Below are 114049 nucleotides of genomic sequence, written 5' to 3' on the forward strand. Positions count from 1 at the left end.
CATGGCAATCGCTCTTGGAAGTTCCTTGATGGCGGACACCTCCTGGTGTGCCAGTTCATCAAATCGACGAATGACGGTAGTAGCGGATGTTCCATATTGTAGGGCTACTTCCTTAAACGTCTTTGCCTGAACACAACGGATGGCCAGGGATTGGTTCCCCTCAATGGAAGAGCGTTTATAACGCTCGACAATCGTATTCTTCTCCGCAAAACGTTTTCCACACTGACCACAGACATAACGGCGTTTTTTATAAATGAAGCAGGTAAGTCGATCGAACAGTTTCAAGTGGCTAATCTTCTGTAACCGATAGTCGTGCATTTTCCTTGTTTTTCCCCCACATGAAGGGCATGTATGAAATCGGCGTTCCATCTCAACATGAATCGCGACACGGTCTTCAATCTGTTCCATTTTCGTTACCGTTACATCTTCTAATCCTGGAATATTCATGATAAAATTCACTTGCACGCATCTCCAATCCTCGTTACTTGTTTCTCGACAATTCAAGTATAAGAGATTTGGAGAACCGCGTGCATTTTTTATTCAAATTGTTTGAATACCCCAACATTTATAATAGAGCCTTTTAATTCAATTTATAGATTGATTGTAGCCGGGGTAGAACGGACCTGCCCGTGGGACTCGATCCCGACAACTAAACAGTTCGCCCTCTACTTGTTAACACATGATTAGGCTGGTTGGGACATGATGATCTCGTATAACAAGCGAAGATATGATTGGCAAGATAGATAGAGGTTACCGGTCAATCCACTATGAATACGGAGGAGATAACACATGAATCCAGTAGTTGGTCTGGATGTCGCAAATTGTTCATTAATAGAGTTTTCATCAGATAGTCCCAAAGAAAATCGATTGAATTTATAACATTTGTTGGTATATTGTGAAAAAAAGGTTTTATTACATTTAGTGGAGAAAATACATTAACAGGAGGGAGGGAAGATGTGTTTGTGATTGTTATACCATTTAGCAACAACCAAAATGTGAGGGGGACTTTGAATGAAAAAGAATATTTTTACTGCTATGCTATTACTAGTTATGTTGTTAGTTAGTAGTTTTCCAGTAAGTGCTGCTACAACTGAACAAATTCCAGAATCTACAGACCCGATTTTATTTGATATTCCGTTGCCTGATCAAGACTTCCCAACCTGTACTAGAACTTTTGAAAGTTCTTATCACGATGATGCATATGTTACTATGCAGGCAGCACGTGTTGATGATACTTATAGGAGTTTAGCTTTTTCATTATTTATGACTGATCATGGTAAATCTCGTTATGGTCCAAAGGTGCGAGTCGAATTAGTTAGCCTAATGGTTAATGATCAGAGGGTAAATACTGTATATCAAGCACGAGAAGATTATACTGATTATCCTTTTCATGGAAGATTAATGAATTACCAATACCAAGGAAAATCTGGTGGTGGTACATTGAAAAATTATGATGTTGTTACAATGCATTGGGACGTACGATCTACTACAAATAACGCTAACGATGTAGTAATGATTAAATGCAGAGTATAGATGTATAAACGGGGTGAATAGGCGTGGATATTAAATGGTTACAGGAAGAATTTATATTCGAAACAATGCAGGAAGCTGATATGTGGGCATATTCGTTAGAAAATGAGATGTACGGAAGAATCTTTAATGGCTATATAACCCCGGACTATAAAATTGCAAGTGCTTTGGCTTTTCGGTTGGCTAAAAATAAAGACTTGAAAGTCTATACGGCTGATGAAGAAATTAATGTCTACAAAGTGTGGGCTTATTTTCCTGAACCAAAAGAACATTTAGAACATTTTCATGCTAATTGAAAGTCTCTACCTCAGAGAATAAAAAGGAGGCTGTCCCAAAAGTATAAACTTTTAGGCAGCTTCTTTTTTTATGCACAAAAAATAAGAAAATAATTCCTTAAATATGATGGCTGTTCCACTTCTATAAATTGTAGGCGGCACAAATAAGCCCCAGATTCACCATGTTTTTGGAGAGGCCTACCCTCCTGCTTTATTTTCAATAATCTCAGAACTACAATTAAGTAATTACATCATTTTTCACGTCACGAGTAGTTGTGTGTGAATTTTAATATCAAGTGATAGCTACGTCATGGGTGAGTTGTCTTTATAGAGCTTCATTTTATATAATAATCAGTGTTTTGAGGTGCCTTACGTCACGACCGAGTTGTATCTACACAAATATGTGGAAATACAACTCGGTCGTGACGTATACAACTCAGTCGTGACGAACAAATAAAAAAACTGGTTAAAACTTCTAACCAGTTTTTTTATGAAATATCATTATCCATTACCTTCTTGAACTAACGCCAAGTTAAAGAAGCAATAACACTTAATTTACTTAGTGAATTTATGTCTTCTTTTATCGAATGTTTTTTCATCCTCAGTCCCAAACCCATATCCATCAAACACAATTGTATTTACAGGTATATGCGGAGTTAAAACTATTCTCCAATTGTTATCTTCTAATACAAGAACAACAAAAAATAGTTAATACCATTTATGTGATACTGGTCTTCGTGGTAAACATTATAATCAACTGCAACATAGAAAGCTTTTTTAATTTTATTATCGTATTGTTCCATATAACGATTAGGTAAAAATTGTTCAGCATAATCATAAGGTAGTTCTTTCAACTTTACTAATCGAGATGATTTAATATTAAGTAAACCTAATTTCTTTTTTTGATTCTCTTCATTATCCAGAAAACTCTTTATTTCCTTTGCCCTTTCATTAACATACCATTTATCTACACTTGACCATCGATTTTCATTTATATCTTTAAAATAGCCCTCAATCACTTTGATTGCCAACATTTCCTCTGTTTGAGAAGTGAAAATGAATAAAGATAAGATCAGGATTACCTTGAGCATTAAACATTCTTCCTTTTTTTATTTTGCTTCTAAGATACCCATCTTTCAGTTTTTTATAGGTCCTTCTTCAACTAAAGCTGCCTGCCTTAGTTAAAGTCATCAACAAATAGGACATTAATCCTTTAATGGATCAATGTCCCGTTTCTACTTTCCCTACTAATGAGGAAGTGTCAGAAAACCAATGTGCCCTTCCTAAATTATATTTAAAATTCATACTTCTCCAAAAACGATGTCTTTCAGTGGTTTAGGTAATATAACCGTATAATAAGAAGTACGGCTCAGTTCTTTAATAAGTTCTTTAATTAGTTTTGTTCCAATTCCTTTTTTTACAAGGATTCAATTTGAAAAGGACTTAATTGTCCATTCATAGCGTTATAACTCTCGTTAGGTAGTACATTACCAGTAGCATTGTTACCGTTTGTGTTTGCAAGTGTTGTTGACTCTCCAAACATCAGTCCAATCATCAGTAAAGCACTTAGTAAATACTTGAACAAATCTCTCCCAATCATCTTTTTTCCTCCCTAATAAGCTGTTAAATGCGCCGGGACAAATATGTTAATTCTTAGGAGAAATGCATTCACATATTTAGTATATTCCAAATTTATAGATAATTAAATATATTTTAGAGTATTTATGGAACTGCATAAACTAATTTTATCCAAGCCCCCTTCTTCTTTCCGTATAAGTGCTTTTGATTGTCAACATACTAACCTTTTTACCGGTGTATCAAATCTCCGTTCTTTAAAAACCTCCTTCTTTATAATTTTAATAACGAAATACAAGTGGTAAGATAGAATAATTCCTAAAAAAATCTTGACCAAATACGTATATAAATTCCTTTTCAAAAATGTACAATTATTTTTCTGTCAATTATTTTTACTCGAGGGAAATTTTTACGTCACGAGTAGTTGTATTATAAAATGCAAATCAAGCAAAAGTTACGTCACGAGTGAGTTGTCCCTATAGAACATGGTATTAATGTAATAATCAGTGTTTTAAGGTTTCGTACGTCACGACCGAGTTGTATCAACACAAAACTGGTCAGAAATCTGACCAGTTTTTTTGCGATAATTATAATAAACCCTTCATTACAAATTAGACATGCTTTCTCTGAATGTCGTTTGATGAAGTTGCTCTATTTCTCTCTTCTGGGACCGTCTAATATAGATATTATTGGATACGAGTGAAATGATGATAAGAATTGTACCTAAAATATCAAACGCCGTGAGTTGGGCACCTTGGAAAGCTGAAACGACAAGTGTTGTAATCGGAACAAAGTTAATGAACATTAGACCGTTTAATGGAGTTAAAATACTTACACCGATATTCCAGCCGAGCAACGCGATGACTCCGGGGAATAAAATCATAAATATTAAATGGGGAGTTACAGCTTTAACATCTTCAAGCGATGGAACAGTGAGATATCCAAAAAGTGTACCGCTGCCAACAAAAACACCGGCTGTAATCGTACCGAGCAAACAGCTTATTGTTGAATACCGAAGAGCGCTCCAATCGCTAAACTCGCTGCCTCCCATTGTGTAAATGACCCATCCAATTACTGCTAACAATATGAGTAGGGTGGGTGCAATATTATTTGTAGCACCAAGAAAACCAGTCAGGTCTCCTTTAGTAATGACTAACATGGCCCCAATAAATGAAACAAGTACACATAGTAGGGTGAAAAAATGAGGGCGATTTCTAAACAACAGCCAAACAATTACGATTGAAATCATTGGCATGAGTGACTCCATAATGGATGCTACCATCACTCCAGGATCTCCTAATAGATTTTGTCCCCAAAATATAAATATATTATAGACTGTAAATGCCATTGTGCCGTAAAACCATAATTTAAGGCCTTTCCCTTCAAAACGAAAAGCTTGCTTTCCTTCTTTCCATAATAGGATCGCTACTAAAATAAGCGTTACAGATCCATAACGAATGAGTGCAAAATAAAAGGGATCAATATAATTGAATGCCGAATTTGCGATCGGGAACATAGCCCCCCATGAAACAGCGGCGATAAAACATAAAAAAGCTCCTAACCATATGCTATTTTTCATTCTCTTTCTCTGCCTTTCTTTTCTAAAGATGCAATCTATATCTTCTCCCATTTTAGATATCATGTAAAATGAATAAAATTTATCATTCGCATCATTTTTTTTGATATCATTGAATTGATATGGAAAAGAGTAAAGTGAGGAGAAATTGTGGAATTTAAAGATTTAGAAATCTTTCAAGCTGTGGCTGAAAAAGGAACGATTACAGAAGCTGCAAAAGAGTTTAATTACGTACAGTCAAACATTACTGCGAGAATACACAAGCTTGAAAATGAGTTGAAAACGCCTTTGTTTAATCGTCATCATCGTGGCATGAGTTTAACACCGGAAGGAAAAAAACTATTAACCTTTAGTGAAAAAATATTAATGATGAAAGACGAAATGAAAAAGGCAATTCAAAATAATGAAGAGCCGAGTGGGAAACTTGAGATAGGTACTGTCGAAACCGTAATCCAATTACCGAAACTATTGTCTACCTATATAAAGAAATACAAAAATGTGGATTTATCGCTATTTACGGGTGTAACTGAAACGTTGGAAGAGGCAGTACTAAATCATAAGCTGGACGGAGCATTCGTTACAGAGTCGGATTTCCACCCCGACCTAATCTCACATGATGTATTTCAAGAGGAGCTTGTATTAATTTCGGATATGAGTGTTCCTACGTTGGAAGGTTTAAAAGAAGCGCCGTTTTTATGTTTTAGTAAGGGCTGTGTCTACAGAGCGAGACTTGAGTCATGGTATAGGGATCAAAACATCACACCACAAAAGGTGATGGAATTCGGTACATTAGAAACAATCTTACGAAGTGTTGAAGAGGGACTTGGTGTATCATTTGTTCCAAAATCTGCAATTGCCCATTTGGAAGACAGTGGATTAATCCAATGCCATACACTTCCGGAACAATACAGTAAGATTAAAACTGTTTTTATTAGGAGAGCAGATGCGTTTTTAACCTCTACAATGGAAAGGTTTATTGAAACAATTGAAGCGAAAAAACATGTAGTAGTATGACCACAAACTTTTTTTCTAAGTCTAATAAGAAAGACATTCATCGCTCATATTAAGACGATTGAATGTCTTTTTTTATTTTCAAATTTCCGATATACCGTTTCAAAAAACATAGTTGTACGAAATTAGGACAACTTATGAACTATAGTCAAGGAGGATTTTATGGAAACATATAAGGGTACAAATAAACTGATAATCGGAATTGTATTTGGTGTCATCACCTTTTGGCTCTTTGCCCAAGCAATGGTTAATATTGTACCGACTGTACAAAAGGATCTGGGTATTTCACTTGGAACACTAAATATCGCTATTAGTTTAACGGCTTTGTTCTCCGGTCTATTTATCGTTGCTGCCGGTGGGCTTGCTGATAAACTTGGCCGAAAGAAAATAGCGGTGATCGGATATATATTAAGTATCATCGGGTCACTTTGTATTGTTGTAACACAAGGCGCGATATTGCTGATTATTGGTCGAATCATTCAAGGTCTATCAGCTGCATGCATCATGCCTTCAACAATTGCGTTGGTGAAAGCCTATTTTGAAGGCGCTGAACGTCAAAGGGCTCTCAGTTATTGGTCAATCGGTTCTTGGGGAGGTTCAGGGATTGCGTCCTTCGCAGGAGGAGCAATCGCGACATCGTTAGGATGGAGATGGATTTTTATTTTCTCCATTATTTTTGCTGTAGTCGGATTGTTTTTAATAAAAGACACCCCTGAAAGTAAACAAAAATCAACGGGGGCTTTTAAATTCGATTACACAGGCCTACTTATTTTCATTATCACTATGGTTGCATTAAATGTATTTATTTCCTTCGGGTCGGATTTAGGATGGACCAGCCCGATTTCAATTGGCCTTTTAGTTGTTACGATTATCGGTTTAGTTGTTTTCATTAAAGTAGAACAGGGAAAAGAAATTGTTCTGATTGATTTTGCAGTTTTTAAAAATAGACCTTACACAGGTGCCACGATTTCCAATTTCTTGCTCAATGCAATTGCGGGTACCCTCGTTGTAGCAAATACGTATGTACAAATGGGACGAGGTTTCAACTCATTCCAGTCAGGGATGTTATCTCTGGGCTATTTAGTTGTTGTACTGTCAATGATTCGTGTAGGGGAGAAAATTCTACAGAGAGTCGGGGCGAAGTCACCAATGATTTGGGGGGGAATCATCACAACCATTGGTGTAGCGCTGATGGGTTTAACATTCCTACCAGATCTCGCTTACACCATCATCGTCTTTGTAGGATTTGCATTGTTTGGATTGGGGCTTGGAATTTATGCCACGCCATCAACCGATACTTCTGTGACGAATGCTCCTCCGGATAAAGTGGGGGAAGCGGCTGGCGTATACAAAATGGCAAGTTCACTCGGAAGTGCATTTGGTGTAGCTATCTCGGCGGCGGTTTACGCTGCAATTTCAGCGAATGGGAGCCTGGAAAGTGCAGCCACCAGCGGAATTATCGTGAATGTTATTTTTGGTATACTTTCCGTACTATCAGTGATCTTTTTAGTGCCAAAAGACGCTGGAAAAAATACGGATAATCCAGTTCAGCCACTTTATAAATAGGATTGGCACGGAACAGGATTCTCCAATTTCCATTATCTCAAGGTTACTTAATGCAAGATCAATCAAATATATATTGTGAAGGGTGAGGGTCATCATGAGGGAAAAATTAATGCAGATGTTGGAGTCTCGTAAAGATGAAATGATTGAAATTCGGAGACATCTACACCAATACCCTGAACTTTCTTTTGAAGAAGAGAAAACGGCTCAATATATCATCGATTTTTATAAAGGGAAAGATGTAGATGTCCAAACGAATGTAGGAAATGGCTACGGAATTGTCGTGACCATCGAAGGTGGAAAACCAGGTAAGAAAATTGGATTGCGTGCAGATTTTGATGCTCTTCCTATTGTGGAAGAAGCAGATGTTCCATATAAATCCAAAATTGAAGGCGTTATGCATGCATGTGGGCACGATGGTCATACAGCTTATATGCTCGTATTAGCAGACTGCTTAATTCAATTAAAAGAAGAAATTCCAGGTACAATCAAAATCATTCATCAGCATGCGGAAGAAGTACCGCCTGGCGGGGCAAAAAGTGTAGTTGAGTCAGGAGTTCTTGACGACCTTGACAATGTCTTTGGTATCCATTTGCTGCCACTGGGACCGGCGGGAGTCGTCGGTTATCATGCTGGATTTACATTTAACGGCAGGGCTTATATGAAGTTGAAAATTCAAGGGACAGGCGGGCATGGTTCCTCCCCCCATCTTGCGAACGATGCCATTGTAGCTGGCGCTCATTTTGTAACAGCGGTTCAAACCATTATTAGTCGGCGTTTAAATCCTTTTGAAATTGGAGTCATTACGATCGGTTCGTTTGATGGAAAAGGAACGTTTAATGTCATAAAAGACAGCGTCGAGCTTGAAGGTGACATCCGCTATATGAGTATAGAGACAAGAGAAACCATAGAAAAAGAAATGAAGCGTCTTGTTAAAGGGTTGGAAGAAGAATTTGGTGTGACTTGTGAGTTAACATATGAAAATGATTATCCACCTTTATATAATGACCCTGAGCTAACAGATCAAGTGGCAAACTATTTAAAAGCTATAAACGATCAGGACATTACAGAAGTAAAGGAATTCCCGGCCTTGTCGCCGTCCGAAGACTTTGCTTATTACGCTGAAAAGTTTCCTTCCTGTTACTTCTTTATCGCTTGTAATCCAAAAGGAGTGGAAAAGCCGTATTTTAATCACAATCCTAAATTCGATATCGATGAAGATGCACTTCTTGTAGCAGCGAAAGCAGTGGGATATGTTGTTTGTGGTTACTATGATATTTTAGATTAAAATGACTAAGCCTTGGTTCTATAAAACCGAGGCTTAGTCATTTCATTTGCGAAGAGTTTTACTTCCTCGGGGCGACTATTACACATTCTCTTGACTTTAGCTTAGTATGCTTTTCCAAAGCTTGCTTTGTGTTGTTCAATCACTTCAATTATTTTGATGAAATATTTGAGGTGATTAGTACGTGGGTAACGAAATCGATATATCTACTTTTTTTAGATTTAGGTAAAATGAACGAATAGGAGGTGCCATCATGAATCAAGAAGTAGATCATAATAAGTTGTTGCTTTTAGAACAATACAAAGAAATAAAAGCGTCACGCAGACATTACAGCAGTTTACGCTTTGCATTATTCCCGGTGTATTTTGTAGTTCAATTTGGACTCATGCAACTGGCAGGAAAGGACTTGAATATAAACGAATACTTTATCAAACTCTTGCTGCCGATCGGGGGGATTCTCATTACTTATGTATTCTGGACAATTGAAGAGAGGATTAATGTTTACTATAAGGATTTGGAAGTGATTGGAGATCAAATTGAAGATTTACTTGGCTTCGATGAACATAAAGTTATGCACAAGTTAGGGAAAAGAAAATTCTCTAATAATACGAAGTTATCCATTCGGGTTGTATATATATGTTTTATGGTGTTCATGATTGCTTGGCTGGTGTACGGAATATGGGACTTGTTTTTTTAACTTGAGGGCAACGATGTAGATTACATAGAGGAATGATTGAAGAGGAGGAACTATATTGCCTCATACTGAACTGAACATTGATTGTGGCGAAATTTTGTTAAGACCGTTTCAAATAGAGGACGCGTATGCCATTTCCCGGATCTCCAGTGAGCCGGAAATTTCTGCATTCCTGCCGGATTGGAAAGCGCCGGAAGAGAAGAGGCGCTATTGGTTGACTGAATATGAAGTCCCCATGAATCAAGCATTTCTGGAAGCTGTCCCAACTATTGATGAGCATATGTTGAAATTAGCCATCCTTCATAAGGAGACTAACCGAGTCATCGGCTGGTGTTGTTCCGGAATTAAAGACGAACTTCCTGAACCAAACCGTGAGATTGTTTATGCTGTGTCTTCTGAATTTCAAAATAGGGGATTTGCCACGAAGGCAGTCCAAGGATTGATAGACTATTTGTTTTCATCTACTGACACAAAAGTGCTAAATGCCATTGCTCTTACGAATAACGAACCCTCTACGAGAGTAATTCAAAAGTGTGGTTTTCGATACAATGCTACAATTGAAATTGACCATCAACTATATAAGCATTTCATTTTACAAAAATGAGGCATTCCAATAAGGAATGCCTTCAACTTAATCTTGAAATACTTCGTCGATCTCTTCTACTTCCTGCTTCGTCAACTGGACATCTACTGTTTTCAGGTTATTTAACACCTGGACTCCGTTCTTGGCACCAGGGATTACTACATCGATTGCCTGTTGTGCTAAATACCAGGACAACACGACGTGTCCAACCTCTACATTTCTTGCATCCGCTATTCTCCTTAATACATCAAGCTTCTCAAAGTTCTTTGAAAGTGCTTCCCCTTGGAACTGTGGCCGTTTCGTCAACCGTGGTCCTAAGTCGGATTCCGTCTGATATTTCCCTGTTAAAAATCCGGAAGCCAAAGGGAAGTACGGAATGAATGAAATTCGATTCTCAACTGTGTAAGGGAAATAGGAATTTTCCGCTTTACGATTCAGCAGGTTGTACTCACCTTGAAAAACATCAACATAGCCATTTTTATTTGCCTCTTTCAACTGTTCGAGTGAAAAGTTGGAGACACCGATTGCACGTATTTTTCCTTCATCCTTTAATTCTTTTAATGCTCCGACTGCTTCGTCCTTCGGTGTCGTCTCATCTGGAAAGTGAATATAAAGCAAATCGATATAATCGGTTTGTAATCTCTTTAGACTTTTTTCGACTTCTTCACGTAAGAAAGAAGGTGAATTGTCATGTACAAAACTGCCATCAACCAATTTGGGGCTTACTTTTGTAGCGATTATCACGTCAGAACGTTTACCACTCTCTTTCACAACTTCTCCGATCAACTCTTCGGAGCGTCCTGGACCATACATAAAGGCCGTGTCAATCATGTTAATGCCATGCTCGATGGCAATCCGGACTAATTGCTTTCCAGCCACTTCATCCGTATTCGGATAGATATTATGTCCTCCGACCGCATTTGTCCCTAAACCGATCGGGTGTACTTTTAAATCGGTACTCCCTAATTGAACATATTCAACCATGATTGTCATCCCTTCCTGTCGTTCATAAATCAAGAGTAACGAAATATAGAAATCGTTTCAAAAATCTTGCTTTTGAAAGAGATTGAATATGATAGCATCAATGTAAGAACTATTAATAAAGGAGATTAAGATGGATATCAATCAAATCCTTGAGCAATGCCAAATCGAGTATTCTTCTTTTAAGAAAGTCCAGGGCGGTAATGACAGTTCTGTCTATCAAGTAACCGGACTGGATGGCAGTAATTTTGCATTAAGAATCCTCCCACTTAATCGGCTCTCACAATTTCAATGGGAAGCAGAACTGATCTCTATGGTACGTGAACAAAACATTCCAGCGCCAGAAGTGATATCCGTCCATGCCGCTGGAGGTTATGCGGTAATGCTGATGGAGTGGGTGACGGGCCAAACAATGTTGCAAGCATTAATGGATCACCCTGTAAAAGCACGGCAATTAGGTAGTGAATTTGGAAGGGTCCAAGCGTTAATTCATCAGATTGAACTACCGAAACCCATCGTCTCTTCTTGGCTCACGCCGGCAACAGACATAGAGCGGGAACTGTTCAACCAAATCAATCCAACAGGCCAATGGCTTCTCCATATGGACTATCATCCTCTCAACGTGTTAACAGATGGAGAAAAAGTCACAGGAGTCATTGACTGGATCAATGCATCTGTAGGAGATAGACGTTTTGACATGATGAGAACATTATCAATCATGCAAATCGATGGTCCAACAATCACTGAAATACAAGAAATACTTTCAGATTTTTTGGAGGGATACCGAGCAGGTTATGAAAAGATAGATGATCCGCTACAGCATAATCATCTGTTCCGTTTTTGGGCCGGAAACCGAATGAAAAGAGATTTGGGACAACGGTTGGATGAAAATGCAATCAAGAGAATTGATAATTGGATGGGGCAAAACAATGAATAATCATTGGAATCGAGTGATTTATAAATGGTGGTCACCAATTTATGACCGCTTCTTTAATACCGGAGCTTTTTTAAGGGCGAGGAAGGATGTCTTTCAAAACATTCCATTCGAAAAGGGGCAGTGTGTACTATTCGTTGGTATCGGGACTGGTGCGGATTTAGCACTGGTCAATTATAAGGATTTAACGATAACGGCGATTGATTATTCGCCAGATATGCTAAGACAGGCAAAGTCCAAGTTTGAACATACTGAAATCACCTTTATTGAAATGGATGCCCAGCACTTATTATTTGATGACGGAACATTTGATGTTGTCGTTGCCAGCCTTATTTTGTCGGTTGTGCCGAATGCTGAACAGTGTTTCTCAGAAATGAAGAGAGTTTTAAAACCAAATGGGCATTTGTTGATCTTTGATAAGTTTTCGGACGAAAAGGTTTCTCTAGGAAAAAGACTGTTAAGACCTGCCATAAGGTTATTAGGGACGGATATCGGACTAAGCTTTAGGGAGATATTCGATCGCCATCGCCAAGACTTTCGAATAGTAGAAGATCGCCCTGTTATGATGAATGGAATGTACCGTAAAATTATGCTTTTAAAAGAAGTTTCCAAGTTCGTACATATGTAGGGAGGCAAACAGCATGAAATCATACAAAACTTTATTTTTCGATGTCGATGATACATTACTCGACTTCGGTGCAACAGAACGTAAAGCACTCCGTTCGTTGTTCAATGAGATCCAATTCGATCTTTCACCCGAGGCGGAAGACCGATATCGGACAATCAATCGGGCGTTGTGGAGTTCCTATGAAGAGGGGGAGATTGGCCGGGATGAGGTGCTGAATACACGCTTCTCCCTCTTTTTGAAGGAATTTGGAAGAGAAGAGAACGGTGCGGCGTTAGAAACAAAATACCGAGCTTACATTGCAAACGGTCATGATTTAATCCCCGGGGCATTTGAAATTATAACCGAACTCTATCACCATTATGATTTATATATCGTGACGAACGGTGTTTCCGATACACAGTACAAGCGATTAAAGGACTCTAATCTGCTACCGTTTTTTAAGGAAGTTTTTGTTTCAGAAGATACTGGCTACCAGAAGCCTATGAAAGAATTCTTTTCATATGTTTTTGACCGAATCCCTCGTTTTGTCCCCGCAGATGGCCTGATAATAGGTGATTCCCTTACTGCAGACATTAAAGGAGGTTACCTCTCCAATCTGGATACGTGCTGGTACAATCCCAGACATATTATAAATGAACTGGGGATTAATCCGACTTATGAAATCCATAGTATTTCAGAACTTAGAGGAATCTTATTAAGATAATGTATTACATGTCCCTCCGGATGAATAAGGTAAAAGAGACATTTATTTAGTTCGGGGGACGTTTGGATGAATTCAATGTTCACGTATTTGTTATTAGGTATTTCCATGGCAGCGCCGATTGGGCCGGTGAAAACCGTGTTACTTAATAAGGGGATTCGAAGTGGCTTTTTCCATGCATGGTTTTTTAGCCTTGGAGCAATCGGTACGGACTTGTTGTACATGCTCGCCGTGTATTTCGGAGTAGCCCAATTTATCGGTACACCATTTGTACGAACACTTCTTTGGTCTTTCGGTTGCTTTGTATTGTTATATACAGGGATTGAAAACTTATTGAAAATAGGGAAGATCGATTTAAATATTAAACTTAAAAAGTACACACGACTGAGGCATTCCATGGGAGCGGGATTCATGCTCGCCTTATTGAATCCTTTGACCATTCTTTTTTGGCTCGGAATCTACGGTTCAATTTTAGCTAATACAAAAGGTGGAAATGAAGTCATCCTATTCAGCGTAGCTATCATGCTGGGAATCATGCTCATTGATCTATTTATGTCCATAGTTTCAAGTGGTGCCCGAAAGTTAATGTCGGGTCCGTTGTTGAATGTGATTTCAATTATATCTTCAATTTCAATGATCGGATTTGGACTTTACTTTGGCTATCAAGCGTATATAGAGCTTTTCATTAACCACTAAATGTAAAATCATAATTGTACATAAATAAGTGCTACAGGCACACGCTATAGTTTACATGGAACTTTAAGCGAGGTGCCGAAATGGATAAAAGCAATCAGGATGTAAGTGTTTGGTGTATTGTCAGTTTGGCATCAATTCCCCTGGTTATGACTTTGGGGAATTCTATGCTCATTCCGGTATTGCCGATTTTGGAAAGGAAAGTCGATATTACTTCTTTCCAGTCGAGTATGATCATCACCAGCTATTCAGTGGCAGCCATTTTCCTTATTCCTGTCGCAGGTTACTTATCTGATCGTTTTGGACGAAAGTTAGTAATCCTTCCGAGTTTGATTCTGGCACTTATTGGCGGACTGATCGCAGGGTTTGCCTCTTGGAAAATGGCTGATCCTTATACCTGGATTATTATCGGTCGTATATTACAGGGAATTGGAGCAGCGGGTGCGATGCCGATCGTCCTCCCGCTCGTAGGAGACCTTTACAAAGATGATGACGAGAAGACAAGCTCATGCTTAGGCATTATCGAAACATCCAATACGTTCGGGAAAGTGCTAAGTCCGATTATTGGATCTGCCATTGCAGCGTTCATCTGGTTCCTCCCGTTTTTCGCAATTTCTGTTTTTAGTCTTGTTTCAATAGCCCTGATTTTCTTTTTTGTTAAAGTTTCGAAAGAAAAGGACGATCCGGTTAAACTTAAAGAATTTGTTGAAAATACGTTAAAAACCTTTAAGGAACACTGGAAATGGCTTTTTACAGTATTTATTTTAGGCGCATTCGTCATGCTATTGCTGTTTTCAGTCCTTTTTTATTTATCCGAAATCTTAGAGAAGAAACATGATATTGAGGGCATCAAAAAAGGATTCGTTTTAGCCATACCATTATTGTTGCTCTGTATTGCTTCGTTTATTACAGGAAGGAAAATCAAAGGCGATCTTCCTGGTATGAAGAAAATCATGATATTCTCACTAATTGGTATGTCTGCAAGTGTCGTCTTCACTGGCTTTGTAAGCAAGCGTTTAATCCTCCTTCTTATTGTCACGAGCATCATGGGAATTGCCATTGGAGCAATCCTGCCTGTCCTCGACGCCGTCATTACGGAGAATATTGAAAAACAGGAGCGGGGGACCATCTCCTCCTTCTATAGTTCAGCGAGATTCATCGGTGTAGCGGCGGGACCGCCTATCATGTCTCTTGTCATGAAGGATTACTTGAATATAAGTTATATCGGAGCCGGAATTTTAGGACTGATTATGCTGTTTATTGTCTTCCGGTTTTTTAAAGCGGAAGAAATTCAAGCAAAACATTAAAAAGAACCGTCTTTCAGGACGGTTCTTTTTGGTGTAATCATTTTATCCGGAGACTGACTAAGATGAGGAAGATACCTCCGAATAAGCAAATGAGACGAGTCCAGGAAATTCGGTCAGCTAAGCCGGTCAAGCCTATTCCGGTTGTCGTAATGAGAACAACAGGACCAACAAGTGCGAGCATGCTATTTATGTATAGCGCTTTTTCTAAATCATTGAACTTGTACATAAGTGAGGCAGCAGTCAGTTCAACGCTGCCTGATATGAGCCGTATTAATATGATCGCGAGAAGAGCCTTTTCCAACAACATGACCACCTTAGGCATAATTCTTACTTCAGCATATGCGGACAGGTATTTTGATATTAATAAGAGGCTGCCTAAGATGAAAGCCTCAAATTGTAAAGAATAGTCGTACATGCCTACCTATTTGAATAAACTGCAATAGACTTTAAAAATGGGGGCAAGCTGTTGAACTCGATTATTGGTTATTTTATTTTAGGAATATCATTGGCTGCACCAGTAGGACCAGTGAATGCTGCACAATTGAATACCGGAATACGGAACGGTTTTTTTCATGCTTTAATTTTCGGTTTCGGTGCTTTAACTGCGGATATCCTGTATATGATTGCAGTCTATTTAGGCGTGGGACAATTATTGACCTCTTCGTTCATGAAAACGCTTCTTTGGTCTTTTGGCGCATTCGTCCTGATTTATACAGGAATTGAAGCGCTTATTTCTATGAAAAAGTTGACCATTAAAATGACGAAAGGTAAAAGAACGAGGCTTCGTCAATCCGCCATTTCCGGATTTTTGATGTCTTTGATGAATCCATTAACGATTCTATTTTGGCTCGGCATATACGGTTCTGTTTTAGCGGGAACAGCCGACAATGTATCCAATACAAAACTACTCGTTTTCAGCTTATCAATGATTATGGGTATCTTGACATGGGATTTTACCATGTCAATCCTTTCAAGCGGGGCAAAAAAATACCTATCGGCCAACCTTTTAAAAGGAATCACATTAGTGACATCCCTATCTATGATTCTGTTTGGCCTTTACTTTGGGCTAAAGGCGCTTGAACTGATGTTTTAGGTGATAAACCTTCTTCTTTCTTCCACCGCTTCTGTAGAAAATAGACGACAACAGCGATTATCGATAGAAATCCTAAACTAATGAAAAATCCAGGTCTGCTTGTTGAGCTTGCTAATGTACCTGATAATGCCACCATCAATAGGATAAAGGCAATCATCCGTTTTACTTTATCCGCTTTTGTCGGCTCAAATATGCGGTGAGACATGGCCAGGATGAACAGCCAGTTATAGAGGATCATCAGCCCCGCGGCAGTCGTGACATATTCGTATACATTTGAAGGTAGTAAACGGGATGCCACGATAGACATAATAAGTACTACCGCTGTCAGTCCCACTGCTGGCAATGGGACTGCCAACTTCCATTTCATCTGTTTACTAAAGAGGGAAGGTGCATCTCCTTCTTCAGAAAGTGTCAGCAAAATTGTGGTAACAGAAAATAAGGATGCAGACATGGTAGAAAAACCGGCAATGATGATCGCCCCGATGAAGACGTGGGGGAAAAAGTCTAAATTATAGCTATCCAGTGCGGTAACAAACGGGCTTTTATCATCCTTGACTGAATTCCATGGAAGCAAATACAATACCAGCGAGATAGCGGCTATGTAAATTGCTACTAAAAGGGAAATCATAACCTTGCCCGCTTTAGGTGCATCTTCTTTGTTTTTCAAATGAACTGCCATGATGCTCATCACTTCAATGCCGCCGAATGCGTAAAACGCAAACAGTAGGGAGCTCCAGAATCCAAGAGCCCCATTTGGGAATACTTCGGCTAAGGAACCTGGGAAACCGCTATTTTTGTCACCTTCAATAATTCCAGTAAGAGCAACAATTGCAACCACGATGAACATGAAAATTGCTGCGACTTTCGTTACAGCGAAAATACTTTCCAGCTTTCCAAAACCTTTAGTTCCAATGAATAATACTAATAATCCACAAATGGCAAAACCGGAAGCAAAAATCCATAAAGGAACATCCGGGAACCAGAACTTGGCCAGCAAAGAGATCGCAGTCAACTGGCTACCGATAATAAGCATTTCGGAACACCAATACGCCCATCCGCTGCTGAATCCCGCCCATCGGCCAAAAGCTTGTTTCGCATAGGTCCTGAATGAACCTTTTTGTGGGTCTTTTGCTGACATCTTGGCAAGTGCTTCGTAAACAATATACGTCCCACACGCTGCCAATAAAAAAGACAGGACAACAGAAGGACCTGTCATTTTAATAGCAATCCCTGAACCAAGAAAAAATCCCGTGCCGATAATACAGCCGACACCGATTAGTGAAAGCTGCCACCATTCATAAGAGGCTTCTTTTCCGCTGTCTTGATTTTGCGACATTTTCGCACCTCCTACCAATAGTGTGAACAGGAGTATCATTATTATGTAAAAGGAAAGCGGTGGATTCCGTTGTGCGAGGACTATTGAAAAGTAAAAAAACTGTCCCGAATGGATCAGGACAGCTGACGTTAGTTTATTATTGAGCTGTATAACCGCCGTCAATGACTATTGCTTGACCAGTTACACCTTTTGCATTTTCACTTGAAAGGAATAGAGCATATTCAGCAATCTCGCTGACGTCAAGTAAACGTTTTTGAGGAATGAGAGGGTAAAGTACTTCACCTAATACATCCTCAACCGGGACGTTACGGGTTTTAGCCAAGTCTTCCATTTGACCGCGAACCAATGGGGTATCCACATATCCCGGACAAAGTGCGTTTACAGTGATGCCGTGTTCAGCACCTTCCAACGCAGCAACTTTCGTAAGTCCGATGACCCCATGTTTAGCGCTATTATAAGCAGCCTTACCAGCGAATCCAATGAGACCGTTGATGGAAGCGACATTAATGATACGTCCGAATCCTTGCTCTTTCATAATTGGGAATACGTTTTTGATTAAGATGAAAGGTGCGATCAACATGATCTTTTGCATCAATTCAAATTTCTCGGTTGGGAAATCCTCGATTGGTGACACGTGCTGTAAACCAGCATTGTTAATGACGATATGTACAGCTCCGAAACTTTCCTTCGCTGTTTTCACTAAGTTTTGAAGATCTTCCTCTTTAGTTACATCAGCTTTAACCCCAATTGCTTCAAAGCCTTCTTCTTTCAGAGATTCTGCAGATTGTTTCACCATTTCTTCATTGATGTCTGAAAGAACAACTTTAGCGCCGTTTTGGGCAAAGTGTTTCCCGATTTCAAATCCAATTCCCCGTGCTGAACCTGTAATCACCACTACTTTATTATCTACCACACTCAAAACCTCCCACAGATATAAAAGATATAATCTTATCTTATCATTTTATCTTGCCGGTAAACAAAAATACAAAACTGTCTTGCAACCATTCACTAAAAATTGTAAGATGAATTATTGTGAAAAAATGAGTAGGAGAAAATATGAAGAAACATTCAACTAAACAACACGGGGAATTGAAATTATTCCATTTAACCTGGCCGATATTTCTTGAAGTGTTCTTGTTTATGCTTATGGGACTCGCGGATGTATTTATGCTGAGTGCGCTGTCAGATGATGCGGTAGCAGGAGTAGGGTCAGCTAATCAGTATATTCATATAGCTATATTAATTCTTGAAGTTGTCGGTAACGGAGCGGCAATTGTAGTAGCTCAATATTTAGGTTCAAAAAGGGCAATGGAAGCTTCTAAGATCATTGCACTTGCTGTAACCATGAACCTTATTTTAGGTATTTTGATGAGTGGAATTTTCCTGGTTTTTTCTGATTATATGATGTCAACCATGAACCTTCAGGGAGAGGTCCTAACTTATGCTTCAAGCTACTTGGCCATCGTGGGCGGAGGGATTTTTTTACAGGCGATTATTAATGCTCTTGCTGCCACCATACGTGTCCACGGATGGACGAAGCAGACCATGTTGGTTTCCCTCGGTATGAATATTATTCACGTGGCAGGGAACTATGCGCTGATTTTCGGGCATTTCGGATTTCCTGAACTCGGTGTTCAAGGAGCGGCCATTTCATCAGTGGCGAGCCGCTTCACCGCTCTTTTAGTATTCTTTTGGCTGTTATATCAAGCAGTGGAGTATAAGATCGAGATTAGTTACTATCTTTCTCTATCAAAGGAATACATGGGTAAAATCGTTAAAATCGGTGTGCCTTCTGCCGCAGAACAAGTACTATATCAAGCATGCCAAATTGTATTTTTGTACTACACGACTTATATCGGTGCAGAAGCGCTGGCCGCGAGACAATATGCCTCAAATATATCGATGTTTACGTATTTGTTTGCTATCGCCATTGGAATGGGGACATCTATTATTGTCGGGCGTTTTGTCGGGGCAAGCAGGAAAGAGGAAGCCTACGTTCAGGTTTGGTCCAGTGTCCGCTCGGCAATGGTCTTTACAGTTATTATGGCCGGCCTTGTGACAGCGTTCCGGGAACAGTTAGTCAGCTTATTTACAGATGACCCTATCATTATTGCCATCGCTGCCTCGGTGCTTGTTTTGAGTGTATTATTGGAAACCGGCAGAACGATGAATATCGTTATCATTAACTCTTTAAGGGCAGCTGGTGATGCGAAATTCCCGGTTTACATTGGTCTCTTTTCAATGGTGCTGATGAGCCTCCCATTAGGTTACTTCTTAGTTTTCCATTTGGATATGGGGTTGGCAGGACTCTATGTGGCGTTTATAGCCGATGAATGGATCCGTGCCATCCTTGTTTACTTCAGGTGGAAAAGCAAAGTTTGGACGAAACACGCACTTATACCAGAACCCGCAACTGAAAGTCCAGCTGTATAATGCTCATAAGAATGCTCGCTTTTTATAAGCGGGTATTTTTTTATACTTATAACGCCAAAGAGAATCCGATTAGTAAAGAAATTACCGGGTATACTTTTAGAGTGGAAACAAAAGTGTTGACTAAAAGTAAGTACCTATACTATAATTACTTTGGATTCGAGATAGTTAGTTTCGAATAAATAAAGGAAAATTAGGAGGAAGAATACATGCTGAAAATCGGTATCGTTATCGGTAGTGTACGTCAAGGACGTAACGCTGAAGCAGTTTCTAAATATGTCCATGACTACGCAGTAAAACGCGGAGATGCAGAATATGAATTGGTGGACTTGGCAGACTACAACTTGCCACTATTAGGTTCAAAATATGCTGCTGCTGATGCAGAAGCACAAATCAAAGCTTGGTCCGACAAAATGGCTTCTTTCGATGGCTACATTTTCGTAACGCCAGAATACAACCACGCTGTAGGTGGAGCACTTAAAAATGCTCTTGACTACTTGAACCCAGAATTGAACAACAAAGCTGCTGGTTTCGTAGGATACGGAAGCCTTGGTGGTACTCGTGCACACGAAAACATGCGTTTGATCTTAGGTGAACTTCAAGTTGCTGACGTACGCACAGCAGTAACATTCTCACTCATGACTGACTTTGAAAACATGAGCGTATTTAAACCAGCTGAATATCACAATGCGAACATTGACACTATGCTTGATCAATTATTAGCATGGAGCGGCGCTCTAAAAACTGTCCGTTCATAATTTTTAAATCATAGAAGGGATGGAGCATCCATCCCTTCTTTTTTAAAATCACATTAGAAAAGTAGGTGAACTAAATGGGTCTTTTTGATAAACTTTTCGGCCGTAAAAAGGAACAGTCTGTACAACAGCAACCAGTTCAAAAAACGACAACAGCTCCTGTAACTCCTGCAGCTCCGAAAGAGGATTTACTTAAAATCGGAATCGTGGTCGGCAGTGTGCGTGAAGAGCGTAATGCAGCAGCCGTTTCGAAATGGATGTACGATTTTGCAAACAAACGTAATGATACAACAGTACAGTACGAACTTGTCGACCTCGAAGATTATAATCTTCCTCTACTTGGTTCTGAATTTGCAGAGCCTGATGCAGAAGGGCAAATCAAAGCTTGGTCACAAAAGATGGCGAGCTATGATGGCTACATCTTTGTAACACCAGAATATAATCATGCAACTGGTGGTGCACTAAAAAACGCTTTAGACTACTTAAAGCCTGAAGTTGAAAACAAACCAGCTGGTTTTGTCGGATATGGAAGCTTAGGCGGTGCACGTGCACACGAAAATCTTCGCCTAATCTTTGGTGAATTAGGTGTTGCAGACGTCCGTACGGCAGTAACTTTCTCACTTATGTCTGACTTTGAAAACATGAGTGAATTCAAGCCCGCTGATTATCACGCTGGCAACGCCGATCAAATGCTCGACCAACTCCTATCTTGGAGCCGTGCATTCAAAAAATTGCGTAAATAAGAAAGAAGGGAAGAGGAATGAACCTCAACCCTTCTTTTTTATTTGACATAGATTACCTTTGTTTTAGCGATGAAATCATGAATTGCCCGTTTATCATCTCTTAATACGACCATAAGGACGCTGACAATCACCAACACACCAAATGTTGCCCAATAAAGTATACCAGCTGCTAACGTACGAAGAAGCATGGTACCAATGCCGATTTTTCCTCCATCCATCCTGACAATCCGAACACCCACTATTCGTTTTCCGATGGTATAACCTGACCAAATAACCGGGACAATTAACAGATATAGCAAGTTTCCGATTGAAGTAATCGGTGTTTCTTCAGTCGTCCCGGTAAATAGATAGCTAACCAAAACTAACGGTAATCCAACGATTAGCCCATCAAGCAAGCCTGCACCTAAGCGGACCCAAAAACCAGCCGTGCGAACCTCCTCCATCACATCACTCCCTCTTTTTCGAACTTCAACATCCTTCGTCCATGGAAAAACGTTGTATACTATACATATGAGTATAAAAATGTAAGGAGTCATTATTCTACAATGAAAATCGTGTCTTGGAATGTAAACGGCCTACGGGCATGTGTAAATAAAGGATTTCTCAACTATTTCAATGAAGTGGACGCAGACATTTTTTGTGTTCAAGAAACAAAGCTTCAGGAAGGTCAAATAGAGCTTGAATTAGAAGGCTATCATCAGTATTGGAACTACGCGATTAAGAAAGGCTATTCGGGTACAGCTGTATTTACAAAAGAAAAGCCTAATTCCGTAAAATATGGTGTTGGTGATGCTGATCATCAAGACGAAGGAAGGATATTGACATTGGAATTTCCAGACTTCTATCTGGTAAATGTCTACACTCCGAATTCCCAAAGGGATTTAGCACGTCTTCCATACCGTCTCTCTTGGGAAGATGAGCTTCGTGGCTATTTGAAAGCATTAGATCGTATGAAACCAGTTATTCTTTGTGGTGACTTAAATGTGGCGCATCATGAGAGGGATTTAAAAAATGCCAAATCGAATGTAGGAAATTCAGGTTTTACAAGTGAGGAACGTGGGAAGATGACAGATCTATTAACAGATGGATTCACTGATACCTTCCGATACTTCCATCCGGAAACGGAAGGTGCCTACACATGGTGGTCTTATATGAATAAAGTAAGGGAGCGAAATATAGGATGGCGGATTGACTACTTCCTAACATCTGATCGAATACAGCCGTTTTTGCAACATGCAGGTATTCATCCACATGTAATGGGGAGTGATCATTGTCCGATTTGGCTCGAAGTGGATTTTTCAGCACTACCATTGAAACAGAAAGAATCTCTTCTTACAAACTGATTTTTAAGGAGGTGAGCAGCATGACAAATAAACGTTTGTCAGATAACGCAGCGTCTCATGCAAAGCCTATTTTTAGGAATGGCGATACTTTGCATGGGGAGTAATGAACCATCGCCTCATCGCTTTTCCTGAACGGGATTTGCACCTTATTTGAAAGAACTAAAAATAAGGAGCTGGCAAAGTTGACAACAGTAAAAGCACATACCGTATTACCGGATGCCCTCATAAGGGAAATTCAACTATATATCCAAGGGGAAACGATTTATATCCCGAAAAAGGATAGTTCACATGCGAAATGGGGATCCCAATCCGGAACCCGAAAACGATTAGACGAACGGAACGCTGCTATTCGGGCATCTTTTGAAAAGGGAAGAACCATTTTACAACTGGCCGATGAGTATTTTCTCTCCATCGAGTCCATAAAGAAAATCGTTTATAAAAAATAACTGAACTAAACAAAAGCACTGCTGCTAAACGCCGCAGTGCTTTTTGTGTTATTTGTTCAAGGTTTCAATAATACTTTAATACAACCGTCCTGCTTCGTATCAAATATTTCATACCCGCGCTTAGCATCCTCGAGCGGAATGACATGTGTAATGATATCGCCAGGGTCGATTTTTCCTTCGTCAATCATCTTATAAAGGAACGGCATATAGTGGATGACTGGTGCTTGTCCAGTCTTCAATGATACATTCCGTTCGAAAATATCGCCGAGAGGGAAGGCATTGTAGCGGGCCCCGTATACGCCCGTGACTTGGATGGTTCCACCTTTACGGACGGCTTGTGTCGCCAAAACAAGGGCTCCCATAGCACCGCCTTGAAGCTTTAAGCCAGAAGCCAATGACTCTAATGGCGTCATTTTGCCGCTCATCCCTACGCAATCAATGACAACATCAGCACCACCCTGTGTAATTTCTTTTAGATATTCCCCACAATGATCATGTGCTTCGAAGTTAACTATCTCTACTTTATTGTACTTATTTGCATGTTTTAGACGATAATCGATATAATCCACTGCAATGACTCTCTTTGCACCTTTAAGCCAAGCGAATTTTTGGGCTAATAAACCGACTGGTCCACAGCCCAATACAATCACAGTGTCACCGCTTTTCACCCCGGCATTATCAACACTCCAATAAGCGGTTGGTGCGACATCAGCCAGTAAAGCCAGTTTCTCATCTGGCACTTCACTCTTTTCGGGTATTAGGAATGAAGTGAAGTTTGCATAGGGTACCCTCAAGTATTCAGCTTGTCCTCCAGGGAATCCACCGGTCGTATCGGAGTACCCGAAATAAGCACCCATTTCACCATTATCATTGGAATTGTCACATTGGCTCTCTAAGTCATGTGTACAATACCAACAAGTTCCACAAGCGATGTTAAAGGGGATGATGACGCGGTCTCCTACTTTAACTTTTGTAACGTCTTGTCCGACTTCTTCCACTACACCCATCGGTTCGTGGCCAATTACGTAGTCTTTCCCTAAATTCGGAATCATCCCGTGGAGTAAATGCAAATCGGATCCGCAAATAGCGGTTGTGGTAACCCTGATGATCATATCGTCTGCTTTTTTGATTTTCGGGTCTTCAACTTTTTTCACTTCTACATTTTTAATTCCTTGGTAAGTTACTGCTTTCATAGTACGGTCTCCTCTTTTGGATCATTTCGGCGGGCTTGGGTAAATCCCTTTCCGGTTCGTATTTTCAGGGAATAGGTCCAGTCCAGCAATGTAAATGGCGTTCTCAGCAGAACGTAAATCCAACACCTTTTGACTTTCTAAGTCATATGGCTTCAGCCACTCTTTCCTCATCATCAGATCGCAGGTATCCGAATATAGCTCGATCATGACATTCAACTGTGCTTGGATCAGTTTCCTGATTGCGGGCGAGGCAGTCTCGGTCAAGGCGATTGAGAGATTGCGAATACCCGTCTTCGTGGTGATTAAAAACTCCATGGCTACTCCAGAGTCAGTTAATTCTGGCATGCCGACGGAGTTCATCGGATCTAAATAATCCATGGTACTCATATTGAAACCTCCTAATATTCCAGCTCGGTATTGCGATACAACTTAAGCATTCCATCTAAAGCAGGAGTGGATAGCTTAACATTCTTCTCAAGTAACGCTCTTAAGTCCTGATCAAACACGACACCTTGTAACAGCTTGGACTTCAGTAAACTCAAAGTCATAAAGTTGATCACCTCATGAAACTCCATCATTTCATGTAACGCCATTTTCTTTTCTAACATGCGTCCACCTCCTCTAACTCCCTAAAGGTTTCCCATTTAAAAATAAGGCTATTCACTAGAGGAGAATGCCAGTAAAGTATTAAAAAGTGAGCTCGGAATTGAATCCTTTTCTTTATCAATTACGTATTTGAGTAAAAGGATTGGGGAGTATAGCCAATGTGGATCATCGATATTATAGAAGTTCTCATTGAAGCGGTTTTTCGTAGGAAGAGTGAGAAGTATGAGGAAAAGTTCAAACCAAAAAGAACTCCAAAAGGTAAGAGAATAAGTTGAACAACTCAATCAAACCCTATGTAAAAAACAATTAAAGGTTGTTCTTTACATAGTTAATACTATAAAAGTGTTGTAAAATGAGAGCACTTACTATTTGGAGTGATCATAATGGAACCGTTTATCCGGAACGACCAATATAATTTCATTAAACGTCAAGTGCAAGGGTTAGTTAATGGTCATGCCTCTTCTAACGATACAAATGTGTTGAAAGCTTTAAAGTCACTAACTCAAGAAAAGGTTGATCAACTTTTTGAAGAGCTAACAGTTGAACAGAAGCAACTGTTGCAACCGGTCATCGAGATTCGCAATAAGGAACAGGCAGATGACTTTTTGCTGCAACTATCACCGTATCGCTTACCATTTAAAAGAGTTACAGAGCAAACGGCTAAGAAACTATTTCCGAAAGTTAAAAAGCTGAAGCTACCGAAATTAGAGGGAATAGATTTAACCACTGTTTCCTACTTGGGCTGGAATGATAGTGGAACAAACCGTAAATATCTCATTGTTGAAACAGAAGGGAAACTGAAGGGTTATTTCGGTCATTTTAAAAGCTCGAACAAGAAGGGGATGTGTACTATTTGTAACACATTCGGGGAATTGGGCCTCTTCACCGCTGAGATTAAAGGTTCTACGATGGATGCGTACATTAAGCGAGGAAATTATATTTGCTACGACAGTACCAAGTGTAATGAGAATTTGACGAAGGTTGAAAAGTTACAGAATTTCATACACCTGATCGACTAATGGCCAAGAGTGTAAACTCTGGGCCTTTTTATATAGAGGAAATGGAAAGTGCGTGTAGAAATAAATGTTAAGAAGAAAGGGGCATAATAGGATGGAAATGTTTTACCGATATAATTGGATGGTTCGGGAAGAGTGGTTCAAATGGTGTGAGAAAGTTCCCGAAGAAGAATTGTTGAAAGAGCGCACGGGCGGGGTAGGAGGGATTTTGCACACCTTATTCCATATCGTTGATGTGGAGTGGAGTTGGATTCAAATCATGAAAGGGGAGCCGGATTTTCAGGAAAGCTTCGATGACTATAGAACCTTAGCTTTAGTCCGTGACCTCAGTGCCAAATTTCATGATGATGTTAAGCCGTTCGTTCTAAATTGGACGAGTGAATTCGAGGAGAATGTTTTTGAAGAACAATTGTTTAACGGAGAGATTGAAAGAAGTACATGGGGCGAAATCATGAGGCATGTCATTGCCCACGAGATCCACCATATTGGACAGTTATCCATATGGTCCAGAGAGATCGGGGTCAAACCGGTATCGGCTAATTTACTTTGGCGGGATTTAGCATCATCTCAAATTGAGTAGATGTCTGATCGTATTAGAAGGAAGATAAGGAAAAGGCTGCCCGCTTGAGCAGCCTTATTTCAATTTTTTTGCATCCCGTTCCCAGCTTTTCAATGCAGGATAGGGATCGAAAGCCCATTCGGTGCGCCCGTTAAATTTGTATACGCCATAATGGAGATGAGGAGGGAATTTTCCCGATGTACCTTCTTTACCGTATCCAGAACTTCCAACAAACCCAATGACATCACCAGGTTCAACGATATCGCCCACTTTGATGCCTTCATTGTAATAGGCTAAATGGGCATAATAATGATAGGTATTGTGGTTGTCTCGGATTCCGATTCGCCAACCTCCGAATTTGTTCCAGCCCATCACTTCAACTATTCCATAAGATGCAGATAACACCGGCGTGCCATAACCGGCAAAAATGTCAGTTCCTTCATGAATTCTTCTTCCGCCCCAACCACGATTGGCTCCCCATGTTCCTCTATACGTATAGTTGTATTTTACTGATACAGGGAAAGCATGTTTGTCCAAATCGATGGTATTAAAATGCTTATACAAGGTAGCAATGGTCATGATTTGATTTACAACATTTTCGCTTTTATAAAAATCCCATAATGCCGATTCGAAGTCATCCTCCTCTGGACCATACCGACTTAAGTACGTAGCCATGGTGAAAAGAACGTCTTCGTCATTCTGTGCATCTGCTATTCCGTCTCCATTGCCATCCAATCCCGCCCCGCCAAAGTAGTCGATAGTAGCAGGAAATGAATCGTCGTATGAGGGGTTAAACGGACCCGCCCAATATTCGGGAGCAAACTGAAGTGCTACAACACTATCCTTTTTCGGAATATCTTTTCGTACTGCTTGTATATTCCGCTCATATTGATCGACTGCAGCAAGGAAGTACCATGGAACAAGCAGGTTTTCAAACTTAAAATAATAAGTCATACGTTGCTGGAGGACTTCATCATGTGAAGGGGCTTCATTCGCCAGTACAGGTTCAGCAAATAGAAGACTTATGAATAACAAACAAATCATCAATATACGCAACAATGAACTGAACCTCCTTTCTACAGTAGAATATCCCGAATAGAAAATTCCATGAGTCATTTGCATAGTTAGCCAAGTATTGGTCATTCTAAGGAAGCAAACAACAAAAGTGGGAGGAATTTAGGATGAATAACTTGTTTAAATTTGCAATGGTGCTCGTTTTGGCTGCATCCCTTACTGCCTGCGGTAACAATAACGATGACAATAACGACCAAAATAATGCTACAGATGATACGGTCAATAACGGCAATGTGAATGAGGGTACCAATACAACGGGAAATGATCAGAACAATGGCAACGACGGAATGAATGGCAACGACAATAATGACAATTTTTCTTTTTCTGATGAAGTTGCAGATAAAGTTGCAGCCATGGACGAGGTAGACAATGCAACTGTTGTCTTGATGGGAAACAACGCTTATGTTGCAGTTGGATTGAAACAAGGGACGAATGAGTCAGAAGATCTCACCAAGCGAATATCGGATGAAGTGAAAAATGTAGATGGAAACATCGATCAAGTGTATGTTTCGGCAAATCCGGATTTTCTAAAGGAAATCAACGACTATCGGACACAATACAATAACGGTCAACCGGTAGAAGGCTTTTTCAATGAAGTTACTGACGCAGTTCAACGAGTATTCCCGGATGCAAAATAATCATCCTTCAAAGGTGCCTGGGGCTAACCCGGCACCTTTTTTCAAGCAATGAAGTAGGTTGATATTGCGGATTATGATAGGATGAAATTGAATTAACCTTATATGAAGCGGGGGATCATCAAATGGAAAAACTACAGTCAGTAGAACAATTTAATCAATTAAAAAATGAGGATCGGGTAATTTTCATGTTCTCGGCAGACTGGTGCGGAGATTGCCGCTTCATTGAGCCGGTATTACCGACCATTGAAGCGAACTATCCGGAATATGATTTTGTCTTGATAGACCGTGATCAATTCATTGACCTTTGTGTTGAGTTAAATGTGTATGGAATTCCAAGCTTCATAGCGTACCATGAAGGTGAGGAAGTTGGCCGCTTTGTTAGTAAAGACCGCAAGACGCAGCAGGAAATCGAGTCGTTCATTGATGGTCTAACTGCATGAGCGGGTATGAAATGCTGGCAGATATTAAGAAACTGGACGAGGGGTATCGCGCGAGTTTGACATTAACGCTGGCCAGTTCTCCGGAAGATGTCTGGAATATGTTCATAGATAATGAGAAATTGAAGAAATGGTTTGACGAGCTACAGATGTTGGATCCAAAAGAAGGCGGTACGATCCGTTTCAACAAGGGAGACGGAACGTTTGAGGACTTGGGAATTCACGAATTTGAAGAGCAATCGGTTCTGGCATTTGACTGGTTTGGGGAACTAGTAAAGTTCCATTTAACTTCAGATCAGGCGAACACTCTTCTGAACTTCACAGAGGAATTCCGGACAATTACTGATCAGACAGCTAAAGATATTGCGGGCTGGCACGTATGTCTGCTTGTTATTGAAGGCTTGTTGGACGGACCGAAAGTGGAGAATAGAATGAGCGTTTGGCAGCCATTGTATGAAAAATATAAAAAGCAGTTAGCTGCATTAAGGGAATAGACTAAATCCATAGAAAAGATTGCTATACACCGCATTTTGAAGTGACCCCATAAAGTTAGACACGGATATTTAATTAGGCAACTTGGTGGGCAAGAATTCGGTATTGAACCGGACTCTTGCCTTTTAATTTTGTCTTGATTCGTTTGTGGTTATAGTAATCGATGTAGTTTTCTAATTCCTTAATGAAATGCTCAACACTATCAAACTCTTTCAAATAAAGAAACTCTGATTTTAAAATACCAAAAAAACTTTCCATCACTGCGTTATCGTAACAGTTTCCCTTACGGGACATGCTTTGTGTAATACCGCGTGCTTTCAATGCATGTTGGTACTTCTTCATTTGATAATGCCAACCCTGATCGGAATGAATCATTAGCTCATCCTCATCCTTAATGCGTTCAAATGCCTGGTCCAACATGGTGGACACAAGCGAATAGGTGGGCCGTCGGCCGATGGTGTATGTGATAATCTCTCCATTATATAGATCTAACATAGGTGAGAGATAAAGCTTTTCCCCAAATAACTTGAACTCAGTAATGTCCGTAACCCACTTCTCATTCGGTTTATCCGTTTTGAAATTACGTTCCAATACATTCGGAGCCACCTTTCCGACAGTTCCTTTATACGAACGATACTTCTTCATACGCACTAAGCATTTCAATCCTAATTCCTTCATGATCCGTTGCACCTTCTTGTGGTTTACAACGTACCCACGATTCTTCAGCTCATCCCGAATTCGACGATATCCATAACGACCTTGATGTTCATCATAAATTAATCGGATCAATGCTTTCAGTTCTGCATCTCTATCTGGACGGCCAAAGTTCTTCACCCAGTAAAAGTAAGTGCTTCTTGGAACGCCAGCCAGCTTTAAAAGGGCTTTCACCTGAAATTCGTGCCTTAGTTCATAGACTACTTGCGCTTTGTCTTGTTTTGTGATTTTTCCTTGTTTTGAACTAAGGCATTCAACTTTTTTAAATAGGCATTTTCCATTCGCAAACGTTCGACTTCGGCCTGTAAGGCCTCCATCGAGCCTTCAGCTTGTACTTCTTCCTTCATTACTTTCGGATTGTCTTTTGACATGGAATATCGCCCCTTTTTCTTAGGTTGTAGGGCGTCAATTCCTCCTGTTTCTAACTGATTTCTCCAAACGGTCAGAGTAGAAGATGAAGGGATGTTGAAAATAGCAGCTGTTTCCCTTAAAGACGTCCCGTAATCGTTCATATAATTAAGTACGTCTAGTTTAAACTCTATCGTATAGGAAGTATAGGATTTTCTAAATGCTTCTTCTCCGTGATGTTCATACAGTTTTACCCACTCAATCACCGAACTCTTTTCAATTCCAATCGATTGAGCAATAGACTCATAACCCTCTACTCCGCTTAAATATCGATTTACTACATCCAACTTTTCTTCAAACGTAAATCTGGCCATAGAAAAACTGCACCTCCAATTGTTAGTTGTGTCTAACAATTGGGGTGCAGTTCAATTTTTGCGGTGTTTTTTTGTATTTTAGTTAGGAGTTTCTTGATATTGTTGGATACTTTTTGTCAAAGCTGTACGTATCAAAGTATGTTAGAAGGTTTGGCCAATGAAGCAAATATATAAAATCAGTGTTCTGCATGTGGTTCTGTTATCTATGACGGTAATTGGTTTGAAAAATCATGTGAGTATCATTCCGCCACTAATAGATACGGTAAAACGAGATGCTTGGATGTCTGTATTGTTGAGTGCGGCAATTATTTTCCCTTGGCTGTTTTTATTGGTATACCTTCAAAAAGCGTCTCAACGGAAAAGTATGAGAAATTGGCTGGAAGAGGGAATCGGAAAGACAGGCACAAATGTACTTTTGACAATTATAGCTTTCTATCTGATTTTAATGGCCGCTTTTACCATGGTCGAAACAATACAATGGGTAAACACTATGTTCTTGCCGAGGAGTTCTTTTCTACTTTTACTTATAATCTTTATAATTCTTTGCATCCTATTAGCGATGACGAATATTCAAACGATTGTCATCCTTAATGTTTTCGTTTTGTTTTTTGTCGTTGTTTTCGGCTTCTTCGTTGCCTTCGTTAATATTCAAGTGAAAGATTATGAATTGTTAAGGCCATTTTTAGAGCATGGATTCCATCCTGTTGTAAAAGGTTTTGTATTTCCTGCATCTGGATTAACCGAGCTATTAATGTTTTTATTCATCCAGGATCAGATTAAGAAGCCGATCAAATGGTTTCATTTTGTTATTATGCTGATAATCTTAGTAGGTCTTACGATGGGCCCCCTGATAGGTGCAATTACCGAATTCGGTCCAACCGAAGCTGCTAAGCTTTTATACCCTGCATATGAGGAATGGGGATTAGTTTCGATTGGCAGATTTATTGAGCACATGGACTTTTTCTCAATTTATCAATGGCTAACGGGAACATTTATACGAGTAGGGTTTATCTTATATGTCGTATCGCAATTGCTTGTTCGTAGAAGGAAAAAATCTGTGTGGATCCTGATCTCTCCGCTATTCTTTTTTTGCTGTATATTACTATCCCGTTTAGATGACAGTCAATTCGTTGAGTTTAAAGGGGGAGCCTTTTTAATCAGTACATTTCTTTTCTTTTTTATTTTGTCTTTTGTATTTCTCTTCATCTCAATCTTTACAAGGAAAAAGAAAACTAAGGCTTCACATATGGGAGAGGAATTGTAATGGCTTTAAAAGACTCACTTAATTTAGAAGTGTTAAAGGAACTGTTCGAAAAAAATGCCGATGTCCAATTTCAAGAATATACCTTCAATCACTATAAGGTACATATTATTTCGTGTGATCAAATGGTTGACGTCCAATTGTTAAACGAGGTAGTGATCCATAGAGTACAGGAAGTCTGTAGCGAAATTGACGGAAGTGACTTCGAGTCCACCTTGCTTAAAAAGCTGCACATTCCTGATCTGCAAAAGATAGATGAAAAAGAGGAATTGATCAAGCAGGTTTTTAAAGGTTCGGTTTTACTCTATTTTGAAGAGCAAAATGTCCTTCTGTCCTCTAACTTGTCCAATCAGCCGAATCGTAATCCGGAAGAATCTCGCATGGAAATGATCGTAAAAGGTTCACGGGATAATTTTATCGAAGATGTGACTGTGAATATTGCCCTAATACGGAAGAGGGCTCCGACTAATTCATTGGCAGTAGAAAAGATGGAGTTAGGTAAACGTACAAAAACAACCGTTGCCATTCTCTATTTTGACGATATTGCAAATAAGGAAATCCTCGAGGAGATAAAAGGGCGAATAGATAAAATCGATATTGATATTGTCTTCAGTGGTGAATTATTGATGGAAAAAGTCAATAAATTCGCCCCGATCCTTCCAAGGAATGATTACACAGGTAGAGCGGATTATGCTTTACAGGCCTTGGTCAGAGGACGATTCATCATATTAGTAGATGGGGTATCCTATGCCATCATTACTCCTGTGAACCTATTCCTTCTGTTAAAATCCGGTGAGGACATTGAATATCCTGTTGTTTATTCTTCAATGGAACGATTACTACGTATATCGGGTTTAATGATCGGTTTACTCTTGCCGGCTTTTTGGCTGGCACTTACAACTTTCCATCAAAATCAATTGCCCTTTCAGTTGTTGGCTACAGTCGTTCAAACAAACACAGGTACACCGTTTCCTTCTGTCCTTGAAATGATCTTGATGCTATTCATGTTTGAACTCTTCCGGGAAGCAGGCTTACGACTCCCCTCTGTATTAGGGGGGACAATTAGCGTGGTTGGGGGATTAATAATTGGGGATGCCGCTATCCGGGCAGGAATAACAAGTCCTTCCATGATTGTAGTGATTGCAATTTCTACAATTTCTACTTTTACATTAGTCAATCAATCATTAGTAACTTCCATCAGCATTCTTCGGATCATTTTCATCTTGGTCACTTCTTTGCTCGGTCTGTTTGGATTCTTTCTGGTACTTTACTTCACTCTTTTATATGTTGCGAACATCCGGATATTTGGAGTTCCTTATTTTAATATCTCGGCCAATTTGAGCTGGGCAACAGTCAAAAAGTCATTGTTTAGAATGAAACCTAGTCAATATAAGGAGCGGCCAAAGGAGTTAGATCCTCAAGACAGGACGAGGACTGGAGCTGATTATGATTCATAGGATTGGATTAGCTTTTTTATTGCTTTGCTTATTGCCTATTTTAACAAGTTGCTGGGATCTCAATGAACCAAATCGTATGCTTTATGTGTATGGCATGGGAATTGACTATAAAAACGACAAATATGAGATTTACGTACAACTGATAGACTTTGCAAACATTGCAAGAAGTGAACAGCCCAACCCCGAAGCCGTTCAGACGGAAATCGGCCGCGGAACAGGAGAATCGATCGATCAAGCGATTTTTAACTTATATGAAACAACAGATATTAAAATGTTTTGGGGACATCTAACGTATATCGTATTTTCTGAAGAATCTTTGAAGAAGGAGAAGGCAAATACGGTTATTGATAAATTACTCCGTTACTATGAAACGAGATATCAAATTTGGGTTTATACCACAAAAGAGTCGGTGCAAGAAATACTACTGCTGAATCCGATCTTTAATAAATCCATGTCCATTTACAGGTTGGCGGATCCGTACAACTCATTCGATCAAAACTCGCTTGTCGAACCCATGGATTTACGAAAATTGATCATTGGCCTGGATGAACCGGGTCATGAGGTCGTAGTTCCGAATGTAAAGATCGAAGAAAATTGGAAAACAGAAGATGAAGGGGACAAAGCTCCAAAGATAGGAAGTGTGAGTATCCTGAGTCCAAATGGTATTAGAGGTTCCTTTGAGAAAGATGAAATAAGAGGGCTTCGGTGGATATCCGATGAAACTAAAAGAGGGGATATCTCGGTAGAGACTGATTCCGGACTATTAACTATACTTCTTAACAAACCGAAAATAGACATTAAACCAATTGTTAAAGGAAAAGACATTACATTTAATATTAAGGTAAAGGCTAATGCCACTGTCAGTAGTCTCGAGAGCAGTGTCTCAGATCAAGAAGTCATAGATCGGGCAAAAAAGAAGATAGAATCAGAAATAAAAAGTACGTTTGCTACGGCCCTCGAAAAAGATGTCGATATCTACCGGTTGTCCGAAGTTTTATATCGAGATCATGTGAAGGTATGGAAGGACATTCAGAAAGACGGGAAAATCCCTTTAAGTAAAGACTCCATAAACACTATTACTGTGGAAATTGAAAAAGTTATTTCGAGTCGAAAAGAAAATGTTAAAACCATTCGATAACAAACAAAAAAGGGCATTCATCCATGTGGAGAATGCCCTTCTTTCGTTAGGAAGCGATTGGTTCCGCTTCCGGTACTTTCTGTGGTTCAGGAACACGTGTGAGAATAACAAGGCCGACAATGAATAGGATCACGAGACTGAATACTCCGTAGCTCGAGCTTCCTGTAAGTTGAGCCGTAACACCGACAAGAATCGGTCCCATAATCGAAGCGAATTTCCCGAAAATATTATAGAAACCAAAGAATTCATTCGCATTTTGCTTTGGTATAATTTGTGCAAAGTACGAACGGCTAAGTGCTTGAATTCCGCCTTGTGAGGTAGCAACCAACATAGCTAAAATCCAGAAATCTACTGCTGAGTCCATGAAGAAGGCATAAGTACAAACGATTATATACACGAATATTCCCACGTAGAGCATGCTCTTAATGCCGAATTTACCTGCAAGTCTGCCGTAGAGTAAAGCAAACGGAGCGGCTACTACTTGTGTGACAAATAGGGCGATTAATAAGGTGGTCGAGTTTAAGCCAAGGTCAGTACCGTAAGCTGTCGACATATTAATGATTGTTCCTACCCCATCGATGTAGAAGAAATATGCTAACAGGAACATGAAGATGGTCCGGTGTTTCCGGATATCTTTAAAGGTGTTGCCAAGACGTTTGAAGCTTTGTGCGACCGGGCTTGGCTCGCGTTTAATAAAGTATTGTTGACGGACATGCTTAAACATCGGAATTGCGAACAGTCCCCACCAAATAGCTGTAATGATAAAAGCGATCCGGCTGGCATTCGTCATGGATACAGGAATGATTTCAAACTGAGCGAGCATAATTATGGCAATGGATATCAGAAACGGAATTGTACTGCCTATATACCCTAAGCTATATCCTCTTGCAGAGACTCGGTCCATTCGTTTCTCATCAGTTACATCTGTCAAAAACGCATCGTAAAATACATTGGCACCAGTAGAGCCGAGAGCGGCAAAGGTATAGAAGATTAATAGCAGCAGCCAATTATCAGCTGGAACGAACGCAAGGCCTGCAGTAAAGGCTACGCCAAGTGTAAAGAAGAATGCGAAGAATTTCTTCTTCATTCCTTCATAATCGGCAATTGTCCCTAATATAGGACCGATCAGGGCAAGGATGAATGTAAAAATGGCGATCGTATAACCTAAATAAGCGGTTGAATCCTCATTGGCAATTCCTGCATTTGCTGCAGCAGACTTATAGAATAATGGAAATACAGCGGTAGTGATAATGATGGAATAAGCCGAATTTCCCCAGTCGTAGAGTGCCCAGCTCGTTTCCTGTTTCGTGAACTTCTTCATGGATTTTCCAATCTCCTTAGTGAATGATAATTTCATTGTACTAATAGATGGGCAAAAATGGGATAGTATTCTGAAGTTTTACATAGAATTAACTAACATCAGTCATCTTCAATATATGCACATTTAGGACGGGCTACTACTTCACCTATTTAACGAAAATGCAGAATGCACTTACAAATTACACAATTTATTTTGTTAGAGTAATGAATTTTTCGTATTTGTTTTGTACAATGAGCACATACGTTTTTTACAGAATGGAGAGAGACAGATGAAACAGATGGATGCACATGAAATCATTTCTTATATTTCGAACGCAAAGAAAGCGACACCGGTCAAGGTATATGTAAAAGGTGAAGGAATTTCCGGTCTTTCTTTCGGGGAACATACAAAAGTTTTTGGGGAAGGGGATTCTTTAGTATTGTTTGGGGAATGGGCGGAAATCGGTCCTGCACTTGAAGCAAATAAAGATAAAATTGCTGATTATGTCCTGGAAAATGACCGCCGTAACTCGGCAATCCCAATGCTTGATCTGAAGGGGATCAATTCACGGATCGAGCCAGGTGCATTTATCCGTGATCAAGTAGAAATCGGCAATAACTGTATCATTATGATGGGCGCCATCATTAATATCGGGGCAGTCATCGGGGATGGCACAATGATTGATATGGGTGCAGTGCTGGGCGGACGTGCAACGGTTGGCAAGAACTGCCACATTGGAGCGGGAACAGTTCTTGCAGGTGTCATCGAGCCACCTTCTGCTACTCCGGTAATTATTGAGGATGATGTTTTAATCGGTGCAAATGCAGTTGTTTTGGAAGGTGTACGTGTCGGCAAAGGTGCAGTAGTAGCTGCTGGTGCCATCGTAACAAAGGATGTGCCTCCGAATACGGTTGTTGCGGGTACTCCAGCTCGTGTCATTAAAGAAATCGATGACAAAACAAGATCCAAAACAGAAATTATGGATGCTTTGCGTCAACTGTAAGGTGAAAATAAGATGACAAATTTACTCGATATCCGGCGGGAATTGCATCAAATTCCTGAGCTCGGATTTAAGGAGTTCAAAACTCACGCTTTTTTAATGCAACAAATCCAATCATTTCCTCAGGAACGTCTTACAGTGACCACTTGGGAAACAGGAATCGTTGTCAAAGTTGAAGGGTTGGACCCTTCTAAGACGATTGGATGGAGAACTGACATTGATGGACTCCCAATCGAAGAGGAAACAGGCGTGGCATTCGCTTCAATGCATGATGGGCAAATGCATGCGTGCGGTCATGATATCCATATGACGGTAGCACTCGGGTTGCTTCAGCGCCTTGCTGAAGATCCGATCGATGACCATGTCGTATTCCTGTTCCAACCAGCTGAAGAGGGTCCAGGTGGAGCTCTTCCGATGCGGGAATGGCTGAAAGCAGAACATCCAGAGTTGCTGCCAGACCAAATCTTTGCCTTCCATATCGCACCTGAATATCCGGTCGGTACAATTGCTACAAGGCCAGGAATTTTATTTGCCAATACAGGCGAGTTCAATATCGACCTAATTGGCACGGAAGGTCATGCTGCGTATCCTCACAAATCGAGAGATATGTCGGTGGCTGCATCTACATTATTGCTCCAACTACAAACGATTGTAAGCCGCTCAGTCAATCCACTTGATTCAGCTGTTGTAACAGTAGGAAAACTAACTTCCGGTACGGCTGAAAATATCATTTCTGGTCATGCCCGAATGGAAGGGACAATCCGTACATTCAACGCCGACACAATGGCAGCAGTAAAAGAGAGAATCGAGGCAATTGGAAAGGGAATTGAGTTGTCTTTTGATTGCGAAGTTCGTGTGACGTATGGATCTTCCTACTACCAAGTGGTCAATGACTTAGATCTTACGACGAAGTTTATTCAATTTGCTCAAGAACAAAGTGCTGCGAATGTTATTGTGTGTGACCCAGCGATGACTGGAGAGGATTTTGGTTTCTTCCTTCAGGAAATACCAGGATTCTTGTTCTGGGCAGGCGTCGATTCCCCTTATGGGCTCCATCATGCAAAAATGAATCCAGATGAAGGAGTCATCGACTTCATGGTGCCATTTGTTGAGTCCTATTTTAGAAGCATTTAATGCGTGTCCGACCTTTTTTAGGGTCGGACATTTTTTGTGGAACAAAAACATTCAAACAAAAGTTTCACACTTAATTCGCTTGAAAAGAAAGGGGTGTAAGCGCTTCCAAGAAGTCGCAATAGAGATAACTTTCAAAAAATTAATTGCATTCTTTTTCTCCGTTAAGTATGATTATGAACATAATTTTTAAAGGGGGTGAGTGATGTAGAATGTGACCAGAAAAACGAAAGCGAAGTGAAGGAAACAAAATTGGAGGTGAATGTGATCGGGAGAATCATATTACGAAGTGAACTATTAGGGTGTGTAAAAAACATCTATATCACAATAGGAAACCCCTCAGAAGAGAAGTGAATTAGTGAGTGAAAAACTGGAACGGGCAGGTTCCAGAAAAAAACTTCCCTTCCAAAGAGTGTGTAGAACGAATTCTACTATGATTAATAAACTTTAGCAAGAATAATTTTGGAAGTTATCAAAAAGTAGATTTTAATGGCATTAAGCTTTGAAATTTCAAAACTAAACTATATGAGTGTTTATAGATCGGCAATGATAAATTAAATGATTTGGAGAGTGAATGGATGGGAAGGTATTCGAAAGATGATATTAAGAGACTTGTAGAGGAAGAAGGAGTAAATTTCATAAGATTGCAATTCACTGACATACTGGGAACAATTAAAAACGTTGAAATACCAGTCAGTCAGTTGGATAAAGCATTAGACAACAAAATGATGTTTGACGGTTCCTCGATAGAAGGCTTTGTTCGAATAGAGGAATCTGATATGTATTTAGTACCTGATTTGGATACGTGGGTTGTGTTCCCTTGGATTACGGGAAAAGGAAAAGTTGCCCGGCTTATTTGTGATATCTCAAGACCTGATGGAACACCATTTGAAGGAGATCCTCGTGGAAATCTAAAACGAATACTTAAAGAGATGGAGGAGTTAGGGTTTACTAACTTTAACTTAGGTCCGGAACCGGAATTTTTCCTCTTTAAGTTGGGGGAAGACAATCAACCGACATTAAATCTAAACGATGATGGTGGCTATTTCGACCTTGCTCCAACGGATTTAGGCGAAAATTGTCGTCGTGATATCGTACTTGAGCTTGAGGAAATGGGATTCGAAATTGAAGCTTCACACCATGAAGTTGCTCCTGGCCAGCATGAAATCGATTTTAAATATGCAGATGCCATCACAGCTTGTGACAATATTCAAACCTTTAAATTGGTAGTAAAAACAATTGCCAGAAAACATGGCCTTCACGCAACGTTTATGCCAAAACCGCTATTTGGGATAAATGGATCAGGTATGCACAGCAACGTATCCTTATTTAAAGGAGAGGAAAATGCCTTTTACTCAGAAGAGGATGCTCTCCAACTTAGTGATACAGCCTATCAATTCATAGCTGGAATCTTGAAACACGTTAAAGGATTTACAGCCATTACAAACCCTACCGTCAATTCTTACAAACGTCTGGTTCCAGGTTATGAAGCTCCATCCTATGTTGCGTGGTCTTGTAAAAATCGGAGTCCATTGATCCGTATTCCTGCTTCTCGTGGATTAAGCACGCGGGTTGAAATTCGGTCCGTCGATCCATCGGCAAATCCTTATTTAGCAATGGCTGTAATTCTTAAGGCAGGATTGGAAGGGATCAAGCAACAGTTGACACCGCCAAAAGAAGTAAACCAAAATATCTATGAAATGTCAGAAGAAGAGCTAAAAGAAAAAAACATAGATAGTCTCCCGGAAAATTTAAAAGCTGCTTTATTTGAACTAAAATCGGATGAAGTTATTAGAGAAGCACTTGGTGTGCATATCTATGAAAATTTTGTAGAAGCAAAACGTATTGAATGGGATCAATTCCGGATTACTGTTCACCCTTGGGAACGAGAGCAATACTTAAAAATGTATTAAGAAACATTACCAACGCATTTAGTTAATTTAACTTTATGTGTTCGCTATGTCCGGCCTCTTAGGGGTCGGACATTTTTAATTGTCGGAAGAAGGAAAAAACAATAGTAAGGGAGAAAAGATAGAAGAGAAAAGTGGAATCAAAGGGGGAAAGTAGTTGAAAGCCAACTGGGATCAGTATGTCGGTCTTGTTTTATTATTCATCTATATCCTACTGAAATACTTAGGTTCAGTCCAAAGAGTGGAAAGTCCTTTCTTTGAAGACTATATCGCCTCTATTACTGCGGATATCGAGGGATCAGGTGCTGTTTTCGGTTATATCATGAAGGCTCCAATAGTAGAGACCGTATTCTCCTTATTGTTATCAGCGTTTTTCATTGGACTTTTCTTTGTTACTAAGGTGATAGTATTGAAATGGACTTCCGAAATTGGCAATTTAATATTGATGGTTTTCATTTTTGTTATTTGCTTATGGGGAGTGTCAGCTGCATTAAGAAATATACTGATGTATGTCCAATGGGATTTTTCCATTTTGATATTGGCAGATTGTTCGTTTCTTCTCTTTCTGATCTATTATGTTGGGTATATTTTATCGATTCAAAAAAGGAGAGTTCGAGTTGAGTAACAGAGAACAATTTATGCAAATGGCTATCGACTTAGCTTATAGGAATGTCGAATCTGGAGGGAAACCGTTTGGTGCAGTCATTGTTAAAAACGGAGAAGTGATTGCAACCGGTGTAAACGAAGTGTTAGATACTTATGATCCGACACGTCATGCAGAGCTTGCGGCGATTAGCGAAGCATGCCGAAAATTACAGTCTTCTGACTTGTCGGGTTGTGAGTTATATGCAAGTGGTGAGCCCTGTCCGATGTGTTTAACCGCTTCCTATATGGCGAATTTAAAGAAGATCTATTACGCTTACAATGCAGAGGAAGAAGAGGAAGCAGGACTTGGGACGAAGTACTATTATGAACAGGTTTCTCTTCCACATGCGGAACGAGACATGAAAATGAACAATATGGAAAAGAATACCGCAGTGAACAATCCATTTGAATTATGGGTTTCAAAGCAAAAAGCATAAAAGAACGTGTCCATTACCAATAAATTTTAATTTGCATCTTCCTAAAAACGGAAGATGCTTTTATTATGGATAAAGGAAAGATGTTATCTCGTCAATAATAGAGGAATTTTGACTGTATGAGATTCATATAGTAGGCGATGCTGGAGAGAGAAAGAAAAATTGGGGAATGAAAGGTTGGGTTATCTTTGGGGATGGTGAAAAGTGAAGGCGTGCAAGTACAGCCTTCAAAGAATATATTTGCAAATCGAATTGTTTTAGCCATTATGAGTTCAAATTTTTTGCTTCAGCTTGGGATTTGGGTCCGGAATTTTGCGATCCTTTTGTACGTAACTGATATGACAAATAACAATCCACGATATGTTGCCCTGATTTCCGTAGCAGAATTTGCACCGATATTCTTATTTTCTTTTATAGGTGGAACTTTTGCGGACAGGTGGAAGCCAAAGTTAACAATGGTTTGGTGTGATTTGTTATCGGCAGTTTCGATATTTGTCGTATTAGTTACATTGATGTTTGGATCATGGTATACAATTTTCTTTGCCACATTAGTATCTGCAATTTTATCGCAATTCTCAATGCCTTCCGCTATGAGGCTATTTAAACAGCATGTGCCAACTGAACAGCTACAGTCTGTCATGGCAATGTTTCAATCGTTAATGGCCATCTTTATGGTCATCGGACCAATTATTGGTACATTCGTTTATCAGAAGTTTGGCATCTATACCTCGATCGGAGTGATGGGTGTAATGTTCCTCCTGTCTGCAGCCGTATTGATGTTCTTGCCAAAGGACAAGGAAAAGGAAAAATCAGATGTAAAACCTGACTTTAAGAGGGAATTGGCTGACGGCTTCCGTTATGTTCTGAATCATAAAGTTTTAAAGTCAATGGGTGCCATTTTTGCAGCTTGCGGCTTGGCGGTTGGATTGATTCAGCCGTTAGCTATTTTTGTGGCGATTGAAAATTTGGGCATGTCAAAGGACTTTATCCAATGGCTACTCATGGCAAGCGGAATAGGGATGTTAATCGGTGGGGGAGCCATTTTTGCTCTTTCAAAGAAAGTAAGTCCGCAGAAGTTACTTGCTTTAGGAATTTTAGTTAGCATGATTGCAACAATCGGAATCGGATTTTCAACAAGTGCCGGTTTGACAATTGGTTTGCAATTCATAAACGGATTATTTATGCCGTGTATTCATATTGGCATCAATACATTAATCCTAAAAAACACAGAGGAAGCATTTGTCGGAAGGGTGAATGGTGTATTGAATCCGATGTTCATGGGTATGATGGTGATCGGTATGTCCGTCTCAGGACTTATTAAGGACCCTCTTTCACTTTCAGGTGTATACATGACCTCTGGCATTCTGTTCCTCATTGGAGCATTGTTCATTATCCCGTTATTCAAAGATGAATTTCATATTCCGCAACCTGAAGTTAGTAAATAAGGAAAACCCGGAGGCGCACCAGGCTTCCGGGTATCATTTTGCTTCAATTACTTTAAACTCTTTCAACATTTCGTAAAATCTTGCACCATGCCCTTCGGCCGCTTCTAAAAAGTATCTCGTTGTTATGACAAAGCTTCCTGTTTTCCCATTGCTTATGACGTAGACTTGAACGACCGGACTATCCCACTCCTGGCCACCGTTAATCCCATGGAGCTGGAAGCCTTCAACTGGATCTGACACATGTTCCGGTTCTTTTAGACGCGGAAACTCTCTCCTCAATTCAATTGCAACCTCTTCTACTAAAGCATCAGGAGCCGCATCTGTAACTTGTCGAATTTCCATTGATACTTCCGGGTAGTGATCCGGAAGAGGTTCTTTCGTAGTAATCAGATCAGCATCTTCGCCTTTTATCATCGTATACCTATTTTCATCCACATAAAGTACATAATCTGAGTGCGTGCCCTCATTTAACTGAACGTCTGTTTCTTCTTTTTGACCTTCTATTTCTTGCAAGATCGTCTTTTCAGGTTCAAACATTGACTGTATTTGTTTGACGACAGCTGAACCGGTTTCACCTTTAAATACGAATATTACTACGAATAAGAGGGCGATAGTTAAGGTAATAACAATCCATCTTCTCATGGAAGATTCACCTCCTCAAGACCCTTTACAGAGTAGTCGAATTCAATACACAAAAGTTGCAGAATTACGCAATGTTTAAATAATCGAATTCAATTCAGGTGAAACTATACGTAATTACATCCTCAATAAAAGGACGTGTCATTTACGTATGGATTTTTTTATAGTCAAGAATCTCTAACAGTGATTCAATGGATGCTTCGCGCAATCGTCGCCTTTTTCTTTTTATTATTTGCTGTGAGAATTATGGGACAGAGGTCTATTGCCCAACGCCGTTGAAAGTTGCTCCAACGGCTTTCTCCCTACCGGTAATAGTGATCAGAGAGGGGAAAGTGGATTTGCATGAATTAAAAAAAGCCGGCCAAAATGAAGACTGGCTACGGCTTAAGGTTAGGGAACTCCAACAAAAAGAGATCAAAGAGATTCTGTTAGCAACGATAACCAGAGAAGGCGATTTAATAGTATACCCCTATTGAACAGTCAGCCTATAAATCCACTCCTTCAGATCTACAACTCGAGGATGCACCGGCCGCTCTTCAGTGCCTGCTACAATCAGTGGAACAATTGAATCGACCTTATGCAGCGAACCATGTGCACCGCCACCTGAGTGGTCATAGCTATGGGATTCGATAAATTCAAACCCGGGTTTCGCCTCGACGATGAGGAATCGGCCTTCTTGTGAATGGAGTGCACCATGTAGCCTAGCTAAGGCGTCCGGGTAATTTCCGTAGCTGATTTGATCGCTAACGTGAAGGTCTAAGATAGAATAGGTGCCGCTTACATTCCAGGACTGGCCATATGTGTCTGTATAAGGGCCATTTGATGAAAAAGCGAGCTGCTCACCGTTAATTGTTTGAACTACATTTAACTGATTTTCTTTATAAGCGATCCAGGCAATACGATCGTCTTGTCTTAACTTCCTCACAACGTCCTGCAGTTGGATTTTGGAATCATTCAAGTAGATATATGCCATCCGTTCATTTATTGCAATTGCAATTTCTGAGTCAGTTTTCGTGTCTTCTGTCCAGAAGCGATAACCATCAAGTAGCTTATTCAAGTCAATCAGCGCCTTGTCTTGATCCTCTAACACCTTCGATTGCGCACTGTCGCCATGTACAATCCAGACTGTTTGTTCAATAGCTTCTTCCCATGAAGAGAATTCATTCAACAAACCCTGTATTTGTTGATCAAGCTTGACAATACCATTTGTTGCTTCTGGTCCTTCCTTATGCAGATCTTTGTCCATATCCGGGAAGTAGGCAAGAGTGAAAGAAGGGAGTCTCTTATTGCGGATCAGGTGCCGGATTTCATTGACAGTAAACTTATTGTTCATGCCCATTCGGTTCCATACTGCACGTTCTGAAGTGTTCTGCGGACTATAGTGTGACAAAGCGCCTAATGATAAATACGTAGGTCCATCTACTTTTAAATTTTTCGGCAAAAGCTTTGATGCAGCAATCATCTTCGGCACATGAAGCTGATGAGTTTTTGGTCCGCGGTAGAGCAGTCCATTAATCGAGGCGGTTTGAAGGCCGTGACTTTCTAATTCCTCATGGATGGTCGATACATTCTTGCTAAGATGTTCCCCGTTCAAATGGAGAATTCCATTTTTTACGACGTCCTTTACTCCGTTGTCCCAAATTTCATGGAATCCGCTGCCATAACTCACAATCTCATTTGACTTTTCGTCAAACCAGATGAGTCCGGGGACATGATGCTGATTGGCATACGTACCAGTTAAAATGGTGCTATCTATTGTCATAGACATGGTAGGATAGGAGCTAACCATGTCGGGAATAAAATAACCTTTATCCATTAAAAACTTTATAGCCGGTGCTTCTCCCGCATTTACCACGTTCATAAGAGGGCCGCTCATTAAGGAATCGACATTGATCATGATCACTGGTTTTTTAGGGGGATGGATGGCCGTAATCTTAAGGAGATCTTTTCTCGGTGATAATGGTAATGCCCATATTAAACCCCCGACTGAAAGCAGGAGAATAACAATTGAAAATAATATTTTTCTTTTCATTAACTCACGCCTTTTGTCTTTTCAAATAGTATGTCTCCTTTGAGAACTGCCGATACTTTATCTGGTATAGTGAAGAAAAATAGAAGAGCTCTTCTAAATATATCTGACATTTGCTATAATTATTATCAGGTACTAATAGTTGATACAAATTCTATTCATTGGAGGATCCAAATGGAAGATTTATTGAAATTGAAAGATAAGAATATCGTTGTAATGGGTGTGGCAAATGAACGCAGCCTTGCATGGGGTGTAGCGCGTTCCTTATATGCAGCAGGCGCTAATGTCATTTTCACTTATAGAAAAGAGCGTTCATTAGGGAAAATCACAAAACTAATTTCAGACAATAACTACGAAGCGAAAATGGTTGTTGAATGTGATGTAAATAGCGATGAAAGCCTTAAAACAGCTTTTGAGAAAATTGGTAAAGAAGTTGGTGTCATTCACGGGGTTGTCCATTCTGTGGCTTTTGCGCATGCAGAAGACTTAAAAGGCGAATTTATCAACACAACTAGAGATGGTTATGCTTTCGCCCAAGATACAAGTGCGTATTCTCTTATCGCTGCTGCAAGGGAAGCGGCTCCTTACATGACAGAAGGCGGTTCAATCGTCACAATGTCTTATTTAGGTGCACAACGTGTGTTAGAAGGATACAATGTCATGGGTGTAGCAAAAGCGGCGTTAGAGGCATCGGTCCGCTACCTGGCTTTAGATATGGGTAAGAATAACATTCGAGTAAACGCGGTATCGGCAGGGGCAGTCCGTACGTTGGCTGCTAAAGGGGTACCTTCGTTCAACAAAGCCCTTCGCCAAATTGAAGAGAATTCTCCTCTTAAACGAAACGTATCAGCAGAAGAAGTGGGTGATACAACTTTAGCGCTTCTAAGTAATTTAACACGTGGCGTGACAGGAGAAATAGTATTTGTCGATAGCGGCTATAACATCATGGGTTAAGACAAAAGCGGTTTTGGAAGCTGTGAAAGCTTTTAAAATCGCTTTTTCCATATGTTTCATCAAAAAAAAGATTTTCTTTAGCAGATTAGGGAAACTAAAGAATATGTAAGTCCATCTTAAGACGAAAGGAGATCATTAAATGAAACCGATCATATATTGGACTGAATTTAAACACAACCAATGGAACTTCTATATAGCGGCAACCGACCAGGGACTTTGCTTTGTCGGTTCCCAAGGAGAAGGATTTGAAGAATTATCCACGTGGGCATCGAAGAAGGTAAAAGGGTTTGTACTTTTAGATGACGAGGAGTATATGAAACCGTATTCTGATGCGCTTAAGCGCTATTTCAATAAAGAAACGAAAGATCTGAAAGTTTCCATCGACTTATACGGTACTGATTTTCAGAAGGAAGTCTGGACTGTTCTGCAGTCCATTCCACATGGGGAAACACTAACCTATTCGGAAGTCGCAAAGTTACTCGATAAGCCAAAAGCTGTTCGTGCTGTTAGTACAGCAATCGGTGCCAACCCTGTCATGATTGTAGTACCATGTCATCGTGTAATCGGGAAAAACGGGTTGTTGACAGGATTCAGAGGCGGTTTAGAAATGAAAAAACAGCTCCTTGCTCTTGAAAAGGGAAGCGAAAAAACGGAAAGAGCTACAAAATAAACGAAAAAGCGGGATTCTGTTTGGAAATGTCCAATGGAATCTCGCTTTTTTTGGTTATTGATATTTTTCTAATACTTTACCGAGGTCTGCTGCTGCGGAGAGCGCTTCAAAGTCATTCACCATGTCACCCGGTCTGCTCGCTTTCCCAATAACATAGCCTTCAAAAGTAGTACCGAAAAAATTAAAAATATGCTGGAATTGCATAATCATAGGTAAACCTTTCATCTTCGGATGGTCTCCTCCAGCGGCTATTACGAACGCTCGTTTATCCGCCAATTGACTTCGAAAACCGGGATAGCGGGAATCTCGCATAGTTTGTGACCATCGATCGATGAAATTTTTCATCGTGCCAGACATGCTATACCAGTAAATTGGAGTTACAAATACCCACGTATCATGAGGGAGGGCTTGATTAATAACCGAATCATATTCATCCTCGACAAAGGGGAATCCTTCTGGAGAATGGCGGTAGTCTACAATCGGGAGAATCTTGTAATCCCGAAGGAAAATCTTTTCTACTTTCAGACTGTCAATGGCCTTGGAAGCTAAGCACTCTGTATTACCATTCGGTCGGGTACCACCATATATGACAGCAATGGACATCATTCACGCTCCTATATAATCGACTTTTCCGTTGCCGAAGTGTATTCGCCTTTTACTAACATAGTGTTCGACATCAAGATTTATGACAATAATTTTGTCTTTCTCTCTTAAACAATAAATAATCTATTTCTAATTGCCTTCAATGGGTAATAGTCTATGTTTGCTGTGAGTTTTCACATAAGATAGATTGAATCCATGAAAGGAGTGAATAGAATGGTAAACCCTTATTTCGGTGGTTACGGCGGAGGGGATGGCGGCGGTTACGGCGGCTACGGTGGATATGGTGGCTATGGCAGATATGGCCGATACCCTTATTACCGACGTTATCATCGACATCACCATAGAAGACGCCCATATTATCCGACCTTCCCTTCGTACCCGTCCTATCCGCCATATGGCCGATACCCTTACTAATCCATCAAGTCCACTGAGATTTCTCTTCTTTTCCCAAACACTAAAAAACTCCTCCCGATCAGAATAAAACAATCAACCTAATTGAAGGTCCTTGTCCAAGAAGACTGGGATCTTCATTTTTTATGAGGAGTACCTATTTCAAGAGGGGAATTTAGGCGAATAAAAAGAAATCAGCTACGACCTCCGTGAGCAAGCCATTTTGGCATGCCCGTTTGTTATCACGAATAGCATGTCTGCTACCCAGCGACGAACGAATCAGAGTACGGCTGATTTCTTTAACGGTTGCATTTACTTTTAAGAATTTTTTCTCGCTTAACGGGATTTTAAATTAATTAATACGGATTTGCTTCGTGTCCTTTGTTTACTGCTTCACCTGCTGCCTTATCCCCGTCTTTATTGCCAAGAGGGGATTGACCTGCAGTATCCATATTGGAGTCCATTTTTGGTGCGTTTGCCAATCCTTCTCGTAAACGGCGTCCGTATTCTTCATCGGCTTCTTCTGCAAGGGCAATCATGGCATCTTGGATACGTTTATCGCACTTAGACAAGTCATTGACCAAGTTGTTAATAAGCTCGTCCTTTTCCCATTGCTCGAAGTTGCGATACGTTTCACCAGCTTGCTTCGTATTACTTTGCCGATCGATAGACTCGCGGACTAGGTTTCCTTCCACAAAAGGAGTGTGCTCAGTGCCTGCCTGTTCCGCTTCCTTTAAGCCGCCAAGAATTGAAGGTTCATAGTTGATATGTGGATTTTGGTCAGGTGCTACATCTCTCTTGTATTGCATTTGTCCGCCCATTTGGTTAGTCGCCACGCGTTTTTTCGGTGCATTAATCGGCAACTGCAAATAGTTCGGTCCGACACGGTACCGTTGAGTATCCGAATAGGAGAAGGTCCGCCCTTGAAGCATTTTGTCATCAGAGAAGTCTAAGCCATCTACAAGTACTCCTGTACCAAATGCAGCTTGTTCAACCTCGTTGAAGTAATCTTCAGGGTTTTTATTCAACACCATACGTCCAACCGGCAACCACGGGAATTGGTCATTTGGCCATAGTTTTGTATCATCTAAAGGATCGAAATCCAATTCAGGGTGTGGACCATCTTCCATGATTTGTACAAAGAGTTCCCACTCTGGGTAATCTCCCCGTTCAATTGCATCATATAAGTCTTGGGTGGCATGGTTAAAGTTCTTGCCTTGGATTTCTTGAGCTTCTTTCATCGTCAAGTTTTTGATGCCTTGTTTTGGTTCCCAGTGGTATTTAACTAATACAGCTTTCCCTTCGCTATTTACCCATCTATAAGTGTTAACCCCAGAACCTTGCATCATCCGATAGTTTGCTGGAATTCCCCACGGTGAATAGACAAAAGTCACCATATGGAAAGACTCAGGTGAACTAGCACAAAAATCGAAGAATCGTTCTGCGTCTTGCAAGTTGGTCACTGGATCTGGTTTAAAGGCATGGATCATATCGGGGAATTTAACGGCATCACGAATGAAGAAAATCTTCAAGTTGTTTCCGACGAGATCCCAGTTGCCATCTTCTGTATAGAATTTAACCGCAAAACCGCGTGGATCACGTAATGTCTCAGGAGAATGTGTTCCATGGATAACGGTGGAAAAGCGTACGAAAACCGGTGTCTGTTTTCCTTTTTCTTGGAAAAGTTTTGCACGTGTATATTTGGAGACAGGCTCGTCTCCCACAGTGCCATAAGCTTCGAAATATCCATGTGCGCCTGCGCCGCGTCCATGGACGACACGCTCCGGAATTCGTTCCCGGTCAAAGTGGCTGATTTTTTCAATAAAATCATAGTTTTCAAGTGTAGCCGGGCCGCGATTTCCGACAGTTCTCAAGTTTTGGTTGTTAGTAATTGGATGTCCTTGCCGATTCGTCAATGTTTCTTCTGATTCACGGCTTGTTTTGTTTTGTTCGTTGTTTGCCATTTTATCCCCTCCTATTAAATAAAATAGACCCTATAACAGTCTTCCCTCTTTTCGTAAAGATATGCATGATAAAATTAGGAAGGGTAGCCCGCATTTCTTGGATTGTTTCTGGATAAAACTGAAATTAGATGTGGTACCATATTAGGGTGCGAGGAGGTTTTAAGTTGAATTTAGATTTTTGGACGGATGAGCAAGTTATTGACTTAGCCATATCCATCGGTATTCTTTTGTTATTTGTCATTTTTCGGAGAGTTTTCACGAAATATATCTTTGCATTACTCCTTAAACTGGGAGACAAAGCCCCAACCTCATTCTTTTCAAGCGTTTTAGAGGCGTTCAATAAACCGTTTCAATGGGTATTGATCATAATCGGGACATACATAGCAGCTGTTTACTTTCCTTTTTTCGATCATAGTAATCCGTTCTTCAGGAAAATCCTTAGAGCGATTCTAATTGGTTTGTTTGGCTGGGGATTATTTAATTTATCTTCTTCCACATCACGGGTTTTTTCGAAAATCAGTGATAAATTTTCGATAGAAGTCGATGTTATCATTATTCCATTCATATCTAGAGCTGTACGTTTCGTTATTGTGGCGATTATAATAGCTGTCATCTTAACTGAATTTGGATTTGATGTGAATGGATTCATGGCTGGCCTTGGATTAGGCGGTTTGGCTATTGCATTAGCAGCGAAGGACGCGGTCAGTAATCTGTTTGGCGGTGTCATAATCATTACGGAAAAGCCTTTCACAATCGGTGATTGGATCTTAACGCCAAGTGTAGAGGGGACGGTTGAGGATATTTCGTTCCGGAGTACTTTAGTCCGGACGTTTGAACAAGCGTTAGTAACTGTACCGAACGCTACATTGGCAAACGAATCTATTACCAATTGGAGCAAGATGGGCAAACGTCAGATTTCTTTCAATCTTCGATTTACCCACGACACACCTGTAGAAAAGTTGCGGACTGTTTCTAAAAGAGTGGAGGCTTTGCTTAAACAGCATGAGGGAGTCCATCCTGAAACCATTTTTGTTCGGTTCAATAAGTTCCAGGACAATGGTGTTGAATTATTTTTATACTTCTTCACAAGTACAACCGTTTGGGCTGAATACTTGGAAATCCGTGAAGAGATTAATTACGCTATTAAGGAAATCATAGAGGAAGAGAATGCGGAGCTGGCACTACCGAGTAGAAAGTTATATGTAGACTCTCCTGAACAGATAATTGAAGCATAAGTTTGAAAAGGAAGAGGGTTGAACGATGAAAAATATACTTGGCGGACTTCAATGGGCCGTCTTTCTTTTCGCCTCATCCATTGCAGCGCCGATTGCCATTGCCCATGTGTTTGGGATGGATAGTGCTGATACATCACTCTTCATACAAAGAACCATCTTTATATTAGGGATTGCATGTCTCGTTCAAGTTCTGATTGGCCACCGGCTTCCGATCAATGAGGGACCAGCTGGCATCTGGTGGGGTGTCTTTGTCGTCTATGCCGGCATGGTTGGTATTCTCTACCCAACCATGGGACAATCCCTCCAAGTACTGCAAAGCGGTCAAATGTATAGTGGTATCATCTTCATCCTCCTGGCAATTACGGGGTTGATAGGGAAGATGAAGAACCTTTTTACACCAACCATCACATTTGTCTATTTAACATTGCTCGTTCTTCAGTTAAGCGGAACGTTCGTGAAGGGTATGTTAGGGGTCGAAGAGGTAGGAGAATCCGTAGATCCCATCATTGCAGTTGCCAGTTTAGTCATCATGATTGCTACATATTTCATGATGAGCAGTAAAAACAAATGGTTGCAGCGTTATTCCGTACTTCTATCCATCTTATTGGGGTGGCTTTTATTTCTGATCGTTGGAAAAGCGGAGAACGTGGATTTTAAGGGGGACAGCTGGATTTCCTTCCCGGATGTTTTCGTCTACGGTCCTCCTGTATGGGACACAGGCATGTTCGTCACGGCTTTGTTCATCACACTACTGTTAGTTGCAAATATGATGGCATCTATCCGGGTGATGGAGAGTGTCTACAAAAAATCATTCGGCATCGATCATCCCGATCGGATGAAGCATGGTTCCATCGCTTCTGGGGTGAATCAAATTTTGGCAGGCATCTTTTCTGCCATCGGTCCCGTTCCGATATCCGGTGCTGCCGGGTTTGTAAGTGCAACAAAAATGGCCAAGCTTAAACCTTTCGTTTTCGGTGCCATTATAGTGGTCATCATCAGTGTTCTACCAAATGTAATTGCGGTATTTTCTGCATTGCCTGCACCGGTTGCTTTTGCTGTGACATTTACTATTTTTACAAAAATGGTTGAAATGGCATTAAAGGAACTCGAGAGCGAGGAGAATAAAGGAAGAGCCTATACTGTATCCGCCTACGCTTTAATGACAGGGGTTGGCTTGATGTTTGTTCCTGTAGACAGTTTAGGCAATCTTCCTGATGTTGTATCAGTCATCCTGTCAAACGGAATGATTGTCGGGACCATTGTCGGAATCACTTTGGAGCAGCTGTTTAAAAAGAAAAAGAATCAGTTTATATAAAAGGCCGAAGCTGCTTAGCTTCGGCCTTGATATTATATAGTGTTAATTGTTTTATTTGTAGTAACCGTAATTCTTCCGTTATCTGATTCTAATTTTACTATGTTAACCCCCTGGCCGATTGAAGTCCTGCTGTTTTTCTCACCAAATACATCAATCCGCCCATGACCAGTTTTAGCCATAATGGTAACATTAGTCGGCTCTTTTTCGGTTTCAATGACAATGCTTCCGTTATCTGTGCTGAAGTCGATATTACGGTCTAAGCCACTCGTCTTCAATGTAATCCGTCCATTATCGGTTTTACCGTAAAGGGCACCGGCGATATTGACCATTTCAATCCGGCCGTTGTCGGATTCTGCTGTCACTTTTTGTGAATCGACATGATTCAGTTCAATTCGTCCATTATCTGTTTTTGCCCGCACATGCTCAGCTTGGATATTCGCCATTTCAATCCGTCCATTATCCGTTTCTGCGGAAAGTGTTGTAGCTGCAATCGCTTGAAGCTGAATCCGCCCGTTATCAGATTCGGCTTTGAAGGTTTTCCCTAATAATTTTTCGGCCATGATTCTGCCATTATCCGTATACAATTCGATCATTTCATACAGTTTTTTCGGAACATGTACCGTTAAGGTGATTGGTGTAAAGTTGAAGCTGAATGAGAAGAAGCGGCGAACGTCTTTCAAATTGATCGTCAAGGTTTGGCCGATCACTTCTGCTGTTAAACGGAGTTTGTCGTTTTTTCCTGTCAATTCAACTTTAGTTTCATCTGTATCGGATGGTTTGACGATCAACGAACCATGCTGGACATTAGTTCGGATATTCATGTACGGTTCCGATATTTTGATAACTTCCCGAGTTTCTGAGTGAATCGTTTCGGTTTCGATAGGGAAGGAAGGCAGGATTTCGGATGCAATTGCTTGTGGTGAGCCGAGTGATGCCGATAGTTCCTCCTCGGTTTTTCCATCCTCTTTTCCATCCATAAAATACTCTCTTATATCTTGAATGACGTCCTTTCGTTCTTCTTCTGGCAAGCGGCTCAATGCTACATTCAATTCAGCTAAAAATTGCTGTTCATTCATCCTTTACACCCTCCTCGATTAAATTATTGACCCCTTCAGTGAAACTTTTCCATTCTGTTAGTTGTGCTTGTAAATACGTTCTTCCTAAATCAGTTAACTGATAATATTTACGTGGCGGACCTTCTGTTGATTCTTGTAAATACGTTGTAAAATAACCTTCCTTCGTTAATCTGCGAAGCAGAGGATACACGGATCCTTCGCTGATGGCAATCTGGTCGGAAATCTTCTGAACGAGCTCATAACCATATCGGTCCTTTTTATCCAGAAGAACGAGAACGCAAAGATTTAGCACCCCTTTTTTAAATTGGATATTCAATTGATCACTCCCTCACATAGCTATTGTTTATTATCCAGTACCGTTCATGTTGTAGTAGATTGAGAACAATATAACATGTGGTACTGTTCAATGCAAGGTACTTGAATTAAAAATAATCAAATAAATAAAAATAGTGAAGAGAAATGGATGTAGTATCATTTAGGTTCGTTGAGAGGAACAGCACGTGGTATGATAGTAAATATTCATTGATATGGATGTTTGAAGCATTCAATTTATAAACATTATAGAGGTGTAAAGGTATGAATAAGCGATGGACGATAGATAAAATTAGGGAATTCGTCGACAAGAACTCAGATAGTAAATTGCTCACAACAGAATACCACGGTTTTTCTCAAAAATTATCTTTCAAGTGTGCATGTGGTAATGAGTTTGAAAAAACATTCAAGAAATTTAAGGATAATCATCAACGTAAATGTGATGTATGCCAACCGCCAAAAGCATCTCGCTAAAATCAATATTTGTCAAAGTGCCAATTTCTTCTAATTGAAGATTGGCACTTTTTTATTGAAAATAAAAAGTTACTATAATGATAGTGACAGTTCCAACCATATACTTAAATAAGAGCGCTTTGATAAGGAGGCGAGACTTTTGAAGATTATTATTGCACCAGACTCTTATAAAGGCAGCTTGACTGCGATGGAAGCAGCAAAAGCAATGGAGGAGGGAGTCAAACAAGTAGATTCCACAATAGAAACCGTTTTGCTTCCTGTAGCTGATGGCGGCGAAGGGACAATGGAGAGCCTGATTGAATCGACCAATGGAAAATATGTCACTCATTCAGTAACAGACCCTTTGGAAAGGAATATAGATGCCACATATGGCGTACTCGGTGATGGGGAAACAGCTGTAATCGAGATTGCTGAAGCATCCGGGCTGACACTTTTGAGTGATGAAGAACGAAACCCAATACATACATCTACTTTTGGAACTGGACAGTTGATCCGATATGCCTTAGAAGCAGGATTCCGAAAATTCATCATTGGACTTGGGGGAAGTGCCACAAATGATGGTGGACTCGGAATTTTACAGGCACTCGGCATGAAATTTTTGAACGAAGAAGGAAAATCGATTGGGTCAGGCGGAGGGGCTCTAAAAAATCTGTACCGTATTGACGATTCACAATTTGATCTTCGCATATTTGAAAGCCAATTTATTGTTGCATGTGACGTTGATAATCCCTTTGTAGGGGAAAATGGTGCTTCACATATATTCGGTCCTCAAAAAGGTGCGGATCTTGAAATGGCCAACTTTTTGGATCAATGCTTACTGAATTTCGCGAATATTATTGAACACCACTATGGTATTTCTCTGCATCATGTACAGGGAGCAGGGGCAGCAGGCGGGGTTGGAGGAGCTTTCAAAGCATTTTTCCCATCGGAAATGGAGACAGGAATCGAGGTTGTATTAGAGGCAATTCAATTTAAAGAAAGGATGGCAGGAGCAGATTTCGTAATAACAGGTGAGGGAAAGACGGATTTGCAAACACTTTCGGGCAAGGCACCTCTTGGGATTGCTAAAGAGGCTAAGAAAAAGGGGATTCCTGTCATTCTAATTTCCGGACTGGTGGAAAGCGGAGTGAATGAATTGGAGAGCTATTTTGACGGACTTTACTCGGTAATGGAAGAGGGGGTGCCGAAAGAAGAATCGATTCGGAATGCCAAAAAGTATTTAATCAGAAAGACGGGAGAAGTAGTGAAGAGTTTAAAATAAAGGGGAGTGTAGTATGTTATTTGCGGTGATCTTAGTAGGGGTACTGATCGTCGTTGGACTGACTGCTTGGTTAAAAGTGCATCCGTTTTTAGCGTTGCTTGCTGGTGCATTCTTTGTCGGTATAGTTTCAGGAATGCCATTGTTGGATGTAGTAAAGCACATTAGCGAAGGTTTCGGGGGGCTGATGACGGGAATCGGTATCGTCATCGTTGCCGGTACAATCATAGGCGTCATTTTAGAAAGGTCCGGAGCAGCGTTTAGAATGGCGGAAGTGGTACTTCGAGTCATTGGAGATAAACGACCACAACTGGCGATGACGGTGATTGGATATATCGTGTCGATTCCGGTATTCTGTGATTCCGGCTTTGTGATCCTGTCGAGTCTGAAGAAAGCATTAGCGAACCGTGCAAAAGTGGCAATCGCCTCCATGGCCGTAGCACTGGCAACAGGTCTTTACGCTACTCATACATTGGTGCCGCCTACACCTGGTCCCATTGCAGCTGCCGGTAATATTGGCGCAGAGAACTACTTAGGTACAGTGATTCTACTCGGTTTATTAGTAGCGATTCCGGCTGCATTGGTTGGCTACTTCTGGGCGGTTAAAGTTGGAACAAAAATTGTGGTACCCGAAGATGGCGAGGAATTCGAGTTTGACTATGATGAAATCATAAAGTCGTTTGGAAAAATGCCTTCCACATTCAAGTCATTCTTTCCGATTGTATTGCCAATCCTATTAATCGCCAGCGGCTCGATTGCTTCGCTAATCGGAGGCGACGATAGTGTGACACAGATTTTTAGATTTATAGGTTCCCCGACAGTAGCATTGTTAATTGGTGTATTGGCTTCATTTCTTTTATTGCCCGAAATGTCAGAGAAAACGTTGTACGGCTGGATCGGTGACGGTCTGAAAGAAGCGGCACCTATCTTACTCATTACAGCGGCAGGTGGTGCATTCGGTCGGGTTATATCAAATACAGGAGTCGCAGATTTAATCCAGAGCATGAATTTGGATTTGTTTAAAGGTGCATTATTCTTATTGGTACCGTTCCTGATAGCGGCAGCTTTGAAGACCGCACAAGGATCAACTACAACTGCGTTAGTAGTCACGTCCACACTGATTGCACCATTGCTCCCGACATTGGGGATTGACGGAGCGATACCTCTTGCTCTCATTGTGATGGCAATAGGAGCGGGAGGGATGACGGTCAGTCATGTGAACGACAGTTTCTTCTGGGTCATTACACAATTCAGCGGCATGCAAGTAACGGATGCATATAAAGCGCAAACGATGGCAACATTACTGCAAGGGATTACCACCATTGCCTTCACGATGCTGCTTTGGGTGTTATTAGTTTAGGATTGGAAGGAGCCTTCGGTGTGAGGGCTCTTATTTTTGTGGGAACAATCCCGTGTTCTAACTGATATGTTCGGGTATAATGATAAAAACGATTCAAAAGAGGGTACAGCAATGGAAATTACAAGTTATACAGTAGAAGAAATCAAAGATCCGACAGGTATTATTGAAGGAAAACGCTATGAATTCCTTTTAGATATTGAAGTGGAAGAGGATGACGAATTATTCAGGGAAAATGGTCTGGAACTTCGTGTAATTCTATCATCTTCAGAATCAAGTGATCGGATTGTACAGCACTTTTTCATCGATAAACGTACACAAGAAGTGTTGGAATTCGCAATGGACGAAGATGAGGAAGCAGAAGTACTTGAGTTTTGCATAAATCATACGGATGTTGAAGATGAGGGTCTCCTTAAATAAGGAGGCCTTTTATAATTGAAGGAATTATGGGACGAATGTGGAATTTGTATGGTGATGCATTCTACTGGTATGTCTTAACGCCGGATGTTCATTTAAAGACGTTAAACATAATCTTGAAGGCACTGAAAACTGTGGGAGATAACAGTGTATATGATCGGATATTCTACCGGATGGAATGGACTAAATTGAGAATTTAATAGGAACAATCAATATAAGAGAGTAGATATTAGTAATCGACGATTTTTTCTGCATTTTTTGAACAATGCACCATTGCAATTCATTGGTCATTGGTAAACAATTAAAGTAAGTCTGAACCATGGGGGAAACAATCTTGTTAACATTCTACCAGTACAAATATGAACGTCCTGATATGAAAGAGGCAAAGGAGCGTTTTGAAAGCTTATTACAGACCTTTAGAGAAGCAAAATCAGTAGAAGAACAAAGCGTTGCAATTGAAGCGATTAATAAGTTCCGCGAGACTTTTTCAACTCAAGCGAATTTAGTATATATCCGTGCTTCGATTGACACGAATGATGAATTCTATCAAGCAGAACGGGATTACTTCGATGACATTTCTCCTCAGATGGAGGAATTGGTCACATCCTATTACCGGGAACTCGTGAACTCACCATACCGGAAGGAACTTGAAGAGAAATGGGGCAGTCAACTTTTCGCTCTTGCAGATGCATCGATCAAATCATTCTCTCCGGAAATTATTCCGTTACTCCAAAAAGAAAATAAGTTATCTTCCGATTATTCTAAGTTAGTTGCATCGGCTCAAGTCGAATTCGATGGCAAAACGTTAACGCTTGCTCAGCTTGGACCATATGGTGAATCCACTGATCGGGAAGTGCGTAAAAAAGCGACAGAGGCACGTTTCCGGTTCTTCCAAGAAAATGCGGAGAAGTTCGACAAGATTTATGACGACCTTGTTAAAGTCCGTCATGAGATTGCACTCAAACTTGGCTATAAAAACTTTGTCGAGCTCGGTTATTTACGTATGAGCCGTGTCGATTACGATGCAGAGATGGTAAAAGTATTCCGTGATCAAGTCAGGGATTATGTGGTTCCTTTGGCAACTAAATTATATGAACGCCAGGCGAAACGGATTGGTGTCGATCACTTGAAGTTCCATGACGAAGCGTTGAATTTCTTGACTGGAAATGCTGCGCCGAAAGGATCGCCAGAGTGGATTGTAGAAAATGGTTCTAAAATGTATGAAGAACTTTCTTCTGAAACCGCAGAATTCTTCAAATATATGACGGACCGCAACTTAATGGATTTAGTAGCGAAAAAAGGGAAAGAATCAGGTGGCTATTGTACGTTCATCGAAGATTATGATTCTCCATTTATCTTCTCGAACTTCAATGGTACTTCTGGGGATATTGATGTATTAACGCACGAAGCGGGGCATGCGTTCCAAGTATATTCCAGTCGGAATATCGGAATTCCTGAATACTTATGGCCGACGTATGAAGCATGTGAAATCCACTCGATGAGTATGGAATTTTTCACATGGCCGTGGATGGAGTTGTTCTTCAAGGAAGACACGGATAAATATAAGTTCGCACACTTGAGCAGCGGACTATTATTCCTTCCATACGGAGTGGCAGTGGATGAGTTCCAGCATGTCGTTTACGAAAATCCGGAAATGAGTCCTGCCGAACGGAAGGCTGCTTGGAAAAAGATTGAAGAGACATATTTGCCACACAGGGATTATGCTGGAAATTCCTATTTAGAAGCAGGTGGATTCTGGCAGCGACAAGGACATATTTACAACAGTCCTTTCTACTACATCGACTATACCCTTGCACAAATTTGCGCATTCCAGTTCTGGAAACGTTCCATGGAAAACCGTGAGGATGCTTGGAAGGATTATCTTCATATTTGCCAAATCGGCGGTTCAAAATCTTTTACAAAGATTGTGGAAGAGGCGAATCTACTCTCACCATTTAGTGAGGGAAGTGTGGAATCAGTCATTGGAGCAATTGAGGAATGGCTCAACTCAGTAGATGATCAAAAATTATAATGAACAAAAAAGGATCTGCGTTAAACAACGCAGATCCTCTATTTATGTGTGTTGTTACGCGGGTACCGAAGTGAATTGTGAAGAAGCGAATTCAATAGCTTCATCAACTGTTTCAAAGTAATGTTCAGGGCCTAAATGGTGTAGAAGTCCAGATTTTTTCATAGACTCTAAAACATCCACCCTTGCCTCCGAGATTAGCATTATACTGCCATTTCTCCTGAAGTCACCTATTAGCTTCCTTAAGTAATCATCTCCAGTTGAATCGATGAATGGTACGTCATGTACTCTGATGATCAGGAACTTAGGTTTTGTATGAAGCGACCGTTTGAGCCTTTGCTCCATCAGTTGGGCAGCTCCGAAAAAAATCGGACCTTCCACTGAGAATATCTTAATTTCCTGATGTTCGTACTCTTGAATTTGCTGATCTGTCTCATCATCAGAGTGAAGTTGTACCGATTGGGTCATTCGTTTAACGAATAGTATAACAGCCATGGTTAACCCTGCTCCTACGGCGATTGTAATACTGGCAAAAACAGTTAATCCAAATGTGAGAAGCAGAATGATAGAGTCGCCGGACTTCATTTTCAACAAATGACCAAATTGTTTTCGTTCACTCATGTTCCAGGCCACCATCATAAGGATTGGTGCCATGCTGGCAAGCGGAATATGGGAAGCATATGGTGCAAAGAGCAATAGAGTTAAAAGCACAAACAACCCGTGAATTACCCCGGAAAGCGGGGAAGCAGCGCCGGATTTAATGTTAGTGGCTGTTCTGGCGATTGCACCGGTAGCAGGTATGCCACCGAACAAAGGTGTGACGATATTTGCCACCCCCTGACCAATCAGTTCTCTGTTGCTGTTATGTTTACTGTTCGTCATCCCATCTGCAACAACAGCAGAGAGTAACGATTCAATTCCTCCCAGCATAGCAATCGCCAATGCCGGACCCAATAGCCTGACAATCCTTTCCCAAGTAATTTCCGGTAAAGCGAATTCCGGCAGACTTTTAGGAATACCTCCATAGACACTTCCAATCGTTTGAACCTGATCGGGGAAAAGGGCAGCTGCTATGATGGATGAAACGATTAGCCCGACTAAGGAGCCAGGAATTTTCGGCAAGACTTTAGATAGAAGCAAAATAATAGTTAGACATATTGCTGCAATCAAAACACTATTAACGTTAATAGAAGGGAAGTTCGAAATAATTTCTTTCAAATTATCAATAAAAAACTCATGGCTCTCCATATTCGTAAGGCCGAAAAAATTACCAATCTGACCAGTGAAGATGATCACCGCGATACCGGAAGTAAAACCGATGGTTACCGGAACTGGAATGTAGCTGATCAGATTTCCTAATTTTAAAAAACCTAATACACATAGGAAGATTCCTGCCATTAGTCCAGCAAGTAAAAGATCCTGATAACCATAAGTGATCACTACGCCAAAAAGTATCGGAACGAACGCTCCTGTCGGTCCTCCGATTTGGTATTTAGAACCGCCGAGTAAGGAAATAATAATACCTGCAATAATTGTCGTATATAAACCATATTCGGGGTTAACCCCGGATGCAATCGAAAAAGCCATCGCCAATGGAATTGCAATCACACCGACAATTACACCTGAAGTTATATCCCTTTGGAAGTGGGAAACTGAATAATCGTTGAATCTCCCGGTAAACAAGCGTTTCACGTTACACCCTTCTTCTCATGTTTAGTCTTGTACTTTTTCATCCAGCTCTTCCAACATCGCAACTGTATCAATCAAGTGATTGTTAAAGATGTTCCGTGCAACTGTTAAAAGATCAGCTATGGCTTCATCTCGTAGGGAGTAGATTACATGTTTTCCATTCTTCCGCCCAACGACTATATTTCTACTTCTAAGGACACTTAGCTGCTGAGATACAGAAGAACCTTCACTTTGAAGTGCTTCTTGAATTTCATTTACGCTCTTTTCGCCCTCTGATAGCAGTTCCAATATTCGAATCCTTAATGGATGCGCTAAAGCCTTGAAAAAATCGGCTTTAAATTGTTGCATATCAGTCCACATATTTATCACCTCTACGAATTAACATATTCAAATATTTGAATATGTTAATAATATATAACAGAAATTAAAAAGAAACAATAAAGAATTTGGATAATACGCTGATCTACGTACGAAGTTTAAATAATTTCCCTTGCATAGCATTCCATTCCTTAATCGAATCCGTTGGCTCTGAGGGTTTAAGAAATCCGCTTTCGCATTTTAATTGATGTGAATCTACAAAAAATTCGTCTTTATACGCCTTTTAGCCTAACCTCATACAATTTGTCATGGGCAGTCAAGAGCCAATCATACAATTAATTAATTGAAAATTATAAAAAGGAGGGTAAACATGCTGTTTCGTTTTAATTTAGCAGCACAGATGCTGGTTGCTTTTGTGCTGGCAATCTTATTAGGCGTATTCTTTGGTAGTTCGATAGATGTGATAAAACCGCTTGGGGAATTATTTTTAAGGCTGATTAAGTTCATAATTGCACCGCTAATTTTGGCCACGTTAGTTGTGGGAGTCGCGAGCTCTGCTAATCCGAAACAACTGGGAAGAATCGGTGCAAAAACCATTGTCTATTATCTTGCCACGACAGCAATTGCCATTATCATCGGTTTAATCATCGCTTTTGCATTGTCACCTGGGAAAGGTCTTTCTCTTTCTGAAGGAGGCGAGATTCCAGAGGCTGCAGCAAATGAACCGCAAAGCGCTGTTACTACGATTCTAAATATAATTCCAGAAAACCCTTTTAACGCTTTAACATCTGGGAATGTCCTGCAAATTATCTTCTTTGCACTTTTCATTGGTGTTGCCCTGACGCTAATTGGTGAAAAAGGACTGCCGGTTCTCCGCTTTTTCGAAGGTTTTGCAGAAATTATGTATAAAATTACCGGAATCATCATGAAGCTTGCCCCTATTGGCATTGTCGGCCTTCTTGCACCAGTGATCGGAAGTTACGGGACATCTGTATTATTGCCCTTGTTAAAGGTCATTCTGGCTGTTTATCTGGCGTGTCTACTGCATGCTTTTATCGTCTATTCATTGACTGTCAAAACCTTTGCTAAAATGAATCCTTTCAATTTCTTTAAAGGTATTGCTCCGGCAGCCTTTGTAGCGTTTAGCACGGCGAGTAGTTCAGGAACCCTGCCGGTAACGATCAAAAATACTAACGAGAATCTAAAAGTACCGAATCGGATTTCAAGTTTCGTCCTTCCGTTAGGTGCGACGATAAATATGGATGGAACCGCCATTTATCAAGGGGTAGCAGTAGTTTTCATAGCACAGTTTTATGGACTGGAGCTTTCGTTTATACAGCTGCTGACCGTTGTTCTTATGACTATATTGGCGTCTATCGGTACTGCAGGTGTACCGGGAGCAGGCATGGTAATGTTAGCGATGGTATTAACGTCAGTCAACATGCCGCTTGAAGGAATTGCACTCATCGCGGGAATTGACAGGATTTTGGATATGATGCGGACTTCGTTGAATGTTGTAGGGGATGCATCGGCCGCGGTTGTAGTAGCCGGTTCAGAAAAGGCATTGGGTGAGAAAGAAGCCGCTTAATCTTTACTGACTAAGGATTGCCGGTTACCGATAGGAAAAACTTAATAGTCTGTATGAACCTGTCTTCGTAAAGAAGGCAGGTTTTATTAATGAAAAAGTAATGTTGTTGAAACACCAACTTAATATTATAGAGCTATGATTAGGGAAATGAGAAAGGAGAGTGAACACTTTTGAACCAGTATTTCCAATTGCTTGAATCCGCCCAAAATTCATTTGGACATGAGCCCATTCATTATTGGATTTTTGGACAATTCACTTTCTGCTTCAATGAGGAAGAATACTCAGGAAAAGGAATAATAGCCGCTACTGAGAAGGAAGTATTATTCTACTCCGAGGCCGGTGGACAGTGTTTCCGGAACTCATTAACCTTGGAACATGTAAATCTTTTCTATAATGAAGATGAATGCTTAAACGAGTTACGGGTTAAATTAAATGAGAAAAATGCATATGCTAAAATCTATACAATTCCAAATGAGGAAGATGCAAAACTATTAGACCTTTTAAAAAGAGGTTCTGAATGCGTTCGTTCATAGGAGTACATAAAAGAAAAAGAGGCTATTAGACGGCCTCTTTCTTTTTTTAAATTTTTTATGAAAATATTCACGCAATATATTGCATTCTACCTAAAATGATAGTAATATAACAAATATCACTTGCGTGTAATATATTGCATACCTCTTTTGGACTAATTTATTTGAAAATTTGAGTAAATCTTTTAATTTAAGTGGATGCCAATATTACTAAAAAATATGTACCTAATTTAATCATCTAAGGAGGAACAGCAAATGGATCAAAAACTACCATTCAAATCGTATGTGGTTGTCGGTGTTATGCTTTTCGCACTATTTTTCGGAGCCGGAAACCTCATTTTCCCAGCACAACTTGGACAACAGGCCGGATCTAATGTATGGCCTGCAGCAATCGGTTTTCTTATTACAGGAGTAGGTCTTCCGTTTTTAGGAATCCTGGCAATGGGCTTTTCAGGAAGTAAAAACTTGCAAGAGTTGGCGAGCCGTGTAAATCCGGTTTACGCAGTACTTTTTACTTCGGCACTTTACTTAACAATCGGACCGTTTTTCGCGATTCCGCGTACCGCTACTGTATCCTTCGAAGTGGGAATTGCTGCTCCATTCATGAATGGAGATCCAACAGTTGCTCTTTGGATCTATTCTGCAATCTTTTTTGGAATCACACTCTTATTCTGTCTGAAGCCGGCGAAAATTGTCGACTACGTGGGTAAATTCTTAACACCAGGAATAGTAGTTGGTCTTGTAATTCTTTTGGCAATGGTCATTTTCAAACCAATGGGTGCACCGGAAGTTCCTCAAGAAGGATATCTTGAAAGTGCATTCTTCAAAGGATTTACTGAAGGCTACAATACAATGGATGCTCTGGCTTCCTTAGTATTTGCTATTATCGTCATTCATGCCATTCAGCGCATGGGCGTTAAGTCCAAGCGAGGCATCTTAAAAGCAACAGCGGTTTCCGGAGGAGTAGCTGCAACTCTTCTTGGCGTTATTTATCTCGGGATCGCACTATTAGGAGCCACAAGTGTTCAGCTATTTGGCTATTTTGACAACGGTGGTCCGGTATTAAGTGCAGTTGCTAATCACTATTTCGGAACATACGGGTCTGTACTGTTAGGGATTGTCATCATCCTTGCTTGTTTAACAACAAGTATCGGACTAATTACGGCATGTAGCGAATATTTCAATACATTGTTCCCGAAAGTAAACTACAAAGCATTCGTCGTCATCTTCAGCGTCTTTTCTTTTGTCGTATCGAATGCTGGATTGACGAATATCATCACATTCTCAGTACCAGTTTTAATGTTGCTCTATCCTTTAGCAATCGTAACCATTCTATTGGCTTTTGCATCACCGCTATTCAACCATGCTAAAATTGTTTACGTTGCAAGTACGTTTGTAGCCTTATGCGTTGGGGTGGTCGACGGAGTAAAGACATTATTTGCTTCCCTTGAAATGGACAACCCTGGTTGGCTGCAGTCGATCGTTACATTCCTTAATGACAATTTGCCGCTGTATTCCCAAGGCTTAGGTTGGGTTTTACCGGTAGGTATTGTTATGGTTGTTACCGGTCTGATTGCCCGCTTCACAAATATGGGCGTTGTCGTTGCAAAACCAAAACAAGAAGCCAATGCAAATTCATAATTTGAAAAAGCCGTTGCCTGAAGTGAAGTGGCAACGGCTTTTTTTGTCCTACGATTATAGAGTCCATCTCTTTAGGTAGGTATATACATCGTATAGTTATCTCTCAAAATCCTCAATTGTACGATTCCAGTTTATTTTCATTGTTTCGGAAGCTCTCACTGCATCCCGTGCTTTGAATGCTGCAATTATCTCTTTATGTTCTTCAATTGAACGGGTAGAAAGCTTAATCGAGTTAAAAAAGAATAATCTTCTTACATGAGCTTGCAGACGTTGAACGATAGATTCGATAAAACGATTATCGGCTATATCTACAATGATTTGGTGGAATTCCTCGTCAATTTTAAGAGCCTGGAAGAAATCCTTTTGTCCGATCAAATCGGCAAACTGGTTATTGAGTTCTCCTAAACGTCTAATAGTCTCATCATCAATATGCGGTATAGCAAGTTCTGCAGACAGGGCTTGTAATGCCGAAAGCGGTGGAAGAAGCTCTTTAATATCATCTTTGTTCACATTTGTAACTTGAGTTGCTTTGCCAGGCTGCATAACAACGAAGCCCTGCACCTCTAACAATTGGAGGGACTCCCGAACGGGTGTGCGACTTACACCAAGTGCTGAAGCAAGTTCTGTATCATATAATTTTTCTCCAGGTTGGAGAGTTCCGTCAATAATCCATTGCTGTAATTGTATGAATGCGCTTTCTTTTGCAGTTTTTCGAATAGGCCGTGTATGGTTTGTTGGAATTGGCATCAGATTTCCCCCTTACTGATTTGCAACTTTTTCCTATTGACTTAAATTATACAGGATAAACAAAAGTTTAACTATGAGTTTATACAATATATTGGATTTTTGCTTGATTTATTTGTGCTATGTTCTACCATGAAAGAAGAGTATTTAGTTTTAGAATATAGGTGAAATAATGACTTTGCTGACAATTGAGAAACTCGCAAAACGGAATGCAGATACATTAGTGTTCCCTTCCTTTGATTTGCAGGTGGATGCATCGGTAGTGGCAGCAATTCATTGCCATGTCAACATTAGAGAAATGCTCATACATATAATAGAAGGTTCTTTTCAACCTTCGGAAGGTTATATAAGCGTAAATGGAATACATATTTTAGATCGTCAGTTTGCTCGTGAAATAGGCATATGTACGCTAAGTGAAGGTTATTATGAACGATTGACCATACTCGATCACTTGAAATTCTATAAAGATGTTTATGAGTCTGACTTCTTAATAGAGGATGTCGCCTTAATCTTGGGGTTAAAAGATCAATTACATCATCGGTTAACCAAATGCTCACTTTCGGAAGTGAAAAGAGTTCAATTTTCAAGGCTTTTATTTGCTGATCCCAAAGTAATTGTATTTGAAGAACCCCTTCAAAATGTCGATTTGGAAACGCACCGTATCTTTATTAACTTTGTCGAGTATTTGACTTTAAAGGGGAAGGCAGTATTAATTTTGACAGGCAATATGGAAAGTGCCTTAACGGTAACAGATAGGGTATATCGTCTCGGGGAGGAGGGGTTGATTCCTTATGAAGTTGAAGAAGATTCTACTGATAGTTCATTAGATACAGAAGAGGTAATAACTGAAGTTCCGGCAGAGTTGATTTCTGTTCAGCAGGTACGCTTCGAGAAAATCCCAGCGAAAGTGAATGAGAAGATTATCTTGTTCAGCCCAACAGAAATCGATTATATCGAGAGCAGTGACGGAAGTGCGAATATCATGATTGATGGTGAATCGTATCCAAGTGATTTCAAAATGAATGAATTAGAGGAACGTCTATTGCCTTACGGTTTTTATAGATGCCATCGTTCTTACATTGTAAATCTGCAAAGAGTCCGGGAAGTTATTACTTGGACAAGGAATAGTTATAGCCTCGTATTGGATGATCGGGATAAATCCAATATTCCCCTGTCCAAAACAAAAATGTCTGAGTTAAAAGGAATGATCGGACTGAAATAGGTTCCATTCACCTCTTTTTTTACTCCATTCATCTCCTAAGTTGCTCTTTTCAGCGTGATTTTAATGCCGTGCCCCATGATATTGCTTATGATGAAGGCAGAAAGTCACCATATAGAAAAGAGGGTTTGAACATGGAGCGAATTATTGAAGTCTCCTCGCTGGAAAAAATCTTTGGGAATCAGCGTGCACTAATTGATGTATCTTTCAATATAAAGAAAGGGGAAATCTTTGGTTTCTTAGGACCAAGTGGCTCTGGAAAAACGACTACTATTAAAATCTTAACCGGGCAATTAGATGCCACGAGTGGATCTGCTGAAGTGTTTGGCAAACCAGTTGGAAAATTAACAAATGAATTGAACAGAAAAATTGGGATCCTTTCAGATAACAGCGGATTATATGCCAGGTTATCGGTAGAAGAAAATTTAAAGTTATTTTGTGAACTCTACGATGAACCTTATAGTAGAGTCGATGAAGTGCTGGAGATGGTCAATTTAAAAGAAGAAAAGAAGAAGCTGATTTCTAAGCTTTCAAAGGGTATGACCCAACGGATCCTTCTGGCAAGGGCATTTTTACATAAACCAGAGCTACTATTTTTGGATGAGCCGACTTCTGCTTTGGACCCTGTGAATACAAAGCATATTTATAAAGGATTAGAGAGGTTAAGAGAGGCTGGAACGACAATTTTCCTTACCACCCATGATATGTATGAAGCTGACGTGCTGTGTGATCGGGTTGCTTTCTTAAGTGAAGGAAGAATTCAACTGTTGGATACACCAAGGGCGCTGCGGCAGAAATTCAGTGAACCGACATTAACAGTAGAAACAACTGACGGCAAAATGATTGTCATTTCAAAAGGGCCAGACGGTGCGGAAACGATGCACGAGTTAATGAGCCAAAATCGAATTGCTTCTGTTTCTTCAAATGAACCGACATTAGGAGACATTTTTATAAACGTGACAGGGAGGAAATTGGCATGACTTTTTCTTGGAAACGATCTTATGCAATTGCTCGTAAAGACTTTAAAGATATTTCAAAAAACCTGTATGTATCTCCTATGTTTTTATTCCCGCCAATTTTGGCTGCACTTTATTCACGAATGGGGATGGACTCTCTGTTCGGTACGTACTTTGTGTTCATCATGGCGTTTACGATGGTCGGAACTTTTATGCAAAGTGCGCTAATAGCAGAAGAAAAAGAAAAGAATACACTTCGCGTGCTAATGCTTTCCCCAGCAAGTGCAATCGATATTCTTGGGGGCAAGAGCCTTCTTTCCATCGTCATGACTTCTGTGATTGTTTTCATTTCTGCATTTTTCTTGGAATACTCACCTTCGGGAGTGGTTATTGCAGGCATCCTCGTTTCGATTATTTTGTACGTTGGTATCGGAACTATTATGGGGCTCCTCACGAAATCTGTGGTCGAAGCATCTGTTGGTATTATGCCAATCATGCTCTTATTCATGGGATTGCCATACTTAACGATGTATATCGAAAAATATCCATTCCTCTCAGTGATCGAATACATGCCGCACAACCTCCTGTTTACTATAGCAGAGAATAATCAGGCAAATTTCGGGAATTCGATGAGCGAGTTAGCTGGACTTCTAATTTGGACAGTAATCATACACGTGACAATGGTCGTTCTATATCAGAAACGGTTAAAGGATTAACAAAAAGGGCTGTCCCACGGATGGGACAGCCTCATTTGAATTGCATCAGATATATTTGTTTAGGGCCTGTTGCAGTGAACCAAGTGTAGCGGTACCTGGATCAAAAACAATTCCCAAATTGACAATTTTACGGACAACTTCCGCACGGAGGCCTGTAATAACAGTTTTACATCCCATTAAAGTTGTTCCATTTATAATTCTCGTTAAGTGGTCGGCAATATCATCTTCGATTTCTGCAATTCCTGAAAGATCCATAATCAGTGTTTGGATTTGAAGTCGGCTAATCTCTGTTAGAACCTTTTCTTCAAGAATTTGTGCACGGAACGAATCAATAGACCCGATCAACGGTAGAATTGCTGTAGCTTGAGTAATTGGAATGATTGGAACAGAAAGATTTTCTACAAGCTGTCTCTGGGCGAGGAGTAAGGAATCTTTATAAGTCGAATAGTTGATGAAAAAGGCATTCAAGAATTGGTCGATGCCATTATTAATTTGTTTTTCCACGTGAAAGAAATTTTCAAAATTATTGCTTCCCTTATACTCATTGTACATTTCAACGTATCTCCAAAGAGTTCTTCGGATCGCTTGTACCCATTCAAGTTTAAAAGAAAGCGTTAGGGAATGAGTTGCCCACGCAATCCCTTCCTGACGTGCAAACTTCTTTAACTCTTCACTTTTTCCATCTATTACATAAGACACAAGTTTATGGGCATTGTTGATGAGGTCAATATCGCCAATCCGTAAAATTTCGTCAATTTTATCACGAACTGTTACAGCTTGATTTAAAAGCATTTCTTCAAAATCATATTTATGTGAATCCAAATAGCTCTTAAGTTCTGTGTTTTGCAAAACGAATTCCATTATTCATTCCCCCGAAATGATATTTCTCATGACTTTTTACCCTTTAATAACTCAACTTAAACACAATAAATTCATTAAATCAAATTGAAGGTTTAAGAAAATTAGAGCCTTAGAGGAATTTTTCACTAAATAACTGGATTATAAGTTCAGAAATTTTTGCTCCCAAAGAGCGGAGAATGGCATGATATTGGGTGTTGTTAAACAATCCTTCTATCCTTAAACACTGATTAAAGGTTTAATATTCTCAATAATCCCCAAAAAATAGGACAAAAAGTGCAATAATTTCCAGGCTGTTCATGGTAAACTCTGAATATACTACATAATTCGGAGGGCTTATGATAAATCGACAAAAAATGATAGTTGGGATCGTCGCTCTTTTCATGTTTTTGGGAACACTTACAGGATTCTTCACAGAATCTCCTTCAGTTCAAGCGGCATCCTCGTATTCAACTCTTCAAAACTCGTTGAATTCCATAGTGAATAGCAGTTTAAGCGGAACGACCGTGAGTGTAACGGTGAGGAAAGCATCTAACGGTGAAATAATTTACTCCAAAAATCCGGAGTTGGGTGTAACGCCGGCATCATCTCTGAAAGTTTTAACAGCTGCCGCTGCATTAGATACATTAGGCGAAAATCATCGGTTCTTGACAGAAGTACTAACAAACGGACAAGTAGCAAAAGGAACATTATACGGAAATTTATATCTGAAGGGAACAGGAGATCCAACACTGTTGAAGAAGGACTTTGATCATTTTGCCTCAATATTGGCGAATCGGGGAGTGAAACGACTATCCGGGCATATTGTCGGGGATGATACATGGTTTGATTCGGACAGGCTTTCTAATGGAATTGCGAAAGAGGATGAATCTTACTATTATGCAGCACAAATTTCGGCACTGACACTATCACCGAACACTGACTATGATGCAGGATCAGTCATTGTTGAAGCAAAACCTTCCGTTAACGGCCGTAATGCTAAGGTGACTTTAACACCAGCGACAAATGTAGTCCGAATCATTAACAAATCTAAAACAGTGCCAAAAGGCAATCGGAACACGTTGAAGATTCAACGGGAATATGGCACCAATAAAATAATCATTACTGGAAATGTACCGGTTGGATCGGCTGGTAAAAAAGAATGGATTGCCGTTTCGAATCCAACTGCATACGCCTTAGATGTATTCAAAAAGTCATTGGCAGCAAAAGGTATCAAATTTGTAGCCACGTCAAAGGTTTTAAGAGGTAAAACACCTGACAATGCACGAGTTTTGATTGCCAAAAAGTCGATGCCCTTAAAACAATTAATGATTCCGTTTTTAAAGTTAAGTAATAATACACATGCGGAACATTTAGCGAAGCAAATGGGGAAAGTGAAATACGGAGAAGGTAGTTGGGGTGCGGGACTGCGTGTAATGAGGGAATATGCATCATCGATCGGTCTTGACCTCAATCAATGGGATTTTGAGGATGCTTCCGGTATGTCCCACGCAAACAAGGTAAGTTCTAGTCAACTAACGTTGTTGTTGCAGAAAGTCAGAAAGGAACCTTGGTATGGTACCTATTTAAAAGGATTGCCGATTGCCGGGGGAAGTGACCGGTTTGTTGGTGGTACGCTAAGGACACGTATGACAACCTGGCCAGCTAAAGGAAATGTAATTGCCAAAACGGGTACGCTCGATCAAGTAAGCTCTTTAACGGGCTATGCAACGACACGTGATGGTGAGCTCTTAGTATTCTCCATATTGACGCAAAACTATCGTACAAGCACAGTTCCTACACTTGACCGTATGGCAACTGCAATTGCTAACTCAAAACGAAATTAACATCGAGCGGTTTACCGCTCTTTTTTTCTGCTTTCAGCAATTGTACAATGGTTCTTAACAACAAATGACAGAGGAGAGTTCCAGATGGACTTTTATCGATATAACGGTCTTGGCAATGATTATTTAGTAATGGACCCGCAAAAGACGGAGTTTAAAGTGGATGGAAATAGCGCAAAGGTGATTTGTGACAGACATTTCGGTGAGGGATCTGATGGCATTCTTTTCGGACCGCTGTTCGATGATGAAGGAGTAATAGGATTAAAAATTTTTAACCCGGATGGAAGTTTGGCCGAAAAGAGCGGGAATGGGACGCGTATTTTTGCACGATATTTAGTGGACGAAGGATATGTAACAGGGGAGAAGCCGTTTAAGTTCAACACTGATGGTGGAATGGTTAGTGCACATGTCATAGACAAAAAAGAAAAAATTAAAATGGGAATGGGTCAAGCAAGTTTCCAAAGTACGAAGATACCGGCTACTGGTGAATCGAGAGAAATGGTGAATGAAAAGCTGATGGTAAAAGGTTCGGAATTGACCGTTTCATGTGTGTCGATGGGAAACCCGCATTGTGTAGTGCCACTCGAGGATATTTCGAGTGACTTAGCCCATGAATTGGGTCCGCTCATTGAAACGCATCCATTATTTCCGAATCGGACGAACGTCCAGTTTTTAAAAGTGCTGGATCGGAATAATATACAAATCGAAATTTGGGAGCGGGGGGCAGGCTACACTCTCGCCTCAGGCAGCAGCAGCTGTGCGGCAGCTTCGGTTGCAGTAAAATTAGGTTTGATCGACCGGCAAGTGACTGTTCATATGCCGGGCGGAACATTAGCCATCGATATGGATGAAGAGTTCAATGTCAACATGACAGGTCCTGTAGCTTTTGTTTCAAAGGGATACCTGGCAGAGGAATTAAGAGAGTTGTTTTAAAATCCAAGCTGTTTCCAACCGCCATTGGAAACAGCTTTTTTGTTATAGGACGAAATGCTACATAAGCTTGAATTTCTAAAGAGAGGTGGCAGGAAAACAAAGGCACAAAAAAGAATCTTACAATAAGGGAGGGATTATATATGGGAGAAAAACTAATTCGGGTAGGTACAACGTATCTTCCAGTCCAAGATGTAGCCTTAGCGGCAGATTGGTATACGACAAAATTAGAAGCACAACTCAATTATATGGATGATGAAAAAGCGATTTTAGCAATTGCTGATCAGGCGCTTTTCTTAGTGAAGGCTAAACAAGGAGAAACTTCAAACTTTATTGACTCAAATGGAAGTGAACGGTTTTCACTGACATTTGAAGTGGATGGTGAAGAAAAGCTAGTAGAGCTTCAAAAAGACCTTCAAGCAAAAGACGTCGAAGTTGGCCCAATTGAAGACCGCGGACATCCGGGTAGAAATTTTGTATTCCGGGATCCTGATGGGAATAAGTTCGATGTATGGAGTCAACTAAGTCCCAAGTTCAAAGAAAGATTGAAAGTTGAACAATGATTGAAACATTTTTAATTGAAAGCAAGTTTATTAAGGCAAAGAATATAAGAATATATTTGCCAGCAAATTATTCAGATGCCGACCAACATTATCCTGTTTTGTACATGCACGACGGAAAAAATGTGTTCTCCGACGATGTGGCAATCGGCGGCGTTTCACTTAGTTTAGAAAAGTATTTAGTTACTAATTCCATTGAACTCATAGTAGTAGGAATTGATGCAAGTGAAGAGCAAGATGGACGGTCGGATGAATATTGTCCTTGGATGGGCGGTGAGTATAGCAGACAAGTATCAGAAGCCGCACTTTACCAAGGTGGAAAAGGGGACGCGTATGTCCGTTTCATCGTGGAAGAATTAAAGCCATTCATCGATGAAAGTTACAGGACAATCCCAACAGACACGGCAATCGGTGGGATCTCCCTTGGAGGACTGATCTCTACTTATGCTGCCTGCAAGTATCCGGGAATTTTCAAGAAGGTAATAGCCATCTCTTCAGGTTTTTGGCGTAATCAGGAGAAGATGGAAGAGCTGATTGCATCAATAGATTTAAGTGGAAACGAACGCTTCTATATGGATTGGGGTACGAAAGAAGGGAAGGAAAATGCCTTCATCAGCCGCTTATTTTGTGAATCTAATGAATCCATAGCGAATTTGATCAAAGATAAAATACCTCATGCACATATAGCTATAATTGCTCAGGCCGAGCATAGTTATCCGTATTTCAAGCAGCGGGTTCCTGCAATATTTAACTATCTACTTAACAAAAGCCCGGTAGGAGGAAATTAAATGTCGTTCGGTATATTTGGAAAAATTTCTGCGGTTGAAGGGAAAAGAGATCAACTGTCCGAAATACTTCTAACTGCTGCGAAGGCACTCCAGTCGATGAAAGAATGTGAGATCTATATGGTCAATATTAATGATGAAGAGCCTAATTCAATTTGGGTGACCGAAGTATGGAAGGATGAAGAGGCGCATAAAGCCTCGCTCTCCAACGAGGAAGTCCGGAATTTAATAATGAAGGGACGCTCTCTCATAACTGGTATGGAAAGACTGAATACATTTGAAGTGTTGGGAGGTAAAGGTCTCACAAAATAACTGCAAGAATGATAGGGAGGATTTACTTAGTGAAACAAACCACACTGGACACTCATGAACAAATAAATCATTTAATAGAGGAAAGTGATTTTTCGGGAGTTGTGTTAGCAGCCAATGAAGAGACTTCTATCCTTCAAAAAGCATCTGGTTTTGCAAATAGAGCTGACATGCGACCAAATCAGGTAAACACTCGATTTGGTATTGCTTCTGGCTGCAAGATTTTTACGGCAATCGGAATATGCAAGCTTATGGAGGAAGGAAGACTTTCATTCGATACTACACTATCGTCGATTCTACAATATGACTTTCCACTATTCGATTCGTCAATTACTGTCCATCAACTTCTAACTCATACGAGTGGGGTTCCGGATTATTTTGATGAAGAAACCATGGATGACTTTGCGGATTTGTGGAAAGAGCGACCTATGTATCTTGTAGAGGATTTGAAGGATTTCCTTCCGATGTTTCAAAATGCTTCGATGAAATTTAAGCCTGGCGAACGGTTCCATTATAATAATGCAGGTTATATTTTACTTGGACTTATTATCGAGGAAGTGACAGGAAGAACGTTCCGTGACTATATTATGGAAGAATTATTCGGCAAGGTCGAGATGAAGGATTCAGGCTATTTCTTCATGGATCGATTGCCTATCAATACTGCTTTTGGTTATATTTCCGAAGATCGGACAAATATTTACTCGCTACCAATCGTTGGAGGTTCCGATGGAGGCGCTTATATAACCGCTAAAGATATGGCGAAATTTTGGAAGGCACTTATGAACCATGAACTATTATCGGCAGAATTGACGAAACGACTTCTAACTCCTCACGTGGAAGTGGAGGAGGGTGAGTATTACGGGTATGGCGTTTGGATATCAAAACAAGATGACTCCATCTATAAATATCATGTAATGGGATATGACCCTGGTGTCAGCTTTCACTCCGGCTTTTATCCTCAAAGTGGATTAACGCTTGTTGTTGTCTCGAATAAGAGTGAGGGTGCCTATGCCATAACGAAAAAAGTCGAAGAGTTGATTTGTGATGAAGCGTAAACCGATTTACGTGGAAATACCAGTAGAAGAGGACATGGATCGGTTATGGAAGGCTACACAAGAGCCGGAATTACATACTCAATGGGATCTCAGATTCACTTCAATTACCTACCTTCCGAGAGAAGAGGGAGAGCCGCAGCTATTTTCCTACAAGACAAACATCGGCATTATGACAATTGAAGGATGGGGAAAAAGTGCTGGCGAGCATAATGCGAAGGACGGTTCACGAACTTCCTCTCTGCATTTTGGGACAGACCAAAAAGTATCCATCATTCGAGAAGGAAAGGGTTATTGGAAGTATAAGCAGGAGGGTCATGGCATTACATTCCTAACTCAATATGATTATGAGGTGAATTTCGGAAAAATAGGTGCTTTCATTGACCGACTTTTTTTCCGTCCCATGATCGGATGGGCTACAGCTCTTAGTTTTGACGTATTGAGAAGATGGCTGGAAATGGGAGAAACGCCAGCTTCTCAATATATTCGTTTTTTCTTTAGTTGGCTGATTGTGTTCCTGTTTTCCTTTGTTTGGTTATACCATGGAATAGTTCCTAAAATAGTGCTTAGCCATCCGGAAGAAATTGAAGCGGTAACTGGTCTGCTTGGCTTGTCAGGTCAAGTTGCAGCCAATGCTCTTTTATTGGCTGGCATATTAGAAGGGTTATTCGGACTGACTTGGCTGATCTATCGTAAAAAAGAGCACCTTTTTGCGTTACAAATGATACTTTTCCCTCTTCTCACACTGTCGATCTTATTTGGCGATCCTTCTGATTTCGCTCATCCGTACAATCCGCTTACTTTCAATGCAGCTCTTTTCGTCTTATCCATCATAGGGTATGTTATATGTAAAGATATACCGACAGCAAAGAGTTGTAAACGGAAGAAGTGAGGGTGTCATGACGATCTACAAACAAGCATTAGGGGAAGATTTTAAGCGATTACATATTAAATTACAGGAACGCTATGAACTTCCGACAGGTACAAAGTTTCGGGCTTCTGGTGTTATGCGGGAAATTTCAGGGGGACCGAAATGGTTATCCCCCTTTTTCGCATTGGCTGTTAAAAAGAAATTTCTGTTTCCTGAGTCTGGTCAATACATACCATTCACCATCGTGAATCATAGCTTCATAGATGAGGAAGAGAATCTGAAAGTTCACTGGGAACGGACCTTCTTCTTTGGAAAAAAGAAGAGATATTTTAATGCTTTGATGGGTTTGAATAAGGAAAATTTGATTGAGGACTACTTAGGAGAGCCTGCCTTGTTCTATTCAGACTTAATCTGCTCAGTTGAAAAGAACAGAGGGATGAAGATAGTTTCAGGCAAACAGCGTTTCATGATCGGGAAATGGTCTTTACCATTACCTCGTATTTTACAAGGGGTTGTTGAAGTGTTTGAAGGGTACAACGAGGATCGGGAAGTATTTACAATCTGTGTTACAATCCGTAACCCACTTATAGGTCGCTTGTTCTTTTATGAAGGGGAGTTCAGAGAAGATGACGACTAAGAAATGGACTGTTCTTTTAACGCTCCTATTCGTTTTGACTGTTGGGTTAAGTAAAGAACCTACTCATTTGTTGATATTGACTGTTGCCCAAATGGTACTTGTTCCCGTGATGCTTGTTCAATTGCTTGGCCGGAATAAGTTTCTTTATAGTGCAATTTTAATAAGTACGGTCTGTGTAATGGCCTTGCAAATATCTAAGGATACGGAATGGGAAATAGTATTCGCAGGAGGCTATTTACTATATACGATAGTGATTGCTTGCTTCGGATTTCTTCGCTTTCTGAAACGTGGATTCATGCATATTGAGGAATTCATGATCGATGCTGCAATGATGTATCTGGCAATTGGAGGAATGTGGTTTTTTGCGTCTGTTGCGGAACTAAATACAGGTTTTTCTCCCATGATTACTTGGCTGACGGCCATTCATTTCCACTATGCTTCGTTCCTTTTGCCTGTTTTTTCCGGGTTGCTTGGTCGTCTCTACAAACCGAAGTACTATTCTGCCATTGCCGCTTTACTACTAATTTCGCCATTGTTAACTGCAGTCGGCATTTCCTTTTCCGTGTGGATCGAATTTCTATCAGTCCTGACATATATCTTGGCTATTTATGGACTTGTCCTGTTAACGGGGAAAGCGAAATTCATCTCGCCTGCACAAGCTCTATTAGTTCGAGTCTCCATAGGGTCGATTGGTATTACAATAATTTTCTCTCTACTTTATGTTCTCTCAAATGCAATAGGATTACTGACTATCGACATTCCTTTTATGCTTTTATTCCATGGAGTTACAAATTGTCTTTTATTCGGATTAGTCGGAGTCATTGGTTGGTCGCTGACAATTCCAAATCCGAAGCAGTTGCCGGATATTCCCGTTAGTCAAATACGGGGGGGCACCGTTATAGGGGAACAGGGAATTCAGCCCTATTTTTCAAATCGTCCCGTTAAAGGGCTTGTAGATGATATGTCTCTATATCAAGTAGATTCAATCTCTAAGACAATTCAGGACTTTTATGAAAATACAGTAGAATATAGATTGTTTTCAGAAGTCATTTGGAAGAAATGGTTCAAACCGTTTGCATATATCTATACGCGTACAACAAAATATGTGAAACAACTGAATCTTCCATATAGGAGGAAACGAGTAGAAATGACGGGCACCGTTCGAGCTATTTCCGAAAATAAGGATGGGCGGAAAAGTCCCCGTGCATGGATCCGGAAAATTGGAGATGAAGAGGTATTTATTGCCCTTTACTCAAAACATGTCTCCAATGGACAGCCTTATATGAATATCGCACTTCCGTTGCCAAAATCCTCAATGATGGGAATCTTAGAATTAAAGGCGGAAGGCGATCAGTTAGTCCTGACAAGTGAATCATCAGAAGAAAGCGATGCTGGTATTTACTTGGCGGTTGGCAAGTTTTTACCGAAGCTCCCTATTTCCGAACGTTTTACAGTTTGGGAGACTCAAGAAGGAATATTAAAAGCGATACATAAGATGAAATTTTGTTCGCTGCCGTTTTTAACCATCCACTATGAGATTTTCCACTCAACAAATCTGAGAGAGAAAAGTTCAGAAAATCCCGCTTGAAAATATGATTATGAGTTACTAACTAATTTTTATCGTCATATAAAACATGCTCCAACACCCATTCACTGTTATTAGATGATTTCAACAAGCCGAAAGAGTAATGGGGCTGCCGACGCTTATCGGTCGGGGAACCTGGATTGAATATCGTGAGGTCACCCACTTTTCGATGGATTGGGATATGGGAGTGGCCGAAAATGAGGAGGTCGATTGGCTCGTCTTTGAACGTGTCCATCGCCCTTTTTTCTGTTGTTTTTCCTCGGCCATGTCCATGGGTTAATCCGATTCTGAGACTTGGCAATTCAACAATCAGTTTCTCCGGAAACCTTTTCTGAATATCCTCTCCATCTACATTTCCTACCACTCCTTTGATAGGTGCGTATACACTTAAATTTTCCACAACATCAATGGTTTGCCAATCTCCGGTGTGTAATATCAGATCTGCATTATCCAATTCCTTCCTTAAGCGTTCAGGGAACTTTTTCCCCATTTTAGGCATATGTGTATCTCCTAATATTACAATTTTCATCAACCTCTCATCCCTTTCAAACTCAAGTATATCAAGGAGTATAAGATTGTTGAAGCTATGTCTCTAATGAGAATTTTGAAGAGAGATGTTTGTTTTTCGAGATTTTAGGGCATTACTGTGAGGGAGCAAAAAAAGAGGAGGGATCACGATGCCGAAGAATCAGTTCGAGAAAATCCACGAGGAAATCGAAGGCCAGACGCAGAGCCGTCAGCCAGGTATTGAGGCTGAAATGGAACCGACTCCTATTTATGACGATCCGCGCTATAAGGGGTCTGATAAGTTGAGAGGAAAAGTCGCGATCGTTACAGGTGGAGACAGTGGAATTGGACGAGCAGTCGCTATTGCTTTTGCAAAAGAGGGTGCTGATGTGGCCATTGTCTATCTGGATGAGCATGAGGATGCCAATTTGACAGTTTCAGAAATTGAGAAATTTGGAGTCAAGGCTATGAAGGTTCCAATGGATATCAGTAAACCCGAAAATGGCAAGCGAATTGTAGAGGAAGTCGTTGGTCGTTTCGGCAAGCTGAATATCATCGTGAATAATGCCGGAAAGCAATATCCACAGGAGGATTTTCTCAAGATTACTCCGGAACAGATGAAAGAGACGTTCGAAACTAACATATACAGTATGTTTTACATAACTCAAGCGGCTCTTCCTTACTTAAAGGATGGCGATAGTATCGTCAATACATCTTCTGTCACCGCATTCCGCGGGTCTGCCCATTTAGTGGATTACTCAGCAACGAAAGGGGCTATTACCGCATTTACGCGCTCTCTATCTCAACAGCTCATAAAGAAAGGAATCCGTGTCAACGCTGTTGCACCAGGACCGATATGGACACCACTTATTCCAGCTACTTTCGGAGCTGAAGAAGTGGAACAACATGGTGAAGATACTCCTATCGGACGAAGAGGGCAACCAGCCGAACTCGCGCCGGCTTATGTATTCCTTAGTTCAGAGGATTCAAGCTATATGACGGGTCAGACTCTTCATGTCGATGGCGGGGATTTCATCGGATCCTAAATAATGGGTGTACTCAAATTTATATAGATGATGTTTCGCTATTTTAAGGAGGAGCTTCATGAAGAAAAAAATTATTGTACTTACAGCACTACTCATATTGGGAGTACTATCAACACCTGTTAGTGCCGAAACGAATATCTCAAATATTGAGACGGGAGTATTGGCCGAAACCTTTGAAGTTGGCAATTACATTGCTGCTTTCGGAGAGTCAGAGAGTCAAAGAGCTTTCTTGAACTTCCCGAATTTTGAACTATTCCTTGCTTCTGCCCAATTTGGAGAAGAAGAGGAACAAAAAACGTATACGGTTCAAGAAGGGGACACGCTTTACCGGATTGCACTCGATAATAATATTTCACTCGATGCCTTATTGAGTTGGAATGACTTGTCGACGGATCTGATCCATCCAGGCGATGTACTCGCGATAACTGGAGATGATGCGGAAGTTAAGGAAGTCAATTACGAGCCTGTAACTATTGCATCCGTATCAGAGTCAGCTCCACCTGCTGTTATGGGGACAATGGAGATGACAGTAACTGCTACAGCTTATACGGCGTATTGCCCTGGATGTTCAGGAACAACTGCAATTGGCATTGACTTAAGAACGAACCCGGATCAGAAAGTAATTGCTGTTGATCCAAATGTAATTCCCCTCGGTTCCCGTGTTTGGGTTGAAGGGTATGGCGAAGCAATTGCCGGTGACACTGGCGGAGCGATTAAAGGAAATAAAATTGACGTTTTCATCCCTTCCTACGATGATGCCATTCAGTGGGGAGTTAAAAAGGTAAAAATTAAAGTACTTAACTAAAAAATGGTGGGGCAAGGTTATTACCTTGCCTCGCCTTTTTCTATGCGTATCTACGTAAGTCTAATCGGATTAGTGGATTTGACTTGTACACAGCACTATAATTTTATATAGACATCGAGCAAAAAAGGAGATAAGACATGACTACTAATACAAAAATTAATATTGCTGGGCTTGATTTTGATTGGGAAGTAGAGAATGGAAGATTCCTTTTTGAAGGTGTGGATTCCGTGTTATTCTGGATCCCAACTGCGATGAAATCTTTTTTTGACACAATAGAAGAAATTTCGGGAACGGACGCTTCCCAAGTAGTGTTTGAAACGACCGGTTATCGGCAAGGACTCGCAGTCGGTGATTATTTCGAAAATATGAAGAATGTCAGCGTTGAGGAAGCAGCGCGATTGATCACAAATACATACGCTTCTGCCGGATGGGGAAGAAGCGAAATCGAGAATCTTAACCTTGAAGAAAAAACCGTGACTATAAAACTAACCGATTCCTGGGAACAAAAAATCAACAAGGCCCAAGGGAAAAACTATGAAACCAACTATATCCCCGCACATTATGCAGGAGTTTTTTCAAGTCTATTCGGTACAAATATTTGGTATCGAGTAAAATTTTATCAAATAGAAGGAAACGACCATACATTAGTCGAATACTTTCCTTCTGATATTACGATAAATGATAATATTCATGATCTTTCAAGAAGAAAAGAAAATGAGAAGATTTTGCAGCTTGAAGCGATTGTAGAGGATAAAACAAGGGATCTTAAGGAGCTAATTAAAGAGATTTCATCACCGATCATCCCAGTGTATGAGGGAGTCGTGGTCATTCCACTTATAGGCAAGTATGATGAAGAACGAGCTGATGAGCTAATAACGAAAACACTTTCCAATTTGCCATCATACAGTGTAAGATTTATTATTCTCGATTTGACAGGACTGAATAAGGACATCAACAGCTACACAGCAAGCGTAATTGACAAAATAGGCGCAGCATCGAAACTCATCGGAACAGAGATGTTGCTAGTTGGTATGTCACCGGAACTGAGTATGGTTATTACACAAGAAGGACTTTCCTTGTCAAAAGTCGATTGCTTTCAAACTCTTCAGCATGGAATCTATTATGCATTAGGGCAAATGGGCCGCAAAATTATATAATCGTTTAAATGGAAATAGAATTATAAAAGGCATAGATGAAGGAGAAGGCAATGAATAAGTCAAATGTCAACATTGCAGGGGTAAATATTGATTGGGAATTGGATAAGGGATCTCTTACATTCGAGGGAAATGATGCCTTAATGTTTTGGATTTCCTCCTCAATGAAAACCTTCTATGACGCAATTGAGGAGATTTCCGGATTCGAGGTGTCTGACCTTGTTCTTGAAACGGCGGGCTATAATCAAGGTGTGATCGTCGGAGAGGATGTCTTTTCGAAGCTTTGGGAAAATCAGTACGATGATATCCCATCTTTCATTCATAACACATATGCTGCTGCTGGTTGGGGAGATTTTAAAGTTGATGAATGGGATCCGAGTCATCATCGCTTTATCATGCGGCTAAAGGATAGCTGGGATTACAAGTTGAGCTTGTCGAGAGGAAAGAATACCGGAAGTCACTTTGTGCCTGCTCATTTTGCTGGAATCTTCACCGCTATTACAAAACGGAATATTTGGTATAAGTTCAATCAATCTCAACTGGATGGACATTCTGAAACAATTATTGAATTCTTTCCATCCGAAATAACTGCGAAATACAACATGCATGAGCTATCACGCAAGAAAGAAGCCGCGAAAATCCTTCAGTTAGAGGCGCTTGTGGAGGATAAAACAAGAGACCTGCAAAAGTTAGTGACCCGATTATCTTCACCGATCATTCCTGTTTTAGATGGAATCGTCGTCGTACCTCTTATTGGTGCTTATGATCCGGAACGTGCAGAAGAACTCGTCGTCAAGACCTTGTACAATTTGCCTTCCCATAAAGCCAAAATCCTTATTTTAGATTTAACTGGATTAGACGAAGATCTGAATGATCATACAGTCAGCCTATTGGATAAAATCGGAGCGGCTGCGGCTCTCATCGGTACAGAAACATTTCTTGTCGGTATTTCACCTGAATTGAGCATGAGAATTACAAGGGCTGATATCCCGATTAATAATTTCAGTTATTTCCAAACGCTACAGCATGGAATCCACTATGCGTTAGAAAAGGTGGGTCTCAAGATTGTAAAGCTGGAATGTGCAGAAGAAATGGAAAAGTTGAATCGATAAATCTAAGGGAGAACAAGGGGGGTGGAATGATGATTGCGAAATGGTTGAAAGAATCATCTTCTACAACCATATTTACTGGTGCAGGGATGTCGACAGAGAGTGGATTGCCTGATTTCCGATCAGCAAATCAGGGCTTATGGAAAATGAAAGATCCAAGCCGAATTGCAAGTGTCCAAGCTTTGAATAACAATGTTGAGGAATTCTTTGAGTTTTACCGTAACCGAGTAGCAGGAGTGAAAGAATTTGCCCCGAATAAGGGACATCATCTCCTTGCAAAATGGGAACGGAACGAGATGATTGATGGAATTATCACCCAAAATGTAGATGGTTTCCATACAGAAGCAGGCAGCCAAAATGTCATGGAGCTGCATGGAACGCTCAAGAAAGTTCACTGTCAATCATGCGGCAGTGAATATGATAGTGATGAATACATGAAAGGGAATTACCGCTGTGAATGCGGTGGGACGTTAAGACCTTCCGTCGTATTATTCGGAGAAATGCTCCCGGAGAATGCATTTTCACACGCTCTCACCTTATCTGAAAAAACCGATTTGTTCATTGTGTTAGGATCCTCATTATCCGTCAGCCCAGCTAATCAATTTCCCTTGATCGCCAAGCAAAATGGTGCGAAGCTTGTCATTATTAACATGGAACCGACTGAATTTGATCATTATGCGGATTTAGTAATCCATGAAAGAAAGATTGGCGAAGTGTTGGATGAGATTGACACAGAGCTGCAGGAGAATTTATTGTGAACTATCCAAACTATCGAATTTCTGTTGAACTGATTTTTAAGAATGAAGGCAAGGTATTACTTACAAAACGCTCTGAAAACAGTACGGTGGCCCCAGGTGTGTGGAATGTTCCTGCCGGCAAAGTGAAATACGAAGAGATTCCCATTCAGGCGGTTTACAGGGAGGCACTGGAAGAGACTGGTCTAAAGCTCTGCAGTGTTGAAGAAGTGTCTGTGAGAAATCAGTCGTGGGAAAGCCGTGGCGAGATTTACTATCGTGTCATCTTTACATACATAGTTGAAGCAGCAAAATCTGATTACACACGACTAAAGCTAAACGACGAACATACGGAGTATGCGTGGGTCAATTTAGATGAATTGTCACACGAAAAATATGATTCACTTCATCCTGAATTGCGAAAAATCATAGCAAGCATATATGAGTAGACAATTTCTAATTTTAAATGATTAGTGTTCTGCGGAGTCTTCAGCTAAAGCAATAGCAGGCGTCGACGCCCGCGGAAAGCGTAAGCCTGGAGCGACTACTTTGTTTTCATATATACATAGCATTTTATCGGCAACCTGAAATGAGTAGACGATGCAGTCTACTCATTTTTTTATAACGTACGTGAGTAAATCGAAACTTTAGAAGGAATTGTTCCGTCTAATTTTCAGAAAGTTTTTAGATAAATCTTCCTTGATACCAATAATTGTGTAAGATGGTTGTAAGAGATAGAGAGAAAAGATAGGGGGGATTCTGTTGAAATTAGCTACCAATATATTCTATATCGTTTTTTTCTTTATTCTCATATTATTCGGCGGCGGTTTCGCGGCTCTCATGTTACTGTTCAGTGGTTGGGGGTTTCTAATTCCTTTGCTAATTGCTGTAATGGTCATCTTGAATATAGTACAGATCTTTTTTTTCTTCGAAATCAAGAAAAGAGTATACATATATTGGGTAGTCGGTATTGGCCTGGCAGTCAGTTCGTTTTTTGTCATACCAAATGCATACGACAAAACGATTGCGACAGTTGATGATCATTCCGGAAGCCTGCTCGAGGATTATGAACCGTTCAAGGAAGGAACGAAAGCAGTTAAACTTTCCGAGCCCTCTACATATAAAATTGAGACGGCACTTCCAAGGGTTGATGGGGCAACCGCATTATATCCGATTTACGCAGCGTTTGCGCAGTCGGTTTATCCCGAAGGGGAGTATCCTTCATACAACAGTACGGTTATGTCGAATCGTACTGGCGAGGCGTATATGAATCTCATTAATGGCCAAGTTGATATGATTTTTGCATTAGCTCCCTCAAAGAGTCAGTTGAAATTAGCGGAGCGGCATGGGGTAGAACTGATCCTCACTCCAATCGTAAAAGAATCATTTGTGTTCTTCGTTAATGAAAAAAATCCGGTGAACAATCTAACGACTCAGCAATTAAAAGATATCTATTCAGGAAAAACAACAAACTGGGCTTCAGTTGGCGGAAAAAGTCCCGAAATTCGCGCTTTCCAGCGGCCGGAAGATAGCGGTAGCCAAACTGCGCTCCAGGCATTCATGGGTGAAACACCGATCATGGATGCGCCCGTTTCCAATACGCCTTCTTTGATGGGAGGAATTATCGAAGAAGTAGCGGCCTATAAGAATTATAAAAATGCTATTGGTTATACATTCCGTTTTTATTCCACTGAAATGGTTGCAAACGATCAGATTAAACTTCTGTCTGTAGATGGAGTAGAACCGACAAAAGACACCATTCGCTCTGGCGAGTATCCGATCGTCCAAGAATTTTATGCGATAACGGCTGGAAGCAACAACCCGCATCTCCAAGACTTCATAGACTGGATTCTGTCGCCACAGGGTCAGGAAATCGTTGAAAAGACCGGCTATGTGCCGATTATGTGATAGGAGGATGACATGGTACAATCTCTCAAACCGATTCATAGGAGTAAGCTGCGTATTTATATTGGAAAGAAAGCGTACCGGCTTAAGCGTTATAGTGAATGGTGGTTAGATGGAAAAACCTATTCCAAGAAAAGAGAAGAGACAAAGTTACCGTATCTTCACTTCAAGCATAAGACTCCGCTTCTACGTCAGTTGAAGGACGTGGAAATGGAAATGCAGCATAACAAAGTCACAAATTTAAAGCTTGCAGTTAAACGGTTGAATGGTGTAATCATTCAGCCTGGAGAAACCTTTTCTTATTGGCGGTTGATCGGGAAGCCGACGAAACGGAAGGGCTATGTAAACGGAATGATCTTGCATTATGGGAAAGTCACTTCGGGGATCGGGGGAGGTTTGTGCCAGTTGTCCAATCTGATCTACTGGATGACCCTTCACACGCCACTGACCATCACAGAAAGATATCGCCATAGCTATGATGTATTCCCGGATTCGAACAGAAGCCAGCCTTTCGGTAGCGGTGCCACATGTATGTACAACTATTTGGACTTGCAGATTAAAAATGAAACGTCCAAGCCGTATCAGTTAGTCGTTTACATCACGGATACGTCCTTAGTCGGTGAATGGCGTTCGGTAGAGGCGGTAGCCAAAACATATAAAGTATACGAAAAAGAACATTCCTTTACACGTGAAAGTTGGGGCGGATATGTCCGGCATAACATGATTTACAGGGAGGTTTATAACACGAGTGACGAGCTGATTGACGACGAATATATAACCGAGAATCATGCCATTACGATGTATGAGCCATTTCTGACATATGATAATGCGGGTGACTTTTCCGCTTCGACACGAACGGATAAATAACGATAAGAATAGTCATTTACATGGAAGCAGACGTGATGCTACCATGTAATGACTTAGTAGGGTTTAGGTGAATATACGTGAGCGAAGCAATAGTACATGGAATCATTTTAGCTTTTAGCCTAATCTTGCCGTTAGGTGCCCAAAACGTTTTTGTCTTTAATGTAGGGGCAAGACAGCCATCGTTCTTAAAGGTGATTCCAGTGGTCATAACAGCTGGACTTTGCGATACCATTTTGATATTAATGGCTGTTTTAGGCGTTTCATTAATTGTTTTATCCTTCACATGGCTAAAGACCGTGTTATTGGCTGTGGGTTTCTTATTTCTTTTATATATGGGCTGGTCGGTTTGGAAAAGTGCTCCCAATGGTGACGAGAGCGAGTTATCAATGACGATCAAGAAGCAGGTCCTCTTTGCGGTATCCGTTTCTCTCTTAAATCCTCATGCAATTTTAGATACGGTCGGTGTCATCGGGACGAATGCACTCTCTTATAAAGGAAATGAAAAGTTGGCGTTTGCAGCAGCAACAATCGCGGTATCTTGGATCTGGTTTTTTGGATTGGCACTGACCGGCAGATTAATCGGAAGAATCGATCATTCAGGGAAATGGTTTAGCTATTTAAACAAGATCTCTGCCATCCTGATCTGGAGTGTTGCCTTGTTTTTACTGACAAAGCTATTTTAAATACGACTTAAGGCTGATTCAACTTACACCTTTGGCCTGTTCAGAATAAAATGAATCAACCGCATACTAAAAATAGATAAATACCTTGGGGAAACTGAACTTGGCAAAGGAATGAGAATGTTGGAGAGAGAAATTTTTATAGTACTGACGGACACGGGAACTTTGTTGACCCGGATGATCCGCTTATATACAAAATTACCGTTAAATCACGTTTCCATAGCGTTTGATGACAGTCTTACCGAAGTATATAGCTTTGGACGGAAAAGACCACACAATCCCTTCATTGGCGGTTTTGTGCGAGAGGATTTCAGCTCGTTCTTCTTTCAGCATTCAGCTTGCGGGATTTACCGCTGCAAAGTGAGTGCAGAAGATTATGATCGCATGCTGAAAAGGATCCGTAACATTGAAGAGCAAAAACATAAATACCGCTATAATTTCATCGGGCTCTTTGGAGTCATGTTCAATAGGGAAATTAAAAGAGAACGCGCGTTTTTCTGTTCACAATTCGTGGCTACGATCTTGAACGAATGTGAAGAGGAAATTGTAAGGTGTTCGCCGTATTTAATACAACCTCAACATTTCATGGTGTCCGAGCAGCTTGAATTGGTGTATGCAGGTGATTTGGCGAACTATCCGAAACTGGGCCGTGGTATCCAGCAATTAAAACTTCGAGTGGAGTAAGGGACAATGGAAATAGAGGAACGTTTTTTAAAGACCTTTGTCGAACGGACAATTGGACATCTTCATGACAATTTGGCAGGGATTTATCTACATGGTTCGCTTGCGATGGGCTGTTATTTATCCGGTAGAAGTGATGTAGATTTGCTAGTTGTCATTAAGGTGGATCTATCAAAGTCGGAAAAGCGTGCTTTAATTGAGGAATATATGGAGATAGAAAAACAGTACCATCCTGTTAAACTCGAGCTGAGTGTTGTGTTACAGGAGATACTGGAGAATTTTGATCATCCTACACCATTCCTTCTCCACTATTCGAGTCTTTATAAAGACCGTTATGAATCATATCCGAATTATATATGTGGGAATGGGTTGGACCCGGATTTAGCAGCTCACTTCACAGTCATATACGAGCGGGGGCGTTGCTTGTATGGTAAGGAAATCAAGGAGTTGTTTCCTCACATTCCGAGGGAGGCGTACTTGGATTCAATCCTCTATGATATTAACGATGCAGAAGAGGAAATAACGAGCAATCCAGTCTATTACATATTGAATTTGTGCCGTGTTCTCTATTTTGTAGAGAAAGGAATGGTTTCCTCCAAAAAAGAAGCAGGTGAATGGGGCGTGAATCGTTTGCCTTCATTCAGAGGGCTCATCGAAAAGTCACTTTCTGAGTATGCTGGGAACCAGTTGGATGAATGGAATGTGAAGGAATTGGAGCAATTTGCAAAGGAACTGCAGCTTCAAATCACATCTGCCACCTGATGAATGACGAATAGTACAATCTCTTTTTGGCTAGCCTCCTAAGGAATTTAGTTCCTAAGGAGGCTTACTTATGAAGAAATATCTGTTCATCGCTATGATGTGCTTGTTCGCAGTAAATCTTGCAGCATGTAATTTGTTCGCAAAAGAAGAGGCGGAAAAGATTCCTGTTGCTGCTGAAGTATCTAAGTCAATGGAAGTGGATCTTATGAATGCAAAGGGTGAAAAAGTCGGAATGGTTGCTCTTACTCAGGCGGATAAAGGTGTGCATCTTCATATTTTAGCGGAGGGTCTTGAGCCAGGGAAGAAGGCAATTCATTTCCATGAAACTGCAAAATGTGATGCCCCGAAGTTTGAAGGAGCAGGTAGCCATTTCAATCCGGGAGGGAAAGAGCATGGCTTTAAAAACCCGAAAGGCTATCACGCAGGGGATTTACCCAATTTGACAGTAGAAGCGGATGGAACGGTCGACTTAGAAATTACTACACCAGAAGTGACACTAAATGCAAGCGAAGCAAACTCCTTGTTGGATGCGGATGGCAGCGCAATTGTCATTCACGAAAAAGAAGATGATTACAAAACGAACCCTTCTGGAAACTCCGGTGCACGGATTGTTTGCGGAGAAATCAAAAAATAAATGATAGTCAGAAAGCTTTACGTTACAATTTGTGTAACGTGAAGCTTTTTGTTTTGGGGGATAGGGACATGATTATATTGATTAATGGTGCATTCGGTGCAGGAAAAACAACGGTTGCAGAAGAACTGCTCCACAAGATTAAAGGGAGTATGATTTACGATCCGGAAGTGGTGGGATACATGTTACGGCACATTATACCGGATGAGGTAAAAGCTGACGGAGAAAGGACTGGGGATTTCCAAGACTTAAGGCCTTGGAAGACATTAGTGGTTAAGGTAGCGGAAGAGTTAAAGAGTACTTATGGGAAACATTTACTTGTACCCATGACGATACGAAATAAGGAATATTTCTCATACATAGTAGAAGGGTTTAAGCGGATTGACCCCGACACATTCCACTTTTGTTTAATGGCTTCAAAGGAAACTATTTTTGAAAGGCTGCGCAAGCGAGGAGAAGAGGAAGGGAACTGGTGCTTTCAGCAAACGGATCGATGTCTCGATGCTTTTGAGCATTCTTTATTTGAGCAAAAAATTTGGACTGAAGAAATGACGGTTGAAGAGATTGTTAAAGAAATTATAAGGAGTGTTGGACACTAAATGCTGTGGGAGAATGGGGAATTGTCCGTTAGAGAACTAGTGGAAAAAGACGCTGTGCAATTAGCGAAATGGTTATCAAACCCTGAATTGCTACGCTATTATGAAGGGCGCGACAATCCGTTCGATCTGGACAAAGTGATGGCTACCTTCTTTCATAGAAAAACTGGAACAAATCGATGTCTGGTGGAATGGAACAAGAAGCCAATCGGCTATATCCAATATTATGTTGTCGATGCAGAATACCGTTCAAAGTATGGATATGACAACTTCATCGGAAACTTATATGGGATGGATCAGTTCATTGGAGAGACGGATTACTGGAATAGAGGGATAGGTACAGCACTAGTTCAGTCCATGTCTTCTTATTTAATCGAAACTGAAAAGGCTGATGCCATCGTCATGGACCCGCAGGCTTGGAACGAGCGGGCGATTCGTAGTTATGAAAAATGCGGGTTTGCGAAAATCCGATTACTGCCTAACCATGAATACCATGAAGGTGAATATCGGGATTGTTGGCTCATTGAATATAAGGCAGATAGATCATGAGGAATCGTAGCTCGGTCGTCATCATAGAGAATACTCATGTTCTTCTAATAAGAAGAGAGAAAAACGGAGAAGTGTATTTTGTTTTTCCGGGTGGCGGGATTGAATTAGGAGAGAGTCCGGAAGAAGCTGCAATTAGGGAAGCTTATGAAGAGCTTGGCGTTCATGTTAAGTTAATCGGGATTGTAAGTAAGATTCAATACAATGGAATGCAATATTTTTTCAAAGCAGAAATCTTATCAGGTAAGATTGGAACTGGAAAAGCGGAGGAGTTTGCGAATCCGGATCGAGGAAGCTATGAGCCGATGTTTGTTCCGATTGAGCAGCTTGACTCGATTCCAGTGTTCCCAAAGAATGTTGTAGAAAAGTTCAATTAGGGGGAAACTAAGTGGAGAAATGGCAAACGATTCGTACGGAATATCATTATAAAACGCCTTTTGGGAACTTGAGAAAGGATACATGTCAATTGCCGGATGGGCAAGTGATTGATGGCTATTATGTCCATGAATACGCAGACTGGGTAAATGCCATCGTACTTACAAAGGATGGGGAAATGGTGTTCGTTGAACAATATAGGCACCCTGCAAATGACCTCTTTTTAGAAATTCCTGCTGGGAAAATGGAGGAAGGCGAAACGCCGGAAGAGGCGATTATTCGAGAAGTAAGAGAAGAAACGGGTTATTTGTCGGAAAAGAAGCCGATTTGCCTTGGGGAGTTCTTTGTGAATCCTGCCGTCCAAACGAATAAAGTCATTAGTTTTCTAATAACGGAAGCGGAGCATCTTGTGGAACAACAACTGGATGATACAGAAGTGATTAATGTTCACCTCTTTCAAATGGATGAAGTTGAAGGACTGATCGAACGGAAGGAATTAAGCCAATTGTTTTCGGTCAGTGCTTATTACTTAACGAAAGACCATTTAAAAAAAGCAGTTGTCAAATAAATTGGAAAAAATTGTTGTGAAAACCATACAGAAACCTTCTACTTACTTGCATATATTAGGAGTAAATCAGGCACACTTACCTTTATAAGTAAGTCAAAAGAGAGGAGGAATTGAATATGGTACAAATCATGCTGTTTTCAATCTTTTCTATTGGTTTGACTTGCCTCATGGTGTATGTGGCTTGGAATGTTTTGACGCTTCAGGGAGTGACAGGAGGAGAACTTGTCAATTCAACCCCTTCGCCTAATGGAGATTATCTGATTCATACATTCTTTCGGGATGGGGGAGTCGAAACAGCTCATTCTGTCCGCTGTGAACTGGTGAATGTGAACACTAACGAATCGAAAAATATCTATTTCAATTTCCCTGATTATAACCCGTTTGTCGAATGGCTTGACCAGGACCTTGTAAAAATCGGCAACAAAACGCTTAGCATTGCCGAAGGTGAAACGTACGATTGGAGACGGGATCACGGTTGGAGCAAAGAGGTACCGAGACAGTGGACAAATGAAGTGAAAATATGAGGAAAGACTGGATTTCCATAGGAAGTCCGGTCTCTTTTTTGCGTTCATTCATATAGTGTAAATTGATTGGAATTTTTTTGTTGCTAACGTCATTAAAATATGTAATAATCTCGTCTACAGTGTGTTTTTTAGACTACTAATTTAAGGGGGTCATTGATATGAAACTACGTGTTTCGGCTGTGCAATATCACTTGCACAACATTCAGTCCTTTGAGGACTTCGCACACCAATGCGAACACTATATTAAAAATGCTTCAGAGTATGGTGCTGAATTTGTTTTATTTCCAGAATTCTTCACTACTCAACTACTTTCCATCGGAAATGAACAGGGAACCAAGTTGACGATCAATGAACTCCCTGGATTTACAGAACAATATCGCAATCTATTTTCCAACTTTGCCGTAGAAACTAAAATGCACATCATTGGCGGAACACATGTCATCAATCGTGACGGCAAGCTATACAATGTAGCACATCTCTTCTATCCGGACGGACGAATTGGCGAGCAAGCGAAACTGCATATCACGCCGACAGAAGTCGAAGAATGGAATATGTCTGCAGGCGACAAGCTGAATATTTTCGACACAGAAAAAGGACGTATTGCGATTTTGACATGCTACGACATCGAATTCCCTGAAATCGTCAGAATGGCGAAAGCCGCCGGAGCGGATGTCATTTTCTGTCCTTCGTGCACTGATGATCGTCATGGATTCCATCGCGTCCGTTACACGAGCCATGCACGGGCTATTGAGAACCAAGTATATATCGTTTTGACTGGTACAGTTGGCTCTCTTACTACAGTTGACTTCATGCGCGCGAACTTCGGTCAAGCAGCCATCATTACACCAAATGATATTCCGTTCCCTCCGAAAGGATTGATGGCAGAAGGTGAGTTAAACGATGATATGCTGATTACAGCTGATCTCGATCTTAGCCTTCTCTATGAAGTTCGCGAAAAAGGATCTGTGACAACATGGCGTGACCGCCGTACGGACCTTTACGTAGATTGGGAAAAGATCAATATTAGAGGTTGACCGGTATGGGATACCGTAGCGAGTTTTACGTCATGCATGATGAAAAGCCGGTGCCGGTAATCATCCGGAATTATAGAGAATCGGATTTTAACGATTTGATAGAAATTCAATCGGAATGCTTCCCTCCTCCATTTCCAGAGGAATTGTGGTGGAATGAAGAGCAGCTGACGAATCATGTCACGCTTTTTCCGGAAGGTGCAATTTGTGTAGAGATAGATGGTATCTTAGCCGGATCGATGACAGGCCTTTGCGTTCATTTTGATCCGGCTCATCCTTCTCATACGTGGGAGGAAATCACCGATAACGGCTTTATCGGCAACCATGATCCGAAGGGGAATACGCTGTATATTGTAGATATCAGTGTACGGCCTTCGTATCGGAAATTAGGGCTTGGCAAGCTGATGATGCAGGCGATGTACCATACGGTAATCCAGTTAGGTTTCGAACGGTTGCTGGGTGGAGGCAGAATGCCTGGGTACCATAAAGTAGCCGGTAAGATGTCTCCGAATGAATATATTTCAGGCGTGTTATCTGGTGAATTGGTGGACCCGGTCATTACGTTTTTATTGAAGACAGGCAGGACACCTGTAGCTATTGCAGAAAATTATTTGGACGATGAGGAATCATGCAATTACGGCGTCCTCATGGAATGGAAAAATCCTTTTAAATAGGGGGAAATGGGAAATGGATTACATTCGAATCACAAACATTGAAGATCCGTTATTTGCTAAAATGCACAAACTATTAGGGGACGTATTTCCTCCAGAGGAAGTGCTGGAGTTCGACCTGTGGAAAGGGCCATTGGAGGACCCGGGCATCCGCGTGTTCGTCACTGTCCATGAAGGGGAAGTCGTTGGCGCCACGGAGTATCGTTATTATCCGCAGTGGAATATTGCCATGACCGACTTTACGATTGTGGGCGTGCCAGGTCTTGGTCTTGGACGCTTCTTAGCGAAGAATCGTGAGGACGACCTGAACCGTCTTGCGAAAGAGAATGGTAAAGACTTATTCGGCATGTTTGCTGAAATTTACGACCCTTATGAGAAAGAAGACTTCGACTTCGGTGGCGTTAAGACGATGAATCCATTTGTACGCCGTGAAGTGTTATCTCATCTTGGCTATAAGAAAGTGAATTTCCCATATGTCCATCCATCTTGGCAAAATGATGGAGAAGCTGTCAGCGGATTGGATTTTTGCTTCATGCCAATGGATGAGTCAGTCACAGAAATTTCAAGTTCATTAGTAGTGGACTTCCTGACAGATTACTACAGCATCCTGCCGAATAAACCAGAAAAATGGCTACAAATGATTGAAAACCTAAAATCCGAACAAACGGTGGAACTACTTCCGCTATAAAAAGTTTAAGACTTTAAATTGAAATTTAATAAATTGAACGAAAACCGCAATGTATTTCATTGCGGTGTTTTTTGTTGTGATTTATAAATTAACTCCGCTACCTGCAAAACATCGAACAGAACCCGCAAAAGAACGGCTCGCAACTGCAAAAGAAAATCCCAAGTTGCGAGGAACTGCAAAAGAAGTTCCTCAACCTGCAAAACATCAAACAGAACCCGCAAAAGATTGATCCAAACCCGCAAAAGAAGGGCTCGCAACCGCAAAAGAAGGGCTCGCAACCGCAAAAGAAAATCCAAGGTTAGTGGAACTGCAAAAGAAGTTCATCAACCTGCAAAACATCGAACAGAACCCGCAAAAGATTGATCCAAACCCGCAAAAGATTGATCCAAACCCGCAAAAGATCATGCCCGATCCGTAAAAGAAATCCAATGTACCAGAGATAGGAAATAATTCATTTTCAGTTAGAGCCCTACATTGTACAATGACAAATATAGGGGGGTTATGAATGTCACAGCGTTTACCAGCGTTTGAAGCAGCAACTAAATTTATAGAAACCCGTTTCCCGAATTGTGCAGCAGCCCTGTTATGCGGCAGTGTGGTACGTGGGCAGGCAACGGAGACTTCGGACTTGGATCTTGTTATTTTTGATGAGACACTACTTTCACCATACCGCTCATCAGTATTATTTGAGGGCTGGCCGATTGAAATGTTTGTCCATAATCTCTGGTCCTATAAAGATTTCTTTAAATCCGATGCCGAACGGGCAAGGCCTTCCATCATCCGTATGGTGGCGGAGGGGGTACCGATCCGTGACAATGGGATCTTGGGTGGAATAAAAGAAGAAGCCGCTGCTATCTTAGTAGAGGGGCCGAAGGAATGGACCGAAGAAATCATCCGTACAAAGCGTTATATGTTGACAGATCTTCTTGACGATTTTATGGGAGCACAACGGGAGGAAGGCATTTTCATAGCTGGAGCACTGGCGGAACTCATCCATGAGTTTTTCTGCCGGACGAATAAGCGGTGGATCGGAATGGGGAAGTGGATTCCGCGGGCATTGAAAGAAGTGGATCCGGAATTTGCAGTCCATTTTACGAAGGCGTTTGATACATATTATTCCACGGATCGGAAAGAAAGCATCATTGAACTAACAGACCTCGTACTACAGCCACACGGAGGAAGGCTGTTCGATGGCTATACATTAGGGAAATAAAAAGGAGAATTTTCTTGAAGAAACAATTGATCTTATTATGTGTTTTCTTATCCTTAATCTTGGGGGCTTGTTCCGATCATAAAGAGGAATTAGGGGTGGATGAAGAAATGTTTGGTAAATGGCAAGGGGAGTTGGAAATACCAGGATCACAATTGACGATCATCCTGAATTTAAAAGAAGAGGCCGCTTCATTATCAGTTCCGGCACAAGGTCTGACAGAAGCTCCATTCAATGAGGTGTTTTACACAGGAAACAAGCTGTCGCTGAACATGAATCTGAGTGGCACGGAAATCAAAGTTGTAGGAACATACGATGATGACCAAATTGAAGGGACGTTCACGCAATCCGGGCAATCGTTCAAGTTTATTTTGACCCCATATGTCGAGGAAGAAGTGACATATGAACGGATTAACGTACCTGTTCAAGGAGGGGACCTGAAGGCTGCATTGCAGTTGCCTGAAGGAGATGGCCCTTTCCCGGTGGCAATTATTATTGCAGGCTCTGGACCAACAGATAAGGATGGAAACACGATCGGTGGAGGGAAAAATAATAGCTTGAAAATGGTTGCGGAAGAACTTGCGGCAAAAGGGTTCGCTTCAATCCGATACGATAAGCGAGGCATTGGTGAAAATCAACAGTTGGCTCCAAAAGAAGAAGATCTGACGATCGACCAATTGGTTGATGATGTAAAGAAACTGATCGGATATGCCGACGCAGAAAGAAAATTTTCGGAAATTCATGTCATCGGTCATAGTGAAGGTTCACTCATTGGCATGCTTGCCGTGCAGAACAGTAAAGTAGCATCGTATACATCGATTGCTGGTCCGGGAAGACCGGCAGATGAAATTCTGAAAGCACAATTGGAAGGGCAGTTAACACCTGAGTTGATGGACAAAACCCAGAGCATTTTAAAGGCATTAAAAGCCGGAAAAACAGTTGATGATGTGCCGACTGATTTGCAAATGTTGTTCAGAAAGTCTGTTCAGCCATACTTGATATCATGGTTGAAGTATGATCCGTCCGCTGAAATCGGAAAAGTCGACAAGCCGGTATTGATCATCCAAGGAACGCATGATATCCAAGTGCCGGTTGAAGAAGCCGAATTACTCAAATCAGGTAAACCTAAAGCGGATTTCGTTCTAATTGAAGGAATGAATCACGTGTTAAAAGATGCACCGAGCGATGTTGAAGGGAATGCTTCCACCTACAAGGACCCGACTCTCCCTTTGGCATCTGACTTTATGAACTCCATCATCAATTTCATCAAGGAATAGAAAAACGAATCACCGTACTATTGGGAATGTACGGTGATTCGTTTTTTTATTTATATGTTTCCAAAATCGCATTGAATAAAATGTCAACGCCATCCATCATTGCTTCCCGATTAAATGTCATATGTGGATGATGAAGACCCGGCAACAGTCCACAACCAAGTCCGAGCATAGTCGCTTTCAGTTCAGGTTTATGAATTTTATAGTAATGGAAATCGTCACCGCCTGGCGTAATAAGAGGTTCGGCAAGTCCATCTTCACCCAACGTATTGACAATTGCTTTTCTCATGATGTCCATTGCCTCATCGTTTGTGATGGCAGCAACAATGCCTCCTTCAGATAAGACCTCAATCTCTGTGTCGTATAGATTTCGGACCGTATCCAATATGAGATGGACCTTTTCTTTCAATTGCTCCATCAATTCATTCGTTTGTGCCCTTAAATCGAGCGAGAATGTTGCATTCCCTGGAATGATGTTAGCACTTTTCCCTCCGGCTTGAAGTGATGTCATCTTTACTGAATGAGGATACATCGGATTCAGATGAATCGTGCCGATCATATTCACAATTTGAGCTGCAATTTCTATTGCGTTGTGCCCTAAATGGGGTCTTGCACCGTGGGCATCGTCCCCTTTGATTTCCGCTGTGAGGGATGAAGATGCACCGTGGATAATGACTGGTGAAGCCTTGCCTGCAGGTGTTTCCTGTGCTGGGCGTAAATGAATGCCAAACAAGAAGTCGACGTCATCCACCACACCTTTTTCAGCAAGAGTAATGGCACCTTCGCCTTTTTCCTCAGCCGGTTGGAAAATGAACTTTAAAGCAACTCTGTCCTTTAACAGAGGATCCTGATTGAGCTTCCATAATACCCCTAAAACAATTGACATATGGGCATCATGTCCACAAGAATGATTAGCTTTAAATTCTCCGTCGACTTCTTGCCAAAGCGCATCAATATCTGCCCGGATTCCTACAACCGGAAGGTCATTTTGAAAGTTACCGTATTCTCCAATGACACCAGTACAATCCTCGAAGGTGGAAACTTGACAGCCTGCATCTAGTAAAAGCTGTTTAATATAATGAGTCGTCTCCACTTCTTCCCAGCTGATTTCAGCATGATCATGGAGATGGTGAAAAGTTGTGAGCACCTGCTCCTTTAAATTTGTTGTCATTTTGTATCGCCATCCTTTACAAAATATTTATATGAAGGCTGAATCGTGCCGCGGTTTTCTACGCGTTCAATGATTTCCGCCAGCATCGCATTGATCAAAGAGAGAGTAATCGGACCTTTCGACAAAAAGTCTTTTTGATTATTAATGGGAATGACAATATCCGCTATATCGGCGACTGGAGAAACACGTGAATCCGTGATGGTTATAATCTGAATCCCTTTTTCTTTAGCCTCTTCCGCTAAACGGACCATATCGATGGCATATCTGAAAAAAGAGAAGATGATTACGCATGAATTTTTAGAAGGAAGATCAAATAATCCAGCATCACTTGCCGGCCTATAGAGTGAAGCGTTCCCCAATATATAATTCAAGCTGAATGAAAGCCAATGGGCAAACGAGAAGGAATGGTAGTATCCGGCGACAATTACCTTGTCGCTATTGATAATGAGTTCGATCGCCCGATCGAGATCATCCACTTCGATGTTTTGAGCATTTTCCAAAATCCGATGGAGATCTTCCTCCATCCGGATTGAAAACGGATTCTGCCGTGCGTCTGCTTCCCGTGTCTTTGTTAATGGAGCGTTATTTAAATCAAGAAGACTTTGTCGCAGTTCCTTTTGAAGGTCTGTATAGCCCGGATAACCAATTTCATGGCAAAAACGAATGACCATCGTTTCGCTCACACCGATAATTGTCCCTACTTTTTTGGCTGTATGAATGGCAAAGGGAATTGGATCTGTTAGAAGTTGATCGGCCACTTTTTTCAATCCTTTTGATAAAGAAGGGAATTTCTCCTTCGTTTTATCGACATAGGATAAATGCATTATTTTCACCCTTTTATAAAGTTTTCGCAAAATTTCCTGTTGATTTGAAGTATAGACTTCAATATAATTTAACGCAAGTTCAAATTATTTGAAAATAGTGAATTAGGGGGGGAGCTTATGAAATCGAATACTGCAAATGATCAAGGAAAAAAGAAAGAGAAGAAATTGCCGGATGCATATGTCATTTTATTTGGCATCCTCGTTATAGCTGCGTTGTTAACGTACATAATTCCGGCCGGAACCTTTGAACGGCAGGAAACGGAGAATGGGACTTCCGTAATCGTACCTGATAGCTATCATGCAATTGAGCAACAGCCTGTTAATGTGGTTGATATTTTTAAATCGATTCAAGATGGAATGATTGGCGGAGCAGGCCTGATTTTCTTGGTTCTCATTATCGGAGGAGCGTTTGCTGTAATTGAAAAGACAGGTGCGATCAATGCAGTTATTTTGAAAACGATCGATAAAACCCGCAATAAAGAATGGCTGCTGATTATTATGGTTGCTGCCTTATTTTCTGTCTTTGGAGGACTGGGCATTATTGTTAACGCAGTAATTGCTTTCATACCAATCGGGATTATTTTAGCGAGAGCGATGAAAATGGATGCAATTGTAGGAATTTCGATCATTTACCTTGGTGCTTATTCAGGATTCGCGGTTGGTTTTCTGGACCCGGCTACCACTGGGTTTGCACAACAAATAGCGGACCTCCCACTATTTTCTGGTCTTGGTTACCGCCTATTAATTTATGTAACAGTCGTAATAGCAACGATTGCGTATATTCTTTGGTACGCAAATCGGATCAAAAAGGACCCGTCAAAGAGTATTCTAAAGGATAAACCATTTCCTCGTGACGAATTGAAGAATGACATGGAAAATGTATCTTCAGAGATAACAAGAACACATAAATTTGTTCTTTTAGCTTTGATTGCCGGTATCGCATGGTATGTTTACGGGGTGTTTGAAAGAGGTTGGGGAACAAATGAGATGGCTGGGATATTTATCATCATCGCCATCGTCATAAGCTTAATTGCCAAAATGAATGCAAATGAAATGGTGGCTGAATTCATGAACGGCTGTAAAAGTGTCGTTTATGGTGCATTAATCATTGGGATGGCACGTTCAATAGTTGTAGTCCTTGAGAGTGGAATGGTGTTGGACACAGTTGTCCAAGGAATGGCCTTGGCTCTCGAACCATTTAACAGTGTTATGGGTGCAATTGCGATGTTTATCGGTAATGGACTATTCAACATCATTGTCTCTTCTGGAAGCGGCCAAGCAGCAATTGTCATGCCAATCATGACTCCGCTGGCTGATTTGATGGATATTCCAAGACAGGTAGCGGTTCAGGCTTACTCTCTTGGTGACGGCTTTACGAACATCATCACTCCGTTGTCGGGCGTACTCATGGCAAACCTTGCGATTGCAGGTGTACCATGGACAAAGTGGATTAAATTTGCATTCCCGCTAGTTATGATCTGGTATGTCATCGGAACGGTATATATCGTAATCGGTGTCTTAATGAATTGGGGGCCAATGTGATGAGGATTGAACAGATTAATTTATACAAACTTAGAATGCGGATGATAAATCCATTCACGACAAGCTTCGGTACGGAGCAGGATAGAGACTTCATATTAGTCGAAGTGATGAATGAAAACGGCTTATCGGGCTGGGGGGAATGTGTAACCTCTGAAAGCCCACTATATATTGAGGAGTTTACAGATTCAAGCTGGATCATGTTAGAAAAGTTTCTCGTTCCATTACTATTGAAAAAGGAAATCAACCATCCGGATGAGGTTTTTAACCTTTTCCAACCGTTTAAGAGGAACAATCTTGCAAAGTCATCTTTGGATGGAGCCGTATGGGACTTGTATGCAAAGGAGAAGGGAATTTCTCTTGCGGAAGCATTAGGTGGGACAAAGGACAAAATCGATGTAGGAATCAGTCTCGGAATCGAGGAGAACATTGATGATTTATTGTCCAATATCCAATCTAAAGTCGATGAAGGCTATCGTCGGATCAAATTGAAGATTAAACCTGGAAAAGACGTAAAGGTAATCGAACAGGTTAGGGAAAAGTTCCCGGACATCCCGTTGATGGTAGATGCGAATTCTGCATATACCTTAAAAGACACGAACACGTTGAAAGAACTCGATCAATTTAATCTTATGATGATTGAGCAACCATTGACTGCAGGGGATCTACTCGACCATGCAAAGCTTCAACAAGAAATTAGCACACCTATCTGTCTGGATGAAAGCATCCATTCCTATGATGATGCAAGGCAGGCAATTGAACTTGGCAGCGGTAAGATCGTAAATATGAAAGTAGGGAGAGTCGGCGGCCTTTCAGAAGCTAAGAGAATCCACGACCTTTGTCGGGATGCAGGAATTCCGATGTGGTGCGGAGGCATGCTTGAATCTGGTATTGGACGCGCCCATAATATTGCGATTACTTCTCTATCCAACTTCACATTGCCGGGAGATACGGCTTCTTCTTCCCGGTATTGGGAGAGAGACCTGATCAACCCGGAAGTAGTAGCAAGCAATGGTCAAGTTGACGTGCCTTCTGGTTTAGGAATCGGCTATGACGTGGATATGGATGAGGTTATGAAGCATACCGTTGAAAAAAGATTTATTAAATAGTAAAAAGTGTTTGGGCATCTTACCAAAGATAACCAAACACTTTTTATCTTGTAATATATTGAATACAGCCAGTCTGTATGCTAAATTATTTTAATATTCTATAAGGATGAAGTTTTCCTATTTAGGAGGCTATTTTGAATGAAGCGTATAATAGAAGAAATAAGACCAACAGTTGAAAACGTATTCGAGCATTTACATACACACCCTGAAATCAGTTGGGAAGAGGTAGAGACTACTAAGTATTTAAAGCATTTTCTCGAAAAGGAAGGCTTTAAGGTAGAGACATTTAACGATACAACCGGTCTCGTCGTCACTGTGGGTGAAGGCAAACCGGTAATTGGCATCAGGACGGATATCGATGCTCTTTGGCAGGAAGTGGACGGTGTATATCGGGCGAATCATTCATGTGGGCATGATGCCCATATGTCGATCGCAGTTGGCTCCTTATTGGCTCTGAAGAAGTTGAGGTTTCCTGAAAAGGGTACGGTAAAAGTACTTTTTCAGCCAGCTGAAGAAAAGGGAACCGGTGCACTGTCTTTTATAGATAAAGGCCTAATCGATGATATCGATTATCTGTATGGTGTTCATCTAAGACCGGGTATAGAAACCGAGGATGGCAAGGCGAGCCCGGCCATCATTCACGGTGCCGCTAAGCTCATCAGGGGTTCGATTAAAGGTACAGATGCACATGGAGCAAGACCTCATGAAGGGCAGAATGCAATCGAAGTGATGGCATTGCTGGTGAACGCAATTCAGTCGATCCATTTGAATCCGATGGTGCCGCATTCAGCCAAAGTGACAATGTTCCAGGCAGGCGGACAGTCCGGCAATATTATTCCAGGGAATGGAGTGTTCAGTATAGATGCCCGTGCCCAGTCAAATGAAGTAATGGTTGAGTTGTACAGCCGGATCATTGATGCGATGAACAAAGTAGCACAGATGACGGGTGTCGAGATTACACATGAAGTAACGGCAAACATTGCTGCTGCACAAGTGGATGACACAGCTGTCCATTTAATGGCCAAAGCCATTTCCGACTCGTTGGGCGAGGAACATTTAGTACCGCCTGCTGTAACGCCTGGTGGAGAAGATTTTCACTTCTATACACTAAAACGCCCATCTGTTAAGGCAACTATGTTAGGACTTGGGTGCGGTTTAGAACCAGGTTTGCATCATCCGGTAATGACGTTTAACCGGGAACGGATTTTGACGGGAATTGAAATTATGGTACGCACAGTACAATATACCTTTGACCTCATTGAACAGGAGGCACCACTTGTATGAAAATTACGATCCGAAAACTTACTTCCATTGAAGACATGCACCTTGTCCTACAACTTGAGAACATAGTTTGGATGGAATCCACACCGATTCATCAAACATTTACTGCTGCCAAAAATGGGGGAATCCTCGTTGGAGCTTTTACGACAAATGAAGACGAATCAGAAGGAAAGTTGGTAGGATTTTGCTATGGCTTTGCCGGCTTTAAAGAAGGGCAAGCTTACTTATGCTCCCATATGATGGGGATTCATCCGGATTATCGATCATCAGGAATTGGGAGACGGCTAAAGGAAGAACAGCGTCAAATTGCCAAGGACATCGGCTATGATTTGATAATTTGGACATTTGACCCATTGGAAAGCAGGAACTCGTATCTCAATACGAGCAAGTTGTTTGGAATTAGCGATACTTATATCGTGAACTGTTACGGCGAGATGAATGATGGATTGAATAATGGCCTTCCGACAGATCGGCTACAAATTGAATGGTGGATTCGGAGCGAGCGGGTTGAAGAACAATGGCGTCCTAGCTTATCTTTTGAAAATCCTTTTTCAGTTAGTCTTAGTTCCAAAGGCAATCCGATGTTAATGGGTTCAAAAGATGAGTTACCCTTTGGAAATAGTGGAATTGAAGTGCCAATTCCGACTGACTTCCAAAACATTAAAAAAAGTGAACCAGAACTGGCATATGAATGGAGGATGAAAATCCGCGAAATCTACCAGGCCATATTCACAGAAGGTTATACATTGACCGGGGTCAGGAAAGCCGATGGGCCGGTACAGTTTGCCCAGTTCATTCCGCGAAAACTAATTCCATTAAAAAGAATTGAAAGAGGCGCAAATCAATGAAAATAAAAGAAGTCCAAATCAGGAAAATGAAAATGACGATGAAAAGTCCCTTTACGACAAGTTTCGGCACATTCCAAGATAAGGACTTTTTGTTAATTGAAGTAACAGATGAGTTAGGGAATTCTGGCTGGGGAGAATCCGTTGCGTTTAATGCCCCTTGGTATAACGAAGAAACCATGGAGACCAACTTGCACATGATCCGCGATTTCTTGATTCCCTTGGTGTTGGAGAAGGAGATCAGTCATCCGGAAGAAGTGAATGATCTATTTGCTCCAATCCGGAAGAACAATATGGCTAAATCAGCGATAGAGGGTGCCGTTTGGGATTTGTACGCAAAACGGAACAAATTAACGTTAACAGAGGCATTAGGTGGAACAAAAGACAAGATTGATGTTGGAATCAGTATTGGAATCCATGAAAAAATTGAGGACCTTGTGAATACAGTTCAGGGCTTTTTGGATGAAGGCTATAAACGGATCAAAGTGAAGATTAAACCGGGCTTTGATGTGGAAGTAGTTCGCGAACTAAGAAATCAGTTCCCGGACGTACCGATAATGGCTGATGCCAACTCGGCTTATCGTTTGTCGGACGTCGGACTTCTTAAACAATTGGATGAGTTTGGCCTCATGATGATCGAACAACCTCTCGCATCAGATGATATTATCGACCATGCAAAACTGCAAGCGGAATTGCAAACGCCGATCTGTCTTGATGAAAGCATTCACTCGCTTGAAGATACACGGAAGGCAGTTGAACTCGGAAGCACGAAAGTCATCAACATTAAAATCGGACGTGTCGGCGGGTTGACGGAGGCGAAGAAAATCCATGACTACTGCGCGGAAAAGGGCATCCCGGTATGGTGCGGCGGCATGCTCGAGTCAGGAATCGGTCGGGCCCATAATATTGCGCTCACGACCTTGCCGAATTTCGTTATGCCCGGTGACACTGCCGGTTCTTCCCGTTACTGGGAGGAAGATGTCATCACACCTGAAGTTGTAGCTGAAGATGGAGTCATCACAGTTCCAGATGAATATGGAATCGGCTATGCCATCAATTGGGAAGCAATGGAACGGTATACAGTGGATCGATGGACATTTAAGGCGTAGTAAATACATGACATGAAATGTAGCTGGATGCAAAAAACAAACGAAGAGAAATGGGGAAAGCAGATGAAGAGAAGTTTTCAGATTGGGGCAGCGTTCATCGGCGTAATCGTAGGAGCAGGTTTTGCATCCGGCCAGGAAGTATTGCAGTTCTTTACAAGCTTCGGAATTCCAGGACTACTCGGAGGGGCTATTGCCCTCACTATGTTCGCGTTTTTAGGAATGGTGCTTGGACAGCTCGGTTGTCGTCTCCAAACGAAGTCACATGAAGGAGTCATCTATCATATATGTGGTAAGTACTTAGGCATCGCAGTCGATGTTATTCTCACATTCTTCCTTTTTGGAGTGGCTGTCGTCATGTTCGCCGGGTCAGGTGCGATTTTCGAAGAACAATTTGGAATACCAGCTGCCGTGGGGAACTTATTCATGACAACGGTTGTCATCATTTCAGTATTATTTGATGTGAAAAGAGTGATTGCTCTTATCGGTTCTTTCACACCAATTCTGATGTTGACTGTATTGATCATGGCAATTTACTCGGTTTTAACAGCCGACCTTTCATCCTTAACTGAAGCAGCAACTGTTGCAGCTGATAGCCAAGCTGCACCGAATTGGATTTTGGCTGCGCTATTGTATGTATCGTATAACATTGCAGTCGGGGCACCATTGGTCACTGTTATGGGAGGAACTGTCCGAGATGATAAGGTAGTAGCACGAGGCGCTATTATTGGAGGCATCGGACTCGGTATTTTGGTCCTTCTAATCAGTATTTCCATGATGACCCAGCTTGGTGAAATTGCCGATGCTGCCATGCCAATGCTCGTTATTGCAAACAATATTAGTCCTATTGTCGGCATAGTGATATCAGTCATCTTACTTGGAATGATCTATAACACGGCAGTCGGGATGCTTTATACATTCTCGGTTCGCCTTATAAAACCAGGTACGAAAAAGTTCAAAGTATCTGTAGTACTATTCGGTATCATCGCTTTTATCTGCAGCAATGTCGGCTTCGTCAATCTGGTCGGCACGGTCTATCCGATTATGGGCTATCTCGGTTTTGTCCTGATTGCTGCCATCATTGTTTCTTGGATGAAGAATAGAAAGAAAACGACCGTAGTTTCGATCGAGTAAAAGTAAAATGGGTTCTTAATGTGCGTAAAAAGGAAGCCGTCATTTAGTGACGGCTTCCTTTTTTATTGGTAGTACGATTTCACTTATTAAAGAAGTTCTCTGTATAATATGGCTGCGATTCTTCATTAAATGCTACACCAATACCCAAATAAGAAAAGTCATTATTCAATATGTTCTCACGATGGCCTAATGAATTCATGAGCCCCTCATGAGCAAAAATACTACTGTATTGGCCATAGGCCAAATTTTCACCGGCATACGTAAAATAAATTCCGTCAGCAAGCATCCGGTCAAATGGTGATTGTCCTTCTAAGTTTGTGTGGTTGAAGAAATGGTTATTCGCCATATCGCTGCTATGCTTCCTTGCTGTTTCACGAACATGTTCATCCCATGTCAGAGTGGGGAGACCATGTTGAACGCGTGCAGCATTCGTCAAATCAAACAGCTGGAATTCAAAGCCTTCTTTTAGTTCCGGTGAAGCAGAACCGTAAAGAGTGTGTTTCTGATTTTCTAATTCATCTGTCACAATCTGTATGGCAGTTACGGTATCTTTTTCATGCTTGTCATAAAAAATAGTGATATATTGACCGTCTTTGAAGTAAAGGTCGTATTCATCCTTATCGTCCATTAAATAGAACGTCATACCTTTTCGCAACTTATCTATCGGTTCACCAAACTGTTTACGGACTTCCGCTTTAGGTGTATCCATTGAAATGTTATAGGTGGAAGAAATAAGATCTTGGTTTGTATATAGTCCGTTGACAAGGCCCTCCTGATTATAGGAGACCATGAAATAGTTGGCATAATCTTTATGATATGTGTGCCATTTCGATCCGTATTCATTCATCGTCACTCGTTTCGCTTCCCCGGCTTCGGCCATTACATCTTCCATCGTGTCACCGATTTCAATCCGGTGTACAGAGAAAACCCCATCCGGAAGTTCGTTGTTTTGAAAATCGATCGTTGCTAATTGTTTAGCAGACTCGTTTCCATCAATCAGCGAATCTATTTGAATAGCCATTGTCTCTACAGTTTGTCCGATTGTATCCGCAGCCTTCTGGACTTCCGGCCGATTTATCACGGTATGAAAGGATGCTGTTACCGTGTCCAGAAAAGAGAGGTCAACGTAAGGGGAGAGATAAGGCTCCCATTTTGGACGGGAAATGAAAACGGCCACGATCAATAAACAGATCAATATGAATTTCCTCATATCCGTTCCTCCTGTTCTATTGCCATTCTATCCGATAAAAATAGAATTCATACCGGTAGGATTTGGTCGATCTATAAGGTTTGGCATTTAATTGAAAGTGTGATATAACTTTTATGTGCCTAATACCAAGTAAACAAGTATGAATAATATGTTATTAAAAAAGGAGTTCACATATGGGTCGTGAATTTATAGATATTTTTGATGATTGGTCTGCGGAGAATTATGAGGCATCCATATCGGGTAAAGATCCAGAATACCGGGATGTATTTGAGAGCTACGATTCGATATTGAAGGAAGTGGCGGACCGCGTGTCTGGCAAGGTGATTGAATTCGGTACCGGCACTGGCAATTTGACAGCAAAGTTGATTAAGAACGCTGATGTGACAGGTATTGAACCTAATACGGTGATGCGTTCGCTTACTGCTGAACGGTTCCCTCAAATCGAATTGGTCGATGGCGATCTGTTGGACTTTCCAAAGCCAAGTCATGTAGATGCTTTTGTCAGCTCGTATGTTTTTCATCATTTGAATGATGAAGAAAAGGGACGTGCTCTATTAATATATGCTGGTCATTTGTCTTCAGGAGGAAAAGTTGTTTTTGCAGACACAGTTTTTATTACAGAGGAAGCGAAGCAGCTGCAAATTGAGAAAGAGCGTAGTCGTGGGTATAATCAGGTTGCAGAAGACTTGGAACGGGAATATTATACGACCGTTCCTATCTTAACCGGCCTTTTTGAAGCAGCAGGATTTTCGGTTGAAATGACGAAGATGAATGAATACGTCTGGTTGATGGACGCAACGAAAAAATAAGGAGCGATAGAATATGAAACAAATGAACGTAGAAAGCTTTAACTTGGACCATACAAAAGTGGCAGCACCTTATGTACGCCTCGCTGGAAAGAAAATGGGAATGAACGGCGATGAAATTTACAAATATGATATTCGGTTCAAGCAACCGAACAAAGAGCATATGGAAATGGCTGCTTTGCATTCAATCGAACACTTGATGGCTGAGAATATTCGTAATCATACAGATCAGGTTGTGGATTTAAGTCCAATGGGTTGCCAGACAGGTTTTTATTTGTCCGTTATCAATCATGATGACTATAGCGAAGTATTAACGATATTGGAAGATACATTGGAAGATGTACTGAAGGCTGACGAAGTGCCTGCTTGTAACGAAGTGCAATGCGGTTGGGCAGCTAACCATAGTTTGGAAGGCGCAAAAGAGTTGGCTCGCGAAATGTTGGAAAAGAAAGACGAGTGGCACATCATTTTTGCGGAGGAAACTAAATGAAAGTATTTGGCAGCGTGCATGAGCTGATCGGAAATACACCAATTGTAGAGATTACGCATATTCCAATTCCGAACAAGTGCAGGATTTTTGCCAAGCTTGAATACTTTAACCCCGGAGGCAGCGTCAAGGACCGCCTCGGGGTTTCCTTATTAACAGATGCAGAACAGTCCGGAAAACTGAAGCCTGGCGGTACGATTATCGAACCGACTGCCGGGAATACCGGAATCGGACTGGCGCTGGCTGCCATTGGTAAAGGATATCGGGTGATTTTTGTTGTGCCGGAGAAATTCAGTCAAGAAAAGCAAGCGCTTATGAAAGCTCTTGGTGCCAAAATTATTCATACACCTACTGATTTAGGAATGTCAGGTGCTATTGACAAGGCAGCGGAACTTGTAAAGGAAATTCCTAATGCCTTTTCACCTTCTCAATTCTCGAACCCGGCAAATCCTCAAACATACGTCAACACGTTGGGTCCCGAATTATGGCGCGACATGGATGGAAAAATTGACATTTTCGTAGCCGGTGCAGGTTCTGGCGGAACATTCATGGGGACGTCAATGTACCTGAAATCTCAAAATAGTACAGTTAAAACGGCCATTGTTGAACCGGTGGGTTCTATCTTGAATGGTGGAGAGCCAGGATCTCATTACACCGAAGGAATCGGAATGGAGTTTCTGCCGGCTTATATGGACAGAAAGTATTTCGATGCTATTCATACCGTATCGGATCGAGCAGCATTTAATATGCTGCGTTTGTTGGCTCGGAATGAAGGGCTTTTAGTAGGAAGTTCATCTGGCGCGGCCTTCCAAGCTGCCATGAACGAGGCAGAACAGGCGAAAGAGGGAAGTCATATTGTCACTATTTTCCCTGATTCAAGCGAACGGTATTTAAGCCAAGGAATCTATGAATTACTGAAGGAGGAAGAATCATGAGAGCGAAAACAAAACTCATACATGGTGGAATTGTCGGCGATGAAACGACTGGCGCAGTATCGACACCAATCTATCAAGTGAGTACTTATAAACAAGATGCTGTCGGCAAACACCGCGGCTATGAATACTCCCGTACAGGAAACCCGACACGCCATGCATTGGAAGAATTAATCAAGGACCTCGAAGGGGGTTATGCGGGATTTGCATTCGGTTCCGGAATGGCAGCTACCACATCAGTCATGATGATGTTCAATTCAGGTGATCATGTTGTCATCACTGACGACGTTTATGGCGGGACTTTCCGTGTATTAACCAAGGTATTGAACCGGATGGGCATTTCCTCAACGTTTGTCGATACAAGTGATGTAAAGAATGTAGAAGCTGCAATTACAGAAAATACGAAAGCCGTCTTCTTGGAAACACCGACAAATCCATTATTAAAAGTAACCGACATCGCAGAAATTGCGAAATTTGCGAAGTCTAAAGGCTTGCTGACAATCGTGGATAATACATTCATGACGCCATATTTCCAACAACCGATTGCTCTTGGTGCAGATATCGTAGTACACAGTGCGACGAAATACATCGGTGGTCATAGTGATGTCGTTGCCGGTCTTGTTGTGGTGGCGAATGAAGAACTCGCTACAGATATGCACTTCGTCCAAAATTCTGTCGGAGCAGTATTGGGACCGCAAGATTCTTGGCTCCTAATCAGAGGGTTGCGGACTTTAGGACTTCGGATGGAAGAGACGAACTCGAATGCTCAACGGATTGCCGAGTTTTTAGAGCAGCATCCTTCAGTCGGAAAAGTATACTATCCTGGATTGGTTGGACATAACGGGCATGAGTTAATGAAGAAACAAACAAAAGGATTTGGCGGCATGATTTCCTTTGATGTCGGCAGTGCGGAAAAGGCGGAAGAATTGATTCGAAAACTTCGCTACTTCACATTAGCGGAAAGTTTAGGGGCAGTGGAAAGCCTGATTTCCGTCCCTGCACAGATGACGCATGCATCTATACCTGCAGAACGCCGTGCAGAACTTGGAATCGTAGATGGACTTGTCCGAATTTCTGTAGGAATTGAAGATGTAGAGGATCTACTGGAAGACATAGAACAAGCATTGGGCAACTAAAGAGGGATGGGGGGAACTCAACGTTTTCTCCCACTCTCTTTTTTGTTATGCTGATAGGAAAGGACGGAGGGGGATCGGCATGAAAAAAGTAGCAATTGTGACTGGAGCGGCAAGTGGTATCGGTAAAGGTGTGGCGGAAGCATATACGAATGAAGGATACCAAGTCGTGTTGGCTGACGTCGATGAAGGACGTGGACAAGCCGTCGCTTCCCGTCTAGAAAATTCAGTATTCGTTAAAACAGATGTGCGAGCAGAAGAGGATATTATTACGTTAATGGCTCATTCAGCAGAACATTTTGGCCGCATTGATGTGTTAGTCAATGTCGCAGGAATCAGTGTGTTCAAGGATGTATTGGAACTAACGCTCGAAGAATGGGACAATGTGATCAATACGAATTTACGCAGTGCATTCCTATGTTCCCGTGAAGCGGCAAAAGTGATGAAGGCGAATGGCGGAGGAGCAATCATCAATATTGCATCGACGCGTGCGACAATGTCTGAACCTGATTCGGAGGCATACGCTTCATCCAAAGGCGGGATTTTGGGTCTTACGCATGCTTTAGCAGCTTCTTTGGCGAAATATCGTGTTACGGTCAATGCCATATCTCCGGGGTGGATTGAGACTGTTGACTATGAAAGCTTGCGCCCTGAAGACCATGCACAGCATTTCTCTGGCCGGGTTGGAACACCTGACGACATTGCGCGTGCCTGTCTATATTTAAGTCATCCGGACAATAACTTTGTCAACGGGACTGAATTGGTTATAGACGGTGGCATGACACGAAAAATGATGTATGAGGAATAGGACATGGAACGGTTAAAGCAATGGGCCAGCAGATTAAAAAAGCAAATCGTCATTGTTTACTTGGCTTCGAAGGATCATCGGGTACCATGGCATACAAAAATACTCGGCTTGTTAGTTGCCGCATATGCGTTCAGTCCCATTGATTTGATACCGGATTTCATCCCTGTTCTGGGCTATCTGGATGACGTGATACTTGTTCCCCTTGGTGTCTGGATTGTACTAAAATTGATACCGAAACCGGTGTTGCAGGAATTGAAAGTAAAAGCAGAAGAAATGAGCTCTGGCAATAAACCGAAAAATTTTGTTGCTGCTGCCATCATCGTGTTAATCTGGTTAATGATAATTGTGGGAGCAACATATTTCATTTTGGATAAATGGAATCGGTAATAAAATCTGTAAATCGGTAATAACCAGTCATCGGTAATAAAACAGAAAGATCGGTAATAATACTTCGATTATCGGTAAAGTAGAATCCACAGGGGGAGCCCTATGACGGGAGGGAGAAGTATGTTCGGCGGAGTTCCAGATTGGTTTTTTTTAATTGTAATCATCTTTGCCGTAGTGTTTATAATCATCGCTGAGTGGAACTCGAGGCGCTAACTGTGAATGGAGAGAAAATCATGTTGTCATTTGAAGAAAAAACGAACATTATTGAATCATTTCCGGAGTTGACGAAAAAAGAAGTGTCAATGAAACGGGTCAATTATCACTACGATCAAAGCTTGTACGAGAAGAAAATTGTCGTTTATCATCTTCATCCGAATGGCAATGGTTTCGTCTTTGTAGGGGATTTACCTCAATACGAAACGGATGATAGGGGATACGTCAATATTCGTGAAGCTTCTGAAGAGGAACTCCGTGCTATCATCTCCGACTCTATCCGCTATTTATCCGAAGCGGCAGAGCTTGAGGAAATTGAAGAGATTTGGGAGAATGGGCAAAAACAGCAATTGACTTTGCTTGAGGAAGACGGCTTTTTTAACATTTACCATGGCTACAACCTTGAGGAAAGCTTTGGTGTTTATGATGATGCTGCAGGTTATTTACAAGAAGAAGGATTCCGTAGGAAATGAATATCAGAAGGTTAGCTGCTTCTGAGCTGCCCCCGATGGAATTATTATTGGATGCCGATCCATCACGCGAGATGGTGGACTCTTACTTGCGTAAAGGGGAAACCTTTGTTGCGGAAGTGGATAATCAAATTATTGGGGTATATGTATTAATGGAGAAGCAAGAGGACTCCACGGAAATTATGAATATTGCGGTCGCTAATGAGAAACAAGGACAAGGCATTGGCCGAAAACTGATCCAGCACGCAATTGACTATACCAGGAATAATGGATTTGCCAAATTGCAAATCGGAACAGGCAATTCAAGCATCGGCCAGCTCGCCCTTTATCAGAAATGTGGTTTCCGTATAGTAGGAATCGACTTTGATTTCTTCCTAAGAAATTATCCGGAACCGATTATCGAGAATGGGATTTCATGCAGAGATATGATTCGAATGGAAATAATACTTCAGGAGGATTAGAGATGAAGGGGAAAACGCTTGTTGTTGGACTAATCGTTATGCTCATGGTGATTGTAGCGGTAATCTATTTCTCAATGCAGTACGTGTTTCAACAAATGTAAGAGGATGACTATCACAAAGTAGTCATCCTCTTATCTTTACTTTTCTTTAATGCCAGTTGCCGCCTTTATATGGTCCTTTACGGAATGGCAGCCACCAGTTCCATTTCCCGAACAGTTTCATCAAGCTTGGAACTAATATTAGTCGGATGATCGTAGCGTCAATTGCAACAGCAATCGCAATTCCAACCCCAATCTGTTTCACCGGCCGTACATCAGTGAATGCAAATGCACCAGTGATGACGATCATAATGAGTGCTGCTGATGTGATAATTTTGCTGGTTGCTGACAATCCTTCAACGGTTGCCCTATCGTTGTCATAGTCCTTCGTATACTCCTCCTGGATTCGGGAGATAAGGAACACTTCATAATCCATGCTCAGACCGAATACTAAGCTGAAGATGAGCACTGGAATAATGAGAGCGATCGAACCTGCTTCAAGTCCAAAATGGCCATATTGGAATATATACACCAACACTCCGAAGGCAGCAGAAAGTCCCATAATATTCATAACGATTGCCTTCAGAGGAATTACAATCGAACGGAAAGCAATCATCAGTATGATGAACGTTGTCACTAATATGATCGTTAAACAAATCCATAGCTTATTGAAGATTTCGTCGAAGATTTCCTGATTGAACTTCGGCATGCCTCCGATTTTTAGGTCAACCGCAGTTAATTCTTTGCCAGACCATTCTCTTGCCCAGTCCTGAGCTTCATCAGAAGCTCCATCAGCTTCTAAGGTGACCGGTAGAAGTAACTGATCCTCTTTCACAAAGGCATCCAAAAGCGGTTGCAACTGGGCTTTCCCTTGTGGAACAGAGATCATTTGGTTCCATTCTTCTACACTTCCAATTCCGCTCTGTACAAAAATACTTGAGACTTCTTTGACGAGAGGATCTTTCATAAGCAGATCTTCTAGTTCTTTCATTTCTTTTAGGCCGGATTCGGATAACCATCCATTTTCATGTTCAGCAATTACATAGACCTGAGCTGTATCGCGGAATCCAAACGCATTCTCGATTTTTTCGTAGGCAGCACGTGTTTCATGAGTTTCTGGCAAGGAATCAATGTTCGGTACAGCCAAATCCATATCCTTCGCCGGAATCATTCCAACTGCCAATAGGGCAAAGGCCAATATAGCCAGTAAAACAGGATGTTTCATGACAAAACCTGCGAATTTACGCCATCTTCCTTCTCCAGATTTCACTTTAATAACGGTCCAATTATTGATACGGTTTCCAAGCATCCGTATAACTGCCGGTAAAAGTGTCAAGGAGGTAATAACTGCTAAGGAGACAACAATCATCCCACCGATTGCGATATTTTGAAAGAGTTCGACATCGATAATCATCATCGCTCCCAATCCGATGAAAACGCAGAAAGCGGAGAATAGAATCGAACGACCGGCAGTTTTAATCGTCGTTTGGATCGCCTCGTCTATTGGTGACTTGGTCATTTCTTCACGATACCTGTTGATGAATA

At 41.0% G+C, this 114049-nt stretch carries 125 protein-coding genes (1 of these 125 running past the window's edge); 94 read left to right on the plus strand and 31 right to left on the minus strand.

The annotated features are described in order from the left end of the window. A partial coding sequence (locus ACFOZY_RS07765) for a transposase family protein (protein ID WP_378154018.1) occupies nt 1-447 on the minus strand: 447 nt, incomplete at its 3' end. Nucleotides 448-1011: 564 nt separating this feature from the next. On the opposite strand from ACFOZY_RS07765, the gene ACFOZY_RS07770 reads away from it, so the two are divergent. Both ACFOZY_RS07770 and ACFOZY_RS07775 read left to right on the plus strand, forming a co-directional pair. Beyond that, on the plus strand, nt 1012-1533 hold the full coding sequence (locus ACFOZY_RS07770) for a hypothetical protein (RefSeq protein WP_378154020.1): 522 nt from the start codon (nt 1012-1014) through the stop codon (nt 1531-1533). 23 nt (nt 1534-1556) lie between these two features. After that, on the plus strand, nt 1557-1826 hold the full coding sequence (locus ACFOZY_RS07775) for a hypothetical protein (RefSeq protein WP_378154022.1): 270 nt from the start codon (nt 1557-1559) through the stop codon (nt 1824-1826). A 662-nt stretch (nt 1827-2488) separates the two neighbouring features. Here ACFOZY_RS07775 and ACFOZY_RS07780 read toward each other — a convergent pair. The 3 genes from ACFOZY_RS07780 to ACFOZY_RS07790 form a co-directional block, all read right to left on the minus strand. Next, nucleotides 2489-2896 (minus strand): hypothetical protein, encoded by a 408-nt coding sequence (locus tag ACFOZY_RS07780; RefSeq protein WP_378154024.1) that lies wholly within the window; start codon nt 2894-2896, stop codon nt 2489-2491. Nucleotides 2897-3222: 326 nt separating this feature from the next. Then, nucleotides 3223-3405, minus strand: a complete 183-nt coding sequence (locus tag ACFOZY_RS07785) for a hypothetical protein (protein WP_378154026.1) — start codon at nt 3403-3405, stop codon at nt 3223-3225. A 579-nt stretch (nt 3406-3984) separates the two neighbouring features. Continuing rightward, nucleotides 3985-4959, minus strand: coding sequence for a DMT family transporter (locus ACFOZY_RS07790; RefSeq protein ID WP_378154028.1), 975 nt, complete (start codon nt 4957-4959; stop codon nt 3985-3987). 147 nt (nt 4960-5106) lie between these two features. Between ACFOZY_RS07790 and ACFOZY_RS07795 the strand changes: the two genes are divergently transcribed. From ACFOZY_RS07795 to ACFOZY_RS07815, 5 genes are all read left to right on the plus strand, one after another. Continuing rightward, nucleotides 5107-5970, plus strand: a complete 864-nt coding sequence (locus tag ACFOZY_RS07795) for a LysR family transcriptional regulator (protein ID WP_378154030.1) — start codon at nt 5107-5109, stop codon at nt 5968-5970. A 159-nt stretch (nt 5971-6129) separates the two neighbouring features. Beyond that, on the plus strand, nt 6130-7533 hold the full coding sequence (locus ACFOZY_RS07800) for an MFS transporter (protein ID WP_378154032.1): 1404 nt from the start codon (nt 6130-6132) through the stop codon (nt 7531-7533). Nucleotides 7534-7627: 94 nt separating this feature from the next. Beyond that, nucleotides 7628-8818 (plus strand): amidohydrolase, encoded by a 1191-nt coding sequence (locus ACFOZY_RS07805; protein ID WP_378154035.1) that lies wholly within the window; start codon nt 7628-7630, stop codon nt 8816-8818. 250 nt (nt 8819-9068) lie between these two features. Beyond that, entirely contained in the window at nt 9069-9512 is a 444-nt protein-coding gene (locus ACFOZY_RS07810) for a hypothetical protein (protein ID WP_378154037.1), read from the plus strand. A gap of 55 nt (nt 9513-9567) precedes the next feature. Next, the gene (locus ACFOZY_RS07815) at nt 9568-10113 is read left to right on the plus strand and encodes a GNAT family N-acetyltransferase (RefSeq protein ID WP_378154039.1); all 546 of its coding nucleotides are present in this window, start codon (nt 9568-9570) and stop codon (nt 10111-10113) included. A 27-nt stretch (nt 10114-10140) separates the two neighbouring features. On the opposite strand, the gene ACFOZY_RS07820 is transcribed toward ACFOZY_RS07815, so the two are convergent. Continuing rightward, nucleotides 10141-11076 carry an aldo/keto reductase gene (locus ACFOZY_RS07820; protein WP_378154041.1) on the minus strand — a complete coding sequence of 312 codons (936 nt, stop codon included), beginning with the start codon at nt 11074-11076 and terminating at the stop codon, nt 10141-10143. 130 nt (nt 11077-11206) lie between these two features. On the opposite strand from ACFOZY_RS07820, the gene ACFOZY_RS07825 reads away from it, so the two are divergent. The 5 genes from ACFOZY_RS07825 to ACFOZY_RS07845 all read left to right on the plus strand — a co-directional run bounded on the left by ACFOZY_RS07825 (nt 11207) and on the right by ACFOZY_RS07845 (nt 15335). Further along, nucleotides 11207-12010 (plus strand): phosphotransferase family protein, encoded by an 804-nt coding sequence (locus ACFOZY_RS07825; protein WP_378154043.1) that lies wholly within the window; start codon nt 11207-11209, stop codon nt 12008-12010. Beyond that, the gene (locus tag ACFOZY_RS07830; RefSeq protein ID WP_378154045.1) at nt 12003-12635 is read left to right on the plus strand and encodes a class I SAM-dependent methyltransferase; all 633 of its coding nucleotides are present in this window, start codon (nt 12003-12005) and stop codon (nt 12633-12635) included. Before ACFOZY_RS07825 ends, ACFOZY_RS07830 begins: the two co-directional genes overlap by 8 nt. A gap of 13 nt (nt 12636-12648) precedes the next feature. Next, nucleotides 12649-13338, plus strand: a complete 690-nt coding sequence (locus ACFOZY_RS07835; protein ID WP_378154048.1) for a YjjG family noncanonical pyrimidine nucleotidase — start codon at nt 12649-12651, stop codon at nt 13336-13338. 66 nt (nt 13339-13404) lie between these two features. Beyond that, a complete protein-coding gene (locus tag ACFOZY_RS07840) occupies nt 13405-14031 on the plus strand; it encodes a LysE family transporter (protein WP_378154050.1) in 627 nt (208 codons plus the stop codon). Nucleotides 14032-14111: 80 nt separating this feature from the next. Continuing rightward, nucleotides 14112-15335 carry an MFS transporter gene (locus ACFOZY_RS07845; RefSeq protein ID WP_378154052.1) on the plus strand — a complete coding sequence of 408 codons (1224 nt, stop codon included), beginning with the start codon at nt 14112-14114 and terminating at the stop codon, nt 15333-15335. Between the two features lie 37 nt (nt 15336-15372). Here ACFOZY_RS07845 and ACFOZY_RS07850 read toward each other — a convergent pair whose 3' ends face one another. Continuing rightward, nucleotides 15373-15750 carry a YqhV family protein gene (locus ACFOZY_RS07850; protein WP_378154054.1) on the minus strand — a complete coding sequence of 126 codons (378 nt, stop codon included), beginning with the start codon at nt 15748-15750 and terminating at the stop codon, nt 15373-15375. Nucleotides 15751-15801: 51 nt separating this feature from the next. Here ACFOZY_RS07850 and ACFOZY_RS07855 point away from each other — a divergent pair, with 51 nt between their 5' ends. Further along, nucleotides 15802-16428 (plus strand): LysE family transporter, encoded by a 627-nt coding sequence (locus ACFOZY_RS07855; protein ID WP_378154056.1) that lies wholly within the window; start codon nt 15802-15804, stop codon nt 16426-16428. On the opposite strand, the gene ACFOZY_RS07860 is transcribed toward ACFOZY_RS07855, so the two are convergent. Further along, entirely contained in the window at nt 16373-17764 is a 1392-nt protein-coding gene (locus tag ACFOZY_RS07860; RefSeq protein ID WP_378154058.1) for an amino acid permease, read from the minus strand. The two genes, ACFOZY_RS07855 and ACFOZY_RS07860, sit on opposite strands and share 56 nt — an antisense overlap. 136 nt (nt 17765-17900) lie before the next feature. Beyond that, nucleotides 17901-18677 carry a 3-hydroxybutyrate dehydrogenase gene (locus ACFOZY_RS07865; protein ID WP_378154061.1) on the minus strand — a complete coding sequence of 259 codons (777 nt, stop codon included), beginning with the start codon at nt 18675-18677 and terminating at the stop codon, nt 17901-17903. Nucleotides 18678-18820: 143 nt separating this feature from the next. On the opposite strand from ACFOZY_RS07865, the gene ACFOZY_RS07870 reads away from it, so the two are divergent. The 3 genes from ACFOZY_RS07870 to ACFOZY_RS07880 all read left to right on the plus strand — a co-directional run bounded on the left by ACFOZY_RS07870 (nt 18821) and on the right by ACFOZY_RS07880 (nt 21692). Continuing rightward, the gene (locus ACFOZY_RS07870) at nt 18821-20197 is read left to right on the plus strand and encodes an MATE family efflux transporter (RefSeq protein ID WP_378154063.1); all 1377 of its coding nucleotides are present in this window, start codon (nt 18821-18823) and stop codon (nt 20195-20197) included. Between the two features lie 206 nt (nt 20198-20403). Continuing rightward, complete coding sequence (locus ACFOZY_RS07875; RefSeq protein ID WP_378154065.1) at nt 20404-20952, plus strand: NADPH-dependent FMN reductase; 549 nt, start codon at nt 20404-20406, stop codon at nt 20950-20952. A 74-nt stretch (nt 20953-21026) separates the two neighbouring features. Continuing rightward, nucleotides 21027-21692: an NADPH-dependent FMN reductase gene (locus ACFOZY_RS07880; protein WP_378154067.1), complete on the plus strand. Its 666-nt coding sequence runs from the start codon at nt 21027-21029 to the stop codon at nt 21690-21692. Between the two features lie 38 nt (nt 21693-21730). Here the strand turns inward: ACFOZY_RS07880 and ACFOZY_RS07885 are convergent, their stop codons facing one another. Continuing rightward, nucleotides 21731-22135: an RDD family protein gene (locus ACFOZY_RS07885; protein WP_378154070.1), complete on the minus strand. Its 405-nt coding sequence runs from the start codon at nt 22133-22135 to the stop codon at nt 21731-21733. A gap of 102 nt (nt 22136-22237) precedes the next feature. On the opposite strand from ACFOZY_RS07885, the gene ACFOZY_RS07890 reads away from it, so the two are divergent. Continuing rightward, entirely contained in the window at nt 22238-23035 is a 798-nt protein-coding gene (locus ACFOZY_RS07890) for an exodeoxyribonuclease III (RefSeq protein ID WP_378154074.1), read from the plus strand. Between the two features lie 182 nt (nt 23036-23217). Next, nucleotides 23218-23481 carry a CD3324 family protein gene (locus tag ACFOZY_RS07895; RefSeq protein ID WP_378154076.1) on the plus strand — a complete coding sequence of 88 codons (264 nt, stop codon included), beginning with the start codon at nt 23218-23220 and terminating at the stop codon, nt 23479-23481. Between the two features lie 56 nt (nt 23482-23537). On the opposite strand, the gene ACFOZY_RS07900 is transcribed toward ACFOZY_RS07895, so the two are convergent. From ACFOZY_RS07900 to ACFOZY_RS07910, 3 genes are read right to left on the minus strand one after another with little or no spacing between them, the layout of a single operon-like run. Continuing rightward, nucleotides 23538-24674, minus strand: a complete 1137-nt coding sequence (locus tag ACFOZY_RS07900; RefSeq protein WP_378154078.1) for a zinc-dependent alcohol dehydrogenase — start codon at nt 24672-24674, stop codon at nt 23538-23540. Nucleotides 24675-24695: 21 nt separating this feature from the next. Next, nucleotides 24696-25061 carry a spore coat protein gene (locus ACFOZY_RS07905; protein WP_378154080.1) on the minus strand — a complete coding sequence of 122 codons (366 nt, stop codon included), beginning with the start codon at nt 25059-25061 and terminating at the stop codon, nt 24696-24698. An 11-nt stretch (nt 25062-25072) separates the two neighbouring features. Then, nucleotides 25073-25282, minus strand: a complete 210-nt coding sequence (locus ACFOZY_RS07910) for a hypothetical protein (protein ID WP_378154081.1) — start codon at nt 25280-25282, stop codon at nt 25073-25075. A 381-nt stretch (nt 25283-25663) separates the two neighbouring features. Here ACFOZY_RS07910 and ACFOZY_RS07915 point away from each other — a divergent pair, with 381 nt between their 5' ends. Both ACFOZY_RS07915 and ACFOZY_RS07920 read left to right on the plus strand, forming a co-directional pair. After that, the gene (locus ACFOZY_RS07915) at nt 25664-26299 is read left to right on the plus strand and encodes a FusB/FusC family EF-G-binding protein (protein ID WP_378154082.1); all 636 of its coding nucleotides are present in this window, start codon (nt 25664-25666) and stop codon (nt 26297-26299) included. A gap of 91 nt (nt 26300-26390) precedes the next feature. Continuing rightward, the gene (locus tag ACFOZY_RS07920; RefSeq protein ID WP_378154084.1) at nt 26391-26876 is read left to right on the plus strand and encodes a DinB family protein; all 486 of its coding nucleotides are present in this window, start codon (nt 26391-26393) and stop codon (nt 26874-26876) included. Between the two features lie 54 nt (nt 26877-26930). Here the strand turns inward: ACFOZY_RS07920 and ACFOZY_RS07925 are convergent, their stop codons facing one another. Continuing rightward, nucleotides 26931-27914 (minus strand): M23 family metallopeptidase, encoded by a 984-nt coding sequence (locus tag ACFOZY_RS07925; RefSeq protein ID WP_378154086.1) that lies wholly within the window; start codon nt 27912-27914, stop codon nt 26931-26933. 122 nt (nt 27915-28036) lie between these two features. Here ACFOZY_RS07925 and ACFOZY_RS07930 point away from each other — a divergent pair, with 122 nt between their 5' ends. The 3 genes from ACFOZY_RS07930 to ACFOZY_RS07940 all read left to right on the plus strand — a co-directional run bounded on the left by ACFOZY_RS07930 (nt 28037) and on the right by ACFOZY_RS07940 (nt 29498). Next, nucleotides 28037-28567 carry a YhcN/YlaJ family sporulation lipoprotein gene (locus tag ACFOZY_RS07930; protein WP_378154088.1) on the plus strand — a complete coding sequence of 177 codons (531 nt, stop codon included), beginning with the start codon at nt 28037-28039 and terminating at the stop codon, nt 28565-28567. Between the two features lie 122 nt (nt 28568-28689). Continuing rightward, the gene (locus ACFOZY_RS07935; RefSeq protein WP_378154090.1) at nt 28690-29007 is read left to right on the plus strand and encodes a thioredoxin family protein; all 318 of its coding nucleotides are present in this window, start codon (nt 28690-28692) and stop codon (nt 29005-29007) included. Then, nucleotides 29004-29498: an SRPBCC domain-containing protein gene (locus tag ACFOZY_RS07940; RefSeq protein ID WP_378154092.1), complete on the plus strand. Its 495-nt coding sequence runs from the start codon at nt 29004-29006 to the stop codon at nt 29496-29498. Before ACFOZY_RS07935 ends, ACFOZY_RS07940 begins: the two co-directional genes overlap by 4 nt. Nucleotides 29499-29571: 73 nt before the next feature. On the opposite strand, the gene ACFOZY_RS07945 is transcribed toward ACFOZY_RS07940, so the two are convergent. Then, nucleotides 29572-30932 (minus strand): IS3 family transposase gene (locus ACFOZY_RS07945; RefSeq protein ID WP_378154094.1). Its coding sequence is split into 2 segments (ribosomal slippage): nt 29572-30476 and nt 30476-30932, totalling 1362 coding nucleotides; the frame shifts between segments, so codons are not numbered across the junction. A 157-nt stretch (nt 30933-31089) separates the two neighbouring features. Between ACFOZY_RS07945 and ACFOZY_RS07950 the strand changes: the two genes are divergently transcribed. Genes ACFOZY_RS07950 through ACFOZY_RS07960 form a run of 3 tightly spaced genes read left to right on the plus strand, consistent with a single transcriptional unit; the run spans nt 31090 to nt 34788 of the window. Further along, nucleotides 31090-32196 (plus strand): endospore germination permease, encoded by a 1107-nt coding sequence (locus ACFOZY_RS07950; RefSeq protein ID WP_378154097.1) that lies wholly within the window; start codon nt 31090-31092, stop codon nt 32194-32196. After that, nucleotides 32196-33650, plus strand: a complete 1455-nt coding sequence (locus tag ACFOZY_RS07955; RefSeq protein ID WP_378154099.1) for a spore germination protein — start codon at nt 32196-32198, stop codon at nt 33648-33650. The genes ACFOZY_RS07950 and ACFOZY_RS07955 overlap by 1 nt, the downstream gene beginning before the upstream one ends. After that, complete coding sequence (locus tag ACFOZY_RS07960; protein ID WP_378154101.1) at nt 33640-34788, plus strand: Ger(x)C family spore germination protein; 1149 nt, start codon at nt 33640-33642, stop codon at nt 34786-34788. The genes ACFOZY_RS07955 and ACFOZY_RS07960 overlap by 11 nt, the downstream gene beginning before the upstream one ends. 46 nt (nt 34789-34834) lie before the next feature. Here the strand turns inward: ACFOZY_RS07960 and ACFOZY_RS07965 are convergent, their stop codons facing one another. Next, a complete protein-coding gene (locus ACFOZY_RS07965) occupies nt 34835-36109 on the minus strand; it encodes an MFS transporter (protein WP_378154103.1) in 1275 nt (424 codons plus the stop codon). A 268-nt stretch (nt 36110-36377) separates the two neighbouring features. Between ACFOZY_RS07965 and dapD the strand changes: the two genes are divergently transcribed. The 6 genes from dapD to ACFOZY_RS07995 all read left to right on the plus strand — a co-directional run bounded on the left by dapD (nt 36378) and on the right by ACFOZY_RS07995 (nt 42653). Further along, nucleotides 36378-37091 (plus strand): 2,3,4,5-tetrahydropyridine-2,6-dicarboxylate N-acetyltransferase, encoded by a 714-nt coding sequence (gene dapD, locus ACFOZY_RS07970; protein ID WP_378154105.1) that lies wholly within the window; start codon nt 36378-36380, stop codon nt 37089-37091. A 12-nt stretch (nt 37092-37103) separates the two neighbouring features. Then, nucleotides 37104-38222: an N-acetyldiaminopimelate deacetylase gene (locus tag ACFOZY_RS07975; RefSeq protein WP_378154107.1), complete on the plus strand. Its 1119-nt coding sequence runs from the start codon at nt 37104-37106 to the stop codon at nt 38220-38222. 575 nt (nt 38223-38797) lie between these two features. Next, nucleotides 38798-40132 carry a type I glutamate--ammonia ligase gene (gene glnA / locus ACFOZY_RS07980; protein ID WP_378154109.1) on the plus strand — a complete coding sequence of 445 codons (1335 nt, stop codon included), beginning with the start codon at nt 38798-38800 and terminating at the stop codon, nt 40130-40132. A gap of 154 nt (nt 40133-40286) precedes the next feature. Further along, nucleotides 40287-40754 (plus strand): hypothetical protein, encoded by a 468-nt coding sequence (locus ACFOZY_RS07985; protein ID WP_378154112.1) that lies wholly within the window; start codon nt 40287-40289, stop codon nt 40752-40754. Continuing rightward, the gene (locus ACFOZY_RS07990; protein WP_378154114.1) at nt 40747-41211 is read left to right on the plus strand and encodes a nucleoside deaminase; all 465 of its coding nucleotides are present in this window, start codon (nt 40747-40749) and stop codon (nt 41209-41211) included. Before ACFOZY_RS07985 ends, ACFOZY_RS07990 begins: the two co-directional genes overlap by 8 nt. Before the next feature lie 191 nt (nt 41212-41402). Beyond that, nucleotides 41403-42653: an MFS transporter gene (locus tag ACFOZY_RS07995; RefSeq protein WP_378154116.1), complete on the plus strand. Its 1251-nt coding sequence runs from the start codon at nt 41403-41405 to the stop codon at nt 42651-42653. A gap of 33 nt (nt 42654-42686) precedes the next feature. Here the strand turns inward: ACFOZY_RS07995 and ACFOZY_RS08000 are convergent, their stop codons facing one another. Beyond that, the gene (locus tag ACFOZY_RS08000; protein ID WP_378154118.1) at nt 42687-43295 is read right to left on the minus strand and encodes a hypothetical protein; all 609 of its coding nucleotides are present in this window, start codon (nt 43293-43295) and stop codon (nt 42687-42689) included. Between the two features lie 188 nt (nt 43296-43483). Between ACFOZY_RS08000 and ACFOZY_RS08005 the strand changes: the two genes are divergently transcribed. After that, nucleotides 43484-43768, plus strand: a complete 285-nt coding sequence (locus ACFOZY_RS08005; protein WP_378154120.1) for a YetF domain-containing protein — start codon at nt 43484-43486, stop codon at nt 43766-43768. Here ACFOZY_RS08005 and ACFOZY_RS08010 read toward each other — a convergent pair. Further along, nucleotides 43762-45324, minus strand: a complete 1563-nt coding sequence (locus ACFOZY_RS08010; RefSeq protein WP_378154122.1) for an alkaline phosphatase family protein — start codon at nt 45322-45324, stop codon at nt 43762-43764. The two genes, ACFOZY_RS08005 and ACFOZY_RS08010, sit on opposite strands and share 7 nt — an antisense overlap. A gap of 171 nt (nt 45325-45495) precedes the next feature. Between ACFOZY_RS08010 and fabI the strand changes: the two genes are divergently transcribed. After that, nucleotides 45496-46275 (plus strand): enoyl-ACP reductase FabI, encoded by a 780-nt coding sequence (fabI, locus tag ACFOZY_RS08015; RefSeq protein ID WP_378154124.1) that lies wholly within the window; start codon nt 45496-45498, stop codon nt 46273-46275. A 139-nt stretch (nt 46276-46414) separates the two neighbouring features. Beyond that, entirely contained in the window at nt 46415-46945 is a 531-nt protein-coding gene (locus ACFOZY_RS08020; protein ID WP_378154126.1) for a methylated-DNA--[protein]-cysteine S-methyltransferase, read from the plus strand. 54 nt (nt 46946-46999) lie between these two features. Here ACFOZY_RS08020 and ACFOZY_RS08025 read toward each other — a convergent pair whose 3' ends face one another. Further along, nucleotides 47000-47551 (minus strand): flavodoxin family protein, encoded by a 552-nt coding sequence (locus ACFOZY_RS08025; RefSeq protein WP_378154128.1) that lies wholly within the window; start codon nt 47549-47551, stop codon nt 47000-47002. 210 nt (nt 47552-47761) lie between these two features. Between ACFOZY_RS08025 and ACFOZY_RS08030 the strand changes: the two genes are divergently transcribed. Further along, a complete protein-coding gene (locus ACFOZY_RS08030) occupies nt 47762-47962 on the plus strand; it encodes a hypothetical protein (protein WP_378154130.1) in 201 nt (66 codons plus the stop codon). Nucleotides 47963-48294: 332 nt separating this feature from the next. On the opposite strand, the gene ACFOZY_RS08035 is transcribed toward ACFOZY_RS08030, so the two are convergent. Continuing rightward, complete coding sequence (locus ACFOZY_RS08035; RefSeq protein WP_378154132.1) at nt 48295-49902, minus strand: catalase; 1608 nt, start codon at nt 49900-49902, stop codon at nt 48295-48297. A gap of 164 nt (nt 49903-50066) precedes the next feature. Between ACFOZY_RS08035 and ACFOZY_RS08040 the strand changes: the two genes are divergently transcribed. Then, nucleotides 50067-51137: a mechanosensitive ion channel family protein gene (locus ACFOZY_RS08040; protein ID WP_378154134.1), complete on the plus strand. Its 1071-nt coding sequence runs from the start codon at nt 50067-50069 to the stop codon at nt 51135-51137. A gap of 25 nt (nt 51138-51162) precedes the next feature. Next, nucleotides 51163-52452 carry a purine/pyrimidine permease gene (locus tag ACFOZY_RS08045; RefSeq protein WP_378154136.1) on the plus strand — a complete coding sequence of 430 codons (1290 nt, stop codon included), beginning with the start codon at nt 51163-51165 and terminating at the stop codon, nt 52450-52452. A gap of 32 nt (nt 52453-52484) precedes the next feature. Here ACFOZY_RS08045 and ACFOZY_RS08050 read toward each other — a convergent pair whose 3' ends face one another. Together ACFOZY_RS08050 and ACFOZY_RS08055 are read right to left on the minus strand one after the other, a co-directional pair. Beyond that, nucleotides 52485-53528 (minus strand): DUF4097 family beta strand repeat-containing protein, encoded by a 1044-nt coding sequence (locus tag ACFOZY_RS08050; RefSeq protein ID WP_378154138.1) that lies wholly within the window; start codon nt 53526-53528, stop codon nt 52485-52487. Further along, entirely contained in the window at nt 53521-53844 is a 324-nt protein-coding gene (locus tag ACFOZY_RS08055; RefSeq protein ID WP_378154140.1) for a PadR family transcriptional regulator, read from the minus strand. Before ACFOZY_RS08055 ends, ACFOZY_RS08050 begins: the two co-directional genes overlap by 8 nt. A gap of 609 nt (nt 53845-54453) precedes the next feature. Between ACFOZY_RS08055 and ACFOZY_RS08060 the strand changes: the two genes are divergently transcribed. From ACFOZY_RS08060 to ACFOZY_RS08080, 5 genes are all read left to right on the plus strand, one after another. Beyond that, complete coding sequence (locus ACFOZY_RS08060) at nt 54454-55575, plus strand: glycerate kinase (protein WP_378154143.1); 1122 nt, start codon at nt 54454-54456, stop codon at nt 55573-55575. Between the two features lie 13 nt (nt 55576-55588). After that, on the plus strand, nt 55589-56932 hold the full coding sequence (locus ACFOZY_RS08065) for a GntP family permease (protein WP_378154145.1): 1344 nt from the start codon (nt 55589-55591) through the stop codon (nt 56930-56932). Between the two features lie 111 nt (nt 56933-57043). Then, nucleotides 57044-57349: a DUF6509 family protein gene (locus tag ACFOZY_RS08070; RefSeq protein ID WP_378154147.1), complete on the plus strand. Its 306-nt coding sequence runs from the start codon at nt 57044-57046 to the stop codon at nt 57347-57349. Nucleotides 57350-57384: 35 nt separating this feature from the next. Beyond that, complete coding sequence (locus ACFOZY_RS08075) at nt 57385-57546, plus strand: hypothetical protein (RefSeq protein ID WP_378154149.1); 162 nt, start codon at nt 57385-57387, stop codon at nt 57544-57546. Nucleotides 57547-57719: 173 nt separating this feature from the next. Continuing rightward, the gene (locus ACFOZY_RS08080; RefSeq protein ID WP_378154514.1) at nt 57720-59378 is read left to right on the plus strand and encodes a M3 family oligoendopeptidase; all 1659 of its coding nucleotides are present in this window, start codon (nt 57720-57722) and stop codon (nt 59376-59378) included. Between the two features lie 54 nt (nt 59379-59432). Here the strand turns inward: ACFOZY_RS08080 and ACFOZY_RS08085 are convergent, their stop codons facing one another. Together ACFOZY_RS08085 and ACFOZY_RS08090 are read right to left on the minus strand one after the other, a co-directional pair. Beyond that, entirely contained in the window at nt 59433-61067 is a 1635-nt protein-coding gene (locus ACFOZY_RS08085) for a SulP family inorganic anion transporter (protein ID WP_378154151.1), read from the minus strand. Nucleotides 61068-61088: 21 nt separating this feature from the next. After that, nucleotides 61089-61412, minus strand: coding sequence for an ArsR/SmtB family transcription factor (locus ACFOZY_RS08090; RefSeq protein ID WP_378154153.1), 324 nt, complete (start codon nt 61410-61412; stop codon nt 61089-61091). 340 nt (nt 61413-61752) lie between these two features. Here ACFOZY_RS08090 and ACFOZY_RS08095 point away from each other — a divergent pair, with 340 nt between their 5' ends. The 3 genes from ACFOZY_RS08095 to brnQ all read left to right on the plus strand — a co-directional run bounded on the left by ACFOZY_RS08095 (nt 61753) and on the right by brnQ (nt 65141). Then, a complete protein-coding gene (locus ACFOZY_RS08095; RefSeq protein ID WP_378154155.1) occupies nt 61753-62970 on the plus strand; it encodes a dicarboxylate/amino acid:cation symporter in 1218 nt (405 codons plus the stop codon). Between the two features lie 170 nt (nt 62971-63140). After that, entirely contained in the window at nt 63141-63503 is a 363-nt protein-coding gene (locus ACFOZY_RS08100) for a hypothetical protein (RefSeq protein WP_378154157.1), read from the plus strand. A gap of 252 nt (nt 63504-63755) precedes the next feature. After that, nucleotides 63756-65141 (plus strand): branched-chain amino acid transport system II carrier protein, encoded by a 1386-nt coding sequence (gene brnQ, locus ACFOZY_RS08105; protein ID WP_378154159.1) that lies wholly within the window; start codon nt 63756-63758, stop codon nt 65139-65141. A 96-nt stretch (nt 65142-65237) separates the two neighbouring features. On the opposite strand, the gene ACFOZY_RS08110 is transcribed toward brnQ, so the two are convergent. Further along, complete coding sequence (locus ACFOZY_RS08110) at nt 65238-65888, minus strand: GntR family transcriptional regulator (protein ID WP_378154161.1); 651 nt, start codon at nt 65886-65888, stop codon at nt 65238-65240. A 169-nt stretch (nt 65889-66057) separates the two neighbouring features. Here ACFOZY_RS08110 and ACFOZY_RS08115 point away from each other — a divergent pair, with 169 nt between their 5' ends. The 3 genes from ACFOZY_RS08115 (at nt 66058) to ACFOZY_RS08125 (ending at nt 68776) form a co-directional block, all read left to right on the plus strand. Continuing rightward, nucleotides 66058-67107 carry a LytTR family transcriptional regulator DNA-binding domain-containing protein gene (locus ACFOZY_RS08115; protein WP_378154163.1) on the plus strand — a complete coding sequence of 350 codons (1050 nt, stop codon included), beginning with the start codon at nt 66058-66060 and terminating at the stop codon, nt 67105-67107. 131 nt (nt 67108-67238) lie between these two features. Further along, on the plus strand, nt 67239-68084 hold the full coding sequence (locus ACFOZY_RS08120) for an ABC transporter ATP-binding protein (protein ID WP_378154165.1): 846 nt from the start codon (nt 67239-67241) through the stop codon (nt 68082-68084). After that, nucleotides 68081-68776, plus strand: a complete 696-nt coding sequence (locus ACFOZY_RS08125) for an ABC transporter permease (RefSeq protein WP_378154167.1) — start codon at nt 68081-68083, stop codon at nt 68774-68776. Before ACFOZY_RS08120 ends, ACFOZY_RS08125 begins: the two co-directional genes overlap by 4 nt. Before the next feature lie 45 nt (nt 68777-68821). On the opposite strand, the gene ACFOZY_RS08130 is transcribed toward ACFOZY_RS08125, so the two are convergent. After that, nucleotides 68822-69637 (minus strand): STAS domain-containing protein, encoded by an 816-nt coding sequence (locus tag ACFOZY_RS08130; protein WP_378154169.1) that lies wholly within the window; start codon nt 69635-69637, stop codon nt 68822-68824. A 353-nt stretch (nt 69638-69990) separates the two neighbouring features. Here ACFOZY_RS08130 and dacB point away from each other — a divergent pair, with 353 nt between their 5' ends. From dacB to ACFOZY_RS08175, 9 genes are all read left to right on the plus strand, one after another. Then, nucleotides 69991-71460 carry a D-alanyl-D-alanine carboxypeptidase/D-alanyl-D-alanine endopeptidase gene (gene dacB, locus ACFOZY_RS08135; protein ID WP_378154171.1) on the plus strand — a complete coding sequence of 490 codons (1470 nt, stop codon included), beginning with the start codon at nt 69991-69993 and terminating at the stop codon, nt 71458-71460. A gap of 84 nt (nt 71461-71544) precedes the next feature. Next, a complete protein-coding gene (gene dapF, locus ACFOZY_RS08140) occupies nt 71545-72390 on the plus strand; it encodes a diaminopimelate epimerase (RefSeq protein ID WP_378154174.1) in 846 nt (281 codons plus the stop codon). A gap of 140 nt (nt 72391-72530) precedes the next feature. Then, nucleotides 72531-72950 (plus strand): VOC family protein, encoded by a 420-nt coding sequence (locus ACFOZY_RS08145; protein ID WP_378154176.1) that lies wholly within the window; start codon nt 72531-72533, stop codon nt 72948-72950. Then, nucleotides 72947-73735 (plus strand): alpha/beta hydrolase, encoded by a 789-nt coding sequence (locus tag ACFOZY_RS08150; RefSeq protein WP_378154178.1) that lies wholly within the window; start codon nt 72947-72949, stop codon nt 73733-73735. Before ACFOZY_RS08145 ends, ACFOZY_RS08150 begins: the two co-directional genes overlap by 4 nt. Then, the gene (locus ACFOZY_RS08155; protein ID WP_378154181.1) at nt 73736-74044 is read left to right on the plus strand and encodes a putative quinol monooxygenase; all 309 of its coding nucleotides are present in this window, start codon (nt 73736-73738) and stop codon (nt 74042-74044) included. Between the two features lie 29 nt (nt 74045-74073). Further along, nucleotides 74074-75096, plus strand: a complete 1023-nt coding sequence (locus ACFOZY_RS08160; protein ID WP_378154183.1) for a serine hydrolase domain-containing protein — start codon at nt 74074-74076, stop codon at nt 75094-75096. After that, nucleotides 75086-75985, plus strand: coding sequence for a DoxX-like family protein (locus tag ACFOZY_RS08165; RefSeq protein WP_378154186.1), 900 nt, complete (start codon nt 75086-75088; stop codon nt 75983-75985). The genes ACFOZY_RS08160 and ACFOZY_RS08165 overlap by 11 nt, the downstream gene beginning before the upstream one ends. Before the next feature lie 7 nt (nt 75986-75992). Further along, nucleotides 75993-76601 carry a DUF4166 domain-containing protein gene (locus ACFOZY_RS08170; RefSeq protein WP_378154188.1) on the plus strand — a complete coding sequence of 203 codons (609 nt, stop codon included), beginning with the start codon at nt 75993-75995 and terminating at the stop codon, nt 76599-76601. Continuing rightward, a complete protein-coding gene (locus ACFOZY_RS08175; RefSeq protein ID WP_378154190.1) occupies nt 76591-78189 on the plus strand; it encodes a YndJ family protein in 1599 nt (532 codons plus the stop codon). The genes ACFOZY_RS08170 and ACFOZY_RS08175 overlap by 11 nt, the downstream gene beginning before the upstream one ends. A gap of 22 nt (nt 78190-78211) precedes the next feature. On the opposite strand, the gene ACFOZY_RS08180 is transcribed toward ACFOZY_RS08175, so the two are convergent. Continuing rightward, complete coding sequence (locus ACFOZY_RS08180) at nt 78212-78715, minus strand: metallophosphoesterase family protein (RefSeq protein ID WP_378154192.1); 504 nt, start codon at nt 78713-78715, stop codon at nt 78212-78214. Between the two features lie 148 nt (nt 78716-78863). Here ACFOZY_RS08180 and ACFOZY_RS08185 point away from each other — a divergent pair, with 148 nt between their 5' ends. The 20 genes from ACFOZY_RS08185 (at nt 78864) to ACFOZY_RS08280 (ending at nt 94066) form a co-directional block, all read left to right on the plus strand. Beyond that, nucleotides 78864-79739 (plus strand): SDR family oxidoreductase, encoded by an 876-nt coding sequence (locus tag ACFOZY_RS08185; RefSeq protein WP_378154194.1) that lies wholly within the window; start codon nt 78864-78866, stop codon nt 79737-79739. A gap of 58 nt (nt 79740-79797) precedes the next feature. Next, the gene (locus tag ACFOZY_RS08190) at nt 79798-80544 is read left to right on the plus strand and encodes a 3D domain-containing protein (protein WP_378154196.1); all 747 of its coding nucleotides are present in this window, start codon (nt 79798-79800) and stop codon (nt 80542-80544) included. A gap of 137 nt (nt 80545-80681) precedes the next feature. Next, nucleotides 80682-81701, plus strand: a complete 1020-nt coding sequence (locus tag ACFOZY_RS08195; protein ID WP_378154198.1) for an STAS domain-containing protein — start codon at nt 80682-80684, stop codon at nt 81699-81701. A gap of 50 nt (nt 81702-81751) precedes the next feature. After that, nucleotides 81752-82810 (plus strand): STAS domain-containing protein, encoded by a 1059-nt coding sequence (locus ACFOZY_RS08200; RefSeq protein ID WP_378154200.1) that lies wholly within the window; start codon nt 81752-81754, stop codon nt 82808-82810. 26 nt (nt 82811-82836) lie between these two features. Continuing rightward, nucleotides 82837-83565: an NAD-dependent protein deacylase gene (locus ACFOZY_RS08205; protein ID WP_378154202.1), complete on the plus strand. Its 729-nt coding sequence runs from the start codon at nt 82837-82839 to the stop codon at nt 83563-83565. Beyond that, complete coding sequence (locus ACFOZY_RS08210; RefSeq protein WP_378154204.1) at nt 83562-83990, plus strand: NUDIX hydrolase; 429 nt, start codon at nt 83562-83564, stop codon at nt 83988-83990. Before ACFOZY_RS08205 ends, ACFOZY_RS08210 begins: the two co-directional genes overlap by 4 nt. A 313-nt stretch (nt 83991-84303) precedes the next feature. Then, on the plus strand, nt 84304-85449 hold the full coding sequence (locus tag ACFOZY_RS08215) for a PstS family phosphate ABC transporter substrate-binding protein (protein WP_378154207.1): 1146 nt from the start codon (nt 84304-84306) through the stop codon (nt 85447-85449). A gap of 12 nt (nt 85450-85461) precedes the next feature. After that, nucleotides 85462-86313 (plus strand): VanW family protein, encoded by an 852-nt coding sequence (locus ACFOZY_RS08220; RefSeq protein ID WP_378154209.1) that lies wholly within the window; start codon nt 85462-85464, stop codon nt 86311-86313. A gap of 77 nt (nt 86314-86390) precedes the next feature. After that, on the plus strand, nt 86391-86996 hold the full coding sequence (locus tag ACFOZY_RS08225) for a LysE/ArgO family amino acid transporter (protein ID WP_378154211.1): 606 nt from the start codon (nt 86391-86393) through the stop codon (nt 86994-86996). A 117-nt stretch (nt 86997-87113) separates the two neighbouring features. Further along, on the plus strand, nt 87114-87677 hold the full coding sequence (locus ACFOZY_RS08230) for a hypothetical protein (protein ID WP_378154213.1): 564 nt from the start codon (nt 87114-87116) through the stop codon (nt 87675-87677). Nucleotides 87678-87683: 6 nt separating this feature from the next. Further along, nucleotides 87684-88436, plus strand: coding sequence for an aminoglycoside adenylyltransferase domain-containing protein (locus ACFOZY_RS08235; RefSeq protein ID WP_378154215.1), 753 nt, complete (start codon nt 87684-87686; stop codon nt 88434-88436). A gap of 70 nt (nt 88437-88506) precedes the next feature. Next, on the plus strand, nt 88507-89070 hold the full coding sequence (locus ACFOZY_RS08240) for a superoxide dismutase family protein (protein ID WP_378154217.1): 564 nt from the start codon (nt 88507-88509) through the stop codon (nt 89068-89070). A 68-nt stretch (nt 89071-89138) separates the two neighbouring features. Then, complete coding sequence (locus tag ACFOZY_RS08245; RefSeq protein ID WP_378154219.1) at nt 89139-89666, plus strand: AAA family ATPase; 528 nt, start codon at nt 89139-89141, stop codon at nt 89664-89666. Then, nucleotides 89667-90212, plus strand: coding sequence for a GNAT family N-acetyltransferase (locus ACFOZY_RS08250; RefSeq protein WP_378154221.1), 546 nt, complete (start codon nt 89667-89669; stop codon nt 90210-90212). Next, nucleotides 90209-90586: an NUDIX hydrolase gene (locus ACFOZY_RS08255; RefSeq protein WP_378154223.1), complete on the plus strand. Its 378-nt coding sequence runs from the start codon at nt 90209-90211 to the stop codon at nt 90584-90586. Before ACFOZY_RS08250 ends, ACFOZY_RS08255 begins: the two co-directional genes overlap by 4 nt. 11 nt (nt 90587-90597) lie before the next feature. Beyond that, the gene (locus ACFOZY_RS08260; protein WP_378154225.1) at nt 90598-91152 is read left to right on the plus strand and encodes an NUDIX hydrolase; all 555 of its coding nucleotides are present in this window, start codon (nt 90598-90600) and stop codon (nt 91150-91152) included. Between the two features lie 116 nt (nt 91153-91268). Then, nucleotides 91269-91676 carry a DUF5412 family protein gene (locus tag ACFOZY_RS08265; RefSeq protein WP_378154227.1) on the plus strand — a complete coding sequence of 136 codons (408 nt, stop codon included), beginning with the start codon at nt 91269-91271 and terminating at the stop codon, nt 91674-91676. A 158-nt stretch (nt 91677-91834) separates the two neighbouring features. Continuing rightward, the gene (locus ACFOZY_RS08270) at nt 91835-92710 is read left to right on the plus strand and encodes a carbon-nitrogen hydrolase family protein (protein ID WP_378154229.1); all 876 of its coding nucleotides are present in this window, start codon (nt 91835-91837) and stop codon (nt 92708-92710) included. 5 nt (nt 92711-92715) lie between these two features. Next, nucleotides 92716-93381, plus strand: a complete 666-nt coding sequence (locus ACFOZY_RS08275; RefSeq protein WP_378154231.1) for a GNAT family N-acetyltransferase — start codon at nt 92716-92718, stop codon at nt 93379-93381. Nucleotides 93382-93394: 13 nt separating this feature from the next. After that, on the plus strand, nt 93395-94066 hold the full coding sequence (locus ACFOZY_RS08280) for a hypothetical protein (RefSeq protein WP_378154233.1): 672 nt from the start codon (nt 93395-93397) through the stop codon (nt 94064-94066). A 56-nt stretch (nt 94067-94122) separates the two neighbouring features. Here ACFOZY_RS08280 and ACFOZY_RS08285 read toward each other — a convergent pair whose 3' ends face one another. Next, nucleotides 94123-94362 carry a hypothetical protein gene (locus ACFOZY_RS08285; protein ID WP_378154235.1) on the minus strand — a complete coding sequence of 80 codons (240 nt, stop codon included), beginning with the start codon at nt 94360-94362 and terminating at the stop codon, nt 94123-94125. 209 nt (nt 94363-94571) lie between these two features. Between ACFOZY_RS08285 and ACFOZY_RS08290 the strand changes: the two genes are divergently transcribed. Next, entirely contained in the window at nt 94572-95279 is a 708-nt protein-coding gene (locus ACFOZY_RS08290; RefSeq protein ID WP_378154236.1) for a nucleotidyltransferase domain-containing protein, read from the plus strand. A gap of 14 nt (nt 95280-95293) precedes the next feature. Then, complete coding sequence (locus ACFOZY_RS08295; RefSeq protein ID WP_378154238.1) at nt 95294-96553, plus strand: alpha/beta hydrolase family protein; 1260 nt, start codon at nt 95294-95296, stop codon at nt 96551-96553. Between the two features lie 46 nt (nt 96554-96599). On the opposite strand, the gene ACFOZY_RS08300 is transcribed toward ACFOZY_RS08295, so the two are convergent. Then, on the minus strand, nt 96600-97721 hold the full coding sequence (locus tag ACFOZY_RS08300) for a M20 peptidase aminoacylase family protein (RefSeq protein ID WP_378154240.1): 1122 nt from the start codon (nt 97719-97721) through the stop codon (nt 96600-96602). Then, nucleotides 97718-98545 (minus strand): MurR/RpiR family transcriptional regulator, encoded by an 828-nt coding sequence (locus ACFOZY_RS08305; protein WP_378154242.1) that lies wholly within the window; start codon nt 98543-98545, stop codon nt 97718-97720. Before ACFOZY_RS08305 ends, ACFOZY_RS08300 begins: the two co-directional genes overlap by 4 nt. Nucleotides 98546-98662: 117 nt before the next feature. Between ACFOZY_RS08305 and ACFOZY_RS08310 the strand changes: the two genes are divergently transcribed. The 6 genes from ACFOZY_RS08310 to ACFOZY_RS08335 all read left to right on the plus strand — a co-directional run bounded on the left by ACFOZY_RS08310 (nt 98663) and on the right by ACFOZY_RS08335 (nt 105559). Further along, nucleotides 98663-100087, plus strand: a complete 1425-nt coding sequence (locus ACFOZY_RS08310) for a YfcC family protein (RefSeq protein ID WP_378154244.1) — start codon at nt 98663-98665, stop codon at nt 100085-100087. Next, on the plus strand, nt 100087-101193 hold the full coding sequence (gene menC / locus ACFOZY_RS08315; protein ID WP_378154246.1) for an o-succinylbenzoate synthase: 1107 nt from the start codon (nt 100087-100089) through the stop codon (nt 101191-101193). The genes ACFOZY_RS08310 and menC (ACFOZY_RS08315) overlap by 1 nt, the downstream gene beginning before the upstream one ends. A gap of 138 nt (nt 101194-101331) precedes the next feature. Then, nucleotides 101332-102477 carry a M20 peptidase aminoacylase family protein gene (locus tag ACFOZY_RS08320; protein WP_378154248.1) on the plus strand — a complete coding sequence of 382 codons (1146 nt, stop codon included), beginning with the start codon at nt 101332-101334 and terminating at the stop codon, nt 102475-102477. After that, nucleotides 102474-103322 carry a GNAT family N-acetyltransferase gene (locus tag ACFOZY_RS08325; RefSeq protein WP_378154250.1) on the plus strand — a complete coding sequence of 283 codons (849 nt, stop codon included), beginning with the start codon at nt 102474-102476 and terminating at the stop codon, nt 103320-103322. Before ACFOZY_RS08320 ends, ACFOZY_RS08325 begins: the two co-directional genes overlap by 4 nt. Continuing rightward, entirely contained in the window at nt 103319-104428 is a 1110-nt protein-coding gene (gene menC, locus ACFOZY_RS08330; RefSeq protein ID WP_378154252.1) for an o-succinylbenzoate synthase, read from the plus strand. Before ACFOZY_RS08325 ends, menC (ACFOZY_RS08330) begins: the two co-directional genes overlap by 4 nt. Nucleotides 104429-104440: 12 nt before the next feature. Continuing rightward, nucleotides 104441-105559 (plus strand): YkvI family membrane protein, encoded by a 1119-nt coding sequence (locus tag ACFOZY_RS08335; RefSeq protein ID WP_378154254.1) that lies wholly within the window; start codon nt 104441-104443, stop codon nt 105557-105559. Nucleotides 105560-105638: 79 nt separating this feature from the next. Here ACFOZY_RS08335 and ACFOZY_RS08340 read toward each other — a convergent pair whose 3' ends face one another. After that, nucleotides 105639-106769 carry a CAP domain-containing protein gene (locus ACFOZY_RS08340; protein WP_378154256.1) on the minus strand — a complete coding sequence of 377 codons (1131 nt, stop codon included), beginning with the start codon at nt 106767-106769 and terminating at the stop codon, nt 105639-105641. A 173-nt stretch (nt 106770-106942) separates the two neighbouring features. On the opposite strand from ACFOZY_RS08340, the gene ACFOZY_RS08345 reads away from it, so the two are divergent. The 8 genes from ACFOZY_RS08345 (at nt 106943) to ACFOZY_RS08380 (ending at nt 112466) form a co-directional block, all read left to right on the plus strand. Beyond that, nucleotides 106943-107578 carry a class I SAM-dependent methyltransferase gene (locus ACFOZY_RS08345; protein ID WP_378154258.1) on the plus strand — a complete coding sequence of 212 codons (636 nt, stop codon included), beginning with the start codon at nt 106943-106945 and terminating at the stop codon, nt 107576-107578. Nucleotides 107579-107591: 13 nt separating this feature from the next. After that, entirely contained in the window at nt 107592-108065 is a 474-nt protein-coding gene (locus ACFOZY_RS08350; RefSeq protein WP_378154260.1) for an S-ribosylhomocysteine lyase, read from the plus strand. Then, nucleotides 108062-108997, plus strand: coding sequence for a PLP-dependent cysteine synthase family protein (locus ACFOZY_RS08355; RefSeq protein ID WP_378154262.1), 936 nt, complete (start codon nt 108062-108064; stop codon nt 108995-108997). Before ACFOZY_RS08350 ends, ACFOZY_RS08355 begins: the two co-directional genes overlap by 4 nt. Beyond that, nucleotides 108994-110130, plus strand: a complete 1137-nt coding sequence (locus ACFOZY_RS08360; RefSeq protein WP_378154265.1) for a bifunctional cystathionine gamma-lyase/homocysteine desulfhydrase — start codon at nt 108994-108996, stop codon at nt 110128-110130. Before ACFOZY_RS08355 ends, ACFOZY_RS08360 begins: the two co-directional genes overlap by 4 nt. A 79-nt stretch (nt 110131-110209) precedes the next feature. After that, entirely contained in the window at nt 110210-110935 is a 726-nt protein-coding gene (locus ACFOZY_RS08365; RefSeq protein ID WP_378154269.1) for an SDR family oxidoreductase, read from the plus strand. A 3-nt stretch (nt 110936-110938) separates the two neighbouring features. Then, nucleotides 110939-111322: a YkvA family protein gene (locus ACFOZY_RS08370; protein ID WP_378154271.1), complete on the plus strand. Its 384-nt coding sequence runs from the start codon at nt 110939-110941 to the stop codon at nt 111320-111322. Between the two features lie 233 nt (nt 111323-111555). Beyond that, entirely contained in the window at nt 111556-112008 is a 453-nt protein-coding gene (locus tag ACFOZY_RS08375; protein ID WP_378154273.1) for a hypothetical protein, read from the plus strand. Next, nucleotides 112005-112466: a GNAT family N-acetyltransferase gene (locus tag ACFOZY_RS08380; RefSeq protein WP_378154276.1), complete on the plus strand. Its 462-nt coding sequence runs from the start codon at nt 112005-112007 to the stop codon at nt 112464-112466. Before ACFOZY_RS08375 ends, ACFOZY_RS08380 begins: the two co-directional genes overlap by 4 nt. Before the next feature lie 147 nt (nt 112467-112613). On the opposite strand, the gene ACFOZY_RS08385 is transcribed toward ACFOZY_RS08380, so the two are convergent. After that, nucleotides 112614-114049: the 3' portion of an MMPL family transporter gene (locus tag ACFOZY_RS08385; protein WP_378154279.1), read on the minus strand. Its footprint extends 691 nt past the window's final position; 1436 of the gene's 2127 nt are visible here — the last part of the coding sequence; its start codon lies beyond the right edge, outside the window; its stop codon occupies nt 112614-112616.

The organism is Chungangia koreensis, assembly GCF_042651785.1.
Classification (GTDB): domain Bacteria; phylum Bacillota; class Bacilli; order Bacillales_A; family Planococcaceae; genus Chungangia; species Chungangia koreensis.

Coding starts and splice junctions, on each gene's coding strand:
- ACFOZY_RS07995 (WP_378154116.1), top strand. CDS start 41,403: ATGGTGAAAAGTGAAGGCGTGCAAGTACAGCCTTCAAAGAATATATTT.
- ACFOZY_RS08180 (WP_378154192.1), bottom strand. CDS start 78,715: ATGAAAATTGTAATATTAGGAGATACACATATGCCTAAAATGGGGAAA.
- ACFOZY_RS07890 (WP_378154074.1), top strand. CDS start 22,238: ATGAAAATCGTGTCTTGGAATGTAAACGGCCTACGGGCATGTGTAAAT.
- ACFOZY_RS08275 (WP_378154231.1), top strand. CDS start 92,716: ATGGGATACCGTAGCGAGTTTTACGTCATGCATGATGAAAAGCCGGTG.
- ACFOZY_RS08280 (WP_378154233.1), top strand. CDS start 93,395: ATGGATTACATTCGAATCACAAACATTGAAGATCCGTTATTTGCTAAA.
- ACFOZY_RS08200 (WP_378154200.1), top strand. CDS start 81,752: ATGAATAAGTCAAATGTCAACATTGCAGGGGTAAATATTGATTGGGAA.
- ACFOZY_RS08360 (WP_378154265.1), top strand. CDS start 108,994: ATGAGAGCGAAAACAAAACTCATACATGGTGGAATTGTCGGCGATGAA.
- ACFOZY_RS07810 (WP_378154037.1), top strand. CDS start 9,069: ATGAATCAAGAAGTAGATCATAATAAGTTGTTGCTTTTAGAACAATAC.
- ACFOZY_RS08245 (WP_378154219.1), top strand. CDS start 89,139: ATGATTATATTGATTAATGGTGCATTCGGTGCAGGAAAAACAACGGTT.
- ACFOZY_RS07835 (WP_378154048.1), top strand. CDS start 12,649: ATGAAATCATACAAAACTTTATTTTTCGATGTCGATGATACATTACTC.
- ACFOZY_RS08370 (WP_378154271.1), top strand. CDS start 110,939: ATGGAACGGTTAAAGCAATGGGCCAGCAGATTAAAAAAGCAAATCGTC.
- ACFOZY_RS07820 (WP_378154041.1), bottom strand. CDS start 11,076: ATGGTTGAATATGTTCAATTAGGGAGTACCGATTTAAAAGTACACCCG.
- ACFOZY_RS08065 (WP_378154145.1), top strand. CDS start 55,589: ATGTTATTTGCGGTGATCTTAGTAGGGGTACTGATCGTCGTTGGACTG.
- ACFOZY_RS08335 (WP_378154254.1), top strand. CDS start 104,441: ATGAAATGTAGCTGGATGCAAAAAACAAACGAAGAGAAATGGGGAAAG.
- ACFOZY_RS07805 (WP_378154035.1), top strand. CDS start 7,628: ATGAGGGAAAAATTAATGCAGATGTTGGAGTCTCGTAAAGATGAAATG.
- fabI (WP_378154124.1), top strand. CDS start 45,496: ATGGAAGATTTATTGAAATTGAAAGATAAGAATATCGTTGTAATGGGT.
- ACFOZY_RS07770 (WP_378154020.1), top strand. CDS start 1,012: ATGAAAAAGAATATTTTTACTGCTATGCTATTACTAGTTATGTTGTTA.
- ACFOZY_RS07845 (WP_378154052.1), top strand. CDS start 14,112: ATGGATAAAAGCAATCAGGATGTAAGTGTTTGGTGTATTGTCAGTTTG.
- ACFOZY_RS08310 (WP_378154244.1), top strand. CDS start 98,663: ATGAAATCGAATACTGCAAATGATCAAGGAAAAAAGAAAGAGAAGAAA.
- ACFOZY_RS08125 (WP_378154167.1), top strand. CDS start 68,081: ATGACTTTTTCTTGGAAACGATCTTATGCAATTGCTCGTAAAGACTTT.
- ACFOZY_RS07870 (WP_378154063.1), top strand. CDS start 18,821: ATGAAGAAACATTCAACTAAACAACACGGGGAATTGAAATTATTCCAT.
- ACFOZY_RS08080 (WP_378154514.1), top strand. CDS start 57,720: ATGAAAGAGGCAAAGGAGCGTTTTGAAAGCTTATTACAGACCTTTAGA.
- ACFOZY_RS08075 (WP_378154149.1), top strand. CDS start 57,385: ATGTGGAATTTGTATGGTGATGCATTCTACTGGTATGTCTTAACGCCG.
- ACFOZY_RS08010 (WP_378154122.1), bottom strand. CDS start 45,324: ATGAAAAGAAAAATATTATTTTCAATTGTTATTCTCCTGCTTTCAGTC.
- ACFOZY_RS08145 (WP_378154176.1), top strand. CDS start 72,531: ATGGGAGAAAAACTAATTCGGGTAGGTACAACGTATCTTCCAGTCCAA.
- ACFOZY_RS07940 (WP_378154092.1), top strand. CDS start 29,004: ATGAGCGGGTATGAAATGCTGGCAGATATTAAGAAACTGGACGAGGGG.
- ACFOZY_RS08250 (WP_378154221.1), top strand. CDS start 89,667: ATGCTGTGGGAGAATGGGGAATTGTCCGTTAGAGAACTAGTGGAAAAA.
- ACFOZY_RS07915 (WP_378154082.1), top strand. CDS start 25,664: ATGGAACCGTTTATCCGGAACGACCAATATAATTTCATTAAACGTCAA.
- ACFOZY_RS07825 (WP_378154043.1), top strand. CDS start 11,207: ATGGATATCAATCAAATCCTTGAGCAATGCCAAATCGAGTATTCTTCT.
- ACFOZY_RS07790 (WP_378154028.1), bottom strand. CDS start 4,959: ATGAAAAATAGCATATGGTTAGGAGCTTTTTTATGTTTTATCGCCGCT.
- ACFOZY_RS08270 (WP_378154229.1), top strand. CDS start 91,835: ATGAAACTACGTGTTTCGGCTGTGCAATATCACTTGCACAACATTCAG.
- ACFOZY_RS08325 (WP_378154250.1), top strand. CDS start 102,474: ATGAAAATTACGATCCGAAAACTTACTTCCATTGAAGACATGCACCTT.
- ACFOZY_RS08190 (WP_378154196.1), top strand. CDS start 79,798: ATGAAGAAAAAAATTATTGTACTTACAGCACTACTCATATTGGGAGTA.
- ACFOZY_RS08170 (WP_378154188.1), top strand. CDS start 75,993: ATGACGATCTACAAACAAGCATTAGGGGAAGATTTTAAGCGATTACAT.
- ACFOZY_RS08000 (WP_378154118.1), bottom strand. CDS start 43,295: ATGAGAAGATGGATTGTTATTACCTTAACTATCGCCCTCTTATTCGTA.
- ACFOZY_RS08185 (WP_378154194.1), top strand. CDS start 78,864: ATGCCGAAGAATCAGTTCGAGAAAATCCACGAGGAAATCGAAGGCCAG.
- ACFOZY_RS07850 (WP_378154054.1), bottom strand. CDS start 15,750: ATGTACGACTATTCTTTACAATTTGAGGCTTTCATCTTAGGCAGCCTC.
- ACFOZY_RS07975 (WP_378154107.1), top strand. CDS start 37,104: ATGACAAATTTACTCGATATCCGGCGGGAATTGCATCAAATTCCTGAG.
- ACFOZY_RS08175 (WP_378154190.1), top strand. CDS start 76,591: ATGACGACTAAGAAATGGACTGTTCTTTTAACGCTCCTATTCGTTTTG.
- ACFOZY_RS08230 (WP_378154213.1), top strand. CDS start 87,114: ATGTTGGAGAGAGAAATTTTTATAGTACTGACGGACACGGGAACTTTG.
- ACFOZY_RS07840 (WP_378154050.1), top strand. CDS start 13,405: ATGAATTCAATGTTCACGTATTTGTTATTAGGTATTTCCATGGCAGCG.
- ACFOZY_RS08235 (WP_378154215.1), top strand. CDS start 87,684: ATGGAAATAGAGGAACGTTTTTTAAAGACCTTTGTCGAACGGACAATT.
- ACFOZY_RS08205 (WP_378154202.1), top strand. CDS start 82,837: ATGATGATTGCGAAATGGTTGAAAGAATCATCTTCTACAACCATATTT.
- menC (WP_378154246.1), top strand. CDS start 100,087: ATGAGGATTGAACAGATTAATTTATACAAACTTAGAATGCGGATGATA.
- ACFOZY_RS07965 (WP_378154103.1), bottom strand. CDS start 36,109: ATGAAGAAGTTCACGAAACAGGAAACGAGCTGGGCACTCTACGACTGG.
- ACFOZY_RS08120 (WP_378154165.1), top strand. CDS start 67,239: ATGGAGCGAATTATTGAAGTCTCCTCGCTGGAAAAAATCTTTGGGAAT.
- ACFOZY_RS08095 (WP_378154155.1), top strand. CDS start 61,753: ATGCTGTTTCGTTTTAATTTAGCAGCACAGATGCTGGTTGCTTTTGTG.
- ACFOZY_RS08305 (WP_378154242.1), bottom strand. CDS start 98,545: ATGCATTTATCCTATGTCGATAAAACGAAGGAGAAATTCCCTTCTTTA.
- ACFOZY_RS08090 (WP_378154153.1), bottom strand. CDS start 61,412: ATGCAACAATTTAAAGCCGATTTTTTCAAGGCTTTAGCGCATCCATTA.
- ACFOZY_RS08350 (WP_378154260.1), top strand. CDS start 107,592: ATGAAACAAATGAACGTAGAAAGCTTTAACTTGGACCATACAAAAGTG.
- ACFOZY_RS08070 (WP_378154147.1), top strand. CDS start 57,044: ATGGAAATTACAAGTTATACAGTAGAAGAAATCAAAGATCCGACAGGT.
- ACFOZY_RS08030 (WP_378154130.1), top strand. CDS start 47,762: ATGGTAAACCCTTATTTCGGTGGTTACGGCGGAGGGGATGGCGGCGGT.
- ACFOZY_RS07785 (WP_378154026.1), bottom strand. CDS start 3,405: ATGATTGGGAGAGATTTGTTCAAGTATTTACTAAGTGCTTTACTGATG.
- ACFOZY_RS08130 (WP_378154169.1), bottom strand. CDS start 69,637: ATGGAATTCGTTTTGCAAAACACAGAACTTAAGAGCTATTTGGATTCA.
- ACFOZY_RS07830 (WP_378154045.1), top strand. CDS start 12,003: ATGAATAATCATTGGAATCGAGTGATTTATAAATGGTGGTCACCAATT.
- ACFOZY_RS07950 (WP_378154097.1), top strand. CDS start 31,090: ATGAAGCAAATATATAAAATCAGTGTTCTGCATGTGGTTCTGTTATCT.
- ACFOZY_RS07875 (WP_378154065.1), top strand. CDS start 20,404: ATGCTGAAAATCGGTATCGTTATCGGTAGTGTACGTCAAGGACGTAAC.
- ACFOZY_RS08265 (WP_378154227.1), top strand. CDS start 91,269: ATGGTACAAATCATGCTGTTTTCAATCTTTTCTATTGGTTTGACTTGC.
- ACFOZY_RS07955 (WP_378154099.1), top strand. CDS start 32,196: ATGGCTTTAAAAGACTCACTTAATTTAGAAGTGTTAAAGGAACTGTTC.
- ACFOZY_RS08195 (WP_378154198.1), top strand. CDS start 80,682: ATGACTACTAATACAAAAATTAATATTGCTGGGCTTGATTTTGATTGG.
- ACFOZY_RS07930 (WP_378154088.1), top strand. CDS start 28,037: ATGAATAACTTGTTTAAATTTGCAATGGTGCTCGTTTTGGCTGCATCC.
- ACFOZY_RS08165 (WP_378154186.1), top strand. CDS start 75,086: ATGAAGCGTAAACCGATTTACGTGGAAATACCAGTAGAAGAGGACATG.
- ACFOZY_RS07780 (WP_378154024.1), bottom strand. CDS start 2,896: ATGCTCAAGGTAATCCTGATCTTATCTTTATTCATTTTCACTTCTCAA.
- dapD (WP_378154105.1), top strand. CDS start 36,378: ATGAAACAGATGGATGCACATGAAATCATTTCTTATATTTCGAACGCA.
- ACFOZY_RS08340 (WP_378154256.1), bottom strand. CDS start 106,769: ATGAGGAAATTCATATTGATCTGTTTATTGATCGTGGCCGTTTTCATT.
- ACFOZY_RS08355 (WP_378154262.1), top strand. CDS start 108,062: ATGAAAGTATTTGGCAGCGTGCATGAGCTGATCGGAAATACACCAATT.
- ACFOZY_RS08255 (WP_378154223.1), top strand. CDS start 90,209: ATGAGGAATCGTAGCTCGGTCGTCATCATAGAGAATACTCATGTTCTT.
- ACFOZY_RS08375 (WP_378154273.1), top strand. CDS start 111,556: ATGTTGTCATTTGAAGAAAAAACGAACATTATTGAATCATTTCCGGAG.
- ACFOZY_RS08150 (WP_378154178.1), top strand. CDS start 72,947: ATGATTGAAACATTTTTAATTGAAAGCAAGTTTATTAAGGCAAAGAAT.
- ACFOZY_RS07920 (WP_378154084.1), top strand. CDS start 26,391: ATGGAAATGTTTTACCGATATAATTGGATGGTTCGGGAAGAGTGGTTC.
- ACFOZY_RS08045 (WP_378154136.1), top strand. CDS start 51,163: ATGAAAAATATACTTGGCGGACTTCAATGGGCCGTCTTTCTTTTCGCC.
- ACFOZY_RS07860 (WP_378154058.1), bottom strand. CDS start 17,764: ATGTCGCAAAATCAAGACAGCGGAAAAGAAGCCTCTTATGAATGGTGG.
- ACFOZY_RS08115 (WP_378154163.1), top strand. CDS start 66,058: ATGACTTTGCTGACAATTGAGAAACTCGCAAAACGGAATGCAGATACA.
- ACFOZY_RS08290 (WP_378154236.1), top strand. CDS start 94,572: ATGTCACAGCGTTTACCAGCGTTTGAAGCAGCAACTAAATTTATAGAA.
- ACFOZY_RS08220 (WP_378154209.1), top strand. CDS start 85,462: ATGGTACAATCTCTCAAACCGATTCATAGGAGTAAGCTGCGTATTTAT.
- ACFOZY_RS08155 (WP_378154181.1), top strand. CDS start 73,736: ATGTCGTTCGGTATATTTGGAAAAATTTCTGCGGTTGAAGGGAAAAGA.
- ACFOZY_RS08005 (WP_378154120.1), top strand. CDS start 43,484: ATGGATGCTTCGCGCAATCGTCGCCTTTTTCTTTTTATTATTTGCTGT.
- menC (WP_378154252.1), top strand. CDS start 103,319: ATGAAAATAAAAGAAGTCCAAATCAGGAAAATGAAAATGACGATGAAA.
- ACFOZY_RS08345 (WP_378154258.1), top strand. CDS start 106,943: ATGGGTCGTGAATTTATAGATATTTTTGATGATTGGTCTGCGGAGAAT.
- ACFOZY_RS08320 (WP_378154248.1), top strand. CDS start 101,332: ATGAAGCGTATAATAGAAGAAATAAGACCAACAGTTGAAAACGTATTC.
- dacB (WP_378154171.1), top strand. CDS start 69,991: ATGATAGTTGGGATCGTCGCTCTTTTCATGTTTTTGGGAACACTTACA.
- ACFOZY_RS07885 (WP_378154070.1), bottom strand. CDS start 22,135: ATGGAGGAGGTTCGCACGGCTGGTTTTTGGGTCCGCTTAGGTGCAGGC.
- ACFOZY_RS08365 (WP_378154269.1), top strand. CDS start 110,210: ATGAAAAAAGTAGCAATTGTGACTGGAGCGGCAAGTGGTATCGGTAAA.
- ACFOZY_RS07910 (WP_378154081.1), bottom strand. CDS start 25,282: ATGTTAGAAAAGAAAATGGCGTTACATGAAATGATGGAGTTTCATGAG.
- ACFOZY_RS08035 (WP_378154132.1), bottom strand. CDS start 49,902: ATGGCAAACAACGAACAAAACAAAACAAGCCGTGAATCAGAAGAAACA.
- ACFOZY_RS08300 (WP_378154240.1), bottom strand. CDS start 97,721: ATGACAACAAATTTAAAGGAGCAGGTGCTCACAACTTTTCACCATCTC.
- ACFOZY_RS07935 (WP_378154090.1), top strand. CDS start 28,690: ATGGAAAAACTACAGTCAGTAGAACAATTTAATCAATTAAAAAATGAG.
- dapF (WP_378154174.1), top strand. CDS start 71,545: ATGGACTTTTATCGATATAACGGTCTTGGCAATGATTATTTAGTAATG.
- ACFOZY_RS07905 (WP_378154080.1), bottom strand. CDS start 25,061: ATGAGTACCATGGATTATTTAGATCCGATGAACTCCGTCGGCATGCCA.
- ACFOZY_RS08050 (WP_378154138.1), bottom strand. CDS start 53,528: ATGAATGAACAGCAATTTTTAGCTGAATTGAATGTAGCATTGAGCCGC.
- ACFOZY_RS07960 (WP_378154101.1), top strand. CDS start 33,640: ATGATTCATAGGATTGGATTAGCTTTTTTATTGCTTTGCTTATTGCCT.
- ACFOZY_RS08025 (WP_378154128.1), bottom strand. CDS start 47,551: ATGATGTCCATTGCTGTCATATATGGTGGTACCCGACCGAATGGTAAT.
- ACFOZY_RS08110 (WP_378154161.1), bottom strand. CDS start 65,888: ATGCCAATTCCAACAAACCATACACGGCCTATTCGAAAAACTGCAAAA.
- ACFOZY_RS08240 (WP_378154217.1), top strand. CDS start 88,507: ATGAAGAAATATCTGTTCATCGCTATGATGTGCTTGTTCGCAGTAAAT.
- glnA (WP_378154109.1), top strand. CDS start 38,798: ATGGGAAGGTATTCGAAAGATGATATTAAGAGACTTGTAGAGGAAGAA.
- brnQ (WP_378154159.1), top strand. CDS start 63,756: ATGGATCAAAAACTACCATTCAAATCGTATGTGGTTGTCGGTGTTATG.
- ACFOZY_RS07800 (WP_378154032.1), top strand. CDS start 6,130: ATGGAAACATATAAGGGTACAAATAAACTGATAATCGGAATTGTATTT.
- ACFOZY_RS07900 (WP_378154078.1), bottom strand. CDS start 24,674: ATGAAAGCAGTAACTTACCAAGGAATTAAAAATGTAGAAGTGAAAAAA.
- ACFOZY_RS08380 (WP_378154276.1), top strand. CDS start 112,005: ATGAATATCAGAAGGTTAGCTGCTTCTGAGCTGCCCCCGATGGAATTA.
- ACFOZY_RS08020 (WP_378154126.1), top strand. CDS start 46,415: ATGAAACCGATCATATATTGGACTGAATTTAAACACAACCAATGGAAC.
- ACFOZY_RS07880 (WP_378154067.1), top strand. CDS start 21,027: ATGGGTCTTTTTGATAAACTTTTCGGCCGTAAAAAGGAACAGTCTGTA.